The organism is Campylobacterota bacterium (assembly GCA_020633995.1).
Classification (GTDB): domain Bacteria; phylum Babelota; class Babeliae; order Babelales; family RVW-14; genus JACKCO01.
Genome location: JACKCO010000005.1, coordinates 1 through 111,509, shown reverse-complemented (window position 1 = coordinate 111,509; position 111,509 = coordinate 1). Strand labels below are relative to the sequence as shown.

The 111,509-nt window shown below is 41.4% G+C and carries 86 protein-coding genes, 1 tRNA gene, 1 rRNA gene and 1 pseudogene; 39 read left to right on the top strand and 50 right to left on the bottom strand.

The window, feature by feature from the left end; translation table 11 throughout:
• Positions 1 to 17: 17 nt before the first annotated feature.
• From H6679_05780 to ychF, 5 genes are all read left to right on the top strand, one after another.
• Positions 18 to 1,040, top strand: coding sequence for an ankyrin repeat domain-containing protein (locus H6679_05780; GenBank protein MCB9493755.1), 1,023 nt, complete (start codon positions 18 to 20; stop codon positions 1,038 to 1,040).
• A 57-nt stretch (positions 1,041 to 1,097) separates the two neighbouring features.
• Entirely contained in the window at positions 1,098 to 3,866 is a 2,769-nt protein-coding gene (locus H6679_05775) for an ankyrin repeat domain-containing protein (GenBank protein ID MCB9493754.1), read from the top strand.
• 125 nt (positions 3,867 to 3,991) lie between these two features.
• The gene (locus H6679_05770) at positions 3,992 to 5,572 is read left to right on the top strand and encodes an ankyrin repeat domain-containing protein (GenBank protein ID MCB9493753.1); all 1,581 of its coding nucleotides are present in this window, start codon (positions 3,992 to 3,994) and stop codon (positions 5,570 to 5,572) included.
• A 23-nt stretch (positions 5,573 to 5,595) separates the two neighbouring features.
• Entirely contained in the window at positions 5,596 to 7,743 is a 2,148-nt protein-coding gene (locus H6679_05765) for an ankyrin repeat domain-containing protein (GenBank protein MCB9493752.1), read from the top strand.
• A gap of 58 nt (positions 7,744 to 7,801) precedes the next feature.
• Positions 7,802 to 8,917: a redox-regulated ATPase YchF gene (ychF, locus tag H6679_05760; GenBank protein MCB9493751.1), complete on the top strand. Its 1,116-nt coding sequence runs from the start codon at positions 7,802 to 7,804 to the stop codon at positions 8,915 to 8,917.
• 62 nt (positions 8,918 to 8,979) lie between these two features.
• Here ychF and H6679_05755 read toward each other — a convergent pair whose 3' ends face one another.
• Genes H6679_05755 through secA form a run of 3 tightly spaced genes read right to left on the bottom strand, consistent with a single transcriptional unit; the run spans position 8,980 to position 13,378 of the window.
• Entirely contained in the window at positions 8,980 to 10,143 is a 1,164-nt protein-coding gene (locus tag H6679_05755) for a DNA double-strand break repair nuclease NurA (protein MCB9493750.1), read from the bottom strand.
• Positions 10,137 to 10,820: a PQ-loop repeat-containing protein gene (locus H6679_05750; protein MCB9493749.1), complete on the bottom strand. Its 684-nt coding sequence runs from the start codon at positions 10,818 to 10,820 to the stop codon at positions 10,137 to 10,139. Before H6679_05750 ends, H6679_05755 begins: the two co-directional genes overlap by 7 nt.
• Positions 10,821 to 10,846: 26 nt before the next feature.
• Positions 10,847 to 13,378 (bottom strand): preprotein translocase subunit SecA, encoded by a 2,532-nt coding sequence (secA, locus tag H6679_05745; protein MCB9493748.1) that lies wholly within the window; start codon positions 13,376 to 13,378, stop codon positions 10,847 to 10,849.
• Between the two features lie 323 nt (positions 13,379 to 13,701).
• Here secA and atpD point away from each other — a divergent pair, with 323 nt between their 5' ends.
• The 8 genes from atpD (at position 13,702) to H6679_05705 (ending at position 22,687) form a co-directional block, all read left to right on the top strand.
• Positions 13,702 to 15,177, top strand: coding sequence for a F0F1 ATP synthase subunit beta (gene atpD, locus H6679_05740; protein MCB9493747.1), 1,476 nt, complete (start codon positions 13,702 to 13,704; stop codon positions 15,175 to 15,177).
• A gap of 9 nt (positions 15,178 to 15,186) precedes the next feature.
• Complete coding sequence (locus H6679_05735; GenBank protein ID MCB9493746.1) at positions 15,187 to 15,435, top strand: hypothetical protein; 249 nt, start codon at positions 15,187 to 15,189, stop codon at positions 15,433 to 15,435.
• A 166-nt stretch (positions 15,436 to 15,601) separates the two neighbouring features.
• Positions 15,602 to 16,933 (top strand): hypothetical protein, encoded by a 1,332-nt coding sequence (locus H6679_05730; GenBank protein ID MCB9493745.1) that lies wholly within the window; start codon positions 15,602 to 15,604, stop codon positions 16,931 to 16,933.
• A gap of 119 nt (positions 16,934 to 17,052) precedes the next feature.
• Entirely contained in the window at positions 17,053 to 18,450 is a 1,398-nt protein-coding gene (locus tag H6679_05725) for a hypothetical protein (protein ID MCB9493744.1), read from the top strand.
• A 121-nt stretch (positions 18,451 to 18,571) separates the two neighbouring features.
• Positions 18,572 to 18,937 (top strand): RNA-binding protein, encoded by a 366-nt coding sequence (locus tag H6679_05720; protein MCB9493743.1) that lies wholly within the window; start codon positions 18,572 to 18,574, stop codon positions 18,935 to 18,937.
• Between the two features lie 119 nt (positions 18,938 to 19,056).
• On the top strand, positions 19,057 to 20,448 hold the full coding sequence (locus H6679_05715) for a hypothetical protein (GenBank protein MCB9493742.1): 1,392 nt from the start codon (positions 19,057 to 19,059) through the stop codon (positions 20,446 to 20,448).
• Positions 20,449 to 20,478: 30 nt separating this feature from the next.
• Positions 20,479 to 22,065 carry an excinuclease ABC subunit C gene (uvrC, locus tag H6679_05710; GenBank protein MCB9493741.1) on the top strand — a complete coding sequence of 529 codons (1,587 nt, stop codon included), beginning with the start codon at positions 20,479 to 20,481 and terminating at the stop codon, positions 22,063 to 22,065.
• Positions 22,066 to 22,081: 16 nt separating this feature from the next.
• Positions 22,082 to 22,687 carry a non-canonical purine NTP pyrophosphatase gene (locus H6679_05705; protein MCB9493740.1) on the top strand — a complete coding sequence of 202 codons (606 nt, stop codon included), beginning with the start codon at positions 22,082 to 22,084 and terminating at the stop codon, positions 22,685 to 22,687.
• 16 nt (positions 22,688 to 22,703) lie between these two features.
• Here H6679_05705 and H6679_05700 read toward each other — a convergent pair whose 3' ends face one another.
• The 5 genes from H6679_05700 to H6679_05680 form a co-directional block, all read right to left on the bottom strand.
• Positions 22,704 to 24,131, bottom strand: coding sequence for an ABC-F family ATP-binding cassette domain-containing protein (locus tag H6679_05700; GenBank protein MCB9493739.1), 1,428 nt, complete (start codon positions 24,129 to 24,131; stop codon positions 22,704 to 22,706).
• Between the two features lie 150 nt (positions 24,132 to 24,281).
• On the bottom strand, positions 24,282 to 24,506 hold the full coding sequence (locus H6679_05695) for a hypothetical protein (protein MCB9493738.1): 225 nt from the start codon (positions 24,504 to 24,506) through the stop codon (positions 24,282 to 24,284).
• Positions 24,503 to 24,874 (bottom strand): hypothetical protein, encoded by a 372-nt coding sequence (locus H6679_05690; GenBank protein ID MCB9493737.1) that lies wholly within the window; start codon positions 24,872 to 24,874, stop codon positions 24,503 to 24,505. The genes H6679_05695 and H6679_05690 overlap by 4 nt, the downstream gene beginning before the upstream one ends.
• A gap of 1 nt (position 24,875) precedes the next feature.
• Positions 24,876 to 25,817: an SPFH/Band 7/PHB domain protein gene (locus H6679_05685; protein MCB9493736.1), complete on the bottom strand. Its 942-nt coding sequence runs from the start codon at positions 25,815 to 25,817 to the stop codon at positions 24,876 to 24,878.
• A 36-nt stretch (positions 25,818 to 25,853) separates the two neighbouring features.
• Positions 25,854 to 26,357 (bottom strand): NfeD family protein, encoded by a 504-nt coding sequence (locus H6679_05680; GenBank protein MCB9493735.1) that lies wholly within the window; start codon positions 26,355 to 26,357, stop codon positions 25,854 to 25,856.
• A gap of 495 nt (positions 26,358 to 26,852) precedes the next feature.
• Here H6679_05680 and H6679_05675 point away from each other — a divergent pair, with 495 nt between their 5' ends.
• From H6679_05675 to H6679_05660, 4 genes are read left to right on the top strand one after another with little or no spacing between them, the layout of a single operon-like run.
• A complete protein-coding gene (locus H6679_05675) occupies positions 26,853 to 27,659 on the top strand; it encodes an amino acid ABC transporter substrate-binding protein (protein MCB9493734.1) in 807 nt (268 codons plus the stop codon).
• Positions 27,656 to 28,318: an amino acid ABC transporter permease gene (locus H6679_05670; protein ID MCB9493733.1), complete on the top strand. Its 663-nt coding sequence runs from the start codon at positions 27,656 to 27,658 to the stop codon at positions 28,316 to 28,318. Before H6679_05675 ends, H6679_05670 begins: the two co-directional genes overlap by 4 nt.
• Positions 28,315 to 29,049: an amino acid ABC transporter ATP-binding protein gene (locus H6679_05665; GenBank protein ID MCB9493732.1), complete on the top strand. Its 735-nt coding sequence runs from the start codon at positions 28,315 to 28,317 to the stop codon at positions 29,047 to 29,049. Before H6679_05670 ends, H6679_05665 begins: the two co-directional genes overlap by 4 nt.
• On the top strand, positions 29,046 to 29,678 hold the full coding sequence (locus H6679_05660) for a hypothetical protein (GenBank protein MCB9493731.1): 633 nt from the start codon (positions 29,046 to 29,048) through the stop codon (positions 29,676 to 29,678). Before H6679_05665 ends, H6679_05660 begins: the two co-directional genes overlap by 4 nt.
• Here the strand turns inward: H6679_05660 and H6679_05655 are convergent.
• Positions 29,656 to 30,330: an N-acetylmuramoyl-L-alanine amidase gene (locus tag H6679_05655; GenBank protein ID MCB9493730.1), complete on the bottom strand. Its 675-nt coding sequence runs from the start codon at positions 30,328 to 30,330 to the stop codon at positions 29,656 to 29,658. The genes H6679_05660 and H6679_05655 overlap by 23 nt on opposite strands.
• Before the next feature lie 120 nt (positions 30,331 to 30,450).
• Between H6679_05655 and acs the strand changes: the two genes are divergently transcribed.
• Positions 30,451 to 32,322 (top strand): acetate--CoA ligase, encoded by a 1,872-nt coding sequence (acs, locus tag H6679_05650; protein ID MCB9493729.1) that lies wholly within the window; start codon positions 30,451 to 30,453, stop codon positions 32,320 to 32,322.
• Here acs and H6679_05645 read toward each other — a convergent pair.
• The 8 genes from H6679_05645 to lgt form a co-directional block, all read right to left on the bottom strand.
• Positions 32,289 to 34,160: an ankyrin repeat domain-containing protein gene (locus tag H6679_05645; protein ID MCB9493728.1), complete on the bottom strand. Its 1,872-nt coding sequence runs from the start codon at positions 34,158 to 34,160 to the stop codon at positions 32,289 to 32,291. The two genes, acs and H6679_05645, sit on opposite strands and share 34 nt — an antisense overlap.
• 3 nt (positions 34,161 to 34,163) lie before the next feature.
• The gene (locus H6679_05640) at positions 34,164 to 35,024 is read right to left on the bottom strand and encodes a hypothetical protein (GenBank protein ID MCB9493727.1); all 861 of its coding nucleotides are present in this window, start codon (positions 35,022 to 35,024) and stop codon (positions 34,164 to 34,166) included.
• Between the two features lie 12 nt (positions 35,025 to 35,036).
• Positions 35,037 to 35,717 carry a phosphatidate cytidylyltransferase gene (locus tag H6679_05635; protein ID MCB9493726.1) on the bottom strand — a complete coding sequence of 227 codons (681 nt, stop codon included), beginning with the start codon at positions 35,715 to 35,717 and terminating at the stop codon, positions 35,037 to 35,039.
• Entirely contained in the window at positions 35,710 to 36,462 is a 753-nt protein-coding gene (truA, locus tag H6679_05630) for a tRNA pseudouridine(38-40) synthase TruA (GenBank protein MCB9493725.1), read from the bottom strand. Before truA ends, H6679_05635 begins: the two co-directional genes overlap by 8 nt.
• Positions 36,463 to 36,638: 176 nt before the next feature.
• Complete coding sequence (locus H6679_05625; GenBank protein ID MCB9493724.1) at positions 36,639 to 37,766, bottom strand: glycosyltransferase; 1,128 nt, start codon at positions 37,764 to 37,766, stop codon at positions 36,639 to 36,641.
• A 20-nt stretch (positions 37,767 to 37,786) separates the two neighbouring features.
• The gene (rpoD, locus tag H6679_05620; GenBank protein ID MCB9493723.1) at positions 37,787 to 40,051 is read right to left on the bottom strand and encodes an RNA polymerase sigma factor RpoD; all 2,265 of its coding nucleotides are present in this window, start codon (positions 40,049 to 40,051) and stop codon (positions 37,787 to 37,789) included.
• Positions 40,048 to 41,835: a DNA primase gene (locus H6679_05615; protein ID MCB9493722.1), complete on the bottom strand. Its 1,788-nt coding sequence runs from the start codon at positions 41,833 to 41,835 to the stop codon at positions 40,048 to 40,050. Before H6679_05615 ends, rpoD begins: the two co-directional genes overlap by 4 nt.
• A 12-nt stretch (positions 41,836 to 41,847) precedes the next feature.
• The gene (gene lgt / locus H6679_05610; protein MCB9493721.1) at positions 41,848 to 42,666 is read right to left on the bottom strand and encodes a prolipoprotein diacylglyceryl transferase; all 819 of its coding nucleotides are present in this window, start codon (positions 42,664 to 42,666) and stop codon (positions 41,848 to 41,850) included.
• A 213-nt stretch (positions 42,667 to 42,879) separates the two neighbouring features.
• Between lgt and H6679_05605 the strand changes: the two genes are divergently transcribed.
• On the top strand, positions 42,880 to 44,010 hold the full coding sequence (locus H6679_05605; GenBank protein ID MCB9493720.1) for a M48 family metalloprotease: 1,131 nt from the start codon (positions 42,880 to 42,882) through the stop codon (positions 44,008 to 44,010).
• On the opposite strand, the gene H6679_05600 is transcribed toward H6679_05605, so the two are convergent.
• Genes H6679_05600 through H6679_05590 form a run of 3 tightly spaced genes read right to left on the bottom strand, consistent with a single transcriptional unit; the run spans position 43,970 to position 47,303 of the window.
• Entirely contained in the window at positions 43,970 to 45,082 is a 1,113-nt protein-coding gene (locus H6679_05600) for a UDP-N-acetylglucosamine--N-acetylmuramyl-(pentapeptide) pyrophosphoryl-undecaprenol N-acetylglucosamine transferase (protein ID MCB9493719.1), read from the bottom strand. The two genes, H6679_05605 and H6679_05600, sit on opposite strands and share 41 nt — an antisense overlap.
• A 3-nt stretch (positions 45,083 to 45,085) precedes the next feature.
• Complete coding sequence (locus tag H6679_05595) at positions 45,086 to 46,735, bottom strand: tetratricopeptide repeat protein (protein ID MCB9493718.1); 1,650 nt, start codon at positions 46,733 to 46,735, stop codon at positions 45,086 to 45,088.
• Between the two features lie 55 nt (positions 46,736 to 46,790).
• Positions 46,791 to 47,303: a DUF721 domain-containing protein gene (locus H6679_05590; GenBank protein ID MCB9493717.1), complete on the bottom strand. Its 513-nt coding sequence runs from the start codon at positions 47,301 to 47,303 to the stop codon at positions 46,791 to 46,793.
• Positions 47,304 to 47,448: 145 nt separating this feature from the next.
• Between H6679_05590 and H6679_05585 the strand changes: the two genes are divergently transcribed.
• Together H6679_05585 and H6679_05580 are read left to right on the top strand one after the other, a co-directional pair.
• Positions 47,449 to 49,092 carry a hypothetical protein gene (locus tag H6679_05585; protein ID MCB9493716.1) on the top strand — a complete coding sequence of 548 codons (1,644 nt, stop codon included), beginning with the start codon at positions 47,449 to 47,451 and terminating at the stop codon, positions 49,090 to 49,092.
• 142 nt (positions 49,093 to 49,234) lie between these two features.
• Positions 49,235 to 49,519 carry a GIY-YIG nuclease family protein gene (locus tag H6679_05580; GenBank protein ID MCB9493715.1) on the top strand — a complete coding sequence of 95 codons (285 nt, stop codon included), beginning with the start codon at positions 49,235 to 49,237 and terminating at the stop codon, positions 49,517 to 49,519.
• Positions 49,520 to 49,882: 363 nt separating this feature from the next.
• Here H6679_05580 and typA read toward each other — a convergent pair whose 3' ends face one another.
• Positions 49,883 to 51,694, bottom strand: coding sequence for a translational GTPase TypA (typA, locus tag H6679_05575; protein ID MCB9493714.1), 1,812 nt, complete (start codon positions 51,692 to 51,694; stop codon positions 49,883 to 49,885).
• Positions 51,695 to 52,109: 415 nt separating this feature from the next.
• Between typA and H6679_05570 the strand changes: the two genes are divergently transcribed.
• The 3 genes from H6679_05570 (at position 52,110) to H6679_05560 (ending at position 57,540) form a co-directional block, all read left to right on the top strand.
• Positions 52,110 to 53,348: a hypothetical protein gene (locus H6679_05570; protein ID MCB9493713.1), complete on the top strand. Its 1,239-nt coding sequence runs from the start codon at positions 52,110 to 52,112 to the stop codon at positions 53,346 to 53,348.
• 15 nt (positions 53,349 to 53,363) lie between these two features.
• On the top strand, positions 53,364 to 54,761 hold the full coding sequence (locus H6679_05565; protein MCB9493712.1) for a hypothetical protein: 1,398 nt from the start codon (positions 53,364 to 53,366) through the stop codon (positions 54,759 to 54,761).
• A 157-nt stretch (positions 54,762 to 54,918) separates the two neighbouring features.
• Positions 54,919 to 57,540, top strand: a complete 2,622-nt coding sequence (locus tag H6679_05560; GenBank protein ID MCB9493711.1) for a hypothetical protein — start codon at positions 54,919 to 54,921, stop codon at positions 57,538 to 57,540.
• Here H6679_05560 and H6679_05555 read toward each other — a convergent pair.
• On the bottom strand, positions 57,530 to 57,754 hold the full coding sequence (locus tag H6679_05555) for a hypothetical protein (protein ID MCB9493710.1): 225 nt from the start codon (positions 57,752 to 57,754) through the stop codon (positions 57,530 to 57,532). The genes H6679_05560 and H6679_05555 overlap by 11 nt on opposite strands.
• Before the next feature lie 40 nt (positions 57,755 to 57,794).
• Between H6679_05555 and H6679_05550 the strand changes: the two genes are divergently transcribed.
• On the top strand, positions 57,795 to 58,520 hold the full coding sequence (locus tag H6679_05550) for a hypothetical protein (GenBank protein MCB9493709.1): 726 nt from the start codon (positions 57,795 to 57,797) through the stop codon (positions 58,518 to 58,520).
• 38 nt (positions 58,521 to 58,558) lie between these two features.
• On the opposite strand, the pseudogene rpsR reads toward H6679_05550, so the two are convergent.
• Positions 58,559 to 58,752: pseudogene (rpsR, locus tag H6679_05545) on the bottom strand (30S ribosomal protein S18).
• Between the two features lie 24 nt (positions 58,753 to 58,776).
• On the opposite strand from rpsR, the gene H6679_05540 reads away from it, so the two are divergent.
• Positions 58,777 to 59,958: an ATP-binding protein gene (locus tag H6679_05540; GenBank protein MCB9493708.1), complete on the top strand. Its 1,182-nt coding sequence runs from the start codon at positions 58,777 to 58,779 to the stop codon at positions 59,956 to 59,958.
• Between the two features lie 99 nt (positions 59,959 to 60,057).
• On the opposite strand, the gene H6679_05535 is transcribed toward H6679_05540, so the two are convergent.
• The 4 genes from H6679_05535 to H6679_05520 all read right to left on the bottom strand — a co-directional run bounded on the left by H6679_05535 (position 60,058) and on the right by H6679_05520 (position 64,268).
• Positions 60,058 to 60,342, bottom strand: coding sequence for a 30S ribosomal protein S18 (locus H6679_05535; protein ID MCB9493707.1), 285 nt, complete (start codon positions 60,340 to 60,342; stop codon positions 60,058 to 60,060).
• 25 nt (positions 60,343 to 60,367) lie between these two features.
• A complete protein-coding gene (locus H6679_05530; protein MCB9493706.1) occupies positions 60,368 to 60,940 on the bottom strand; it encodes a 30S ribosomal protein S6 in 573 nt (190 codons plus the stop codon).
• A gap of 767 nt (positions 60,941 to 61,707) precedes the next feature.
• Positions 61,708 to 62,394: a helix-turn-helix transcriptional regulator gene (locus H6679_05525; protein ID MCB9493705.1), complete on the bottom strand. Its 687-nt coding sequence runs from the start codon at positions 62,392 to 62,394 to the stop codon at positions 61,708 to 61,710.
• A gap of 242 nt (positions 62,395 to 62,636) precedes the next feature.
• Positions 62,637 to 64,268 (bottom strand): hypothetical protein, encoded by a 1,632-nt coding sequence (locus tag H6679_05520; GenBank protein MCB9493704.1) that lies wholly within the window; start codon positions 64,266 to 64,268, stop codon positions 62,637 to 62,639.
• Positions 64,269 to 64,520: 252 nt separating this feature from the next.
• Here H6679_05520 and H6679_05515 point away from each other — a divergent pair, with 252 nt between their 5' ends.
• Positions 64,521 to 65,021 carry a hypothetical protein gene (locus H6679_05515; protein ID MCB9493703.1) on the top strand — a complete coding sequence of 167 codons (501 nt, stop codon included), beginning with the start codon at positions 64,521 to 64,523 and terminating at the stop codon, positions 65,019 to 65,021.
• Between the two features lie 195 nt (positions 65,022 to 65,216).
• On the opposite strand, the gene lon is transcribed toward H6679_05515, so the two are convergent.
• The gene (lon, locus tag H6679_05510) at positions 65,217 to 67,580 is read right to left on the bottom strand and encodes an endopeptidase La (protein ID MCB9493702.1); all 2,364 of its coding nucleotides are present in this window, start codon (positions 67,578 to 67,580) and stop codon (positions 65,217 to 65,219) included.
• A gap of 207 nt (positions 67,581 to 67,787) precedes the next feature.
• On the opposite strand from lon, the gene H6679_05505 reads away from it, so the two are divergent.
• From H6679_05505 to H6679_05480, 6 genes are all read left to right on the top strand, one after another.
• The gene (locus H6679_05505) at positions 67,788 to 68,477 is read left to right on the top strand and encodes an ABC transporter ATP-binding protein (GenBank protein MCB9493701.1); all 690 of its coding nucleotides are present in this window, start codon (positions 67,788 to 67,790) and stop codon (positions 68,475 to 68,477) included.
• Between the two features lie 77 nt (positions 68,478 to 68,554).
• Complete coding sequence (gene murJ / locus H6679_05500; protein MCB9493700.1) at positions 68,555 to 70,105, top strand: murein biosynthesis integral membrane protein MurJ; 1,551 nt, start codon at positions 68,555 to 68,557, stop codon at positions 70,103 to 70,105.
• Positions 70,106 to 70,148: 43 nt separating this feature from the next.
• A complete protein-coding gene (locus H6679_05495; GenBank protein ID MCB9493699.1) occupies positions 70,149 to 73,157 on the top strand; it encodes a hypothetical protein in 3,009 nt (1,002 codons plus the stop codon).
• A 77-nt stretch (positions 73,158 to 73,234) separates the two neighbouring features.
• The gene (locus tag H6679_05490) at positions 73,235 to 76,345 is read left to right on the top strand and encodes a hypothetical protein (protein MCB9493698.1); all 3,111 of its coding nucleotides are present in this window, start codon (positions 73,235 to 73,237) and stop codon (positions 76,343 to 76,345) included.
• A gap of 27 nt (positions 76,346 to 76,372) precedes the next feature.
• Positions 76,373 to 77,650, top strand: coding sequence for a hypothetical protein (locus H6679_05485; GenBank protein MCB9493697.1), 1,278 nt, complete (start codon positions 76,373 to 76,375; stop codon positions 77,648 to 77,650).
• Positions 77,651 to 77,661: 11 nt separating this feature from the next.
• On the top strand, positions 77,662 to 79,566 hold the full coding sequence (locus H6679_05480; GenBank protein ID MCB9493696.1) for a PBP1A family penicillin-binding protein: 1,905 nt from the start codon (positions 77,662 to 77,664) through the stop codon (positions 79,564 to 79,566).
• A 384-nt stretch (positions 79,567 to 79,950) separates the two neighbouring features.
• Here H6679_05480 and alaS read toward each other — a convergent pair whose 3' ends face one another.
• The gene (alaS, locus tag H6679_05475; protein MCB9493695.1) at positions 79,951 to 82,575 is read right to left on the bottom strand and encodes an alanine--tRNA ligase; all 2,625 of its coding nucleotides are present in this window, start codon (positions 82,573 to 82,575) and stop codon (positions 79,951 to 79,953) included.
• 305 nt (positions 82,576 to 82,880) lie between these two features.
• On the opposite strand from alaS, the gene H6679_05470 reads away from it, so the two are divergent.
• From H6679_05470 to H6679_05455, 4 genes are all read left to right on the top strand, one after another.
• Positions 82,881 to 84,086, top strand: coding sequence for a hypothetical protein (locus tag H6679_05470; GenBank protein ID MCB9493694.1), 1,206 nt, complete (start codon positions 82,881 to 82,883; stop codon positions 84,084 to 84,086).
• Between the two features lie 378 nt (positions 84,087 to 84,464).
• Positions 84,465 to 84,671, top strand: coding sequence for a hypothetical protein (locus H6679_05465; protein ID MCB9493693.1), 207 nt, complete (start codon positions 84,465 to 84,467; stop codon positions 84,669 to 84,671).
• A 275-nt stretch (positions 84,672 to 84,946) separates the two neighbouring features.
• A complete protein-coding gene (locus tag H6679_05460) occupies positions 84,947 to 86,305 on the top strand; it encodes a glycine--tRNA ligase (GenBank protein ID MCB9493692.1) in 1,359 nt (452 codons plus the stop codon).
• A 352-nt stretch (positions 86,306 to 86,657) separates the two neighbouring features.
• The gene (locus H6679_05455) at positions 86,658 to 87,239 is read left to right on the top strand and encodes a DedA family protein (GenBank protein MCB9493691.1); all 582 of its coding nucleotides are present in this window, start codon (positions 86,658 to 86,660) and stop codon (positions 87,237 to 87,239) included.
• 132 nt (positions 87,240 to 87,371) lie between these two features.
• Here H6679_05455 and H6679_05450 read toward each other — a convergent pair whose 3' ends face one another.
• Positions 87,372 to 88,295, bottom strand: a complete 924-nt coding sequence (locus H6679_05450; protein MCB9493690.1) for a rhodanese-related sulfurtransferase — start codon at positions 88,293 to 88,295, stop codon at positions 87,372 to 87,374.
• Positions 88,296 to 88,618: 323 nt separating this feature from the next.
• Between H6679_05450 and rplU the strand changes: the two genes are divergently transcribed.
• Positions 88,619 to 88,957: a 50S ribosomal protein L21 gene (rplU, locus tag H6679_05445; GenBank protein ID MCB9493689.1), complete on the top strand. Its 339-nt coding sequence runs from the start codon at positions 88,619 to 88,621 to the stop codon at positions 88,955 to 88,957.
• 274 nt (positions 88,958 to 89,231) lie between these two features.
• Here the strand turns inward: rplU and H6679_05440 are convergent, their stop codons facing one another.
• From H6679_05440 to H6679_05345, 20 genes are all read right to left on the bottom strand, one after another.
• Positions 89,232 to 90,017, bottom strand: a complete 786-nt coding sequence (locus H6679_05440) for a hypothetical protein (protein ID MCB9493688.1) — start codon at positions 90,015 to 90,017, stop codon at positions 89,232 to 89,234.
• A 115-nt stretch (positions 90,018 to 90,132) separates the two neighbouring features.
• Positions 90,133 to 90,981 (bottom strand): deoxyribonuclease IV, encoded by an 849-nt coding sequence (locus H6679_05435; GenBank protein MCB9493687.1) that lies wholly within the window; start codon positions 90,979 to 90,981, stop codon positions 90,133 to 90,135.
• Entirely contained in the window at positions 90,971 to 92,371 is a 1,401-nt protein-coding gene (locus H6679_05430) for a phosphomannomutase/phosphoglucomutase (GenBank protein MCB9493686.1), read from the bottom strand. Before H6679_05430 ends, H6679_05435 begins: the two co-directional genes overlap by 11 nt.
• A gap of 81 nt (positions 92,372 to 92,452) precedes the next feature.
• Complete coding sequence (locus H6679_05425) at positions 92,453 to 94,114, bottom strand: hypothetical protein (protein MCB9493685.1); 1,662 nt, start codon at positions 94,112 to 94,114, stop codon at positions 92,453 to 92,455.
• Positions 94,111 to 94,635, bottom strand: a complete 525-nt coding sequence (locus H6679_05420) for a hypothetical protein (GenBank protein ID MCB9493684.1) — start codon at positions 94,633 to 94,635, stop codon at positions 94,111 to 94,113. The genes H6679_05425 and H6679_05420 overlap by 4 nt, the downstream gene beginning before the upstream one ends.
• Positions 94,636 to 94,754: 119 nt before the next feature.
• Positions 94,755 to 96,080 carry a hypothetical protein gene (locus H6679_05415; protein ID MCB9493683.1) on the bottom strand — a complete coding sequence of 442 codons (1,326 nt, stop codon included), beginning with the start codon at positions 96,078 to 96,080 and terminating at the stop codon, positions 94,755 to 94,757.
• A gap of 10 nt (positions 96,081 to 96,090) precedes the next feature.
• Positions 96,091 to 96,552: a pyridoxamine 5'-phosphate oxidase family protein gene (locus tag H6679_05410; protein ID MCB9493682.1), complete on the bottom strand. Its 462-nt coding sequence runs from the start codon at positions 96,550 to 96,552 to the stop codon at positions 96,091 to 96,093.
• Positions 96,553 to 96,605: 53 nt separating this feature from the next.
• Positions 96,606 to 97,757 carry a radical SAM family heme chaperone HemW gene (gene hemW, locus H6679_05405; GenBank protein ID MCB9493681.1) on the bottom strand — a complete coding sequence of 384 codons (1,152 nt, stop codon included), beginning with the start codon at positions 97,755 to 97,757 and terminating at the stop codon, positions 96,606 to 96,608.
• A 6-nt stretch (positions 97,758 to 97,763) separates the two neighbouring features.
• Positions 97,764 to 98,264 (bottom strand): hypothetical protein, encoded by a 501-nt coding sequence (locus H6679_05400; GenBank protein MCB9493680.1) that lies wholly within the window; start codon positions 98,262 to 98,264, stop codon positions 97,764 to 97,766.
• A gap of 3 nt (positions 98,265 to 98,267) precedes the next feature.
• Entirely contained in the window at positions 98,268 to 99,140 is an 873-nt protein-coding gene (locus tag H6679_05395; protein ID MCB9493679.1) for a DUF58 domain-containing protein, read from the bottom strand.
• A gap of 34 nt (positions 99,141 to 99,174) precedes the next feature.
• A complete protein-coding gene (gene serS / locus H6679_05390; GenBank protein ID MCB9493678.1) occupies positions 99,175 to 100,416 on the bottom strand; it encodes a serine--tRNA ligase in 1,242 nt (413 codons plus the stop codon).
• Between the two features lie 21 nt (positions 100,417 to 100,437).
• A complete protein-coding gene (locus tag H6679_05385) occupies positions 100,438 to 101,553 on the bottom strand; it encodes a hypothetical protein (GenBank protein ID MCB9493677.1) in 1,116 nt (371 codons plus the stop codon).
• Between the two features lie 105 nt (positions 101,554 to 101,658).
• Positions 101,659 to 102,786, bottom strand: coding sequence for a molecular chaperone DnaJ (dnaJ, locus tag H6679_05380; protein MCB9493676.1), 1,128 nt, complete (start codon positions 102,784 to 102,786; stop codon positions 101,659 to 101,661).
• Between the two features lie 150 nt (positions 102,787 to 102,936).
• Positions 102,937 to 103,023: transfer RNA gene (locus tag H6679_05375), tRNA-Leu, on the bottom strand.
• A 141-nt stretch (positions 103,024 to 103,164) separates the two neighbouring features.
• Positions 103,165 to 104,061: an NAD-dependent epimerase/dehydratase family protein gene (locus H6679_05370; GenBank protein ID MCB9493675.1), complete on the bottom strand. Its 897-nt coding sequence runs from the start codon at positions 104,059 to 104,061 to the stop codon at positions 103,165 to 103,167.
• 64 nt (positions 104,062 to 104,125) lie between these two features.
• Complete coding sequence (locus tag H6679_05365) at positions 104,126 to 105,532, bottom strand: FAD-dependent oxidoreductase (GenBank protein MCB9493674.1); 1,407 nt, start codon at positions 105,530 to 105,532, stop codon at positions 104,126 to 104,128.
• A gap of 136 nt (positions 105,533 to 105,668) precedes the next feature.
• A complete protein-coding gene (locus tag H6679_05360; protein ID MCB9493673.1) occupies positions 105,669 to 106,973 on the bottom strand; it encodes a TonB family protein in 1,305 nt (434 codons plus the stop codon).
• A 107-nt stretch (positions 106,974 to 107,080) separates the two neighbouring features.
• Entirely contained in the window at positions 107,081 to 108,070 is a 990-nt protein-coding gene (gene tilS / locus H6679_05355; protein ID MCB9493672.1) for a tRNA lysidine(34) synthetase TilS, read from the bottom strand.
• Positions 108,071 to 108,077: 7 nt separating this feature from the next.
• A complete protein-coding gene (gene prfB, locus H6679_05350; protein MCB9493671.1) occupies positions 108,078 to 109,163 on the bottom strand; it encodes a peptide chain release factor 2 in 1,086 nt (361 codons plus the stop codon).
• 145 nt (positions 109,164 to 109,308) lie between these two features.
• Positions 109,309 to 109,521 carry a hypothetical protein gene (locus H6679_05345; GenBank protein MCB9493670.1) on the bottom strand — a complete coding sequence of 71 codons (213 nt, stop codon included), beginning with the start codon at positions 109,519 to 109,521 and terminating at the stop codon, positions 109,309 to 109,311.
• A 367-nt stretch (positions 109,522 to 109,888) separates the two neighbouring features.
• Between H6679_05345 and H6679_05340 the strand changes: the two genes are divergently transcribed.
• Positions 109,889 to 111,429, top strand: a 16S ribosomal RNA gene (locus H6679_05340).
• Positions 111,430 to 111,509: the final 80 nt, after the last annotated feature.

The window sequence follows — 111,509 nt, the reverse complement described above, 5'->3', positions numbered from 1 at the left end:
GACCTAAGGGTTTTAGTATGCCATCACGTTCTCGTTTACCTAAAATGCCTCAGGGAGTGAAACTGCAAGCGCCAAAAGTTGAGGTTCCAAAGTTTAAAGTGCCGTTGCCATTGGTGCGTGAAGCAGCATGTACAAGACAGCAGCCGGTCCTGACAAAGCCTTTATTTCCAGTTGTTCAATCAAAACAACAGGTAGCGACGAAATTAGATACTCCGTCAGTAACAAAGAGATTTTTTGCAGCATGTGGCATTCGTCAGCCATTATTTGATACGCGTCCTCACATTCAGACTCGTAGTTTTTCAAGTTGGAAAAGTATATTTGCAGATATATTTGGCCTGTCTGGTAAGGTTAATCAAGCGCAGCAAAATGAACCAAAAGGGAAGAGTGCTAAAAGAAAAATCAAGATCGAAGATGCTACCCAGTCAGCAGAATGGCGTGCTAGCATACAAGAACAACTTAATGCTCAGGATATGTATGGACGAACGCCCTTAATGATTGCCGTTGAAAACAAAGATTACGGGCAGGTTCAATCGCTTCTTGCACAAGGTGCAAATGTTAATATTGCAGCAAACGATGGGGTTTCTCCATTAATGCTTGCAATTACAAGTGCAGAGTATGATCTAGTAAAACTTTTAATTGCGCATGGAGCCGACGTTAATGCGACAGATAAAAGAGGGCAAACTCCCGCAGATCATTTGATGGTTGCTTATACCATTTTTAAAATTGCTCGTGGTGGTTTTAGTCAGACTTATGAGAAAATTTATGCATTATTGCGTGATGCCGGAGCACGGGATAGTGATAAATTCTTTAACTGTAAAAAAAGGGAAAAAAGAACAGCAAGGGCCACAGGGTATGATCATAGCCTTGAAGTTTTGGGTTTTGAACACGGTGTAAAACCAACATCAGGAGACATCAAAAAAGCGTATTACAGGCTTGCTAAGCGGCACCATCCAGATGCCCCCGGCGGAAGTGAAGATATGTTTAAAAAGGTGCGTGCCGCCTATGAGCACCTCAAGGGTGGTTATCAGGAGCCTGTTTAAAAATGATGAGTGCTCAGTGAGGCATAGGTAGTTTACACAAAAGTAAATGGAGGTATCATGAAAAAATTATCTAAATATTCATATATTTTGATGTTTTTGGCATGTGTATTATATTTGCCAAAGGCTCAAACAATGAGTTTGAACAGAAGTTTTCATGCTCCAAAAAACTTGGTTTCACGTGGGCAGAGACCTCAGCATACGTTTTCTCAGCAGACTGTGGTGCGACCTAAGTTGCCGAAAACGACACCTGCGACACAGTTCGTAAAAAATTATTCAGTACCAACAAAAAAATTAAATGTTGTTGAAAATCAACCTGCGTTGCGTTTTGGTTTTCCAGCAAAGCATACTTTCTATGATTGGGGTATGAAAGTTCCAATGTTTGTCCAATCAAAGATGCATGCTTTACGGACAAATATCGGCAAAAGATTTTTTAGCACACACGGGCAGAATCCAATTAAATCTGTTGAAAGTGCTCAAAGGGCCCATCAGCCGTTTTCTGCAGCTCGATTTAAGGGGATTGATAGTTTGTTTAATCCTGAATACCGACAATTGTCATTGTCGCATGCAAGCTTGCTTGCCGAGACTGACCTTGCAAGAACATTGTACCGTTTTACCTCCAGAGAGCATAACGTTGAGTTATATCGTATTCTGCATTTTCTTTTTTACCTGAACAATGATGGGGTAAATTTTGCACAGGTACAGGCTAAAACAGAGGTTGCTAGTCATCTAACTCCACGCATGATTGGTCAATTAGTAGGTCTTGTGATAGAAAAAAATATTGATGCAAATGCTGTACTTGAGCGCATGGCGGTTGATATTGAGCAAGCAATGCAGGTAGAAGGTGGAGGAATGTTGTTGCGTTCCGAGATTGAAAAAAGGTTGCATGGTTTACATGGAATGAATCAGATTATTGCCTATGATGAGGGGCAATTTTATAAATTTTGCAAGCAAGCGAGTGAGCTTGTAGATGTCATAAAAAAAGACAATGTAGTGGTTAATGGTTATCAAAGTGCGATAGTGAAGCTGTTGGGCGGGGCAAAGCCAAAAGAAAATGACATTCATAGAGTACATTTAGTGAAAATGTTGCTTGGCAGAGAGTTGGTAAAAGAGGATAAAGATCGACCATGGACGTTATCCATTGTTACTGCAAACCGTGATCAATTGAGAAGTTGTGAAGATGCAATTAAGAAATACAATACCCTTAACGCAAGCAAGAAAAACATTTTGAAAAACCTCAAAGAATTCGTAGTACATTTAAGACAAGTTGACCAAGATAAGCGTTTTTCATGTTCACTCAGCCAAGCGCTTTTAGGTGTTTTTTTCTGGAGTAAAAAAACAACCGAAGATGACGTGCAAGAATGGATGAATGGAATACGGGATATGGCTCCGGCGGCTTTGAATAGTAGTTTTTGTAGCTGGAAATCAACTGAGCAGACAGAGGAGCAGATGCTTGCAGATCAGGAAAGGGTTCTTGATGCTATTAAGCAGGGGCAACTACATCAACTTAAGGCTGAAGATGTAGCTTCAACGTTGGCACACAGGCAGCTGTTGCCAAAGATATTGCCATACTGTAATCAAGTGAGTTTTAAAGGTAAAACGTTTTCGGATTGTGGTGAAACTGCACTGCGTAATTTTTTCAACATGCTATTTTTTGATAAAAAGACTCAGAGCTATTCAAAAATATGTGAGTTTGAAAAACAAGGGTTTGCTTTTTCGACAGAACTAAAAGAGTTTTATGTACGTTTCCCAACTGTTGCTTTAGGACAAACAAAAGAGGCTTATGAACAGTGGGCAGAGCTTGTTTCGGGTATTGATGGCGTTTTTTACGAGCATACAATGTACATCAATGGTAAGCCTCATGGCTATGAACTGACGGCAAATTTAAAACAGGAAGCTGTAGATAAGTCGCTGCATAGTCGTGTTTTGGATATATGCAAAGTTATTAGGCATCATGTTAAAGCTGAACAGAGAACAGTTGATACGGTTCAAGACAATATCATTGGCAAGCTTTGGAAGTGTGCTGGCCATGGGGACATTGAATATCAAGAGCGTGAAAAAATTATTGGAGAAAAAACTGTAAAGTATATTGAGTTAAGCCTGGCTCCATGTGTGTGGACCTTTGAACCCGAGCATTATCATTTTGATTTATTGTCGAGTAAGGATGGAAATCAAGAGCATATACATGGCTCGTTGTCTACCCAAAATAGCCTTCTTGGGGTGCTTGCCGCAGGGCACTTTGCACGGGGTAGACATTCTGTTGGGCACTACTCTCAAGCAATTAGCAAACTACCTGATTCGCAGAAGAATTTAGCGTGGTGTTTGGCAAATCCTGATATTGTTTTTTCCCTCTGCCATGACAACGTTTCGACGCAAAATTCATATTCATCGCAGACGAAAGAACCAATACGTGATTACACCAGGACCATGTCAAAATTATTTATGCATGATTCTCATGGTTCATGTAAAAAATTGTTTGATCGTTTTGTTGATCGTGAACATCACAATGGCCTTACATTGCTTCATCGAGCTGTGATGGATGGCGATAAAGAGTTAGTTACAATGCTAGCAGCATTGGGGGCAGATCTTAATATAAAGTGTGCCTATGGCTCAGCTCCGTTGCACCATGCAGCGTGGGATGGCAATCTTGAGATTGCAAAATGTCTCCTTGAGCAGGGGGCTGACGTCAACGTTAAGGACAAAAACGGGCTGACGTCGTTAGAATATGCTGCTGAAAGTGGGAAGACAGCAATGGTAGACTTGCTTTTAAGCAAGGGGGGATACAAGTCCTGGCGGTATTATAAGGCAAAATTACTTGCAAGGATCTAATAAAAGGGCGCTGCAACCCATTTGAGATTCTTGTTTTTTTAATTTATAATAGAAAAAATGGATGTGCAAGATTGAGAAAACCCAGGCTATGGTGCTTGTATGGTTTTCAATAAATGGAGGTTATCATGAACAAGTTGTTTAAAGCATCGTCTCTTTTAGTTGTTTTTGCGTTGGGCTTTACTGTCCCAGCAGCACAGGCAATGTTTACGCCGTTGGTAACGGCGGGTAGAGGGATTTTAGCAGGTACCAAGAGGACTGTCGGTCCTACTGTTCCTAAAAAAACTAGCGGGAACTGGGCCTGGTTAAATTTTTGGCCGAAAAAAGCTACCGGACAACCTTCATCAACACCCAAGGCTTTGGGTGTTTCGAAGTCAAACAAAGAGCTTATAGTATCCAAGCAGCAGCTTCGTAAAGAAAACGCTGTAAAGCTATGGCAGCGTTTGCAAAAATATGGAGAACAGGAAAGAGAGCTTTACGCTCAGTCACGAGAGGGACGTCGAGCATTGTCTGATCTCCACAAAAATAAAGCGTTAAGCGTCATCACAAAGCCGCATAGGTTTCAGAAGATTTCTACATATCGCAATTTTCAAGCAAAGGGTTCCTGGAATAATCAATTTTTTACACAGAAAGCAAAGAAATTTTGCTGGAGCCTCCTTGCTTCTGTTATGGGGCTTGGGTTTTTCAGCTGGATATTTTCTGAGCAGGATGAGAAGAAGGATGCTGAACCTAAAGAGCAAGAAAGAGCGTTAACACCAGAAGAAAGATCAAATTTTCAGGATGAGCGGGATAATGCACTATTTGATGCGGTTAACGTTGGGGATTGCCAAGAGGCTCAAAAATTGCTTGAAAGTGGGGCTAATCCTAATAGCCTCTACTGTGTAGGTTCATTTTGTAGACCACTTTTATGTGATGCAATCCTTCGAGATAACATTGATATGGTTATGCTACTGTTGCAACATGGTGCTGATCCTGATGCAAAAGACACAAGAGGTAAACCAATTATTTTTTATGTCCTTGAAAAAGGTAATCAAGCTACTCTAACTACTCTTATAAACCATGAAACAATTGATTTAGACCAGAATAATGGCGATGGTCTTACCCCACTGCTTTATGCAACGCAAAATAAGAAGAACGATCTAGTTAAGTTATTGCTAAAAACTGACAAGCTTGTAAATGTTGATGCTGCAGATCGATGGGGTTTTAATGTACTCTATTTTGCTACAGCAAAAGCTGAACAACCAGATTTTGAAGTAATTACTCTCTTGCTTGAGCGTGGAGCTCAAACATCAGGGTTTAGTGTGCGCGCTGATGACAATACTCAGCCTTACCAGACATCAATTCTTATAGAATGTGTGCGTAAATTTTTGATGGCAAAATTTGATGGAGCATTAACAGAAGAATCTAAGAAGAATAAGTTAAAAGTATTGAAGTTTTTTTTAGATAGAGCATCAAAACAAGAGCTTGAACGTGTTATTAATTTTGATGATATTTTTAAGCGGTGGATGCCGCAGGATAAACAAAAAGAATATTCGAAGAGTTTACGTGCACTGCATTGGGCTTTGTGGTCAGTTTTTGGAAACGAGGCAAGGGTGATAGGTTTGTGTACGAGCACTGTTGCAAGCACATTCATAGCACCTGAAGTTTCTGAGTATGCGCAGCGACGTTGGTCTGAGCTAGAGAAGGCCCTGTATACTGAGCCTGTATAGAAGCTTGAAAAATGGAGGGGATTATGGACATTCTACGCAGAGCATTTTTTCTAGCAATATTGAGTTGTCTTGCGCTAACGCTAGAGGCACACACTGTCACAGGTAAGAATAGTTACAACAATATTTCTGCCAAAAATAAGACATTATTTACACCTAAGGTTCAAGAACCGCTCAAGGGAATAAGAAAAATGTTGCCATTAGCGCAGTCATTTGGTGCTCCTGTGCAATCTTTAACTGCTGGCATATGTCGTAATAAACGAGTAAATTATGCCTCTGTAATTTTATCCCCAAAAAAAATTGCTTATCATGCGAGTTCTGTCACAAATACGCCAAAAAACGCTGCAGGAAACCATTTGTTATCGCAATCTTCATTGAGTTTAAAGTCCACGGTGCCAACTCGACAATCTCATGTAGCTGTAGAAAATAAAAAACAGAACGTTGATAAAAATAATGATGAGTTGTATGCAAAAAAATCTTATTTAACACATCTCTTTAGCCGAGCGGCTAGTTTTTTTGCTGCTCTGTTTTCAAAAAAGAATGCCGAGCAAAGGAAACCTGAGAGTAAAGATGTTGTTGCTGTTACAACGTTAAGTCAGGCCGGATCGTCAGAGGAGACAGAATCAGTACAAAGTGAGATTGTTAAAAATGTTGATAGTAACAAAAATCAAGCTACAAAAAAAATACGTGGGTGGACCCAGCTACATGATGCTGTTCAAAAGAAAAATATCGAGATGGTTAGGTTATTGCTGCAAGAAGGTCATGATATCGATGTTAATGCTCAAACTCATGCTGGGTGGACGCCACTGCATTATGTAGTAAGTCAGCATTATCTTGAAATGGCAGAGCTACTTGTTAGTAGTGGAGCAAATGTTAATGCTAAAACAGATGCTGGTTGGACTGTGCTGCACTATGCCGCATATGCGGGTGATTGCAGGATAGTGAAGTTTTTGCTTGAAAAAGGGGCTGATATTGACGATGTAGATGCATCTGGTAAGTCAGCCTTGTCCATAGCATTTGGAGCAGGAAAATCTGATGTCGTTGCATGCCTGCTTGATTGGGGTGCCAAAGATAAATCGGGAATTGCAAAAAAGAAGTTTGCGGTTAATCAGCATGTTAACGTTCAAAGGCCATCAGATTATTTTGGTGATAAATTTGGGCAAAAAACGCAGACTGGTTCGTTGTTACATTTGCTTAATAACGAGTGGAAAGACGTTATAGATAAAAAATTTACATTTATGGTGCCGCATGTTGAAAAAAGTCTCATAGGGCAAATTAGGGCCATGGCAGCTCTAGAGCGAGAGCATGCTTGTGCAGGGGCATCAGCTACAGACTCTCACATAGTTTTGTATCATCGCCAGCCAGGCTTGGTAAGCTTTATGCATGATATTTTCTTTGTCTTGGGTGGCAAGTCTGTTGTTCGTAAAGTTCCTTTACGCATAGCACAAGAAGGCCATTTTTTAAGGGCCAAAAATATTGATGAACTTGATAAGCAGTTGAAGCTGTCTGGTATTCACGATCATCACCACAGTAATATTTTGGTATCGACAAACCCAACCCTTTTTTCAAACGTTAACTGTGATGGAGAGTCATCATTTTTGCAGTTTATAGATGCAGATAAGCCGTTTATAGGATTTGCATATCAAGGTGACTTTGACAGATTATTAGATGGTGTCTGTAGGTATTTGCATGTACAACTTACAGAAGAAGAAAAACAGACAGCATGCGAGGTTTACAAGCAGTACTATCAAGATAAAAATTCTCTTTTGCAACTCTTCATACCCAAAGAGAAAGTTAAGGATTATTGTTATTTGTCTCGTCCATATGGGAGAACAGAGTTTTGTAACGATATATTAGGTAGACCTCCTACGTATAGTCATAGCGTTGATGACTTTTTTACGCTGTTGAAAAATGATCAGAAAAAACTTTATCCCTGGATTGGTAAAAATGAAGATGAAGAGCAGCGCATTGGCAAAGTTGCGATTGTACAGCTCAGATTATATCCGCATCCAGATTACTTTTTAAGTAATACCAATGACCTTAAGTGGCGTCGTTATGATTATCTGCTTGATGAACAGAAGCTTGAGCAACGAAAGGGAGCTCTGATATCATGGGCGCAAAACTTGTCTGCTAAGTGTCGGCTCACGTTAGCCACAGCGTCTGAAACATGGTAAACTAGCCCTTATTGTTTACGTAAATAGTTCAGTTATTTCTTATTTGTAAGGTACGTTCATGGCGCTGAGTGTTGGCCTTGTCGGATTGCCTAATGTTGGCAAATCCACGTTGTTTAATGCATTGACTAAGTCAAGCATCCCCGCAGAAAATTATCCATTTTGTACAATTGATCCGCATGTTGCCATTACCAGCGTGCCAGACAAGCGTCTTGATAGGCTTGCGAAAATTTTTAATTCTCAAAAACTGGTGCCAACGACAGTTCAGTTTGTCGACATTGCGGGCTTGGTAAAAGGAGCTGCGCAAGGAGAAGGGCTTGGGAACAAATTTTTAAGTAATATCATGGAAGTTGACCTGATCATGCACGTACTCAGATGTTTTGAAGATGGAGATGTGACGCATGTTGATGGTAAAGTCGATCCACTTTCAGATTTTGAAGTTATCTGCACTGAATTAATGCTTAAGGACCTTGAATCACTTGAAAAACGTGAGCAAAAGCTTGTCTCATTGCTTAAAAAGTTTAAGGGTGACCAGGCAAAAGCACTGTTGGCTGAGCAGGAATTATTGCCAAAACTTAAGCAGGCGCTTAATACTGGTGACATTGCACAGGTGCAAGAGCTTGTAAAGCAAGCGCAGGGCGAAAAAATTGAGCTAATTCCATTGCTGAGTGCTAAGCGTTTTTTGGTAATTGCTAATATGGCTGAAGACGATTATGCAGAGAATGCTTTTGAGAGTAATGAGCACTATAAGGCATTGGTAGCAAAATTTGGTAAAGACCGTGTTGTGCCTGTTTCAGCAAAGATTGAAGGTGAGTTGGCACAGATGGATGAGTCAGAAGCTGCAGAGATGATGGAGTCACTGGGCCTTACACACAAAGGGCTGGACGATATTATTGCGCGTGCGCATGACTATTTGGGTCTGATTGTGTTTTTTACCGTTGGGCCAAAAGAAGCTCACGCGTGGAGTATTAAACGTGGAACCAAAGTGCCGCAAGCTGCGGGTACAATTCATACAGACCTTGAACGTGGTTTTATCTGTGCGGACGTATATCACTGTGACGCCATGTTTGAGCTAGGCAGTGAAGGTGCGCTTAAGTCAGCAGGCAAGCTACGTATGGAAGGCAAAGAGTACATTGTTACTGACGGTGATGTCTTGCACGTTAAGTTTAATGTGTAAGAGCCAAAAGCGTTATATTAACTAAAACGTCGTTATCCTCGGACTTGATCCGAGGATCTTTTTTAGACACCAATTGAATGTTTCTTAATCTGTTTTTGTGAAAGCGTTACTTTTTGGGAGCGGTGTATACCGAGTTTATAAATAACGTGGTAGTAAAAATCGCGGTCTGAACCGCGTACCACAGCTTGTTCATGTGCTTCGGCAAGGCAGACAGGATAACCGTGGCCCTTGTCAGACTGATCCATAATGAGTTGTGCTATTAGTGTTACATGATCGCTATTTTGAGCAATCCAAAGAGGCAGTTCAATGCGAGCAATTTCTTTACCAACATTGAGGTAAAAAAAACACGGTAGCACGTGGCGTGGATATCGTTGAGCAATCCTGCTGCAACTGACAAAAACCGCGCTGCGCATGCCTGGCTTTAAAAAGCTACTAAGCATTTGGGCATCTGTTTTTTGATCGATATGCTTGCATAGAGCATTGATATTTTTAATTTCAAGATCATGTGACTGCTTGTTGCAATAGATCTCGTTAAGTTGTAGCACAAGTTCTTTATTGCGTGGCAGGCTAATGTAGCTTGCCATGAGTAAATCGTTTTGGTAGAACGACTGCAGATGTTTGATGTATGCGTTGAAGAAAATATTTTTTAGTATTTCGTGTTTGTTGTCCAGATGATTAAAGACAAAGCTTCCATCAACCAATGTGAGCAGAGAAGTGGTTTGGGCATGAGATTGCTTGATGGTATAAGCCTGTTCAAAGCCCACTTGTAGTTCAAGTTCTTCTCGTTTTAGATCAATAATATCTGCACTAAAAAGGCCGAGATTTTCTTGGGGGAGTATGTGTTCGGGCAACATGACCGTTGGGTGAGAAAAAAAATGAGCACTGCTTTTTGTATCGTAACGTAGATAACAGCCACCGATGTTGATTAAAAAACAGTCTGCCGAGCTAAAGTGTCGATCGGGATAAATTTGTGACCCATCAACGGCAAGTATTGTATAGTGAGGTTTTGTGGTGTCTTCTACACTGACTAGGTCTCCGATGTTTTCTTGCCAGGGGAGAAAAAGCTTAGTTTGTTGGGCACACGAGCTTTGTTGTGAGAAGGAGCTACTTTCTAGCAATGTCTTCCAGTGCTCATGAGTAATGTGTTCTCTGTCGCCATGGACATTGGTGAAAAGTTTGTGCGAAAGTTGATCGATTTCTTGTACAAGTTTGTTGCGGTTTAACACGAAGTGTTCTTTCTAAACAGAGCAAACTGCAAACAAAAAATGAGACAAACAGCAATGCCGCGAAGACCGCAGAGCATCGATTGGACCGGTAGCTCTAAAAAGAGTGCGGTGCTGAGCTCAATGCATGCAGCAATACCCGTGATCAAAACAAAGCCGAGACTAAACCCAGATACACTTCTCGTTCGAAATATTTTGACTACCTGCGGTATTTGATTGACTGAGGCGACGATTACATTTACCCAGCCAATGATCATGCCCCATTGATAAGGGCTTTGGTACATTGCGGGTAAAAATAATATGGGACATAGAAAGCTAAGGCCATAAAGGCGGCGCTTGCTGCTTTCAATAGCTGCCCAGTCAAAATAAAGGCGTTGTGCAATCATGGTAGTAATTGCCAGTAAACCCAACGGGACAAATACTTTGTAGGCGGTGGGTAGCCCGCAACCAAACACAAAGTAAAGTGTTGTCCAGTAGCCGTTAAACAAGCCAAGTAGAAAAAAATCACATAGCCCAGCGGCACTGCGTAATTTTAAGTTGGTTGTTATTTGTGGGAAAAAACATGCCACATAAAATGCCCAACAAATCCAAATGCAGTAGTTAGTTATAAATTGCTTTAAAAAAGGTATCCATACATGTGAAAATGTATAACCAATGTTGTACAAAGCAGTAAGTATCACAGAGTAATTTCCCGCTCAATCAAGTATTACTTTGCACAGCAGTGCTTAAATTTCTTACCGGAGTTGCATGGACAGGCCTCATTTCGTCCAACTTTAGGTTGAGAACGTTTAACAGGTTGAGCTTTGCTTGACTGGTCGCCACCGAGCTTAAGATCTGCGAGTTCTTTTTCTTTTTCACGTTCAATTTCATCAAGAGCTGATGCACTGTATTCGTCGGGTTTGAGTCTGAAAATACGTTGTACGATGTCCCATTTAATTTGGCTCATCATTTTTTCAAATTCATAGAACGCTTCTTTTTTGTACTCAACCAGAGGGTTTTTAGAACCGTAACCGCGCAGGCCTATGCCTTCTTTGAGGTGGTCAATGTTAAGCAGATGCAGGCGCCATGCATGATCAACTGTTTCAAGCAGGGTCCATTTTTGTGCTTCAAGGCCTATTTCTTCGGGCATCAAGTTTGTGTATTGTTCGTACTGATAAATTAAAAATTCAGCAACGTTCTTTTCCAATTCACTCGTGTGTTTGGCAAAAAAGTCTGCTTCTTCAAATATTTTGCGATCGAGGCCTGTAAGTTTTTCAAGCGATTCGAGAGCTTGGTCTAGATTTTTTTGATTGTAATCTTGGTTTGGACAATAGATGGCAAAGATCTCATGGATAACGTCGAAAATGATTTCTTTGACCAATGCCTTAATCTGATCGGCGCCTTCAAGAATTTCGTGACGATATTTGTAGACAACCATACGTTGTTGATTAAGTACGTCGTCATATTCAAGCAAATGTTTACGTGCATCAAAATTGTTTTTTTCAACACGCTCCTGAGCTTTTTCGATGCTGCGTGAAACCATGCTGTGCTCAATACGTTCACCTTTTTCCATGCCGATGCGCTGCATCGTACGCTTGAGTTTTTCACCACCAAAAATACGCATTAAGTCGTCATCAAGAGACAGGTAAAATTTTGACGACCCTGGATCGCCCTGACGGCCGGCTCGACCACGAAGCTGATTATCAATTCGTCTGCTTTCGTGACGTTCGGTACCAATTATGCGTAGACCGCCGGCTTCTTTTACGCCTGCACCGAGTTTGATGTCAGTACCACGACCTGCCATGTTTGTTGCGATAGTGACGTGGCCAGGTTCACCGGCTTCTTTTACAATTTCAGCTTCGCGCTCATGTTGTTTTGCGTTTAGAACATTGTGCGCTATGCCTTTTTGTTTAAGAAGATTGCTCAAATACTCAGATGTTTCGATAGCAATGGTACCAACAAGAACGGGCTGACCTTTTTCGTTGCTTTCTTTAATGTCTTGAATGATAGCCTCATTTTTGTCGTCTTTGGTTAAAAAGACTGCGTCTGCTTGATCGTCACGAAGCATTGGCCTATTTGTTGGAATAACCAATACACCAAGCTTATAAATTTTCCAAAATTCACCGGCCTCAGTTTCAGCGGTACCTGTCATACCTGCAAGTTTTTTATAGAGCCTAAAGTAGTTTTGTAAGGTAATTGTTGCCAGTGTTTGATTTTCGCGTTCTACCTTAACACCTTCTTTTGCTTCGATTGCTTGGTGCAAGCCATCACTATAACGACGTCCTGGTAGAATACGACCAGTAAACTCATCAACGATCAGTACTTCGCCATCTTGAACAACATAGTCGATATCACGTTTAAAGATTTTATGTGCTCTTAGAGCTTGTTGAACGTGATGCAAGATCATGATGTTTTCGGGGGCGTAAAGATTGTCTAGCTTGAGTACGTTTTCAACTTTGTCATTACCCGACTCAGTTAAGTGAATCGATCGTGTTTTCTCATCAACTTCGTAGTCTTCCTTGGTCAGAGGCAAGATTGCTTTGTTTGCTGAGGCGTAGAGGTTGCTACCCTTTTCTGAAGGCCCCGAAATGATGAGCGGTGTTCGTGCTTCATCGATCAAGATTGAGTCAACTTCGTCAACGATGGCATAGTGAAGTGGCCGTTGAGCGAGATCATCTAAGTTAAACTTCATGTTGTCGCGCAAATAGTCAAAACCAAACTCATTGTTTGTTCCGTACGTGATATCTGCGTTGTAAACTTTTTTGCGTTGCTCGTCACCCATGTGGTTTTGAATAATACCAACGGTCATACCAAGATAGTTGTATATTGGGCTCATCCATTCAGCGTCACGCTTAGCAAGGTAATCGTTAACGGTTACCAAGTGGGCACCCTTGCCTTCAAGGGCGTTGAGGTACAATGGTAGGGTTGCAACAAGTGTTTTACCTTCACCTGTTTTCATTTCAGCAATTTTACCTTGATGTAGCGCCATGCCACCAATGAGCTGGACGTCGAAATGTCGCATTTCCATGGTACGCTTACCCGCCTCACGTACAAGTGCAAAAGCTTCTGGGAGAATGCTATCTAGTGATTCTCCTTGCGATATGCGTTCCCTAAACTCATTTGTTTTATTAACACAATCTTCTGCCGAGAGTGCTTGATAAGAGTTTTCTAATGTACCAATTTTTTCAACTATGGGCTGAAGACGTTTAAGCTCTCGTTCGTTTTGTGTCCCAAAAAGTTTCGCAAGTACTTTTGCAATCATGTTTCATTCCTACATTGCTTTGATACATGTCCTGATAGGGAGCATGTGTTACCGTCATTCTCTGTCAGTTACAGGTGATCGACATTGCAATTTTATACGATCTTAATTACCATTAAGTTTACAATCTATCATAAATCCTCAATAGGGTAAAAGTTTTTGGTCGAAAGTGCGATCTCTTTTTTTGTTCGTTTACGAATGTAAAAATATATTTTAAAATAATTATCCCATAGTAATAACTACGTTATTGCATTGAGCGGTGAAATTGCTTTAAGCTCATGGCTCGATGTGAGAACATAATATCAATTGGTGGTGAGGACGTAATGCAATCAACTGATGCGTTGGATTTGAATCTGGCAAAATTTCAAAAAAATGATTCGTTTAATATGGGCAAGGTTTGCCGGATCAAAGGAACGGTTATAGATGTGCAATTTGCAGAGGATAAAGTACCTGACATTCTAACGCGATTGTTGGTTGTGCATCCAGTTAAAGATGATTCTGACAGTCCGGAGAGTAAGCGCTACATAAGTGTAGAAGCTGCTCAGCATCTGGGTGATGGTATTGTCCGCTGTATCGCGCTAGAAGCTATCGATGGTATGGCTCGTGGATTGGACGTTATTGATACGGGCAGTCCTATTACGGTGCCAGTAGGTAAAGAAGTGTTAGGGCATGTGTTTGATGCGCTTGGCCGGGTTATTGATAACTCAACTGATTTGGCTGACTGCCAAATGTGGGAAATTTTTAGGCCACCGCCTGCCTTGATTGAGCAGAAGACTGCTGACGAGTTACTAGAAACAGGTATTAAGGTGCTTGATCTTCTTTGTCCTTATGTAAAAGGATCAAAAATTGGATTGTTTGGTGGCGCCGGTGTTGGTAAGACAATCATTGTGCAAGAGCTTATTCGTAACGTAGCCATGGAGCATGGTGGCTATTCTGTCTTCGTGGGGATTGGCGAAAGAACGCGTGAAGGCAATGAGCTGTGGTTAGAAATGAAGTCTTCAGGCGTTCTTGAAAAAACTGCGCTCATATTTGGACAGATGGGGGAGATGCCTGGAGCGCGGCTTCGCGCGGGAATGACAGGCTTGAGTATGGCAGAATATTTTAGGGATAAAGAGGGTAAAGACACACTCTTATTTATTGATAATATATTTCGTTACGTTCAGGCTGGTTCTGAGGTTTCGGCATTGCTTGGTCGCATGCCGTCGGCCGTTGGCTACCAGCCAACGCTTGCTTCTGAAATTGGTATGTTGCAAGAGCGTATTACCAGTACGTATACCGGATCCATTACTTCTATACAGGCAGTGTATGTGCCTGCTGATGATTATACCGATCCTGCACCAGCAACGACCTTTCAACATCTAGATGCAAGTACCGTTCTTTCTCGTAAGATAGCCCAAGCTGGTTTGTATCCGGCTGTAGATCCACTGGAATCTGCGTCAAATGGTCTTAAGAAGCATATAGTGGGCCATAAACATTACGACGTTGCACTGACTGTGCAAAAGATTTTACAGAAATACAAAGAGCTGCAAGATATCATTGCTATTTTGGGTATGGACGAGCTTTCCGATGCTGACAAGGCTATTGTCAATAGAGCGAAGCGTATCCAAAATTTCCTGACACAGCCCTTCTTTGTTGCAGAGCAGCATACCGGAATGTCTGGTCGGTTTGTGCCTCGTGAGCAGTTGGTTAACGATTTTGAAAAGATTATTTCTGGTCAGTGTGACAATGTTCCTCTTCAGGCCTTTTACATGATTGGCACGCTTGATGAAGCACTGAAGAAAACAAAGCTTAATCTTTAGGTGTGGAGTATGAACGAAGTTATCGAGTTGGAGCTGATTTCGCTAACAAAGCATCAGAAGGTTTTAATTAAATGGATATCGGTTGAAGGGGCAACTGGGAGTTTCATTATAGGTCCGGGGCACTCGAGGTTAATTTCAGTTATGAAAAAATGGGGAGAATTGATCTACAAGACCGCCACAGATGAAGAGGTCAAGATAAGAGCTGATGGCGGTATTGTAAAAGTTGACGAGAATAAAGTGAAAATACTTTTAGATTAATGTAATTGACTCGTATTGGGGTTGTGGTACACTTGTTCTTTCTTTAAATTTACTTTTAATAAAAATTACATTTTGTCTGGTGTTTTTGGTCATGTTTCTCTTGATTAGTGTTGAGCAAAGTGTGTTGTATCAAAAAGGCCAGTTTTTTCTTTTCGAGGTTAAATGAATGAGTAATAGGGTGGTACGGTTTTTATGGGGAGATCTTGAGCCCGAAGAATTAAAAAAGTATTGTCTTCTTTCTCTTGGGTTCTTCTTTATTATTGGGTCGTGGTGGCCACTTAAAACGCTCAAGGATAGCATTTTCATTAATACGGTTGGTGCTAAGTCTTTGCCGTATGCGAAGTTTGCTTCGTTGACTTTGTTTTTTCCTCTCGTATTACTATATTCCAAGCTTGTAGATAATCTATCAAAAGAGCGAATAATCTATGGGTTCATTGGGTTCTATGGTGTCTTGGGACTTGTTTTTGTTTATCTGCTCAACCATCCGGTTATTGGGATACAGAACCATTTTGTAAGTCCAACCCGGTTCATTGGATGGGGTTTTTATCTTTTTGCAGAGAGTTATATAACATTTATTTTGTCTTTGTATTGGTCTTTCATTAACGACGTTACGGTGCCTGAGTCGGCAAAAAAAGGGTATGGGCTTATTGTTTTTGGGACGCAGCTGGGAGGTTTCTTATTTACTTTGCTTGGTCACTACCTATCTCGAGATGTCGCTTTATATACGCAAAGAGCTCCAGTGATTGCGCTTATATCAGTACTGATGTTTTTTATGGTTGCCTTTGTGGTTATGTTTCTAAAAACAACAACGCATGGTCAGCTAAAGGGATACGAGGATGTTTATAGGCAGGAAAAGAAAGAAGAAAAGGCGAGTGTTGGCTTTTTTGATGGGCTGCTTATTTTGATTAGAAATCCTTACGTAGCGGGTATTTTTAGCATAATATTTTTTCAAGAACTTATTACGACTATGATGGGATTTCAGCTATCATTGTTGGTTGAAGCTACCTACCTTGATCCGGGACAACGTAATAAATTTCTATTTGATTTTGCTTTGGCGGTTCAGAGTATTGCTTGTTCCTTTGGGCTCTTGGGGACGTCGTTTTTCCAACGGAAGCTTGGCATACGTTTTTGTTTAATTGCATATCCTGCTGGCCTTGGGCTTCTTATTATCCCTTACTTGTACTATCAATCGCTAGAATCAATTTTTTATGTTATGCTACTTACTAAGGCATTCAACTATGCATTCAACCAACCAACAAAAGAAGTGCTTTACATTCCGACCTCAAAAAGTGTTAAATATAAATCTAAGGCATGGATTGATATGTTTGGGTTGCGTTTTTCTAAGGCGGCTGGCTCTGTTGTTAATAGCAGCATAGGTCCAGCGTTATTGTTGACGGGTGGGGTTGCTTTAGCTCTTGTTGGTATTTGGGTTTTTTTAGCAGGGTTGCTTGGCAATATGTTTAAAAAGACCGTTGAGAGTAACGAACTTATTCAATAGCAGGTCTGTCTACAAGAGTGATAGTGAGAATATCGATTATATTTTGATTGCGTAAATTATATTATATGCCAGTGTTGGCATAGTTAAGTTTTTCTTTTTTTAACATACGAGGAGTTTTTATGTTACACAGTATTGTAGGATTTTTTTGGCCGGATCTTAAACGCGAAGAAGTGACGAAATTTAGTCTTCTTTCTTTGACATTTTTTATGATTATTGGTGTTTACTGGATGATGCGTTTGCTCAAGGATGCTGTGTTTTTCAAAATAGCGTTTCCTGAAACACTTGGCTGGGCTCCTGGGCAAGGTGGCCTCTTTCAGCCACTTGCAAAAACATGGTCCGTTTTTGTTGTCATAGCAATGGTGTTGATTTACTCAAAGTTGGTTGATATTTTTAAGAAACATCAACTCTTCTATGTTATTTGCTCTTTTTATGCGGCAATTTTTGGGGCGCTGACAACGCTGCTTGCAGTTCGTCACTATGCTGGTGAGGCTGCTTTGGGAAAATGGTTGCTTGCATTAGTTGGTTGGGTATCTTATTTCAGCATAGAGAGCTTTGGTTCATTGATTATTCCACTGTTTTGGTCCTTTACCATTAGCGTAACTGATACTGATTCTGCTAAAACTGGGTTTCCTCTTATTATTGCGGGAGCGCAAATTGGTTCCATAGGGCTGTCTGCACTAACGATGTTTACAGAACAGATTGGTGGTATTTGGCGTCTTTTTGCTCTAGCGACAATTTTAGTCTTCGTTGTTATGTACTTGATTTGGACCTTCATGCGTGTTATTCCTGCTGAGTTGCGCATGGGTAACAAAGTTGCTGCAGCAACAGAAAAGAAAAAAGAAGGATTTATTGAAGGCTTTGTTGGTGGTATTCGCTTGTTGCTTACACGTCCATACTTGTTTGGTATCTTGATCGTTTCAACATTTTACGAAGTTGTAGCGACTGTTGTTGATTATCAGATGAAACGACAAGCAGCTGCTTACCCTGCGTATGCATCTGAAGCTGGCTTTGCAAAGTTTTTGGGTATTTTTGGTGTATGCACTAATGGGCTTGCATTCTTCATGGCGTTGCTTGGCACAAGTTATTTGATGAAGCGTTATGGCCTTCGTTTCTGCTTGCTTGTTTACCCAGTATGTTTTGGTATTGCGCTTGCGTTTTTATACGGTTTTTATTCACAACAACCTGCGGCGGCGCAAATGTTGTGGGCAACCTTTGGCGTGATGATTGTTGTTAAAGGTCTTAGCTATGCGGTGAATAACCCAACCAAAGAAATGATGTATATCCCAACAAGTAAAAACGCTAAGTTTAAAGCAAAAGGCTGGGTTGACATGTTTGGTGGACGCAGCGCAAAAATGGGTGGTGCTCAAATTACCAATGCGCTCAAGCATGATATGGCTACATTGATGACTTATGGAACAGTACTTGGTATGGGCCTGATTGGTTTGTGGATCGCAGCGGCCATCTACGTTGGCCAGCGCAATTACAAACTCGTTAAAGAAGGCAAGATTGTTGAATAACGGTTCTAGATTTATATTTTTTATGAAGGGGTAAGACTACGATTTAGTATAGAAAATTACGTTACTCAAAGAAAAAAATTAAGAAATTATTATTATATTTATTTTTAGTTAGGTTCATTAAATGAAGAAATTATACGTAGGAAACTTACCCCGCACAGTTACTGAAGATGCTCTTAAACCTCTTTTTGAGCAACACGGTGATGTTGAGTCCGTAAAAGTTATTATGGACAAATTTACTGGCCAAGCAAAAGGCTTTGCATTCATCGAAATGGGTGATGCTGACCAAGCTCAAGCTGCTATTGATGGTTTGAATGACTATGAACTTGAAGGTCGTCGTATGCGCGTTAGCCAAGCTCGTCCTCAAGAACCTCGTCGTGACCGTTTTGGTAGCAGAGGTGGCCAAGGTGGTCCAAGCCGTGGTGGCTTTGGCGGTAATGGCGGCGGAGGCCGTGGTGGTTTCGGCGGCGGAGACCGTTGGGGACGTTAGTCCACTAACCATTCATTTGGATAGTTATCGAAAACGTAACTGGCGCTTATCCTCTGTGGTAAGCGCCAGCTTTTTTATGTGTAAATGGGTTTTATTTTTAAAGAAGGAGTAGTTAGGCAATGTTATACAAAATAGTGCATATTTTTTGGCCTGATTTGAAGCCAACAGAAGTAAAAAAATTTAGTCTGCTCTCTCTTACTTTTCTTACAATTATTGGCGTTTATTGGATGATGCGTTTGCTCAAAAATGCTGTTTTTTTCAAGATAGCATTTCCAGAAAGTCTTGGTTGGGCATCTGGGCAGGGTGGCCTTTTCCAGCCGATTGCAAAAACATGGTCTGTTTTTGTTGTTATAGCAATGGTTTTGATTTATTCAAAGCTTGTTGACGTTTTTAAAAAACATCAGTTATTTTACGTTATATGTTCATTTTATGGGGCTATATTCGCGGCGATTACCGTACTGCTTGCTCTCCGTCACTACGCTGGCGAGGCTGTCTTAGGCAGATGGCCGCTTGCATTGGTTGGTTGGCTTTCATACTTCAGTATTGAAAGTTTTGGTTCCTTGATTATCCCACTGTTTTGGTCTTTTACCATTAGTGTTACCGATACTGACTCTGCAAAAGCTGGATTTCCACTCATCATTGCGGGCGCTCAAATTGGGAGTATTGGGTTGTCGGCGCTGACAATGTTTACAGAAGAGTTAGGCGGTATATGGCGCTTATTTTTGTTAGCAACGATACTTGTCTTTATGGTTATATACCTTATTTGGACTTTTATGCGTGTTATTCCTGCAAATCTTCGTGTAGGAAATAAAGCTGCTGCAGAAACTGAAAAAGAAAAAGAAGGATTCATTGAAGGATTTGTTGGGGGACTTCGCTTACTTGTAACGCGGCCATATTTGTTTGGTGTACTAATAGTTTCAACATTTTATGAGGTTATCTCAACAATTCTAGAGTATCAAATGGATCGACAAGCCGCCGATTATTATGCAACGGAAACTGGGTTTGCAAAATTCTTAGGAATTTTTGGGGTATGTACTAATGGACTTGCTTTTTTGATGGCGTTGCTTGGCACAAGTTACCTGATGAAGCGTTATGGCCTGCGTTTTTGCCTACTTGTTTACCCAGTGTGTTTTGCTGGAGTACTTGCATTTTTATATACATTCTACTTGCAGGCACCATCAGCCGGACAAATGCTATGGGCCACATTTGGTGTCATGATTGTTGTTAAAGGGCTGAGTTATGCAGTCAATAACCCAACCAAAGAAATGATGTACATTCCAACGAGCAAAAATGCAAAATTTAAAGCAAAAGGTTGGGTTGATATGTTTGGTGGACGCAGCGCAAAGGCAACGGGGGCTCAAATTACCAATACACTGAAACATGACATGGGTATGCTTTTTACCTATGGCACCGTTTTGGGAATGGGGTTGATTGGTTTATGGATTATTGCGGCTATTTATGTTGGGCAACGTAACTACAAGCTTGTCAAAGAAGGCAAAATTGTTGAGTAAAGATTTGATCTTTTACTGCTTGAGAGCTTGATGGAAAAAAATACTCAGTTGATCAGTGCCATAAAAAAGCTACCACCAAAGCCGGGGGTCTATCTTTTTAAAGACGATCAAGGTGAGGTTGTCTATGTTGGAAAAGCAAAGCATCTGAAAAGACGGTTGTCCCAGTATATTCAACGACAGGGCATTGATATAAAAGTAGATGCTATTTTTCAGGAAAGCGTTGATTTAGACCACATAATTACAGACAGTGAGCTTGAAGCTATGCTGCTTGAGGCCAAGCTTATTAAAAGCTATCAGCCTCGATTTAATGTGTTACTCAAGTCGGGGCAACCGTTTTTGTATCTCTTTATTCCCATACGTACTAAATTACCAGAGCTTATGCTTGTGCGTAACAAAAAACGTAAGGGGACGTACTTCGGACCGTTTCTGGATAAGGCTTCTGCAAGAAAAGTGTATGACTTTTTAATTAAGACCTTCCAGTTGCGGTTGTGTAAGATTAAAATCCCCAATGGGTGCTTGTATTATCATATGGGCCTGTGTGCGGGCATCTGTAAAGATGATTTTAATGAACAGGGATATCTTGAACGCCTTGAGCTTGCAAAGCTATCACTGCAAAAGGGCCACACGGCATTTTTAAAGCATCTTGAAAAGGAAATCGAGCAAAATAATAAACAACTAAATTTTGAGCGATCAAAAGAATTGACTTCTTATTATCAAGCTTTTGAGCAGGTGTTTCATGCCCTGCAGGCAAAAAATTCACTTATTGAAGGGCGTGCACGTAAAGATATTTGGGTTTTTCTTGAAGAATTCAACGTGTTATTTGTTCTGGGCGAGCGGGAAACTGCGCTCACGCAGAAGCGAGTATTTTATTTTCCGTTTCGTGATCTGCAAGAAGCAACCGAGCAGTGTCATGAATATTTTATGAGTTACTATCGCACATTTTCGCCTCCATCAATAATACTTGTAGACTTTGACATAACAGATGAACAAAAAATTGTTTACGAACAATTTTTGCAGATGTATCACCGTCTTGGGCACTCCGTTGAAATAAACAAGCCAAGTCAAGGCCATTTCGCAGCACTGTTGCGTCTAGCACGAATTCATGCCGAACAGAAAATGAAACGTCAGGCATCGGTCGGGAGGGCTCTTAAACAACTCTTAATGCTTGATTTTGAGCCAAAAACTATTGATTGTTTTGATATTTCGCACAAACAGGGAAACTTTATGGTGGGTTCATGTGTTCGATTTACCAATGGTCAGCCTGATAAACCGTTATTCCGACATTTTCATATAAAAACGGTTGAAGGACAAGATGACTATGCTAGTTTGCGAGAAATTGTGCAGCGTCGTTATAAAGCTGGCAAGGACCTACCAGATCTTGTCCTTATTGATGGTGGCAAAGGACAGCTTAATGCGGTTAAAGATTTGTTTCCAGATTTGACCTTTGTAAGTCTTGCTAAAGCTGAAGAGACAGTTTTTTCTCAAAATTTACCTCGTGGTAAAAAACTAGATCAGAAAAGTATTGCCGGCCAGCTGCTTATTTCGCTGAGAGATTATGCACATCATTTTGCCATTAGTTTTCACCGGTCGACTGAGCTAAAAAAAATAATAACGTAATTTATTGTAAGTAGTTATGAGTAAAAAAATTTTTGTAGCCTCAACCAATGAAGGAAAAGTAGCTGAAATTAGGGCGATGCTTGAAGAAGCCGCGTGGAATGATAATGCAATAACAGTGCTATCGCTTAATGATTATTCTATTGATGAACCTGATGAGCCATATGAAACTTTTCTTGAAAATGCGATTCATAAGGCAAAATATTACGGTAACATTGTTAATGAAGTGACCATGTCGGATGACTCTGGATTATGTATACATGCACTGGATGGTTTTCCAGGCGTACGGACGAAAGAGTTTTTAGTCAAGTCTGGTGGCTCTGGCCAAGCATTTAAAGAGATTGAAAAAATGTTTCAAGCCTCAGATGATTACAGTGCTTATTTTCAGTCTGCGGTAGTTATTTACAATCCGAAGTCTAATGTTATTGCAAAAGCTGAAGCAAAGGTTCATGGGAAGATTTTATTTCCTCCTCGAGGTGTACAAGGTTTTGGATTTGATCCTATTTTTCTTCCACAAGGCTTTGATCAAACGATGGCAGAACTACCACAAAGTATTAAAAATTCGATAAGCCATCGAGGGAGAGCGTTGAAAAAGTTGTTTTTGCAAGAAGCCATGAAGTGGTGACTTAGCAGTTATTTTTTTAGCTGCTAATTGTATGATTAATCACCGTGTAAGTCTGATCAATACCTATTGCTTGCAAAAAGTCTTCTTCATGAGAGACAATTATTATAGCGTCAGGATACTCTTTTAAAACTTGGATACAGTGCTCCTTCGTTTCCAGATCAAGATTATTGGTGATTTCATCTAAAATTAATAGCCTTGGTGTTTTAGCGGCAATCATGCTTAAAGAAGCTCGTGCTTTTTCCCCGCCTGAAAGGGTTGCTGTAGGTTGCATGGCTTCTTCATTCTTTCTAAATAAAAAATCATTTAAGTGACGTCGAATCTCTATCTCAGTCCAATTGGGCCTCAATTTTTTTATGTGATCGATAACTGAAAGCTCTGGGTTGAGGTTAGTGTAGTGTTGATCTAGATAGCCGATGGAATCAGAAACTGGTAAATACCATTTACCAGTGGTGAAAATTTCATCTAGCCCCAAAATTGCTTTTAGCAATGTTGATTTACCCGATGCATTTTTACCGCAGAGTGCAATGCGTTCTTTCCCTCCTAAAGACAGGTTAATATTTTTTAGAATAGGTTTGTCTTTGTTATATCCAATATTTGCGCTACTTATTGATAATAAATTATTAGAACTGATATTGTTTGACGTTAGTGAAAATTTAGGGAGAATTATTTCTGGAAGTCTTAAATCTGATAGCTGCTCAGTTAGTTGCTGCTTTTTTCTATCAATAGCTAATTTTTTTTTGCCAGATGTTTGTTCAGCTCTAAATGCTTTTGATTTGCTTACTACAGTTGGCCACTTTTTTTGTTCAATACTTTTTTGTCCCTTCGCTTTACTTTTAGCAGCACGTTTTTGTTCTTTCATCAAAGCATTGTGAGTATTTTTTTTCTGAGTTTTAAGTGATGTCAATTCTTTTTCTATGGATGTTCGTTTTTGCTTAATTTCTCGTATATAATCTTCATAAGAGCCAGTGAAATTGTGAATTTTATTGTTATCAATATACCAGAGCGTATTGATACAGTTACGTAGCAATTCTGTATCATGGCTAACGATAACTAGTGTACCTTGATAATGTTTAAGCATTCGTATTAAACTTTTGCGGTTATCTTGATCCAAGTGATTTGTGGGCTCATCAAGGAGTAGTACGTCTGGAAATTGAGCTAATGCCTCTGATAGCTTTTTGTTTAATCTTTGGCCACCACTCAAGTTACTAAAGTCATTGATTGTTTGTTCAACATAACTAATACAAAGATTATCTGGAATAACTATTTCGCCATCTGAAGGCTGTAGTTTTTGACGTAAGATATTTAACAGACTTGATTTACCACTACCGTTTTTGCCAATAATAGCAATACGGCTTCCTGGATAGATCTGGGCTGAAAATTTTTCAAAGCAGATTTTATTTGTGAAAGAGAGGCTGACCCCTTTAAGAAAGATTGGTCTGTGCATAATGTATATCTAAAATCTTTAAAGGCTTGAGTTTCTAGAAAAAAGTGGTGTTCACATTCAGATTGCTCAGGCTGCCTGAGCTGATTTAAGAAATATTATTCATTATTATGCGAGACCTCAAATTAGGCTGGTTGAAGTTGCTATAATCAATTATTGCAAGGATTCTTCGTTGCTGCCTGAATTATGTTCTTTTGATGTTGGATTTTTCTTTCCATTCTTTGTTAATAAATTAATACCAACAAGTACCAAGATAAGAGGCCATAAGTTCACAACATACTTCCAAAGACCAAATGATATGAGATCAAAGTTTTGAAGCAACAGTAAGGTGCCAAAAACGATAAGAAAAATACCAGAGATAAGATTTTGAAATTTCATCTACTGACTCCTAGCTTTTGGGTTATTTGTTCGGTTTTAAGAGCATCCTCAAGATCTTTGATTTTAGTTTTAACCGCATCTGCCTTCTTTGTTTTGCCAAGTACTCTGTAGCAAGCAAGTAATTGCCTATAGGCTTTTATGTTTTGAGAAAAATAATTGATGGATGTTTTAAAGTTTTTAACCGCTTTTTTATAATCCTTACGTTTCATGCAAAGTGTGCCAAGATCGTAGTAAACAATACTCATGTCCTCGAAGTACTCATCTTTTGAGTACAACTCTTCTATGGGATATTTTGTTGGAACCAAGAGCCACAGACTGACAACTAAAACAAAAACGACGAACAAGTGGACACGAATATTTGCAACCATGTTATTTTTGTATATTGTTAAAGAGTTCTTTTACGCTTGATACTGAACCCATAAGGGCCGATGCCTCGTAAGGGAGAAGTATCAATTTTCCATCTTTATCTTTTGTAATTTCAGGTAATGCTTTAATGTAATTCAATGCAATTAAATAAGGCAAGGGATTTGTGTTAGGGATGGCTTTTTGCACAACGGTGATTGCTTCTGATTCAGCTTGCGCAAGTACAAGCCGTGCTTGAGCGTCACCTTGTGCGCGGGTGACTTTAGCCATTTTGTATCCTTCGGATTTCAAAATTTCAGCACGCTTTGCACCTTCAGCTTCAAGAATGAGTGCTCGTCGATCACGTTCCGCTCGCATTTGTTTTTCCATAGCAATTTTAATGTCGCCGGGAGGATTGACTTCTTGTAGTTCAACACGGTTAATTTTGACCCCCCATTTATCAGTTGCTTCATCAAGGACAATACGTAGTTTTTCATTAATACTGTCACGTGATGTAAGGGTTTCATCAAGGTCCATCGAGCCGATAATGTTACGCAGTGTTGTTTGTGTAAGTTTTTCAATGGCAAGTGGTACGTTACTAACCTCATAAACTGCAGCTTTTGCATCGGTAATCTGGTAGTAGAGAAGGGCGTTAATCTCAATGGTGACATTGTCCCTAGTGATAACATTTTGCTTTGGAAAGTCGTAGACAGACTCGCGTAAATCAATACGTGTAATGAAGTCATTATAGCGGTATGCTGCCTTGCCCCGTGCATCTTCCTTGATAAACGTCCACAGGACCTTGCGGGGTTGATCAATAAATGGAATGATAATGTGAAGCCCTGGTTCGAGAATAGTATGAAAATTACCGAGGCGCTCGATGATGACAACTTCAGCTTGTTTAATCAGATACGTTGCTTTGCTTAAAGCGACGAGAAGAAAAAGGATAAGAAGAGAGAAGAATATTATAAATCCTGCTTCAATCACAGCTGTCTCCGATGATTTTTACTGTACAATGAGTTTATTACCTTCGATGCCAATAACAAGGACTACTGTGCCTTCGTGGAGCACGACATTGTCCTTCGCCCTAGCTGCCCACTGCTCTCCCTTTACTTTAACTTGCCCCGATTTATGAGGTTCAATTTTTTTTACAACAACGCACTCTTCACCGATGAGTGCATGAAAATTTGTTTTGATAGGAGCTTTTTCTTCTGTGGTGGGGCTTGTCATCTTGCTGACGGTAAAGTACGAGCGCATGGCAAGGAAAGAAGTGATTGTTGCCCCAGCTAGTCCAATACATTGCCACATAAATGGATAGGCAAGAAAGGCCATGAGTGCAGCTGTAATGCAGCCACATGCAAATGATAGAAAAAAGAATAACCCTGGGGTGCTAATTTCCAAAAGTAGCAGGATAAGAGCCCCGATAAGCCAAATATATCCCATGAGACCTTCGATTTGTGAAAATGCTGATTCCATAGTTGTTTGCAAAAAAGTTATTATTTCTTGCATGATGGCACCGTGTTTTTAGGTGTAGGCATCTACAGTATTATAAAGTACTAAGCACTTCCATGATACTGTAGATTTGCTCATTTTCCAAGAAAACTAAAATTTACGTCCATTTGCCTTTGATATTTTTTTCATTTACAATAAAAATTGATTACGATGTTTATCGGGGTGGTCTTGATAAAGCGTATTTAAGAAACGATCTATACACGGAGGGTTAGATCATGATGATTCAGCGCGATAGCGCGAGTGAACTTTTTCTGCTTGCCAGCCAAGCTACAACGCTTTCTCTTCTTGCTAGTGCACAGCTCCATGTGCATATGCATCTATTTCATCATGCCCACGGGCATTAATATATCTTTTTATATTTTCAATCATTTTCGTATGTAGTGTTTAATTGCCTTGCTTTAAAAGCAGGATAGCTGAATTGTTTGTATTTTGCGCATGTAAAATCTGCATGTGTAGATTTGTATTGTTTGTATAAGACAAAGGAATTTTCTTATGTTTATAAAAAAAATAGGAATACCGTTAGTTGTTTTTGGTTTGGGCGCTGTGGTGAGTTGGTCCACGCTAAGCAATAACAAGGACCCAAAGTCATTAGTCGTGGGGGTTATGAGCGGCTACGAGCCGTTTGCATGTCTTGATAATCAAGGTGCATTATATGGTTTTGATATTGATATAGCAGATGAATTATCAAAGCGGTTGGGCAGGAAACTTGTTTTCAAAGACCTAAATGTTGCTGGGCTTCTGCTTGCATTGGAGCAGGGGAAAATAGATATTTTGCTTTCTGGACTTAGCATAACCCCAGAACGTGAGCGTAAAATCGAAATGATTTATTATCAAGGTAGCGACTGTACGACCTATCCGTTAGTTTTTTGGGGAAAGATCCCGGACGGAATTACCTCACTTGATGATCTTGTTCGTGGCCAAAATGCGGTTGTTTGCGTGGAGCCGGGTTCATGCCAGGAAAAATATTTGCTTGATAATAATCAGAGGGTTACAACAAAGACCGTGCCAGTGATGAGTGATATTGTTTTAGAACTAAGATATGGTAAAGCAAGTGCAGCGCTACTTGATCCTGATATTTTGCCGGGCTTAAGACAAAAAAATTCTGAGTTAGTCAGTCTAGACGTTACGCTTCCGATTGAGTACCAAAGCAGAGGTTGTGGTATTGGTATTAACAAACAGAACACGATGCTCATCAAGTCCATTGGCGAGAATATTGCCAATATGCTTCGTGATGGAACTATTGCACAGATAGAACAGAAATGGTTTGGCTTTGTAACGGTTGCAGGAAGGGGGTTATGAGCATGCAAAGTGCTACGATTATTTTACTTTATACGGGCATGCTTTTGCGCGGATTGTTAATGACCACGGGAATTTGGGCTGCGAGTGTCTTGATGAGTCTATCACTGGGATTTATTCTGGGCGTTGCTGGGTGTAGACGTTTGAGCAGGAAGTTTACTCAACCCTTTATTCTTACTTATGTTTATGTTTTGCGTGCAATTCCGGTATATGTACAGTTACTTATTGTCTATTTTGTTATCCCAGATATTTTGCGTATTGATTTACCAGCATGGCTTGCCGCTGTCCTAGCCCTTGGTCTGTGTTCTGCCGCATATATGACTGAAATCGTACGAGCAGGAATGAACGCTGTTAGTTTCGGACAGTGGGATGCGTGTCTTGTGCTAGGCTACTCTAACATACAAGCTTTGCATTATGTGATCGTGCCACAAATGTTACGGCGTGCATATCCGGCTGTTATCAATGAATTTGAGTCACTTCTTAAAAGTACCGCATTGGTTTCTGCGATTGGAGTGCTTGATCTTACCAAGGTTGCCTCAAATATAGTTGCACGAACGATGGATCCTTTGCCTGTGTACCTAGCTACTGCTTGTTTGTATCTTGCCTTGTCTGCAATGTTAAACATAGTTAGCAAGATACTTGAACGGAGGTTTCTTATATGATTAAAGTAAAGAATGTGACGCTAACGTACAAAGGAAACACCGTCCTAGAAAATATATCGTGTGAGTTTACTCCTGGAAGAATTACTACGTTGCTTGGATCGAGTGGTTCGGGGAAAACATCACTTTTATCAGTCGTTGCCCAGCTTGTTAAAAGCTATGCCGGAGTTGTGTTGTGTGGTGATGGTGATGATATTAAGACATTGTCACCCGTTCAGCGAACTGCCGAAATAGGCCTTGTGTTTCAGTCATTTAACTTGTTTGAAAATATGAGTGTGCTGCAAAATTGTATGGGGCCATTAATGACGGTTGTAAAACAAACAAAAAAAAGAGCGCAGTCTATAGCTCAAAAGCAACTTGAACGCTTGGATGTTTTGGGCTTGCAAGATCGTTTGCCATCACAGTTATCACAGGGGCAAAGGCAGCGTGTAGCAATTGCTCGTGCATTGTGCTTTAGTCCTCAGGCATTATTGTTAGATGAGCCTACATCGGGGCTCGATCCCGTTAATAGCAGAAGAGTAGCTGCAATTGTTAGACAACTTGCTGGTGATGGTATTGCAATTGTCGTGGCAACGCACGATATGGATTTTGTTCGGCAAACTCTTGATCGAGTGTACTTCATTAAGCAAGGTAAAATAATCGAATATTATGACAAGCGTGATCCACAGGGTAAGTGTACTGCAGGATCTATGATCAGATCTTTCATAGGAGAGGATAAAAGGGAAGAAGAATGAAAACGTTATTTTGTGCGATATTGGTTTTTTGTTTTACGCAATCCCTTTGTTCTGGAAGTGAGGGAAGGCCAGATCACGAAGGAACAGAAGTTAGTGTTTTTTATGATGTTGTTACTTCCGAAGAAATTATTTTATGTGGTTATGGGAAAAATGGCTCGAATATACTGCACAAATTTTTCGAGATTTTAGGATTTTTATCAGAGAGCCAGACTTTCATGTTGCAGTTTTTGCAAAAATTAGAAGAAGCTGATCAGACAAAGGTGCTTATAAAAAAAATTTTAAGTCAACGTAATCAAGATGGTGATTTGCCCGTTGAGCTTGCTTATAAAAAACACCATAAAGAGGTGGGGCTGTATCTATGGAAAAAAATGATAGAGCTTGATTTGGACAAGGATGCTTGGAGCAAGCAATATCAACAAATTTGTAGTGGTACTCGTATGTGGGAGTTGTCATTACTTGGTAAGGCGCTTGATGACAGAGACTATCATGAGGTCGATCGGCTGCTAGCCCAAATTAAAGATGAATTGTCAAAATCATATGGTGGAACTCCCTATTTTATCAAGAGTGCTTTAAGAAAATTACTTGAACAGACAGGACAAGAAAAACTTATAGCCTATGTTCCACACTAGATAGAAATTGTTCCAAAGCCATCACCAGGGGTTCGATAAAAATGCTCCATTCTTCGTCATAAGAAAGGCATAGCTCAATACCAAAAGTGAGTGGCGCTTGAATACCAACAAGCGGTTTAAAGGGGATAGCATAAGGACCATGACAATCAAATTGTTTTGTGTGCGGTCCTTGACGCAGGAACTTGCAAAAACTATTGAGCGTTGAGCGTGTTGCTTGTGTGTTGCCAAGATGGGTCTGATGGACGGGCATAAAAGAATGGCTATCAAATGAGCGCTTAATGAAATCACCGTGTGGGTCAAAGGTGATCTGGTAAAATGTTATGCATGGTTTAAGCTTTCTGTGTGTTGTAATGTGTATGCTTATAAAAATATCTGTGAGCATGCGATTGGCAAACGATGCATTTTGCCATGGCACAACTTCTTCACCGATATTGCGTGTCAATAAAACTTTGCAGTTTTGTTGTAAAAGAAGCTGATTTTTCAGCTTTTGTGCGCATTTGAATGTTTGTGCTCGTTCGTAACCGTGACGCAGTTCTCTGCCGGTTTTTTTGCCGTCTCCGGCAGGGTTGATAATGATTATTTTTTCTGCCAGAGCAAAACTTTGCATGACGGAAAAAACAATAAGTAAGATAGGAAAACAAGGCTTTTGCATGGTTATTTTGAATATGTTAGAGTTATCAGTGTTTTTACATTGTTGAGTGTACTCAAAGCATATTTTTATGCAAAAAAAGTTACTGCTATTTGAATATTTAAGAAAGGGAAACTAGTGCAGATGTGCCAGGCTCAAATGAAAAGCAACATAAAGTTATGGGAGAGGCAAGCTCAAAAACTTTCATGGTTTAAGCCTTGGGACAAAGTGCTTGAATGGAATGAGCCGTATGCACAGTGGTTTAAGGGGGGATTGATCAATGCATCATATCAATGCTTAGATATACATATGAGCAGCGATAGAAAAGACAAAATTGCTTTGTACTGGGAATGTGAAAATGGTCAAACACAGCTACTTACATATGCTCAACTGTATGCATTAGTTAACCGTTATGCTGGTGCCTTTCGTGAGCTTGGGGTCAAAAAGGGAGATGTTGTTGTTTTGTACTTGCCGATGACACCACAGGCAGTAGCAACGATGCTTGCGTGTGCCAGACTTGGTGCGACGCATTCTGTTGTTTTTTCTGGATTTAGTGCCCATGCGCTTGCAGAAAGAATTCAAGATACACAAGCACGGTTTGTTGTGACGAGTGAATATACGCTTCGCCGAGGAAAAAAGATTGATCTACGTACAACTGTACGCAGCGCGGTTAAGCAATGTCCGAGTATTGAAAAAACTATTCTCGTCAATCGCCCTGATCAGCGAGTTCAGGATGACGGAGGAAGTGAGGTATGCCTAGACGAGGTTGCGCAAGGTCATGCAGCTGATTTGCCCGCGGAGCATGTTGAATCGACTCATCCCCTTTTTATCCTGTATACATCGGGCACTACGGGAAAGCCAAAGGGCATTATACAATCAACAGCTGGCTACTTGACCTACATTTATTCAACGATTAAATGGGGTTTTGATATAACTGATAAGTCTATATATTGGTGTACGGCTGATATTGGTTGGATTACTGGACATTCATACGTTGTATATGGACCGTTAATGCATGGTGCTGCAGTGCTCATTCACGAGGGAGCCCCTGATTATCCAAATGCAAGTGTATGGTGGTCATTGATTGAAAAATATAAGGTTGATATTTTTTATACATCGCCGACAGCATTGCGTATGTGCAAACGGTTTGGAGATTCATGGATAGAAAAACATGATCTTTCAAGTTTAAAAGTGTTGGGGAGTGTTGGCGAGCCAATTAACCCAGAAGTATGGAGTTGGTACAACAACGTTATAGGCAAGAAAAAATGTCCTATTATTGACACATGGTGGCAGACTGAGACTGGCGGATTTATGATTTCACCGGCGTTAGGTAAAGATTTGGTGGCGCTCAAGCCTGGGTCGGCTACAATGCCGTTACCTGGTATTCAGGCAGAGGTCGTCGATGAGCATGGGCAGTGTGTTCCGGCAGGAGTTAAGGGCTATCTTGTTATTAAAAATCCATGGCCAGGCATGTCTATTGGCGTATACAATGATCCAGGGAGATTTAAGCAGGTGTATTGGTCAAAGTTTCCTGGTTGTTATTATCCCGGTGATTACGCTATTAAAGATAGGGACGGCTACTTTTGGCTACTTGGTCGAGCTGATGAGGTACTTAATGTTGCAGGGCATCGCATCGGAACTGCCGAGATTGAATCAGCAGTTGTTAGTTGTCCAGATATAGTTGAAGCTGCAGTTATTGGAACTAAAGATGACATCAAGGGCGAGCAAATTGTGATCTTTGCCATAGCAGCTAAAGGTGTTGAAGAGAGTCAAGATCTCAAAAATGAAATTATCCAAACTGTACGAGAGCAGATTGGTTCTTTTGCTAAGCCCTCTGGTATTTATTTTGTTCAAGAGCTACCAAAAACACGCTCCGGCAAAATCATGCGTCGTCTGATTAAAGCAGTTGTGCTTGGTGGGGCGCTGGGTGATGTAACAACGCTTGAAGATGGTGCATCAATGGAGGAAGTCAAAAGTGCTTATCAGTCACTTGCTGGAGTAATCTCTGCTGGTTGAGGAAGATTAAACTCCACATGAAACCAAAACTTATCAGGTAGAAGGCCAAGTTTATTTCTTTTCGGAATAGTAACAACTTCTTCTGTTATGGGATTAATGCCTGTAGTTTCAGTTGTTTGCCAACAATAAAATGTTCCTATGGCTGGTAAATATGTAGGCTTTTGCCTTGCGTTTTTTATCAGGTTGCTTAACACTGCTGAAGTAAAGAGTGTTGCCAAATCCGCATATTTTATATGCGCTTGGAGCATCAATTTTTGTACTAGCTTGTGATTACCATCTATTGTAACAGTGAAGTCTTCCAGCTTGCCATCAACAAATGAATTTGCCTGAGCAGCAGTTTTAAACTGAAGGAAGCATTTCCCTCCTGGAAAAGCGTGGTAATAGAATGTTCCAAGTCCTCCTAAACGTACTGATTCTAGCTTGGGGTTGTTTTGTAGCAATTTGCTTAAAGCTTGTCCAACATCATGGATCACTTTTTGTGCCATTTCTTCTCCGCAACTTAGCCTGTCAGCTACCGCACCGATAAACGATTCATTATCTACTACTTGGCTTTGTTTTTTGCGATAGTTGTACTGTGCCAAAGCCCACATGTGCCCAAAATTGAGATTAGTAAATACGTGTTGTTGGACTTTAGTAATAATTTCTTTTTCAAAAAAATCTTTGACGGTGTCCTCTGCATAAGTATTGTATTCAGCTAAGGCTTCGTATTCTCTATAAACAGCGTCTATAATAGTTTGGAGTGCATTTTCGTCAATGACCGTGATTTCCTTGATGTTGCTAATCGTTGCACATACAAAGTTATAGCATTGTTTGTCAATTTTGTTTCTTAGTTCGTCGGTAACAAAGCCTTCATCAACACACAGTATCCACTCTTTGGGAATTGTAATCTTTTTAAGAATATCTTGCATATACACTTTCTTTAGATGGTTAAAAACACTGATACCTTTAGGTGAGTGAGCTTCCCATTTTGCAGCCATCAATGGTGTTCTGTTATCATACCTTTTTGCGTAAAGGTCGGCGCCAGATTCGATGAGGAAGTTGGTCATTTCCAGATCACCAAGCCTTACTGCAAGATGTAAAGGGGTTTCTCCCATGAGATTTTTTGCGTTGACGTTGGCCTTACGTTCGATGAGTAATTGTACGACCTCAAAATTATCATAAAGTATAGCAGAAAATAAAGCTGTCTCAGGTAAAATGTCAAGTTGGTCAACATCAGCTGCATGTTCCAAAAGAAGTGTTATTATTTGCATATTACCTATTTCTGCAGCGGTGTGTAGCGGTGTTTGAGACAGTGTGTCAAACATGTCAAGGCGTGCCCCATGGTCTATAAGCATTTTAACCATGGTAATATTCTCACAATGAATAGCTGCATGCAGCGGAGCGGAGCGTACCTCATTCTCATCAACACATGTTAGTGAGTGGTTGACGTCTGCACCATGCTCAAGCATGAATTGAAACATTTCTAGGTCATTGTCATAAATAGTGCATAAAAATGGCGATAGGCTAAATCCACCTTCAGCATTGACATCGGCTCCAGCACGAATTAGAAGTTTTGCTGTTTCATGATTAGGTGCATTGTGCAGAGGGCTTCTCCCATCACATGTTTCTTGTACATTGACGTTGGCGCCGTGCTGAATGAGCCAAGCAATAAGTTCGATACTACACTTCCCTGTTAATTCAACTAAGGGGTACGTCTGTGTTTTATCACAGGGGTAAAGTTTGTTTGCAGGATAAGCTGCATTAATGTCTGCGCCTTTTTTTACGAGCTCTTTGATTTTTGCTTCGTCAACGGCATTGATTTCCTTCAAAAGTTGTTTTTGTAGATTTTCTTCATTCATTTTCTACCCTATGTAGTTTGGAATGTTGTCAAAAAGCTTTTGGGCGAGCTCATTAATTTCACCCCACAAGGGATCGGTAAATATTTTTTTGATCGTTTCAAGCCTAGTATCTTCAGGCAATGATGAAAGGTCACATACAACATCATATTTGTCGTAGATCATATCATCAAATGCTTCAACCAAATGAACCAGCTTGCCCAATAGTTCTAGGTTTTCGTTGCTGAGTCTATATTTTTCAGAAGGGTATTCGAAAAATGTTTCATAGGTGTTGGGAAATTCATCCATAAGGCAGCTTATAAAACAATAAAAACTTTCCGGATTTAGTATGTAGGATGCAACCATGTATCGTGCAGGTTGACAAAGCGTTGTGAGGTCATTTTTTAGCATTGTTGTAACAGTGTCTACGGTGTAATGCCACCACCAATGATGCACGGGGATATTTGCAGGAATGTTGTCTCGGACAAACGTTCCCCCTGAATATCGGCCCAAGGTATAAATACGTCCATCGATTTTTTCTGTAGCGATTGTGTGCTGGGTGAGTTCGTTAATTACCTGAATACCGCTTCGTAGCCAACAAATCTCTGTACCAAGTTCTTTTGCACGTTGCGTGTTACGGCCTTCAACTGCATTTTCATAGTCTTGCATAAGTTTTTGGGCGTAATCATAAATCTTTGATTGTTCGATGTTGATCGTATCTATGAGTTTTTTGTTGACTGCTTTGTTGGCGAAGGTCCTCAGTGTTTGCTGGCTTGTGTACAAGCTGAGCTTTCCAAACATGCGTAATGTATTTGAAGATGCCAGGTTCCAAGCGTGTTCACCATCAAGTAGATGTTTGATTGCCTGATGAACTCTTTTGTTCTTCATTAATTTTTTAGCTTATGAAATATAATTTTTAAGAATAACCATTACCCAAACAATGATAACGGTAAAAAAAACTGAGTCAAAACGATCAAGTAATCCACCATGTCCAGGTAGGATCGTACCTGCGTCTTTAAGATCTTTTTGACGCTTAAGAAACGAAGCAAAAAGGCCACCAAAGAGAGCAAAGAATGTTTGTAAAATTGAGATGGTGTAAATAAAGAGCGGGCCATCGTGCCATGGCAAAGAGGCTAAGGTTGGTATTGATGGTGTAAAAAAGTAGTTTACTAAAAATACTCCTAACAAACTTCCACCTAGTCCCTGCCAGGTTTTGCCTGGGCTGAGTTTTGGGCACAGCTTGTGTTGGCCTAGTAATTTGCCGACAAAAAAGCCACATGTATCAGCGATGGCTGCTATCAAAAATGGATAGAGTGGCATAAGTTTGTCATATTTGTAAAATTGTTGAGTGAGAGCGATCAGCAGTACTACGGGTAAAATTGGGTAGACCGGTGTTAGAAAATAAAACTCTGCCGATCGAGGTCCTATAAGCTTTGGCCATTCAAAAACAAGGATGTAGGCGAGTGCTGTGAGGAGTAATGCACAAAAAGCGTTGGAAGAATGAAGATATGCACCCCCACCAAGAAGAATAAGTACGATTGAGGTTAGAGTTCTCTTGATGAGTTCATTTTTATTAATCATGGTATGTTACTTTTCTCAGGCATAGGCCAGAGCCATCGGCTTTAATTAATGTTTGCTGGTCATGAGGATTGTCTAAAAGTTGTTGAATATAGTTTACTGATAAATCTGGTCGTTGTGCAACATCAAGTGCATAACCAACCATTCGTCTGATCTGAAAACGTAAAAACGATTGGCCCTTAATTGACACGAGCAGCGTATTCATATGGCCCCATTTTTTGACTTCAATGCTATCGATTGTACGCACTGGATTTTTTTGTGCATCTTCAATACGACAAAAAGAAGTAAAGTTGTGTGTTCCTTCATACAGTTTGAGTGCCTGGTAAAATTTATCTAGGCATACACGTTTCATAAAGGGGTAGTACCACCCATAACGCGCGACAAGTGGTAGTGGTGGTTTAAGAAAAAGGATGTACCAATATGTTTTTTGACGGACATTTTTACAAGGATGAAAGTTTTCAGGGGCTTTTTCGAGGCTGCGAATTCGAATGCTTTGTGGTAGTGCATTATTCCAAGCATCACGCATTTTTTCTTCACCAACAATGATGTGTGTTCTAAAAAGTGCAATTTGTCCAAGTGCATGCACACCAGTGTCAGTGCGAGAGGCTCCAATCATGTGGATCTTGTGGCCAAATGTTTTGTGATACACATCACAAAGCTTGGACATGACGGTTGGTTGATCTGGTTGAACTTGCCAGCCAAAAAAGTCGGAACCATCGTATGCGATGGTTATTTTGTATGCTTGCATGAGAGGAGTTGGTAAAAATATTTATCCCCCATCCAGACAGAAGTCATGGACAGGGGAAATGGAGGTTATCGCTAATTAAAAAACGTTTTATCAACGTTTTATTTAAGTAAGAGAATACACAACCCGACTGAAAAAATCAAACCTTTTTTATAATTTCTCCAATGCTATGCCTGGTTTTATAGTTCTCTTACCTTTTCAAAGGCTTTGTGATACTGTTTGACAATGTTTTCAATATTAAATGTTTTTTGTGCATATCTATAGTTTCTTTTTGACATTGTTTTTCTGATGTCGTCGTTTGTGTAGAGCGTTGATAAATGCTTGGTAATGAGCCTGAGATTGTTTATTGGGCAAAGCATGCCGTTTATTCCATGTGTAATAATTTCATGAGTTTTGTAGGCATGTGTTGTAACGATGGGAAGCCCAAACGCAAGTGCCTCGAGAAGTGCAATAGAAATACCCTCGCTTTGCGAAGACAGTGCGAAGCAGTCGAACAGTGGATAAAATCGGTATGCATCATTGCGCATGCCAACAAATAAAACACGATGTTTTAAATTGAGGTTCTGTGCCAGTGTTTCAAGATTGTTCCGCTCAGAGCCATCCCCAACAAGGCATAGCTTAAGTGGTTTAGTAGCAATTTGTTTGATGGCAGCAAATGCCTTAAGCAGCACGTCGTATGACTTAATTGATTCAAGCCTACCGATTGAACCAATGACGTAATCATGTTCATCGAGACCGATGTCACTTCGTTTGAGCGCTTTGTTGTGAGCCTGTTGACGTATTTGGTCGACGTTAATACTGTTTCTAATGACGATGACTGTGTCCGCCGTGTGTGATGACGCGTATTGTGCTGGAATAATATGCCGCTGATATAGCTTTTTTATTTCTTGAGATACTGCCACATGTGAGCAGGCAAAAGAGCAGGTTGCTCGGTCAAGTATGTTTCGCATACGTCCTTCATGAGTACACTTGCCATGTAAGTCACAGATGAGTGGTATAGCTAGAATTTTTGCTGCTATTCGGCTGATAATGTTGGCAGACCAGAGTGATGAATGAATAACGTTGGGCTGAAATATCTTGATCAGACGTATGAGCCGTATGAGCAAAAAAGGGTCGTATCGATGTAATACTCCCCGTATATGTGTTGTTTGAATGCCGAGGCTTTGTATTTTTTTATTAAGAGGGCCATCATGAAAAAAAGCGACATGATGAACCATGTCGCTTTTTTGTGCTGCACTTAAATAGTTATAAAGAGCCTGCTCAGCCCCACCAATGCGTAGACTTGTAATAATGTGTAAAATGCGCATCGGCCTTTCTCCCCATTGCTTTATTCAAGACCTTCGTTACCAGAGCCGTTGTCACTATCTTTGTTGAAAAAGCTTTGGAGCTTTTTGCTGCGTGATGGATGACGTAGCTTGCGTAAAGCTTTAACTTCAATCTGTCTGATACGCTCACGGGTAACGGAAAAGTCTTTCCCGACCTCTTCGAGTGTATGTTCAGAAGCAACATCAATGCCAAAACGCATCTTGAGGACTTTTTCTTCACGTGGTGTCAGTGACTTGAGTATTTCTCGAACTTTTTCTTTCAAGTCTTCATTAATGACAGCGTCTACTGGTGAGTATTCATTTTCATCTTCAATGAAGTCTTTGAGATAGGTATCTTCACTATCACCAACAGGCGTTTCCAGAGAAACTGGCTCTTTAGAAATCTTGATAATGTTCTTAATTTTTTTCTCATCAAGATTGAGCTCTTTAGAAAGCTCAGCATACGTTGGCTCGCGGCCTTTTTCTTGTACGTAGGTACGAGTGATTTTATTGATTTTGCTCAGTGTTTCAACCATATGTACAGGAACACGAATTGTTCGTGATTGATCAGCAATAGCTCGCGTGATGGCTTGTCTAATCCACCAGGTAGCGTATGTTGAGAATTTAAAGCCACGTTCAAATTCAAATTTTTCAACAGCTTTGAGCAGCCCAATATTTCCCTCTTGTATCAGGTCAAGAAAATGAAGTCCGCGGTTGATATATTTTTTTGCAATGTTGACCACAAGACGCAGGTTTGCCTTAGCAAGATCTCCTTTTGCAATCTTATCTTTTTGTTGTGCGGCAAGAAACTGGCCGTAAAGCTTTGTCATTTGTTCTTTGCTGACACCAGCTTCGCCCTCTGTTTTTTTGATAAGCTTGTTGTTGCTTCTGATGGTACTTTCAAGTGTGTTGATCTGCTCAATGTCTTGAGGCTTTTTGTCTGCTATGCTTTGATAGAACTTAAGTTTTTCCTGACAGACCTTGACCTCGTCTTCTTTACCGGTAATCTTGCTTGCAAATTTTTCAATTTTTTTGCCAAACTTGCGAAGTTGTTTATTGGAAAGCTTGATTGATTGGATTGTTTTAATAATATTGTTTTTGTTTTCTTCAACCGCCGCAAGCATTTCACGTTTCTTGCTCTCAGAATCAAGCTGACCACGATATGAGCGGTAAATTTTGTCTTCGTTTGCCGTAAGGTCTTTGATAGTACGAACAGATGCGAGGAGTTTGTTTTTTTCTTCCTCAAACTTTGGAGAGTTATCTTCATCAAAATCTGAGAATTGGACGATATCTTTTAGGAAAGAGGAATCTTTTTCGATGCGCTCTTCAAAACTCATTAAATCTTTTGCGACAAAAGGAAAACGAGAAACTGCGTCAATAGACTCTTTTTTACCTTCATAAATTTTGTTGGCGATAACTTTTTCGGTAACCTTATTAAGCAAAGGAATTTTACCAATTTCTTTAAGGTAAAGCTTTACAGGGTCATTGAGTTGGCTTGGTTCCAGGATTGACTTGATTTTTTCAAGTTCCTTATCGCCTAGATCATCGTCATCGCCTAAGTCACCTGAGAATTCGTTACTTTCAAGTGACGACTCAATGTTTTGTTTGAGTGGCTTGTACGATGTGCCCGATTCATCATCAGTGATTGTTTCAAAATCAGAAGATGCGCTATCAAGCTCTTCTTGTGAGATAAGATCAATGTTCTCACGCTCTAACAGACGTAAGAGTTCGTTCGCGTCCTCTTCGCTGATTTTATTGCGCTGACTAAAAATAATCAATTCTTCGTAGGTTAAAACACCTTCAGAGTGACCTTTTTCAAGAAGCGCCTCTATTTGTTTCTCTATACTTTTAAGTGTAACTTGTGTCTGTACAACCTGTTTAGCTTTCCCCTTTGGCTTTGGCTTGCTCACCTTCTGCTTTAAAAGGCTTTTTATTTTGCTCGTTTGTGCCGCGGTACGTGATTTTTTATGTGACAGAATGCGATCAGAGGCCGCATCAGAGTTTTTTTTGACCGTCTTGGTGGTTTCAGGTTTTGTCTTTTTTATTGCTGGAACAGGTTTAGCGACAACTTTAGAATTTGGTTTTTTGGAAACCACTTTCTTTGTAGTTGATTTTTTTGTTGTTTGGCTTGCAGATTTCTTTACCACTTTTTTATTGGTGGGTGACTTCTTGATTATTTTTTTGCTTGCTTTTGGTGCTACTTTTTTTGTGGGAGCTTTTTTGCTGACAGGTTTCTTTTTTACAGCAGATGCTTTTTTAGATGTACTTTTTTTGACTGTTTTTTTCATATTAACCCCCTATGCTGCATGCCAAGTTTAAGCTCGTTAAACTTTTTCATGAGCGTATGCATTTGGTCGACATTATTTAACTTTTTTGCCTTTACAAGTTCTTCTTTCACGTGTTGGACAATTTGTTTCCAGTGAAATTTGCAGAAGTGTAAAAGAAGTTGCTCAAAAACTTCTTTGGTTATAGGCGAGTCATGCTTCATGCTTGCACGGATAATCCACCGTCTATCTTCTTCAACGAGCTCCTCAAGGAATGAAGAAAAAAAGCCTTTATTACGTACAACTCTTTCTTGTACAGTGTTTACTGCTTCAAGAAGGCGTTGGGTCCGTGCTGAAAAATAGGGTACAAGCTGCTGCTCTATAGTCAAACGCTGGTCTGTGAGCATACTATTCAATATAGCACAAAAAATTTTTTCTTCTAGCAACGGGATATCTTGCTCTGTATTGTCCAAATGACCCGAAGCGGGGTTTTTTACCAGAGCGATTTGGGGCTTTTTGTTTGTTATTTTCCTTTTGAAAGTGTTTTTTAGGGATTCAAAGGGAATTCGCATGATGTCTGCGGCTTGTTGAATAAGAATATCTTGCTTGAGAGGATCCTCAATATGCATGACAATGTCGATGATTTGTTCATTGAGGGCAAGTTTTTCATCGAGTGTTTTGTTGTGAAAGTTGCTGCCAACAGAAGTAATGAAAAAATTGAAAATATCTTGAGCGACATCAATGAGCTTTGTGAGATCTCCTCCTCCCATTAAAAAGTCGGCGGGATCTTTTGCTTGAGGAATGGTTATTATTTTAAGCTCTAAATTAACATTCCAGCAAAGCTGGGTAAGGCGTAACATGGCTTGTTTGCCCGCCTTGTCGTTGTCATAGATGACATATACCGTAGATGCCTGCCGAGCAAGGAGTTTGAGCTGTTCCTGGCTGCACGCAGTACCAAGGGTTGCTACGGTATTTTGCCAGCCGTATTGGGCCATGGCGACGCAGTCCATATAACCTTCTACAAGGAAGGCTGCTTTTTTTGATAGCATTGTTTTTTTTGCGCTATCAAGACCAAAAAGAATTTTGCCTTTGGCAAAGCCTTCGCATTCCTTGCTATTGTAATATTTTGCACGTTTATCATCAGCCAAGAACACACGCCCGCCAAAACCACAGACGCGCCCCATGATGTCTTTAATGGGAAAGATAATGCGCTCTTGGAATGGTGAATAGTAATCGGCCTTTTTTTGTACGACAAAGCCGTACTCTATGAGATCTTTTAAAATAAACCCATGTTGATTGATTTCTGGCAGGAGTTTTTTTAAAACAACTTGTGTTGATGGGATATAACCGATGGTAAATGTATCAAGGGTGTGATCTGAGATGCGTCGTATTTGAGTAGCGTATGAATAGGGCGCCTTGTTCTCGCGTAGTTGCTTGTGAGCCCATTGGGCAATGAGTGAACAAAGGCTGAAGTATCTATTTTTTTCTTCTTGTTGGGCAGCTTGTTTTTTGTACTCTTTATCGATTGATTCGGGCAGTGTTATGCCATGTTCTTCTATTAAAAATTGTGCTGCTTCCAGTTGGGAAAGGTTTTCGGTTTTTGCAACAAAAGCGATGGCATCACCACTTGCGTGGCAGCCAAAACAGTAAAAAATTTGTCGGTCAGGGCTTACCGTAAAGGAGGCGTCTTTTTCACTGTGGAAGGGACAGCAGCCTTTCCAGTAGTTGCCAATTTGTTTGAGCCTGACACTTTTTCCAATAACATCGAGTATAGAAAGTTGCGATTTGACGTAGTTGAATAATGACATAATACCTTTTGACTATTTGCACAAATTATACGTTTTGTTGTTTGAGCGGGTAACGATGATAAAACCAATAATCGCAACAAGCATAAGTACGAGTGAGAGAATTTGTGTGCGCGAAAGTGCCAGCGAAAACGTTTGTGATAGGCTTATGGTTGTCAGTTCACCACGGTCACCTCGCCAGTAGTCGAGCGTAAGTCGTGCAAACGTTTCAAGCATGAGATATAGAAAAAGTCCTTGGCCTGGCTTGCAGGAACGCGTGGATAAGATGACATGCATGCCAACGAAAATGAGCAATGAGCTTAAACTAAAGTAGAGCTGAGTTGGATGCAGTAAAACGCCGGTGGGTGCTGGTGAATAAGGACTTGTAAAGGTGACAGCCCACACTAGCCATTCAGGAGCCTGTATGCCATAGCAACATCCGGCAAGAAAACAACCAACACGTGATATTGATTGCATGAGTGGGGCATTAAGTGCAGCAAGGTCAAAAATGATGAGGGGCGGTATTTTGTGGTACCGCAGATACGTAGTTGTTGCGAGCAAGATGCCAATAATGCCACCGTGCAAAACAAAACCGCCTTCCCACGGAAATAGCAAGTCTGTCCATGGGTCAACTGTGGGGTCAAAATACAACAAAGCATAGGTGATGCGTCCACCGAGCAGCCCGCTGATAAGTCCTACAAAAAGGGTGTTAATGTAGAGTTGGCCATCGATAATGTGCTTGCGGAGTTGATGACGATATGTCAACCACGTGAAGAGTAAAAAGCCGATTGCGATCATGACGCCGTAGCTTTGCACCCACACGGGGCCGTAAATGTGAAAAAGTCTTGGACACATTGTAACGATCTCCAATTTTTTAGTAGTTTTTTATTGCCAAACCAACACGTGGCATCCAGTATGTTCACTTGCGTTTCTCTTGTCAAAGTAAAATAAAATAAGCGTCTAAAGGGTGAAATTGCCGTAATGGTACGATTAAAGTTGACAACTGTAGGTGAGATTATTATCGTTACATGCTGTTAGAGTAAGGGGCTTAATTTTTTTGGGTTGCATATGAAAATGAAGAATTACACATTGTTTGTTTTGGTTAGTTTGTTTTTTGCTGCGGCGGAAGCCAGAAATGAAAAGGCGGTTAGCAACTTTGCGCCAGGCACAGTTGCACACGAAGTTGCATCATTGATTGAAAATGACCAGGATGTCGCAAAGCGGTTTGAGCTGGAAGACCCCCACATTATAAACCTTTTAACGCAGGTTGATGTGGCCCAGTTTTTCTATCAAAGGCATACGGGCATTGCGTGTTTGGTGAGCAATCTTTTTTTTGGTAATTTTTTATCGCTGACTCAGCCCAAAGGGCTTATTTTACTCTCAGAGCAAAAAGCACCGTGCTTGCATGCAATGATTGACGAGCTTGTGCAAGAAGCAGGCATTCCCAAGCCAGCGGTCTTTTTGTCTGGGGATACAGAATTGTTTAATGCTTTTGCAAGTTCACTTTCGCATTCTCAGGCCATTGTGGTTGTAGGTAAAGCGCTTGTTGATGGATGCTCTGACCAAGAGCTCAAGGCGATTTTGGGGCATGAGCTTTCTCACGTAAACTACAATCATGTTCCCAAGTCACTGGCGTACAAAACACTGCTTGTCGGGGCATGTATAGGGGCATTTTTTGGGGTTGAAAAAGTTTATACTCATTATGTTGTGCCTCGTTTTGGACACTCTCCAACTTTTAAATCTATTGATGAAAAAATTCAAGCCAATAAAGATTTTATTCAAAAAATTAGTTTTATATCATTAGGGGCGTTTGTTACCTATTGTATGCTTGCTTTGACACGTCATTACGAGCGCGAAGCTGATCATGGGGCAATTATGCTTACTAAAGATCCGCAGGGCTTTATCAATGCAATGGAGCGCGTTAAGCTCTATTATGAAGGTAAGCGAGATAGCTTTCTAACAGAGTATGAGTATTTGCAGCAAAAAATTGATGAGCTAGGCCAGGCTTGTCCGGAGGCGCAAGGCCACCTGGCAAATGTTTCTCAGCAGGTAAAAGACATGGTTCTGAGTAACTATCATGACGCTCTTGAAGTAGGCAGCCATACCCACCCGGCTATGAAAGATCGTATTGCCTTTGGACACCAAATGCTTGAAAATATTAAGCGGGAAGCGGAAAACCCCGAGTCTTTTCAGGGGTAGACATAAAGCCAACTTTCTCGATTATTGCTTTACTTAATATAGTAGGTTTTTTTTCTATGGCCTTCTGCTCAAGGACTACAAACTGTTTTGGCTTGTTGTTAGCCATTGCATAAGCATTAGCTCGTTGGTGGTTTGTATTTCGTGTGATTAAGGGAACAATCAAAGCAGGTGTTTGAAAATACTCCAATTCAAAGAGTGTTCCTGCGCCAGCCCGGCAAATGACAAGATCAGCAAGCTGATAAAGTTGTGGCATACTGCTGGTATATGAAAAAACATAGGCGGGAATTTTGTGTTGGTGATACAGACGTTTAAGCTCTGTGGTACTTGTTTGATTTGTTTGGTGTATGACTTGTAGGCTATCGCCAAGTGTATGAGCATACTTTTTGATAAAATGTGTGAAGCAGCTACTCAGTCCTAAAGAGCCCTGAGATCCTCCAAGGATAAAGATTGTTTTTCGTTGATGGTTAAATCGTTCGGGGTAGGATTGTTGTGAAAGTAGATCATTAATGTGTCCTAAAAATTCATATTTATTGGTGATACGGTCTTGTTGTGAATAACGCAGCGGATAAGGGACAAGCGTGCATTTTGCTATGAAAGACTTTCCTAGCAATGAACAGTTCTTAAGTGTTTGTTTAAAGCAATAAAAAACTGTTGTGGCAAAAGGCATGAGTATCTTGTTTGCTTTGCCTGGCATAACGTTAAGCTCGTATAAATCAATACTACTGCGCATAGCCCAGCATGCAAGGGTTACTGGTAGGGCAATGATGCCACCGGTAATAATCAATTTTTCTGGCTTGTAGCGCCACGCATAAAAAAGACAGCTGAAAAAAACCTGTAGCAGTTGTACGCAGGTAAACGAGCGAGAGATATGTAAACGCTCACACGCAAGGGTGACATGTTGATCAACCCATGGATGTTGCTTGGCAATTAAACGGTCAAGGCGTTCTGTGCTTGTCAGGAGCACGACCTGGCCATCATGGTTGCTATCTTTCCATCTACGAGCAGCTACCAGTGCGGGGACAAGGTGTCCACCTGAGTGAGCGGCTGCTACAAACAATATTTTTTTTTTCATTATCTACTTCTGTGCCTCCAGTAAATGTTGCTTAATAATCATATCATTAGGAGCAAACATTAACGCTTCCTTGAATAGCTTTTCTGCTTCGTCTTTATTTCCTTGTTTGAGCAAGATGTAACCCTTAGTATCAAGATAATATGCACTATGGGGATTAGTTTCAAGTGCTTTACCAACAAGTGAAAGCGATTCGCTTAATTTTTTGTCATGAAGTGCATACACATATGCCAAGAGGTTATATGTCTCAGGGTAGACTGGTTGGTGTGAGAGCGCTTTTTCAAGTGTTTTTTCAGACTCGGCAAAATTACTCTCGAGGTAGTAACAGTAACCAACTTGAAAGAGCATTTGTGCTTTGATTGAATTGTTACGAATGTTGGGGAGCAGCTTTTGATAAAGCTCGCGTGCTTGCAGGTAGCGGCCGTGTTGAAAATAAAGCTGTGCAAGTGTTGCATGCATGGTCAGGCATGTGGCTGTTTTGCAAATGTCTTCAAGCGTTGCAATGATTTGCTCGCCGTCTACTTGTGCTTTTTGCAAAAGTACCAGTGTATGGAGCGCTGTGTGGTCATGCGGACTTTGTGCGATCCAGTCTTTTAAAAACTGTAATGCATCGGTAAATTTTTTCTGCTCGATCAAAATTTCAACTTTGAGTAGTTTGGCCCGGGTGAAACTTGGTATTTTTTCAAGTGCTGTGTTGAGGTGTTCAAGTGCCTGACTATAGTTTTTTGCTTTGAATTCAAGCAGGGCCAAGTCAAAAAAGTAGGTTGGGTGGGAACTACTAATTTTTTTCATATGTTTAGCAGCTTCTTTAAAGCGCTTTTGCGAAAAGAGCAAAAGAACAAGCTGTTGCTCGACGGCTGAATCATTGCCAACCACGTCAACAAAGGTTTTGTAGCATTTGATTGCCTCGTTAACGCGGCCCAGCTGCTCAAGTAAAACGGCCTTAAGGAGCATGCGTCGATCGTGTTTAGGTAAGACTTTTAAGCTTTTTTCAACCTCTTCGAGTGCTTGTGGTAATTTTTTTTGCTGTAAATAAACCTTGGATTTCAGGAAATAAAAAAGAAAGTGTTGGTTTTTGAGTGATTTTTTAGCCAGGCATTGATCAAGAAAAGTGATTGCTTGGTCAAACTCGTTACGTTTGATTTTTGAAAGTGCGACAAAATAAGCGACTCGCTCGTCGTCAGGGTGTTTGTCGGTTAGATTTGCGAGGAGATTTTCTGCCTGATCATCTCGACCAAGATTAAGCAGCGATTGTGACACAATCAGCGCAAGCTCAAGATTGTCATCAAAAAGCTTGGTGAGTTCTGTTTGTTTTTGTGTGTAAAACTGTACAATTTTTTGCCATTGCCCGCTGTCAAACAAAATGGGAAATAGACCAATGTAAATATAGGGCGACGGTGACTTGAGTAAAAGTTCCTGAAATGTTTTGAGTGATCCGCCAAGTTTACCCTTAACGTGTTGATACATACCCTTAAAATATAGGTAATAATCGTGAGATTTATCTTGTTTTGAATCCTCAATGAGCGTGATGCCCGACTCCTGTTCTTTTTGTATTTCGGGTACTTGTTGGTCAATGGTGTCTTGGTCTGCACTTGATGTTGGCATAAATCCCATGCCCTGAGTTGTGGGCGCTGGCGCCTGGTGCTGGTGTTGCATTGCCGCACAAGTGCTGTGTAAAGATATTATGATGATGCATGCATAAAAAAGTAGGTTATGAAGAGTTTTCCTGTTCACTGTCCCGCTCCCCCTGTCTATGAGCTTGGATACGAAGATAAAACTGCTCTAATGATGATTTTAACTCATCATCATGCACGAAGCAAAGAGCTTGCTGTTCTTGCCAGTTTAATTGTTTAAACAAGGGCGCAGTTGTTTTTGGCGATTTGCCTTTGGTGCTCGTTTTGTTGCTCTCTTGAGCGGGCTTGGGGGGGGTGACGTACGAAAACATTATCTTTTGTATGCGTTCAGCTTGAAGATGCTTATTGATTTTGTCTTTAAGCATGGGGGCAATCATTGACAGTTCTTGTGCCCAGGTTGGGTGATAAACACCCAAAACCAACACGCGTCCATCAATTTTTTCTATATGAACGCGTTTGCTCATGCTGCCTATAATTGTTGGCCAATCGGCAAGCAGGGTTGTTTTCCATGCATGCCGTTCGTCTATGACTGATGTTAGGAGTTCTTGGGCATTTCTAATTGAGTTGCTCCGGGTAAAGTAAAAACTCATTTCTTACGGATCAAAAGCTTACTATCCCACTTTTTTTTGTAAACAGTAAAATAATTGGGTAAAGTGGAATGACGTGAAATTAGCGTCTCATAGCGTTACATGTAAAGTATTAATAAAAAAATAATCAATTAGAGAGGATTTTGTTGTGGTTAATAGTTGGCACGTGTTACTTCCACCGTGTATTGTTATTGCTCTTGCTTCATTGACGGGACGTATACGCTTTGCGTTGATGTTTGGCATTTTTTCAGCAGGGTTAGTTTTGCATGACTTTGACCTTGTTTTGGCAGTTACAACTTCTTGTAAGCGTATTTTCGAGGTGAGCGAACTGGGTTTGCTCGTCAGTTGGCAAAGTTTCTGGGCAGGGTCTAACCTGTTCATCATGCTTTTTCTCTTTTTGCTGGGCATATTGATGGCAATCATCCAACATTCAGGCGGTGCCTATGCCTATGCAACGCTGATGAGTAAACGGCTTAAGACAAAGGCCCAGGTAGAAGGTGCAACCATTGGCATGGCGCTTGTTTTTTTCATTGATGACTATTTCAATATTTTAACGGTAGGCTCAGTTATGCGTTCGTTGACTGACCGTTTTAAGGTGCCTCGTGTAAAACTCGGCTTTTTGATCAATGCAATTGCCGCACCGCTTGCTGTTATTGTACCGGTTTCAAGTTGGGTTGTTGAAATTGTTGGTCAGTTGCGCAACTCAGGTATTAGCATGCAGCAAACACACCATACACTGCTGGTTGCAGATCCGTTTAGCATGTTTTTGAGCATGATCCCCTATCAGCTTTATTCACTTATAACGATTGCAACGCTTGCAATAATGGTTTGGGCTGGTTGGTCGTTTGGCGTGATAGCTCACCATGAAAAAATTGCTCAAAAAGGTGAAAATCTTTTTGGTGGCAAGACGCCAGTTAGTGAGCGAGTACAGGTATTGTCTGAGGCAAAAAAAGCGCAGTGCAGTCTAGCCGATTTTATTGTTGGTCTTGCGGTTTTGATTACAAGTGTTTTTGGACTGATTTTGTTATTTGGTAATCATTGGGCTGCTGGTGGTGATAATGATATTTTTGGTGCACTTAAACAGGCCAATATTTATGCAGCCTTTTTCTTTGGCGGGTTGTGTGCCGTGCTAACTAGTTTTGCTTTTTCAACAGCACGGTCAAAACTTGCGCTTTCAGATACCTTTTTACTTATTAAAGAAGGTATTGATGTAATGGGTTCATCAATTGCAACATTGCTATTGATGTGGACCCTGAGTGGTATGCTTTCACGCGAGCTCCAGACCGGTTCATACATTGCGTCAATGATGAGCGGTTCGATGACGGTTGCTTATATGCCTGTGCTGTTCTTTTTGGTAGCAGTGGGAATGTCGAGCCTGATGGCTTCTGCTTGGGGCACAATTGGTATGTTAGTCCCGCTGGTACTGCCGATGTTTGGTTCATTGCTGAATTTAGTGCCGCCATTTGCGCTTACAGATCTTTCATTTTTACCGTTGGTTTTAGCCTCAATTGTTTCAGGGGCGCTTGTGGGTAACCATATGAGCCCAGTGGCCGATGTTATGTTGATGTCTGCGCTGAGTGCCGGCTCATATCACTGGGACTTGGTTAAGACGCAGATGATGTTTGCATTTCCTGCCATGCTTTCAACCGCTGTAGCTTTTTTAGTTGCAGGTCTACTGTTTGAACAGTATGGTGCGCCGTTGACGTTGCTCGCTTCATTGAGCGTTGGTTTTCTACTCAATGTTGCGTGTCTGTACGGCATGCATAGAAATGCGCAGGGCAAACGAGCATAAAAAAGGTCCTGCTTGTTATTACGTTACTTGTCAGATTATTAGGGTATTAAAAGTTTCGAATTTATCGACTTGCTTGTGCATACACTCGTCGTTCCCGCGAAGGCGGGAATCCAGATAAATGTTTTTTCATTATGGGGGGGATATGCCTTACTATACCTATATTTTAGCAAGTCAAAAAAATGGTACGCTTTACATTGGGGTTACTAATGATTTATCCAAAAGGGTTGCGCAGCACAAAGTAAAGAGCGTGAGCGGGTTTACTCAAAAATATAATGTTTCTCGCCTTGTGTATGTAAAACTTTTTCAGACGAGTAGGGAAGCAATTCTCTATGAGAAGCGTTTAAAAAAGTGGAATCGTGTTTGGAAGCTTAGGCTTATAGAATCCATCAACCCATCATGGGATGATCTTTTTGTTACAGGAATTTAAGCGGATGGAAGAAGGACGAGTTCTGGATTCCCGCCTTCGCGGGAACGACGAGATTTGTTATAGACGCTTTACCAGATAGAATTTCTTTTTTTACCACACAGTAGGTATTTATTAATGTAAACAGAAAATTCTTGAAGGATACACTCGATTGTCATAGAATTTTTCTACAAGACTTACTGATTTTTTGATTGGCGGGCATCTATTGTACTGGTCGTTCCCGCGAAGGCGGGAATCCAGACAAATGTATGTACCTTATAGTACGAGCATAAAAAAGGTCCCCACGAAAGTGGGGACCTGAGTAGTTTAAAACTAAAAGTTGGTCATCCCCGACTCTGATCGGGGATCCAGAACTTGATATTTTCCTTACTTAGAACGTTTACGCTCATGAGGAAGCAAGAAGCGCTTACGCAGTCTGAGCGAGTTTGGCGTAACTTCAATCAACTCATCGTCGTTGATCCAATCAAGTGCTGACTCCAGTGTCATTTTACGTGGAGGTGCAAGCTTGACCGCGTCGTCAGAGCCTGACGCACGCATGTTCGTTAGTTTCTTTTGTTTGATTGGGTTAACATCAAGGTCGTTGTCTCGGCTATGTTCGCCAATAATCATGCCTTGATACACTTCGGTGCCAGGCTCAATCAGCATAACACCGCGGTCTTGCAAGCTGTCCAAAGCATAGGGGGTTGTGGTTCCACGCTCAAGTGAAATGAGTGAACCTTTCGTACGGCGTGGGATTGGCCCCGCATATGGTTGGTAGCCCAAAAATTGGTGACTGAGCATTCCTGTGCCACGAGTGTCGGTCAAAAATTGGCTACGAAAACCAATCAAGCCACGTGCAGGTATTTTGAACTCGAGACGAACTTTGCCTTGTCCGTGGTGGATCATATTTTCCAGCAGCCCTTTACGCTTGCCTAGGTTTTCCATGATCACACCTTGGTGGGCTTCGTCAACATCGATGATCAAAAGTTCGTATGGCTCACACTTTTGGCCGTCGATATCTTTGTAAATAACTTCTGGGGCAGAAAGTTGCAATTCAAAGTCTTCACGACGCATATTTTCAATCAAAATGCCCAAGTGCAGCTGACCGCGGCCAGAGACTTTAAAGGTGTCTGGTGAGTCAGTTTGTTCAACACGCAACGCCAAGTTTGTGCGCAGTTCTTTTTCAAGGCGATCTTTAATTTGGCGTGATGTAAGCTGCTTACCTTCTTGCCCGGCAAATGGTGAGTTGTTAACCGAAAAGTAAATGGACAAGGTTGGTTCATCAATACTGACATACGGAATTGGCATTGGATGGTCAACATCACACAGTGTTGAGCCAATTGGCAGATCATCAGGGGCACCAGCGATGGTGACGATGTCACCGAAGGTAGCCTCATCCGCATCCAGGCGTTTGATGCCTTCAAACTTTTGCAGTTTAAGAATTTTAAATGGTGCACTAACGTCTTCATCACGGCATGAAATGATTTGTTTGCCGGTGTTAAGTGTACCGCTAAAAATACGGCCAACTGCTATACGACCCAAAAAGTCTGAGTAGTCAAGGTTGGTAACCAGCATGCGTAGGTGGTCGTGCTCAGCGGTTGGTACGGGAACCTGTTTTAAAATAGTTTCAAAAAGCGGTGTAAAGTCGCCTTCACGCGCGTTCGGGTCAGTGCTTACGTAGCCGCTGCGCCCTGAGCCGTAAAGAATTGGGAAATCAAGTTGTTCTTCTTGTGTTGCAAGGTCAAGAAAAAGGTCGTGCACGAGTTCTTCAGTGCGGGCAACATCAGCATCTTTTCGATCAATTTTGTTAATCAAAACGATTGGCTTGAGGTTGAGTTGGAGTGCTTTTTGCAGTACAAAGCGTGTACCGGGCAGTGTTCCTTCAGCAGCATCAACCAGCAACAAAAAGCCTTCAACCATCTGCAGGGTACGCTCAACTTCACCACCAAAGTCCATGTGACCTGGGGTGTCGACAATGTTGATGGTAGCCTCTGGCAGTTTGATGGCAGTGTTTTTTGCCAAAATGGTAATGCCGCGCTCTTTTTCAATATCCCCGGTGTCCATGACGCGGTCTTGCTCGCTGCTGACTTCGAGCGTGCCAGACTGCTTGAGCATTTGGTCAACCAACGTTGTTTTACCATGGTCAACGTGGGCAATAATAGCGATATTTCGTACATCAAGTCTTTGTTTAAAACTCATATGAAAAACCCCAATAATGTATAGGAGAGTGGATCAACTTTCAAAAAAAACAAAAAGAACAGTTTTAGTTTATCATGCTTGTGCAAATGTTTCAATGTGACAATCAAACCCTTGTTGCCACGCTGGGTGCCCTCTAGTTTGGTAATGAGCTTGATCCCTGGGGGCATCCCGGCCCAAACGCTCGTCATCCCGGCCTCCGAGCCGGGATCTATCACTTCTTCTATTCATCTTTTTCAACTCTATTGATTTCTATGTGAATAGTTTCCTAAACTGGCTCAGACTAGAGTTTTTGGTACGTAAATCTTTGAGCGCAAAAATGTAAGGGAGTCTTATTATGAATAGGTCACACTGCAAGGTTTTGGTTTGGGGAGTATTGCTTTTTTGTCACAGTCAGGTTGCCCAGGCTAGTTCGGTTATGGATATGCTTAATGCCGTTAAAATGCGCATTGTATATTTGTCATATTTAGTATCAGGTGTTCAGCCACCAACTGCTGCTGAGCCTGAGCTTGAAAGTGATCTTAAGGCGCTAGCGTTTTTACGAGAAAAAGCAGAAAAAAATCGTATGAAAAAAACTGGAAGTGAAACATTGTACCATGATCTTACCCCTGACGAGGCTATAGATGTTTTGTATCATGCGCTCACTCTTTCTGATAAGTATGATGTGAGCTTTGGTGACGAATTTAGAGATCTGCTTATGAGTGCTCTTGTTGTTTACTGGAATCCAAAAAGTAAAAATTCTATTGAAAAGGGTGATGTTCTGAACGATTTACAAAAACCAACAGCTTCTGAGAAATGTAGAGAAATCGCCGATATTTGGAGTGAATTGAGGCATCCGGGAAAAGAGAAGGCCGATCCCGACCCTGACCATGAGAATAATTATCGCCACAAAATTTTATTTAAAATTATTAGTCAGATTAGATTTGATTTTTTTGATAAAGGTAAAGAATCTAATTATAAGAGTAGATCTGAAGATACAGAGGGGCAAAAAATCTCAGAAGATATGAAAATAGATGAAATTCGCGAATTAATCAATCGTTATTTAGACAGAATGGAGGGAATAGCTGATGCAGCGCAGAAACTCGTTGTTCAAAAAGAATATGAAGGTTCGTTCGCAGATTTATTAGAGCAGGACTTTCCGATGATGGAAAAGGGCAAAAAAGCTCGTAACCAAAAAGCAAAGCTCTCCCAGACAGAATCTATTGATGAAGCATTTACATGGTTGGAAGATTTTTTAGGTAGGAAATGTAATGCCTACCAAAAGAAGGCGCTTCTACGTATGCTGCAAGCAAACCAAAAATTTGCTGATCAAAAAGGAGATGACATAAAAGAGGGTGGCACACAAGGACATATTACCCAAATCAGCACGGTTGATGATGCGAAAAAGTTTTTTAGTAGTGAGGATAACTTTAAAGACTCATATATTAAACAGGAAAAGAAGACTGGTAAATTCGGATTGTTTTACAATGCTGTTAAAAAGCTTTATCTGGAGCCGAGCGCTGGAAATAAAAATGAAGGTCGACTAAAAACAGTTGTGACCGAGCTTATTGAGAGAAACGGTGGCGTTGACGCTAACCAAAAAACTGTAGTAACAAATTATATTGCCATCACATATCTTAAAAAACACAAAGAAAACTGGGACGCAGGTAAAGCGTAAGTTTTGGAGATTTGTATGAAAATTATAAAAAATACTAAAAAATACGTCTTGCCAGTCTTTGGGATTTTGCTTGTAGGTAGTGCGCTGCTGCATGCTGCTACAGCGCCGCCCCCACCACCAACGCCGCCACCGCCACCTGCAGCGGGTATGTCTGCAGCAGAAAAAAAACGAGCTCAAGAGTGGGAAAAAGTAATTCTGCCATATAGATCCGCATGTGTTAAGGTAGTTACTGATACAGAAAAGCGGAATAAAATCTTAGCTGCACTTAAAGATCTTAAAGAAAGTGACAAGTCTAGTCCTAAAACTGATGCAACGGTTGAAGCAACAATTACAGGATCAGGAGTAGATCAAAAAACCGCAGAAGCAGTTATTGAAGAGAAAAAGAATCCATCAACGGGTAGTCCGTCTGGGCCGCCTTCAGGTGGGAGCAAACCTAAGACTACAGGCACACGTAGTGGGCCAAATGTTGCTGCTGAGGCCCAGAAAAAGACAGGCGGGCCTAGTGATGCAGGTGCGGTAGATCCCAAAATAGCAGCTGAAGCTTTAAGAATAGGAAAGTTGCGAGATAGTGCGAAAAAAGGGGCAGATCAAATTCAGCAAAGTGACGTGACGGCAATGTTTAATGATTTCTTGTATAAAGATGATTTTGGAAGTATGCCAAAGAACTTCCAACTTTATCATAAAAATATTTTTATACGCTTGTACATTGAAACTATTGGAAACAATGAGCAAAAAATTGATATTGATGTGAAGCGTAGTTTAGAGAAAATATGGGATGCATATGCTGATGCCAATGTGAAAAATATTGTCAACGAGAAAGAAAGTTTTGTTAATAAATTTAAGGCCTCAAGCACAAATGATTTTTTCACTGTTTTAGCTAACCTTTTGAAACTACCTGGTGAAAAAGGGAGCACGTTTGCTGATCTAGCAACTCCAGGGTTGATAGTCGGTAATGATCGATTTGCCGTTAATGTTCTGCAAACCTACAAACAGAAGGAAGTACAGGAGTATCACCAAGATGCGCTTAAAAAGCTACTCGAGAGTAAAGATATTTTTGCAGATAAGCCAGACGACTGGGATGCATTTGTTGCAGGAGTAAAAAAGAAATATTCAGATGCAGATATTGTAACAACAGAAGAAATAAAAGCTGTTTTTGAAGATGCTAAAAAAGGTAAAGCTGCGCAACCAAAGAAACCTGCTACTGGATCAGGAAAAAAAGATGATAAGCCCTCTGCTGGTTTTATGGAAGAACTAAAGAAAAGAATAGCCGCAGGAGCCGGCGCCAAGACAACGTCCCCTCCACCAGGCAAAGGCGCAGGCACAACCGCACCAGCTCTTGATAGTGTGCAAGCACTGCTTAACGTGGTCAAACTCAAATTGGTTAACCTGCTTAAGGTCGTGAGTGGCAAGTAGGTATACATAAATTCTAAGTACAGTATTTTTTTCGGGCGTGGTTACAGCAACCACGCCTGTTTTATGTTTAATATCTTGTTTTTAATCGTGCTATTTTTGTAGTCTAATCCTGATTTTATTTAAAGAGGACAATAATTTTTTTGATTGTGGAGTAGTGATGAAACGTAGCTTGAATAGGATACTGTTTTTAGCGGTGGTGTTGTTGAGTTCTGTCAGCCCTGTTTTGGGGCTAACTCTTGAGCAAAAAGAAAAACTTATTAATGCCTATGTTGCTGCAGCAGACAAACATTTTACGGTGAGCGATGAGGTGGGGAGGCTGAGATCTGATTTAGCAGGTATCGCTAGTGAGCAGGATATAAAAGATATAATAAGCAAAAAATATTTAAGCGAATTGTTTGATGAAGATCCTACGGACTTATTTGAAGCGGCTCAAGAAAACTTAAAAGAAACAAAAAAAGGTGCCAGAGCGTCTGGGTTTGGCACCTTTTTTGGCGATGGTACAGGTGCAGCTGGGACGGGGGCATCAGCAGGACCGAAACCTAAACCAGGGACGGGAAAAAAGTGGACAAGACCGACGGGCACGGGCAGCGGGGGTACTTTGTTTGATGAGCTGAAGGAAAAGAAAAAAGAAGTAGAGCCAACGACAACGGCTCCAGAGTCAGCAAAGAAGGCACCTGGACCAAAAGTAAAAGAAGTAGAGGGAGTTTTTGCGCTGCTTGCAAGTATGAAGCTAAAAATGATGCAGTTATTGTACAAGGCTTCTGGTGGTGTTGATATGCCTGGAGTGACCCCCCCTAAGCCTAAAACAGATGCAGAGGTAACTGCGTGGCTGCAAAAATTAGGAAAACAGTTGGGCATAACGGACAAAAAGATTCTTGAGTGGTTAGGGGTTCGGTATAAAAATAATCCCCCAGAAGAGCGTCCTTACAAAACAGAAGATGTTTTAAGTGCACTACGTTTGAAGCAGGCAAGGTTGCAAGCTGCATCATTGAATGGTGGACATGGTTGGAAGAGTATTGATTCTGCGTTTGAAATACTACAAACCTACAAGCCGGATAAAAAAGATTTTAGTGTTTTGGACCCTGATATTTTAAAAGATTTTAAAGCATACCATTTTTATGCATACCAATATTTATTGGAGCATAGTCCAGAAGATGCTTTGAAAGTTAAAGTTCCTGACCTTATTAAAAAGGAAATTGATGATAGGAATAAGGATTATGGATATCTTAAGTCAGATCAAACACATCAGACAGAACGAGATGAGTTTTTGATTTATGTTGTTCCCAATAAAACGATAAATTATACGGTAACGTATGTAGACAAAATAGCGGAAACCAAAGCGAAACAGGATAAAACAATTCAGACCGATAATTTTATTCAGTTGATGGAAGCATTAGATAAACATTACAAACATCAGCATAAAAAACTTAAGGAGGTAATTGAGAATATTATAAAGGGGTGCATGCGGCCTTTAATCAAAGATTATGATGTGCATGAAAATGCCTATAAAAAGGGGCTAATGGATCTTAGAAAGAGTGGATATAAAGAAATTACTGATAAAATAGTTGCAAATGATACCTCTACCGAAGAATTTATCAACTTCTTTTCAAAAGTTTTTGCCTTTGAACAAGCATCACATGTCTTAGATTACTGTGGACCCTTAACGCTGATAGTCTTAGCTGAGCTTATAATTAATAAAAAATATTTCAAAATATTTCATTCTCAAGCAGATCATGATGATTTAAAAAAATCTGTTGTCAGAAAGGTTCTTGATATTCAGGGGAATTTTGCCCAGCGGAATTATTTTTTACCTACATTATTATCATCTGCGCAAAATTATAAAAATAAGCTTTCTCAAAGTTTTCAGTTGCAATATTTTGCAGATCCAAGCGATAGAATTCAAAATGCTCTATTGCTCTTATTGTGTGGTGATGAGTTTATAAACAATGATCAATTTGTTAAGGCAGATGTAGCAAGAATTTTATTTGAATATGTACTAGATGAGAAATGTTTATATTCAGAAGAAATATCATTGAAACCTCATATGGTTTTTGCTTTTGGAGATAGAGAAAGGGCGTACTACATTTCAATAGCAAAAGGTTTTTTTGATACCATAGCTCGTGTTTGTTTAAAGGATGTTCCTGGGTATGATGACGCTGAGGGAGTTGGAGTTGCAGCTGCTTTGGCTGGCAGAAGGGCCGGAGTGACTGGTTCTGCATCTGTTGGAAGCACTTCTGCAAAAGCTTCACATAAAGTTTTGAGATCTACAGATATTTCAAAACCCTTCTTGACGAATAAGCCAGCTATTAGTTTATATAGCTATGAAAGTATAAAGTCTGCTGTGCAAAGTGTGGCGGCAGAAGAATTTAAGACAATAGCAGAAGCTGAGTTGAAAAAGTGTAAAGATGCCAGGGATGCTGCTTGGAATGGATGGCTACGCGATGAAATCACGCAAAAAATCAAAAAATATACTGAACAAAAAGATCGTTTAGGCAAGAAAATTGCTGAAAATAACGCAACTATTGCTAAGTTCACTCAAGCTTGTAAAATGGATCCTCAATTTTCTATGGCTATGCAATTTACAAGTTTGCATACAGATAACCAAGAAAAACTTCTTAAAATTAACCGGTTAGCACAGGAAGTTATTGATATGAAGGAGACGATCGGGCTCATTATGGGAAATCTTAAAAAACTGGCAGCTGAGCAAAAGAAACTTAAAAGTGAGCTCTTTTTTCCTGATCGCATATTTGCCTTACGCTACCTCCGTTTTAAAAAATAACTTGTTTGGGGCAGTAGGTTTTAAAAAAACCTGCTGCCCCTGTTTTTTCTTGTCTTGTAACCTTTCTTTTTTCTACACTGACCAAGACAATGAGTGAATCAAGTAATATAGGGGAGTTGAGTGTGAGTGGTAGATTTATCAGAAAGATTGTTTTTTCATCCTGTTTAATGACTGTTTTACTTGGAACTTGTCTTAACGCAGCTGAAAATAACATATTGAGTTTGTTGAGGAGCATCAAGTTAAAAATGTTACACTTGATGAGTTTTGTAGATGCAAAAGCTCCGCATACATCGCCAAAAAGTACAGCAGGGGGTACATTTGCTGATGCAATTAAGAAAGGCCATAAAGGATTAAAAAAGACTGCAGCGATTGACGAGCTTCAGGAGCTTCGTGATTCTCTGAAAGAACAACAACAAGAGGAAAAGACGCTTTCTGCTGATTTGAAAAAGGCAGAAAAAGAGAAGTCAAGCAATGAGAAGATATTTTACAATAAGAAGTCTGAGCATGATTCTCTGAGTAAAGAATTACAAAAGCTTGAGGGGCAACTAAAGGGTGCGGCAATTACAGGAACAAAAGAAAGCAAACAAAAAGACATTAATGCAAAGAGCAGTGAAGTTGAAGGCGCAAAGGTTCAGCTTGATAAAGCAAAAGATGAATTTGATAAAATTAAAAAGGACGTGGAAAAGCTCGACCTACAGTTGAAAAATAATATTGTTCTTCAAGCTGAAACTGAAGTCAAAATTGCGGATCTTGAGCTAAAAAATGCTAGTTCTACAGACAAAAAGAAGCAGCAAGAGAAATTAGATAAAGCAAATGAGCAACTTGAAGCAGCTAAACGACAGAGAGGGGACTATGGGGTTTTAGGCGGAGTGTTCGATCTTTTTAAAAAGAAACATTCCACCAGCCCTTCTAGTACTGCCGGTCCCTCTAGCACTGGAAGTAGCAGTAGTGATGATGATGATTGGGAAACAGAACCTTAAAAAGAAGGGAAGCTTTATGCTTCCCTTCTTTTAATTTCTTAGATATGAATTGCACAAAATGGCAGGAGTGTCATGCTGCGTGCAAGCTTGATGTGTGTGTTGCCAACTGACGTTGGTGATAGGTACAGTTACCTGACACACGTGATGGCAAAATCTTGAAACGCTCGGTCATAAAATTTGCTTCAGGACGATACTGAGTCAAACCCTTGTAAAATGTGCAATCTGATTGCATACTATACACAAGGAAGGGTTTATTATGATTAAACGTGCATTACAGAGCTCGCTAGAAAGGTTAGCTGGCCAATATCCGGTGGTTGCTGTGGTTGGGCCTCGTCAGTCTGGAAAAACCACACTGACGCGGGCAACATTTGCCAAACACAAATATGTTTTGCTTGAGTCTCCTGACGAAAAAATGCTGGCAATGGATGATCCACGGTTATTTTTTCAAAAGCATGCAAATCCGGATGGCATAATTTTAGATGAGATACAAGAGGTTCCTCACCTGCTTTCTTACATGCAGGGCATGGTTGATGAGCAATATAGGCCGGGATATTTTATTATCACAGGCTCTCAAAACATTTTGATGCAAGAAAAAATATCACAAACACTTGCTGGGCGTATTGCTTTGCTAACGTTACTGCCATTGAGCGTTAACGAGATGCGTTGTGCTGACATGCTGCCTGGGCGTATTGAAGAAATATTGTTTCAGGGGCTTTATCCACGAATTTACGTGCACAATTTAGATCCGTCTGAGTGGTTGGCAAACTATGTGGCAACATATGTTGAGCGTGATGCTCGTTTGGTTATTAATATTGCAAACTTGGTAACGTTTCAGCGTTTTTTGAAGTTATGCGCTGGACGGGTTGGGCAGCTTTTAAATTATACATCCTTAGCAAATGATTGTGGTATTAGCGTTAATACGGCGCGTGCATGGATATCACTGCTTGAGGCAAGCTACATCATTTGGCTTGTTCCGCCGTTTTATAAAAGTTTTAATCGTCGCGTTGTTAGAACGCCTAAGCTTCATTTTTATGACCCAGGGCTGGTATGTGCGTTGCTTGGCGTTGAATCAGTAGATGCTTTGTATGGGCATAGCATGCGTGGGGCTATTTTTGAAACGTTTGTGCTCAGTGAACTTGTAAAATATCGTTTTAATCAGGGCAAGAAGGCAAATTGTTATTTTTGGCGTGACGCACGTGGACATGAAGTCGATTGCCTGCTTGAATATGGCGATCGTATTGTACCAATAGAAATTAAATCAGCGTTGACAATTAATCAAGGATTTTTTGAACCTCTCATTGCCTGGCATCAATTGGTTGCTAGCGAACAAGATTGCAAGGGATATCTAGTTTATGCTGGCGATGAAATGTATGAGCGCAAGCATGCAACAGTTGTTGGTTGGAGTGATATTGACAAGATCATACAAAATCAGCAATAACATATAACGCTATTTTCGAAAACCTGCCTGGCTTGGGCAGTCATTTGCCAGATAGAGTCAAAAAAGAAGGGAAGCTTTATGCTTCCCTCTTTTAATTTCTTAGATATGAATAGCACAAAATGGCAGGAGTGCCATGCTGCGTGCAAGCTTGATGTGAGTTGCCAACTGACGTTGGTGATAGGTACAGTTACCTGACACACGTGATGGCAAAATCTTGAAACGCTCGGTCATAAAACCGCGTAACAAGTTTGAGTTTTTATAATCAAGTGCCTGTTCCTGCTCAACGCTGCCACAAAAACGGCAGTGCTTAGGGTTTAAGAATGCCTGTTTTCTGACTTTTTTCTTTAATAGCCGTGAGCTGAGGCGGAGTTTAATGCGTGACATAGTGATATTCCTCTTTTAGTTCAAATTAACGTTCGTCAGATTCTGAGTCGCTTTCACTTTCAGATGAGCTGTCAGCTGTTTGACCGTGCTCGTCTGGGGTAGGTGCTGAAATGCTTGAGGTGTGAGCGACAGGACCAGCTTGAGCTTGCGTTTCTTGTTCTTCTTGTGAAGTACTGGTTGTTGCGTCAACGCTTTGAAGCAAGTTTTCGATTTTATTTTCTTTAATGAAGCTGTCAATTGATCCGTTTGCAGCACTGTCTACAGACTCAGGCTTGTGGTAGGTGCTTGGTGCATCTTTTGCAAGCTTGATTGTGACATGGCGCAAAATAATCTCGTTAAATTTGATCTTGATATCCTTGTCAAGCTCATGCAAAACTTGAGCACCTTCTTTTGGCAGCTCATAGCGCAAAAAGACATAAATGCCGTAGCCATTTTTGTTGACAGGATAGGCGAGGCGATATTTGCCCCACTTGTCGAAAAGAGAAAGTTTGCCCTGGACAGCGCCTAACTTTTTATCAAAGAGCGCTTCGAGCGATGAAAGTTCATCGTCGGTGATTTCTGTGCCCGCAAGCATCAGTGTTTCATAACGTTGCATCATGATGGTATGGTTCTCCTAAACTATGCACGTATACATGGAAATAAATACAAAAAGGAGATAACTAAACCCAGTGTGGGTTTGTTAACGGTACCTTGTCTACAATGACATCTTGTAGATGCTTTTTATCGTATCAGAAGTATGTTTTTTTGCAATGGCTGTAGGTTTACAAATTTACCTGCAAGGGGAAATCATCATGCCGGCGCTTATCTTTACCCACAAGTGGTAGTGCTGCAATTTGTACGAAAATAACGCCATAATTTCGTCGTTCCCGCCCCCTGGTCAAGCCAGAGGACAAGCTCGGCGGGGATTGAGGCGACAGAAATTTTTAGTTTTATTTAAGTAAGTGGTTTGTTAGTAAAAAATGCAGAGTAACGTGTCGAATCAATTGATTAAATCGATTGATATGGAAAAATAAGTTCTGGATCCCCGCCTCCGCGGGGACGACAAAGTAAGAGACGAAGATTTATTAAAAGATACAAACACAATTAAAAGTTAAAGCAAAATTATAGTGAAATTACTTGTTTGTTTTGTAATGTGGGTAAAGATAAGATGCCGGCGACCGAGGAGCCGGTATCCATGATAACTCCTAAAAGGGCAGGCCTGGTGCCGAGCATGTATGAGTAAGTGTCATGAAGTTAACAAGAAAGTTTGTTTGCGGGAAAAAGTTGTCAGAATGACGCTAAGCACTTAAGGCAGTGCCAAAAGAAAGCCGGATAGGCCGATTTAGAAAAGTGTTAGGTGGCATGGGGGGCACCTAAGGAGTATTGTTATGCCATTTTTTGGTAGCGGAAGATCACTTTACCAATGATGCGGAAGTTGTCTTTGCCTCGAACCAGGGCAATCGGAGATGTTTTGTGATTGACTGACTCAAGCATAAGAAAATCGTCCATAAAGTTTACTTGGCGGATCTCACGTACTGGATTTTCATTTCCGTATTCAACAGCAACGATGTCACCCGAGTTTGTCCATTCATTTGGTGCAATGACCAACATATCGCCTTTATTGAATGTTGGCATCATGTCAGCATTGTCAACTTCTAAACAGAACATACCCTGTTCTTGGTGTTCAGCAGACATGACTGGAACAAATTTGGTGCTGCTTGATGAGCTGGCTTGTGCCACTTGGTTGTTATAGTCTGATGGTTGTTCTGGGATGCTACTTAAAACAGGAACAACACGTAATTTTCCGGTGCTAACAGCGGCGGTTATTTCTTCAGGAAGTTGCAATGTGCTGCCTGGCTGGTCGGTGCGATTTTTTGCATAGTCAAACATGTCGATCGGCTCAAGCTCAAATGCAACAGCGAGCTTTTTGAGTGCGTCTTCGTTCCAACGACGTGTTCCATTTTTAATGTGTGTCAGGTAACTTTCTGACATACCCGTCTTTTCAGCCAATATTTTGGTGGTCCAACGGCGTTGACGAAGCAGCTCTTTAATACGTAATTTAGTTGAAATCATGATGACCTCCTAATAGTCGTCTACAGTACTTGTAATACTTAATATCAACACAAACTGACATTATATTTACTATAAATTATAGACTATTCTTACAGTCTGTCAACTGGCCTCTGGGGGGAAGGATTGCTTAAAAGTGTCCTCATGGAGGATGTTAATTGGGTTTTTTGCTTGGTTTTTGTGAACAAATGGTGTTTTTTGTAATAATTCTGCTAGAAAAAGTCGAATTGATGGTGTTATTGCAATTATACACACAAGATGCGTAGTAATATCCACAAAGACTCTGCGGTGAAAATGCCTGCGCAAAAGGGTAGGCCGGCTTGCTGGTTTGGAAAGATCTTGCTTGCCAAGCTTCCAGCAATGATGCCCAGGCTCATGTGCACTGGCATGACGATTCCACTGAATACCATCATAGCACTTACGCGTCCAAATTTGAGCGCTATGGCAAAGAGTGCACCCAGGGTCATTACCAGTGGGTCAAACTGAAATGTTTGAATGAGGAGCGCCTTAGCCTGTCCTCGCTGGGCAAACAAATGAGCTGAGCCTAGGGGTAGGTGGGTAAAAATAAACCACAAAATGGCTCCGATCGAGAGTGATGTGAGCAAAAGCCCTATCAGTTGGGCGTATTCCATTTTTTTTTGTTTTATACTACTCATGGCGCCAATCTTAAAGTCAAAGAGCAGGTCAGCCGCTGCGGCGGCACAGACATTGAAAAAGACGCAGATGATGGTTGCTTGGAGGAAGTTGAGCTTGAAAATAAGGAACATGGGAATCAGTACAAAGGTTGAAAAGCGGCCAAATTGGAGCAAGCCGATCTGACACCCTAAAAAGCAGATGTGGTAACAGCTGAGTGCGGTTAGTGCGAACAGGGTAAGCTGGGCCAGGACACTGAACTGAAAGTGGGTTAGTAGGAGCGAGGCTGGTAAAAAGCTGAGCAGTGCTTTGAGCATGCGTAAGTCAACAAATGCTGAGGTAAGCTTACGGTAAGTCTTGCCCAGAGCCTGTTTGGGACCGGTCAAAATGCTTGGTTTGGTGAGCAACTTTTTAAGGCCCTTGAGATTGCTTAAAATCATATCTGCACACAGCATTCCCCCACAAAATGCAATCATGAAGCTTTCTGGTTTGAGGTTAATGAGTGAGTAGGTTGTTAGGGTATATGAAATTGCTTGTTTTGTTGCAATACCAACAATGAGTGGGACGATGCATGAGGCCCCAATAATGAATCCGGTCGCCCACATACCTGGCCAGAGTGGGATGGTAAAGCTTGCGGCCCACCGGGCTGTGACAAACGGTATGAGCGGGATTGAGCTTGGCAATACGCCCTGTATGCTGCCAAGGCCGTCTTTAAGTAAGCTGGCAACGAGTGTTAGACCTCCCCCCAGGCCGAGCATTGCTCCCTGTTTTGGTTGGTCCTGTGCCACAGCCGTTTGGTAGATTACCTGGCTGACGGGAAAGCGTAGTGCTTGATTTGTTAAGAGTTTATGAGAGAACGTTTTGCCCAAAAAGAGGCCAATCAGGCCGGCGCTAAAAGTTAAAAGGCTTAAAAAACCGCAGAAGGAGAGTGGTTCTTGAAGCCAGGTGGAAAAGAGCTCTGGTTCAAGAAAGTACAGCATGGGCAAAGTAAAGCCTACGCCGGTTGCAATAATGCCTCCTCCAGCACTGATTGCTTGAATTAAAAAAGCATTTGCATGGTTTTTGGTGTGCTCGCGCAGGAGCATAGCGCAAACCAGGACTATGGTTGGGGCAAACCAGGGACCCACCATGGTGGCGATAGAGATATAACTTAAAATAAAGGTTGTTGCTATGGTAAAGAAGGTTGCGAAAAAGCCGATTATTAGAACGTTTTTTGATTTTTCAATGACTGATAGTTCCTTCATATCGTCCATTTCGTGTGTGGTGTGGGAATAAAACTTTTACTACAGCATCTTTAAGGTGACATAGCTTTGCGCAATGCTTTGTCCTTGTCAACTGGGGGACGGTAACTTCTTGTACGGTAAAAAAGCCTTTATTATTGAGTTTTAATGCGTATATGAGTACAATTAGAAATGTAGTAGTGGCAAATTTTGAGCTTATTTTTCACCAATAGAAAATAATGGATATGTAATGAAGAAGAAAGAACAGGTGTTAGTATGAAGCAGTGGATGCGCTATATGCTGACTATTTTAGGCATAACAATGCTTGTTCTTGTTGCACGTAAAACATTTTTGGTTATTAAGAATCGCTTTTTTACTGAGCAGAGTGACTTGATCAGCTCGATGCGAAAAGATTTTTCAAAGAATGAGGGGATGGTGTTTCGGCGTGAGATGCGTCGGCAGGTCAATTATAATTTCAAACGTCTTCTTGATTTGGTTGAACATGTCCAACGGTTACGTAAATTTTATGCTCAGCGGTATAAAGATGGTGAAATTGACACCATGCATGAGGGACGTGAGTTTTTTGACGACAGGGAGCTAGAAGATCTCTTGGCAGAGCTTTATCGAGAGAAGTTACGTTTTAGAAACTATATCTGGGAAGTTAAGCGACGTTCTCGCTACCCGATTTCAGCTAAAAGATACCGTTCCCTGTTGTACTACCAAAAAGTGATAGAAGATGGTATTTCCTTTGTGGAGATGTTGATAAGGCAGATGTAAGTTTTTTACATCTGCCTTGTTTTTTATTCCCCTGGTTCTACTGGGACGAGGAGATGAAGTATGCTTCGACCAATGTCGCCCTGAATTTATTTCAGGGTCCAGATATTAGGGAATTCCATTTTCTGGATCCTGAACCGAGTTCAGGAAGACACGGTGTAGGAGATTTAACTCACCTATAAAGTGTTGCTTAAAATCTTATTCTCCTGGTTCTATTGGGATGAGTACTTGGTCGAGTACCTCTTGAACGTGTTTTACAAAAATGATTTTCAAGCCTTCCTGAAGTTTTTCAAGCCCTGTCATGTCTTTCTCGTTTAGCTTGGGCACAATGATGTTGTGTACGCCATTTTGTTTTGCGGCTAGTATCTTTTCTTTCAACCCACCGATAGGTAATACTTCACCTTGCAAGTTAAGCTCACCGGTCATGGCAAAATCGCCCTTGATAGCGCGTTTGGTGTATGCTGAAAGTATTGACGAAAGGAGGCTGATACCTGCTGATGGGCCGTCTTTGGGTGTTCCCCCTGCAGGGAGGTGGATGTGAAGATCACATGTGTCAAAAACCGCCTTATCAATACCAAATTCGTCAGCGTGTGCTCGGGCATAGGTAATAGCAGCTTGAGCAGACTCTTTAAGTACGTCACCCAGTTGTCCCGTTAGTAAGAGCTTGCCTGACCCCTTCATTAAAATTGCTTCTACACGCAAGATTTGGCCGCCGTACGGTGTCCATGCCAGGCCGTTGGTAACACCAATGCGATTATTTTTCATAAATTCTTCGGTGCGATTTTTGCATGGGCCAAGATATATTTCTAAATTGTCTTTGGTGAAAGCCAATTGTTCTTTTTTCTCAACAAGCGAGCGTGCAAATTTTGAGCATAGCTTTTGGATGTTGCGAGCTAGGTCACGTACCCCCGCTTCCTGGGTATAGTTGGTTATAATGCTGTTAATGATATCTGCATCGATGGTAAAGCCCCTATCTGTCAGACCAGTGTTGGTAAGCGCCTTATTGACTAAGTGGCGCTGAGCTATTTCAAGCTTTTCATCGTGTGTGTACCCGGCTAGCGTGATAACCTCCATACGGTCACGAAGTGGTCCTGGGATGGTAGACGCATCGTTTGCGGTAGCGATAAACATAACTTTTGAAAGATCAAAGTGAATGCCTAAGTAGTTATCATAAAATGAACCGTTTTGTTCTGGGTCAAGTACTTCAAGCAGAGCTGATGATGGGTCACCACGGTTTGACATGCCAATTTTATCTATCTCATCAATGATGATGACTGGATTACAACTTTCTGACTTGCGTATTGCCTGAATAAATCTGCCAGGCAATGCACCAACATAGGTTCGGCGATGGCCTCTAATTTCAGATTCGTCATAAACCCCACCAAGTGAAATGCGAAAATACTTACGCCCCAAACATTCGGCAATAGAACTACCGAGTGATGTTTTGCCAACGCCAGGTGGGCCAACCAGGCAAAGAATTGGTGCATTGCAATCTTGTTTTAAAAAACGTACGGAGAGAAAGTCTAAAATACGTTCCTTGACATCACTTAGGCCATGGTGGTGGTGGTCAAGTATTTCTTTAGCACGGGCAATATCATTGTTATCTTGTGTTAGTTTGCCCCATGGCATACTCAAAATCCAGTCCAAGTGGTTACGAATGACGGTTGCCTCCATTGAGTCGGGCGCTGTTTTTTCAAGGCGTTTTACTTGTCGTTGTGCCTCAACTTTTGCTTCTTGTGGAAGCGGTAGGCTAAATAGCTTGCGCTTAAGGTCTTCAGTGTCTGCGTCACCTTCTTCACCAAGTTCTTTTTGAATTGCTTTAAGTTGCTCACGTAAGTAGTACTCACGTTGCGACTTATTGATAGACTCCCTTGTGTTGTTGCGTATGCGTTCTTGCATGTGGTTTAAATCAAATTCACGTTGCAGATGTTCGTTAATGCCGTTGAGTAAGTCTTTAAAGCTTTCTTTTTCAAGTAAGACTTGCGCTTCTCCAACATTTAGGTTTAAGTGCGAGAGTATGAAGTCAGCGATCTTGGTAGAGTCTTGAATTTGAGATAAGATTGCTTGAAAGTCGGGGCTAAACATTTTTCCTGTTGCAGTAATTTTTTCTATGGAGCTAAAAATATTTTTTATAGAAGCTTCAATTTCGGGCATGGTCTCTGGTGTTATTTCCTCTTGTTGGTTTACGGTTATTTGTGCTTGTAAAAAATCTTGGTCAGAAATTATTTCTTCTGTTTTTGCTTTGCAAATACCTTGTACAAGGACCTTAATGCCTCCTTCGGGTAAATTCATAACGCGCATTATGTTGCCGACGGTACCCACTTTATATAAATCTTGTATACCAATCGGACCGTGGTATCCTGATGTTTGTTGTTGCGCTGCAAGTAAAAGAACTTTTTTTGACGATGCCAGGGTGTGTTCGACTCCCTTGATGATTTTTTCATCAAGAATCAAGAGCGGAACTACCATGTGTGGAAAGACAACCACATCAATTGTTGGTATGACTGGAATAATTGTTGGAATATCTTCCACCCCAAAATAGGCATTTTTAGAACTATCCATTAGCTCCCCCCTTGTTTAATGCCTTTATGAATGAATTTTTTATATGTGTTTTTTACATGAAGCTGTGCTCTTTTTTTACTTTGTAATGTCAAAAACTTTTAATGTGTGACTAGCAAGTGTTACATTTATCATAAAAAAAATTTTTGAGTCCGTGCAAGGTTCTTGCTAAGATGGTGAAATTGAATTGGTTGTAAAAGGAAAAATGAGATGTCGGAAAAAAGAAATCTCTCTCTGGCGGATGTATCCAAGGAGTTTGGTCAGGGAATGCAAGCACAGCAGGTGCTAAAAAATATTTCTATGTCTTATGAGCAAGGCGTGAGCTATGCCGTTGTTGGGGTTTCAGGAAGTGGTAAGTCAACGTTGCTGCATTTGTTGGGAGGTCTTGATCAGCCGACGACAGGAGTGGTCTCGTTTGGTGATTGCAACCTTGAGACTATGTCGGCAAAGCAAAAAAGCCAATTTCTGAATACATCTATTGGTTTTGTGTTTCAATTTCATTATTTGCTCAAAGAACTTTCAGTAATTGAAAATATTATGTTGCCTGGAATGTGTAAAGGGCAGCAACAGCGCGATGTGTATAGCCATGCTTGTGAGTTGCTTGATTTTGTAGGTCTTTTGGAGAGAAAGGATGAAAATCCAACAAATCTTTCTGGAGGCCAGCAGCAACGGGTTGCTGTTGTACGTGCGTTGATCAATAAGCCAGCTTTTGTCTTGGCAGATGAGCCTACAGGAAATTTGGATGCTGACAATGCAGCAAAGATAGTGGATCTTTTTCTGCACGCTCAAAAACGTTGGAATATTGGAATTATTGTTTGTTCCCATGACAATGCGGTCTACGGTAAAATGCAAACTCTGCACAGACTTGAAAATGGTCATTTGTTTCTTGCAAAGGATTAGTAACTACTTTATGCTTTTGTGCATGTCTACATGTAAATAAAACCAAATTTCTTCATAGTGTTTAAGAAAAGGGAGACATGTCGCAGCAAAGAAAAGCCCTGCTTGGAAAAATGGCTCAAGTAAGTGGGCTTACACTCTTTAGTAGATTTTTAGGTGTGATACGCGAAACATTACTGGTACGCTACTTTGGTGTGGGGGTACTTTCTGATGCCTTTGTCATGGCATTCAAAATTCCAAATTTTTTCAGACATGTTTTTGCAGAAGGTGCTTTGAGCGCAGCTTTTATCCCTGAGTTTGTCAAACTTGTCAAGCAAGACAAAAAGCAAACGGCAAATAGCTTGATGACGCAGGCTTTTTTGTTTTTTGAAGGTATTGTGCTATGTATGTATCTGTTTGTGCTGCTCAAAGCCGAATGGGTCATTAAAATTATAGCACCTGGGTTTGGGGTAGAACAGGTCAGCGCAGCAGTACCATTTTTGCGCATTATGTTTCCATTTTTGCTTTTCATTTCAAGTAGTGCGTTGCTTACTGGCGCGTTGCAGTCGGTTAACCATTTTTTTATCCCTGCAGCAGGTTCTGCACTCATTAACATTGTTGTCATCAGTACTCTTGCGGCATGTTTGACATTTAATCTTGTACCCAAATGGTTGTGCGTTGGTTTTGTTGTTGCAGCGTTTATACAGTTTTTGAGCCATCTGTTTGCCTACTTTTATTTTGATTTTAGTTTTGCACCGCTTACGCAAAAAGCAAAAGAGTCGTTCAAGGCAGTGCTTGCAAGATTCTTGCCCTGCTTTCTTGGGGTAAGCGTGTTTGAAATTAATTTATTTGTTAGTAGCGTTGTTGCATCTTTCTTGCCTAAAGGCTCAGTGTCATTGCTGTACTACAGCGCTCGATTTATGAACATTCCGTTAGGAATATTTGCTATAGGGCTTTCAACCATCTTGCTTCCGCATTTTTCTCGCCTGGTGCTCTATGCACCGCGCCGTCTGAGTTTTTATTTGATTGAGGTAACCAAATTTGTGACGTGGGCGATTGTGCCATCAATGATGTTGCTCATGTACATAGCGCATCCATTGTTTACGTTTTTGCTTGGTAAAAAGGGGACCCCTGAGCAGATGCAGCAGGGCGCATGGCTTTTGGCTTTGTACTGTGCAGGACTTGTATTTTTGTGTTTGAACAAAATTTTATTGAACATGTTTTATGCGCTTAAGGATACTAAATCAGCATCGTTTGTTTCTGGTGTGTGTGCGGTTATCAACATTGTTGGAGACATTGTTGGTATGTATTTTTTTGGTGCTGCGGGCATTGCAGCGGCAAATGGTATTGCTGCAGCAAGTATGACTGCTGCATGTTTATACTTTTTACATACACGCCATGATTTTCGCTTTCATATTGTTGATTATGCCCGTTTTTTGAGTCGCTTTGGTATACAGTTGGCGATTGGCAGCATTTTGTTTTGGTCACTCTTACAGTTGGCGTTGATGGTCATTGTTCGTTTTGAAATACTTGCGTTTTTTGCTCAGGGAATTGGATTTTGTTTTATCTCAATTGGGCTTGGTCTTGCGCTTATGCTGTTGATGTTTTTTACACGTCGCTGGTATGGCATCAAGTCCTACTTTTTGGGGTAAAAAAATAAAAAGTGTGCTATAAAAGGTGTAAAGGAGACTAGAGATGCACAAAATTGTTTCATTGCTATTTTTCTTATCAATATTCATTGTCGATGCTCAGGCTGCATTAAGCGGTCAAGCCTACCCGTCATTGTCACCACGAGATGGTGCTGCCCAACTTGATCAGTTAAGTTTGAGCCCTGAAGAGCGTGCAGTACTTGAACAACTTGATGGTGTACGTGCTGTCAGTGCACAAAGTGTTGTGTTTGATAAAACCGCATTTGCTGGGCGTAATAGATTTTACTTGGGTGCCGCAAATGCTTCGACTGAAAATTCTTTATCGCGTGCACAGCTCAAGCGAGAAAATGGCGTGTGGGTTGTAGACATTGCAGCTATTGCTCCAGAGTTTACCACACTTAATAGGACTGATGCTCAAAATAATCCACTCTACGATGCTAAAATTAATGCTCTTGGTTTAACGCAAGACAAAAAACCGCTGGTAGTGACCGATGCTTTAAGTACTCAGCTGCATGTCGTTATTGATGGTGTTGAGGAGGGTAAGCCTGCAAGTGGCACACAAGTACTACAAAGTGCAGTGCTCAAGGATGCAACGCCTAATGCTGATACTGCTGGCATCGTTGCCGCTACTGGAGCAACGGGAAATTTGTTTGCAGCGGTCAGACCAAATGGTGGAACTTTTTTTGGCGAGACAAATTCAGGAATTGCGTTGCTTAAGGTTGATGCTGCAGCCGTGACGCAAATTGATGCGGGTACTGGCAGTAACACGCTTGGTGGCGCATACAAGGTTAAATTAACACCAGATGATGCAGTTGGTGAGGCGTCCGTTGCACGAGGGTCTGCTGCTACGATTAATACGGGCATGGTTAATTCTTTTGAGCGTGTTTCACTTCATTGGTCCGAGACGCTACAACGCTTGTTTGTGGGGCTGACCGATGTGCGTGGTGCCAGTGCTGTGACCAGTTTGCTTGTTGGTCGATTGTTTGATGGTAATGATAGTAATAAAAAAATGATCTTACGTGCGGCAGTTAACACAGACGGATTTATGGATCCAAACACTGGCGGGAATACTTTTGATTGGTCAGGTATGTTTGATGGGACAGCAAATAGAATCATTGGCTTTAATGGTCTTGCAAATGGTCGAGCATCGGTGTTTCATGTCAGAACGATGCGCACGAGTACACGCAAAGACTATGTCATTGTCAACGGCGGTGTTGGAACAACTGATGACGGAATGAATGCGTTGAAAAAACAGGTGTATGCGATTGCGGTCAGGTCTTTAAATAATGGTGTTGACGATCAAACAGCGGGAATCATTAATGCTGTGCCTGATTTGAGCGTGGCAGCAGATTCAAAAAAAGCAAAAGTTGGTGTTAATGACAGTTATATTTCGCATGACCTGGCAAAAACAGATGAAAATGTTGTTACCACCATAACCGACATGAAGGTAATGGGCGATACTGTCTATATTTCAGTCAAAGGTACGCGTGATAGTACTGAGCTGCAAGAGCGTGGTATTTTTTCAAGTCGTGCAATTTTTGATGTTGATGGAAATATCAGAGCATGGACACCGTGGGAGCGTGCTATGGGCAGTACCGACGCGGTGTTTGGTTTTGGTGTTGACCCAATGTCTGGCAATTTTCACTATTTGACCTCTCAAAGTGGTGCGTCAACCGGTAGTGACATTAACACTGTCAAAATGACACGTTGGAGTGTTGGTTCAGATGCGTTGCATGGCGGAACCGAAAACAGTTTTACATCAATGTATTTATCTAATGCGTTGAGTTTTTTTGAGATGGACGAAGGTGTGTACTCCATGTTCAATTTTGACCATGAAACACCAGCTTTTGACGATTTTGATAATGCTGTAAAAAATCCTGCAGAGTCAAAAATGTATGTTGGCGGAAAAGGGCGTATTGCTGAAGTAATTGCAGGGGTTCGTGACACGACTGATCCAACGGCAGTGTTTATTCCGACTGCAGCTTTTGAAGGGGGTACAAAAGTTTTTATCGACGAAGGCCAGACTGTTTTAGATAAAATGGGTCCAGTGACAGCTCTAGACTATGTTCGAGTTGCTGGAAATAGAACATTTTATGTAGGTGGCTTGGGTGCATTGCTGAAAAGTGTTCTCATGGGTGGAGCGCGTGTTTATACCGAAGTTCAATTTAATGGCAGCCCAATTACCGATGTTCGTCGCATTATCGGTGGAGGAGATGTTGACGGAAATACTGTTGTGTATGTGCTGACGCGCGACAAGTTGTTTAAAGTAACTGATAGCGCAACGCCAACCGTGGTGCAGTTGCTTGACTTGACCAGTGCATCGGTAACGGTTAAAACAGCTGATGAGTCTACGGATGCGTTTTTATTGATAGAAGATGTTGATGTGTTTGTTGATATATTCCCATTGGGCAGACCTAATGCAGGACCCACCAAGTTTGCCTTAGCAACATCAAAAGGTCTGTTGAAAGTTGATGTGAATGATGGCGCAACTGATTCATCAGGGGTTTCACTTAAAAAGATAAAGCTTACCAATGAGGCGGGTATGACCGTTGCTGGATTTAGTCTTGGACCGGTACTCAAACTTGATTTCGTTTCATTCAAGCGAGGTGGTTTTGTAACCGGTGATGGTATTTTTGCTGATGGCAATTTATATGCCTATGCGCTGGGCCTTGACGGAAAAACGCTGAGCGTGTATCGCTTTAATGCGCCAGGTGATGGAACGCTTGCGCATTTTACAGAAAATTATCAATCTTTAGGAACGGCCACCGATCAGTTTTATACCATCGGCACTTTCGAGCCAGCAACAAAAGAAGTATCAGGAATTTTAGATTGTTTCAGTCGCGGTAGACATTTTGGTAAGCTGCCTTCGCACACAACCGAATATGCAGCACTCAGCCCGTGTGAAAGTGATTTTGCAAAGTTAGATGATGCCAACAGTGCGATTAACTTAAATTTGTTGATGAGCCATGGACTGCACTTAGGGCAATTTGTTTTGGATACTGCCTCGGGCGCGGTGTACATTCCTGGCGAGTTTGGCGTACGTGTGCGTGAATAAATAATTGGCAACAAACTTGGGTCACCCCCGACACCGATCGGGGGTCCAGAACTTGTGTATATTCATTAGGAGTTTTTGTGAAGATGAGAAAAAAATATGTGGCCATTGTCAGTGTTCTTATGCTGAGCGCAAGCACGTGCAGTGTGTGGCCGTCGAGCGGGACCGTTGTGCGGCTGACCCAGCAGCAGCGCCAACAAATTGCACTTGAGCGTGAAGCTGCTGAAAAGAAAGCGCTTGAACAGCAAAAGAGTGTGGGCCAAACTGTGAGTAGGCCTAAAACTGTTGCAAGCGCAACTAAGCAAACAAAACAGCGAGCTGGGGCCAAGCGTTCAATTCCTGGTAAAAAGGTGCAAAATACAGCACAGGACGAGACGGTGACATTTGGCAAAGTTGTCTACGCAGCTCAGCCTCAGCCAACATTATTTTTTGGTACTGAGAGCATGATTGTGGATGCCGATCTTAAACGATTTGCACTGACACGTGTTCGTCAGGGCGATTGTCCAGATTCTGCTGGCAGGCGTACAGTATTGGTTGAGCCGTTTGATCGAGGTGAGGCATTTGCAGGCAATGTTGTCACAGACATGAGTTTGTTTGGCGGACAGTTTCCTGCAGTGTTGCTGCAAAATGATACAAAAGCATACTTGTGTAGCAATGAAATGATTTTAATTTCACCAGAGTTTAGTGATGCTGCTGGAAATCAAACGAATGAAGCAGTTGCTATCGCTGCTACCAATGAAGTAGTTTTTGACAACAACTCGGTGTTTGTAGCTGTTTCTGAAAATGGTAAGACGTTTGCAACCCAAACAAATGCTGCTGATGGTGTAGAGCGCGGCATTGGGCTTGCTCGACGTGGCGGCGCTGGACTAAGTGTGCGTGATGTTGATAGTGTTTCTAGCAGTGACATGCCAAGAGCACGAAGAATTGAAACGCTTCAGTTTCCCGATAATGTGGCCAATGATCGACATGTTGCCTTTGTAAGTTCAGCGCCAGTCAATGACATTATTGCGCGCGCTGAGCTGAGCGGTGCAAGTTTACATTGGGATAACAGGCTGAGACGATTGTACATCGGCCTGAATGGGGTCCGTCGTGATGACCAAAGTAAAGAAGGTGGAGTACTTGGGTTGCTTGTTGGGCGTTTTGTGGCTGCAACAGCTACTGACCCAGAAATGTTTGTTATTGAGCCGTTTGTCAAAGACGTGACACGTGCACATTTTTACGACAATACTGCTGCAGACAAGACAAATATTTTTAATCGCATTGTAGGTGCGTATCTTGACGGACTCTCAAACACAACTACTCACCCAACAGATGGCGATATTGATGTGGGTGTTTCATTTCCTCGCGTGCGAACAATGCACGCCAGCACAGGTAAAAGTTATCTGATTGCCCAGGGTATAACACAAGCACAGCTTGGCTCTGGCAGTGCAAGCACGTTTGTCGACCAGACGCGCGATAAAATTTATGCATTGCCGCTTATTGACACGAGTGAGACTGACGAGACCAAAAAAGGTAAATTGCGAGGCGTGGGCCCAACAAAAGTGCCTGTAGCGACTACCATGGACACGCCAGTTAATCTTGACAACATGCTTGCAGATACTGACGCACCAGCGGTTGTGGGTAAAGATGCCCAGTTCTTTGACGGAACCTACGTGCAGGATCTGTATGTTGAAGGGGATGCGGTGTATGTGACCCTGATTGGTCCTGATAATCAGACGTCAGGTATTTTCCAAAGCAATGCACTCTTTGACTGTAACGGATTTATCAGGGCATGGACTCCATGGACACGTGTGATGGGTGATGTGCGTCGCGTGCAAGGCATGGGCATTGACCGTATTCGTGGCAACTTTTATTATCTGACTACAGACTCGCATACTACCCCGACGCAGCTGCTTGATTTTTGTACTGCACGCGTGACGGGTTGGGGCAGCAGTGAGTTGCTCAGTCCTGAAAACGAAGATGGACAGGAGCATAACCTGAGCAGTCAGCTTGCCAGTATATTTTCTTCAGGCGCGTGTGGCGTGCAACAGTTGTTTGCATTTGATGACCAGACACCTGGTTTTGACAAGGGGCGGTTTACCATGGTTGCAGCCATCAGCACTAATAAGCTTGCGCTGATTCAAACCGGTAAATTTGAAAGTGGACGTTTCAGTCCGGTTAAAACCTACCATACCTCAGGCGATGACCAAAACATTTTTGTTTTTGATGATCAAGTGCTTAAAGATATTGCACCGCTCACCTGTGTTGAGGTTGCTCGTCTTGAGGGGACAGGCGAAGGCTGGTTGTTTGTTTCAGGACTTAATGGTGTTGCTGTGCTCGCTGATGCTACCACTGGTGCAGGTTGGGACGCAGTAACAGGACTACTTAATTTGAGCGCAGGTGGCTTTCCAAAAGGCAACTTTGTATTTAAAAAATTGACCCCATCAACTGCGGGTAACAGCTTTACCTACGCCACACGCCTGCGTGCGCGTGATGGGTACTTGTATGTTATGACCATGGACAGTTTGTTTGCAGTTGAGTTGAACGTAGCTAAATTTGCCAGTCCTGCAAATGTACTTGCCGAAGAGAAACTACAACTGACTAACTTACCGGCTGATGCCTTGCTCAGTGACTTTTTACCAATTCGTGAGGCAAGAAGCTCTGACAACAGCCGAGGAATTTTGACAACAACCAAAGGGCTGTTTGCAACAAAGTTTGGCACCAATCCGACAGCACAACCGGTGACGGTCAATGGCAAAAATCTTGGAGTGCTTGCTCCGATGAGTTATGTTTCGCAAACACGTGGACAGGCAAGTGAAAAAGGCAATGTCTATGTTATTGAAGTTGACTCGTCATGCAATACCGGTAAACTGTACCGCTTTGATGTCGATGGAGCGCTTACTCTAGGAACAAACTCAATTAAAGCAATAAAAAATAGTGATATGCTAGAGGGACCATTTTTAAGTTTGGGTGAATATCGTTTTAATATTACCAATGATGGTTCTTTTATTTTTCACACGCTTCCACGTGATTTTAAACATGATGAATTTTTAAATATGAATGCGTTTTCGCTACCAACAATAACACGCCAGCTAACACCACTGCTTGATGTTAATCAGGAATGTTCTGCAGTTGTTGGGCGTGTGGTACGAGAGCCAGCTTCAGGCGCGCTGCTTGTTCCCGGTGATTGGGGCGTGCGTTTAAACCAGTAATGATGCCAGCTCGATGAAAGGACAGCAATGAAACAGTACAAAAATGTACGGTTAGCTTTTTTGATCGGTACACTGATTGCCGGTCAGGTGCAAGCGTTTGCACCAACAAACTTTTTCCCGCCGTATGATCCGCACTGGCGGCTACCCCGTTATGATGACACACGTTTTAGAGTTGGTGCGCACATTGAATACGGTGATACAAGCTCAGGCCGAGATCATAATGGCGATAAAACGAATGTACTACAAATATTTGATTGCACGCAGTCTAGCGTGGACATGATCAGAAAACCATTACCATGTGACGCGTCAAAAACAAAGCCAATTCTTGATCGGTTTGATTCAAACGGTGTGACTGACTACTGGGGACAGTTGTGTATGACTGGTAAGTTTAGACAGCTTGATGTAACACTGCACGGTTCCTATTTAATGCCAAAAAGTGGTGGCATTCCAGGCCGTTTTGGTTTGGGTGTGTATCTACCTGTTCGCTACGCCAAGGTTGAAGATGTTTGCATGACTAAGATTAATCGTTGTCAAAATGATGCACGCAATAAAATTGTGTGTGACTTTTTAACAGATGACATTAAAAAGAAAGCGCAAGAGCTTGGATGTCTGGACATTTGCGAGTGGGACAAAACTGGTGTTGGAGATTTAGTTATTTTGGCACACTGGTTTGAAAAATATCGTCAAAGCAAAGAGCATCTGAAAAATGTTACGTTCATGTTTAAGCTTGGTCTTTCAATTCCGACTGGTGCTGAGCGTGACGAGGACAAAGCGCTCAGTTTTTCACTTGGTAACGACGGTGCTTGGGGTATGCCGATAGCCTTAGCCCTCGATCTAGACTTTACCCATGATATTCGTCTTGGTGGTGAAGTTGAGTTTTTGCTTCTCTTTGATGACACACGCATACGTCGACTCAAAACACATGAAGGTCAAACAGAATTTTTGTTGCTAAACAAAGGGCGTGCAACAAAAAACCATGGTCTAACCTGGAAATTTTATTTATTCCTACAGGCAATTCGTTTTGCAGGTGGCTTGTCAGCCAAAGTTGCATACGAATATGTCAAACATGACGATGATCGCCTAACTCCAAAGTCTGATGATTTTAGCTACATCATTGTTAACACAGCAAACTCGCTCAAAGAGTGGAACCACCATAATTTTATTTTTCAGGTAAGTTATGACTTTATGACAGAATCAAAGTATTGGTTAAAACCACAAATGAGTCTTTTCTATAAACTGCCAATTACGGGGCGTGGTGTGGTTAACCCCCATACCTTTGGTGGTCAGTTTGCTGTTCATTTCTAACAGGTTAATAGGTGTTAGTTCGCTCATACCTTCGTTTTACGATAGGCTGCTTTTACATAAGTATTTGCTGTGTTTTGGGCGGACTTGTTTATTTTTTGAGTCCCGACTGGATTGACGTTAATACGTTTGACCTGTTCAAAGAGGCTCAGCCATCGCTTGTGCTTGATCGGTATGGAAAGGTCATAGCTCGTTTTCAAGCAGAAAAATGTGATCCGGTAACGTTTGATCAACTTCCAGATGTCTTGGTTAAAGCCTTTGTTGCTGCAGAGGATCATGATTTTTTTTCACATTGTGGTATCTCGTTGCGAGGTATTCTTCGCTCGGTCATAGTAAATTGTATGCGAGGGCGCATTGTGCAAGGTGCAAGTACGATTACTCAGCAGCTTGCACGACGTATGTTTCTGTCGGATGAGCGTTTTTTTCATCGTAAGTTGCGGGAGGTTGGGCTTGCATTTCAACTTGAGCGTCAACTTTCAAAAGAGCAGATCTTGCAGTTGTATCTTAATATTTTATATTTTGGCCGAGGCATTTATGGTGTGCAGGCGGCGTGTAAGCGTTTTTGGAATAAGTCAGTAAGTCAGGTAACACTTGAACAAGCAGCAACGCTTGCTGCTGTAGCAAAGTCGGCGCGTTTTTATTCTCCTCTGAATAATATTGAACGTGCGCAGCAACGTAGAAATATAATTCTTGCCAGTATGTGCAAGCTTGGCTTTATTGATGAGCAACGCTGGCAACAAGCAAGAGAACTTCCGCTTGAACTTGATGATTTGGCGGTGAGTAGCAATGTTAAGCTCTATATTCAGGAGTGGGTTCGCAGCTGGGCAGAACAACAGTGGGGCAGGGATGTGTTGTATCAAAAGGGACTCGTTATTAAAACTACCTTGGATAGTGCGGTGCAAGCGCAGGCTCAGCAAGCATTTCTTGACCAACTCGATGAGCTGCGCCAAAAACATGGTAACCAAATTAATGGTGGTCTTATGACCATTGATACAACTACTGGTGGCATTAGGGCTATGATTGGTGGTGTTGATTTTAAACAGTCGCAATTTAATCGTGCAATACAGGCATCCCGTCAGTTGGGTTCAGCATTTAAACCATTCTTGTATGCATGTGGTTTGCATGATGGTGTTAATATGGAGCGCGTGTTTGTTGACGAGCCGCTTGAGATGGAAATTAGTCCCGGCAAAATGTGGAAGCCAAATAATTGGCACAAAAAATTTGAAGGTTCAATGACCTTGGTGCGAGCTCTGGCAAAATCAAACAATATTATCACCATCAAGCTTTTGCTTGAACTTGGTCCAGAGCGTGTTTGTGAGTGGTCAAAAAAATTTGGCTTAGCGCGTTGTCTAACGCCATATCCATCATTAGCGTTAGGTACGTCTGAAGCGACGATTGAAGAAACGGTTGCCGCCTTTAATGTGTTTGCAAATAATGGCGTGTATGTGCAGCCATATTTGATTGAACACGTCAGAGATAAAGCTGGTAAGCGGTTGTATGAACACGAAGGTGTCCAGCATCGAGTCCTTGACCATACGCTGAATTCAAAGATGGTTAACATGCTTACCCATTGCATGAAGCATGCTCGTACGCGCTACGGCAATGACTGGCTTGATACGCAGACGATTGGCAAGACTGGCTCGACTAATGGTGCTGCGAGTATGTGGTTTATTGGCGCAACGCCAGAGCTTTCAACAGCGCTGTACATTGGACGTGACGATGGACGTAGCCTAGGAAATTATTTTTATGCAAGTAAAACGGCATTGCCGATTTGGGTGAACATGCATAAAGGGATCCCAACGTATACAAAACAGTTTTACATAGACCCTCGTTTGCAGGAGGTGAGCATTGACTGGTTTACCGGTCAGGAGTGCAGTGAAGTTGATAGCAAACGGGTGGTAACGGTTTTACGTGACTGAGGACTGGACCTAAAGCAATACCCTGATCAAGTCAGAGTACATGGTTTACAAGTGTCCAAAGTGTTTTGAAATAAGTTTTTTTTAGTGGGATACACATTCCCCCTTGGGTCATTCCCGACGCCGATCGGGAATCTAGAAAATTGAAGGTGAAAGAAATTGTGTATAAATAATTAGTTTTTGAGTAAAGATATCATAAAACAGAGATCCCCGATGGGCCTCGGGGATGACCCTTTTATTGTTATTACTTGGATGAATAATAAGTTTTTCAAAACACTTTGGCCAGCAATGAAACAAGTTCAGGAAGACACAAGAAGATGGTTTTATAAAAATTCTCAAAGAACAGTGGCGAACCAGTCTCACCACTGTCCATGTACTTAAGTTTGGTTACAAACCAGCAGTCCAATTTTTTATGTGAGCTTTAACCGCACCGGCCTCAACATCAACGCCGCCGCCCTGAATGGTTGTAGGGCTGCCACCACCGCGCATGTTGAACTTTTCCTTAAGCTCAGTAGCAAGCGATTTAAGTGATACCGTTTGTGCCACGTCTTTGCTGGTGTAAGCCAAAAAGTTCAGTCGGCTACTGTCCTGGCTGTCTTTGTTCAAAATAAAGTAAAAACCAGGCGCCTCTTTTTCTATTTCTTGGCAAATCATACGCAGCTCATCTGGGGTTGCATCTTCTAGCTCAAGTGTGAGCAGTGGTACCTTGCCAACGGTGGTTAGCTGTTTGCTAAAGGTTGGTATTTGTGCTTTCAGGAGTTGTTTTTTACATTGACGAAGCATGCTCAGTGTTTCTTGCTGCTGTTTTTGCAGGCGGTCAACATTTTCAAGCACCTCTTCAGGCTTAGCCTTAAATAGCTCACCTAGTTTTTTGACGGTGTTAAAGTCGCGTTGAAATGTCTGTACGGCCTCAGGCCCTGTGATAGCAACTAACCGGCGGGTGCCAGTTGCAAGTGCTGTGTCACTAACAATTTTAAAGCTACCGATAATGCCCGTGCTGGGAGCGTGCGTTCCGCCACACAGCTCGGCTGAAAAACCAGGGATTTTGACGACACGAACGCTTTCGGGATTATATTTTTCACCAAAGAAAGCAATGATGCCTTGCGCCTTTGCATCATCAAGCGTGGTGTGTATGACCTCTGTTTTAATATCTTCTTGAATCCTGTCGTTGACGATGTTTTCAACGGCAGCAATTTGTTCAGGTTTCATTGGTTCGTGGTGAGTAAAGTCAAAGCGTAGATATTTGTCGTTAACCACGGAACCAGCCTGTTTTACTTGTGGACCAAGCACCTGCAGTAGAGCTGCTTGCAACATGTGTGTTGCGGTGTGGTTTCTAACGGTATTTATACGAATTTGTGCATCGACAAGGCAATGTGCGACATCGTCTTTTTTAATGTCGCTGCGCTGACCTGTTCCGTCAATGGCATTGCCGATTTTTGCTGCAATAGCTGGTTTATGTAGGTCGCCAAGTTTAACCAGGTCAAGAACAGGATATGTTGTATCTCTGACGGTCAGGGTTGCAGTGTCATTGACCTGTCCTCCAGACTCAACGTAAAATGGTGTTTTTTCTGTAATGATCCATGAGTAGTCGTCTTTATGGTCAACAAACACAACAGGGCTCTTGCATTCTGTTGTTTGATAGCCGATAAATTCGGTAATAATATTTTCAACTTGGGGCAGATCTTCTTTTGCCGTTTTCTTTTGAACGCGTGACTGCTCTTTTTGTTTTTTCATTTCTTGCTCAAATGCTGTGATGTTTACTTTCATGCCATTTTCTTGTGCGAGCAAGATGGTAACCTCTAGCGGAAAACCGTAGGTGTCATAGAGCTTAAAGGCCTGCTGGCCAGTAATTTGTTCAATGTCCTTTGCCTTGTTTTCGGCCATGTAGGTGGCAAAAATGTTTTCGCCTTGTACAAGGTTGTTGGTAAAGCGCTCAATTTCGCCTGAAAGTAGTGTGATAATGAGTTTTTCGTTGGTCTTGAGCTCTGGGTATACCGGTGTAAAGTAGGCTATAAACTCTTTTGCCACCTCAACAAACAGTGAAAGATCGGCGGATAATTTTTGTGAAAAAAGCGCAGCACGACGAATAATTTTGCGTAGGACATAGCCACGCCCCTCATTTGACGGTGAGCAGCCATCTGCAATGAGTAGTGCACTTGAGCGTGCGTGGTCGGCTAGTACGTGAAATGCCGCTTTGAGTTGAGCATTTGCAGCCTCATATGACTTGCCAGTGTGTTTTTCAATTCGTTTGATCAGTGGTTGAAATAGGTCGGTTTGATAAACGCTGTTTTTGCCTTGCATGATAACGCATAGGCGCTCAAGCCCCATGCCGGTATCAACACCGCACATACCCAGCGGGGCAAGGGTCCCATCTTCCTGTTTGTTATACTGCATAAACACCATGTTCCAGACTTCCATGAAGCGGTCGCAGTCACAGCCTGGTTTGCAGTCAGTGTTGCCACAGCCCCGTTCTGGGCCTAGGTCTACATAGATTTCACTGCATGGACCGCATGGACCTGTGTCGCCCATTTGCCAGAAGTTGTCTTTTTCGTCCAGCTTTGAGATACGGCTTTCGCTTAGGCCGATAACATCTTTCCAAATGTTATATGCCTCATCATCCTCTTTAAACACGGTTGCATACATTTTTTCGGTGTCAAAGTTAAACTCTTTGGTGAGCAGGTTCCACGCAAATTGGATGGCCTCTTTTTTGAAATAATCGTCGAACGAGAAGTTGCCCAACATTTCAAAAAAGGTCAGATGACGCTGGGTAAAGCCAACGTTGTCCAAATCATTATGTTTTCCGCCAGCTCTGACACATTTTTGTGCTGTTGCTGCGGTGGTATATGAGCGTTTTTCGTTGCCCAAAAAGACGTCTTTGAATTGATTCATGCCAGCATTTGCAAATAATAAGGTTGGATCTTGCGCTGGAATGAGTGATGAGCTTGGTACGATGGTATGGCCGTTTTTTTCGAAAAACTCTAGAAATTTATTGCGTATTTGAAAAGAATTCATAGGTATCCGTGTTTTTTAGTAAAAAATTTGAACATTTTTTAGCGGCGATATTGTACGATCAGATCAATGTATTTGTTAGTTTTTGACCTCAAAAAAACCCATTTTTTGTACTTTTTGCTCATCATACCACACTCACCGCGTTTGCGCAAAATATTGAATGTGTTACAATTGTGAATATAGATTAATGTTTTTTATTAAAATTGTTTTGATTTGTAAATATTGTGCGACGTGTGCACGGTGTACTTTCAGAGCAATGCAAGCCTGTATAACCCCAATTAATGTGAAGGTTTAGTGGAGGATATATCATGAAAAAAATGATCATTATGGCTTTGGCGCTTGGCCTTGCGGCTGGGCCGGTTGGTCGTGTGTGTGCTATGGATGATACAGAGCTCGGGTATGGTGCTCATGAAGTGAAGCAAAGAAAAGCCTCTGAGTATGTACGAAATATTTTTTCCTGGCCATGGGACAATAATGGATTTTTGAAAAGTTCACATCCGACCTTTTGGTCTGCGTTCGTTGGTGGAGCAGTTTGGAAATGGTACTTAGATAAACCTTATCAGAATATTGCCCAATCTTTCGGAAAATGGCTTGCTCCTGAGAAAGTAATGAAAGTTGGAATTTCGTGGCTTAAAGATGATGTGGCCAAGCAAGATTTTGGTTTGTCTACTTGGCTTGGGTCTTGTATAAAAGATCATCCTAAAATGTTTTCCTTTGCGTGTTTTGCTTTGCCAGCCTTTATTTTTTACAAGATTTTGTATCAGCAAACAGTTGCTTGTAGAGCAGAAAGTTTAAATCAAATAGCTTGTGAAGCCTATGTAAAGTTTAACGCCTTACTAGCAAGTAACGATATTTTGTTTACACACGACGCCCTTGATAAATGTGACATTTCTTTAGAGGGGCAGGATGATTTTAAGGAACAACCTTTTAAAACGGTGATTGGTTCAATAGTAACTACTTTAGGTCAAAAAAGTCAGAAGCAGATGAGCTGTATAGTAGAACAAGATTTTTCTACACTCGCTCACAGTATTTCCACAGCAAAGAGTGCTAACGCAAGGCTACTTAATAGTCAGCGTTCTTTAGAGAAGAAAGTTTCACTAGACACCAGAAATAAACTTAAAAATCTCGTGACGCTGAATCAATTTTGTCAAGAGCCTACAAGTTTTTATGACGCGGTAAAGTTGAAGGAAGATGAGTCCTTTGGAGATGTTTCTATACTTTATAATCTTTATTTTGCTCAGCAAAAAATTAGAAAAGTGGAACTTCTTGTTCAGGCTACTCTGACTGCGGTTGAATTTGCGAAAATACTTAAGGGTTTTAACGCTAGTCAAACAAGTAATCAAACAGAGCCATGTTTTAAGTGGATTGAAGGAAAGCCTTATAATCTTAATCACACTGGGCAAGAATATAAAGATAAGGCAGGTACTGGAAAGGAGTATATGGTTGGCAGTTTGCAGGGAGCTATACTTCACCAAGTGAAAAATGTAGCTTCTTTTAATAATAAAACAGAGTAAATAAAAAATCATTTTGCGGGGGGCAGAAGCGCGGTAAGTAATTACTGCGCTTTATGCAGCGGCCATGGCAGCAATGTCGTGGCCGTTCTTTTTTTATAAGGAGTGTGTTATAGTCCTTGCTGGTAGATGTTTTTTGTTTATCATCGTATAGAAAAAGGCCTATGAAAGAACTTATTACTCAGCATCAGACATTGACGCAGGCAGCAGCAACGTTGGGCACTGCGATTGGGCTCTACAGGCAAAGTGTTGGGACAGCTTGATGGGCATGTTTGGGAAAGAACGTTGCGTGATAGTGTGATTTGTCGATACAAATATACATTCAGTCTACTTATGCAGTACTTTCAGTGTTACCGTGTGAATTTGCATGGGGGCAGGACTTTGCAACACCAGGAAAGTGAAATTTTAAGCAGCATGTACGGGGTTGGTCTTGTCACGGTTGATGAAGTTGCACAGTTGCGGGGCATGTTTCGTGCTCATAAAAAAATTGCACAAGCTTATGACGATGCTGTTGCCGACTATGTTGCGTTGTCTGCTGAAAAAGGTTTGGCTTTAATATTGGCGTTGCTTGATCGATTTCGGCCCTAGATTTTGGTTCTTGAACGTGTTGTTCTTTTTTTTATTATTTTTCTAGTTTGGATAGTATCTGACTGGCTCATTCTGTCACCTGAGTATTACCATGGATACTGGCTCGCATCCCCTTGTCAAGCAAGAGGACAGGGCCCGGCATGACGAGTAAGATGTTTAATTGGGGTAGCCTTGCACCCCTTGCAAATAGGCTGATTTAAAGCTACATTTGAAAGCGAGTTCGCACGAGCCGTATTATCGATCGTATAGTCTTTTAAAATCATACAAGGATAGCTATGTCCTCTCCATCTCTTGAAAAAGAAAAAACTACTCATACCGTTGAAGCAACACAGAGTAGCGTAACGCTTGAAAAAATTGTAGCTCTATGTAAACGCAGAGGGTTTGTGTATCCGACTGCCGACATTTACTCTGGCCTTAACGGGGTGTATGACTTTGGTCCGTTGGGCGCTCAAATGCGCTTAAACATCAAAGAAGCATGGCGTACGTCATTAACCCGTTATCCTGAAGACGTCTTGTTTTTTGATGGAGCTCAGCTTGGTTCTGAGGCGATGTGGAAAGCCTCAGGTCATTTAGACAATTTTTCTGATCCGATGGTTGATTGCTTGAACTGCAAAAAGCGATTTCGTGCTGATGAGCTTGACCTTGAAAAGGGTTGTCAGTCATGTGGTGTTAAAAATTGGACTGATGTACGTCAGTTTCAGCTGATGTTTCAGACACAGCTGGGAGCACTGGCTGATGCAACCAGCGTTGCGTATTTGCGTCCAGAAACAGCACAGTCTATTTTTGTAAACTTTAAAAATATTATGTCGAGCAACAGGGTAAAAATTCCGTTTGGAGTTGCCCAAATTGGTAAGGCATTTCGTAACGAAATTACCCCGAAACAATTTCTCTTTCGCATGCGTGAATTTGAGCAGATGGAGCTTGAGTTTTTCTGTCATCCAGATGAGTCAGACAAATATTTTGAGCTGTGGCGTGAGCGAAGACGTGATTTTTATGACTCACTTGGCCTGAACAAAGAGCGTGTGCGCTTGCGTCCTCACGAGTCTGATGAGCTTGCTCACTATTCAAAATGCTGTGACGATGTTGAGTACAACTTTCCATTTGGCTGGAAAGAGCTTGAAGGCATTGCACATCGATCTGATTATGATTTATCACAACATACCAAACATTCTGGCAAAGATTTGGTTGTTTTTGACGAGCAAACAAAGCAGTCGTACACACCACACGTGGTAGAATGTTCTGTTGGTGTTGATCGTTTGTTTTTGACACTACTTTTTGACGGATACAAAGAGGATGTTATTGATGGCGAGGCGCGAACGGTTCTATCGTTGCATCCATCAGTCGCGCCAGTTAAGGTTGCGGTATTGTCGTTGACCAACAAACTCAATGAACAGACACAAAAATTATATACAGATCTTAAAAAAACTGGCTTATCTATGCAGTTTGATGCTGGTGGATCTATTGGTAAGCGCTATCGTCGTCAAGATGAAATTGGTACTCCACTGTGTGTTACGTATGATTTTGACAGCGAAAATGATCAGGCCGTGACGGTGCGTGATCGCGACACATGCAAGCAAGAACGGGTTGCCATTGACCAACTTGAGGGGTACATTAAAGAACGAGTTGGATGTTAGGTTTTTATAGAGGAGCGGACTCCTTAAAAGAACGATCCGTTGGAGTTTGTGACTATTATAAGAAAAAGAGATATGCATACTTAAGCTCGTCATTGCGGGCTCCGACCCGCAATCCATATTGACATATAAATGAATTCTTGGCTGTTAGAAATGGACCCTGGATCGGGGTCCAGGGTGACGAGATTGGGGCAGTAGTGATTAGACTCAAGTGTTTCCTTGTCAAGCCAAAAAGTGGGTTTGGGGACGATGAAATTTGTTATTATTGGGTTGGCAATGAATACCCCAAAAGACTACCTGGGTCATTATCATAAAAATGAGAATCTAAAAAACGCAAAGAAAAAGGAGTAGGGTCATGATGGGTTGGATTCGACGTACGTACAATTGGATGTGTCAGAAAACTTGTTCACGTTACGGTGTGGTTTGGTTAGCATTTTTCTTTTTTATTGAGGCGTCGTTTTTTATTGTTCCTGTCGACCCGATTCTCATTTTATTTTGCATCAAGGACAGTCGGCGATCATTTTTTTATGCTACCATTGCGACGTTGTCGTCGGTTATTGGTGGTGTGTTCGGATATTTTATTGGTTCAGTGCTGTGGAGCAGCATTGGACCATTTTTTTTGAAATGGATTATTTCTCAAGAGGTATTTGACAGCGCGGTTGCAAAATACAGATTTTATCAAAATTGGGCAGTGCTCATTGCAGGCTTTACCCCAATTCCTTACAAAGCGGTTACCATTACCGCTGGTTTTTGTCGGCTTCCAATAGCTCCGTTTATTATGTATTCGCTGATTGCCCGTGCTGCTCGTTTTTATTTGGTTGCCGGTGCAACCTGGATGTGGGGACCTCAGATAGAAGGTTTTATTGATCGTTATTTTAATTATCTGGTTGTAGCATTTGCGGGACTTGTTATTGTCTGTGCTGGGGCATTGCGTTAAAAATAGCAGGTTATGCCAGAGCCTCTTCAGACAAAGGCTATAAAACGGAGATCCCCGATCGGAGTCGGGGATGACGACAAAAAATAGCAGCAATGGGTTTCAAAATTGTAATGCCTGTAGGGGGATATCTTGTTAAACTACGGCTTTAACAGTTTTACGTTCAGGTCGTGGAGCGACTTTCTTTTGCTCCAGTAACTCTTTGCAAACATTACTACATGTTTTGTTGTATGTGTTTTGGCACTGCTGGCACGCTATGACATGGTTATTGCATGAAGCGTTGCGGCAGTTGATGTACTCGTCGCACGGTTGACTGCACAGGGAGCATGAACCCAAGATATCGTCGGTTATTGGAACGCTAACACGTGCATCAAAAACGTAGTTTTTACCTCTAAAAAATCCGTCTGGATAGTGTTGAGCATAACGAACAATGCCACCTTCAATCTGATATACTTCTTTGGCGAGTTTTTGTTTTGAAAGGTAGGCTGTTGCGCGTTCGCAGCGAATGCCGCCAGTGCAGAACATAAGAACTTTTTTATCTTTGAACTCGCTTTGGTTTTGATCGATGTACTCCGGGAACTCACGAAATGTCTTGATGTCTGGTGTGATGGCACCGCTAAATGTGCCAATGGCTGATTCATAATTGTTACGTGCGTCTAGAATGACAAGGTCCTTGTCATTCTCTTCTATGAGTTGATGTGCTTGCTGCGGGGTGAGATGCTGGCTGGTTTCTTTTGCTGAGACTTTTGTAGGATCGATCCCTAGGTTAACTATCTCTTGTTTTATTTTTACCGAGAGCTTCGGGAAGTAGTCGTATTTACCGCTGACCACATCGCACTTAAAATCTATGCCGCCAAACAGTTCATGTTCATTCATTGCATTAATGTAGGCGTCCGTTGCGTCAGGAGCTCCACAGACCGTGGCATTAATGCCTTCGTGGGCCAAAATAATACGACCAGTTAGCTTAAGTTGTGTGCAAAGGTCAAGCTGCCAGTCTTTAATGGCTTTGAGATTGTCAATATCGACGTACTTGTAAAATAAGAGAATATGTTTTTTCATGGCTTCTACAGTTTTTGTGATAGTATGTGATTTTAAGTTTGTAATACCTTCAGTTGCGCCAGACTTGCCTGGCACCGAGCTGACTATACTTCTTGCAATTGTATCATAAAAGCGACTTGATACAAAAAGAGGCTTTTATTTATTCATATTAGGATTTTTGCTAGCTCAGTAAGTGGCTTTTAAGCGGTGTTTTCTTGACTTTATGTCTAGGCCTGGTAGCCTAAGAAAGGCCTATGATGTGGGCCGATTTTTAGTTTTTCAGACAAATAATTCAGTCTCATTACGATCAGTACATACGTGTTTGAGCATAAAGGACATAAACCATGGAACAAAATCAAAAACCGGTGTTTAACCAATACGCTATCTTTCAGACTGGCGGCAAGCAGTACCAGGCTATTCCAGGAAAAACTATTGCGGTAGAAAAGCTTGAGGGCGATGCTGGAAGCGAGATCTCTTTTTCTGAGGTATTGTTTAAAAAGACTGGCGAAGACAAATTTGAATTTGGTAAGCCGTACATTGAAGGTGCTGCAGTTAAAGCGAGTGTTGTGAAACACACCAAGGGCGACAAAGTTATTGTTTTCAAATTTAAGCGCCGTAAAAAGCACCGTACAAAGACGGGCCATAGACAGCCGATTACGGTTCTTCGTATCGAGAGCATCTAAAAGCTTTTGATATATAAAAAAATTTAAAGCCGCTCTAAAAAGAGCGGCTTTTTTTGTTGCATTCTAAGGTGGAGTGTTTCTTTTTGTGTTGAAACTTTGTTATGTATTCCTGAACCGTGAGCTCTGACTTGATCAGAGGATTGTTTTAGGATCAGCATTCAGACAAAATGAAAAATCACTCTCTGGATGCTGAAATAGATTCAGAATGATATAGGAGATATAAGCTTTCAACAAAACATTCTTTAATTTTAGAACTCTTGTCAAAACTAATGCCTTATATGATATTGTGTTCTACAAAGCATTTAATGAAGTTGAAGAAGACTTCAATTTCTTGTTTGCTACAGTGAGCTGCAAAGCTATCAAACAGGTCTGGAATGACCTTTGTTTCGACTATGTTTTTGTTTTTTGTTGAGAAAAGATCTTGATTTTCTTTAATGACTTGGAAGTCTGAGATGTATGTGTAAAGGCTTGTTAGGTCGGTAGTTAACTTTTGGCGTATTTTTTTGCCATCGTCAGAGTTAAAGAGCTTATCAATAAGCTGTCGGTTGCTTTTAATCTCTGCAGCAGAAAACTGCGATGCTGTTGTTTTAGATCCCAAACTTTTTGTTACCGCTTTACCGATGTCACCGGCAAGCTTCTCAACCTGTTCCTTGTTTTTCGAGAATGTAGTTTGAAGAATGAGTGGGAGCTTTGCGCAGACGCCTTTGAATATTTCTTTGTTTGAGCCGTAATAAGCCTGTTTTATCCAGGGTACGTTGCTCTTTATTTGGTCTTCAATGTGTTGAGCGCATTCATCCTTGATTCCGTCAAGATGATGTTGCGCGTCTGTGCAAAATGATTTGAAAAATTCACTGCCAGAGTGGGCTAATTCATCTTTTGCCTTTTCTATTTGAGCAGTAAATACTTTGAGTGCCTTACTCGTGCTTGAGCCTATTTGCTCAGCCTTTTTGTGAAGTAGGTCAAGATACGTGTCAGTTTTACTTTTCGGTGTAAATCCTTCAGCCTGACTGGAAAGTACTAGCGTTGCAACAATCAGAACATATTTGATGTGCTTTTTCATAAGATAAGCCTCCCCGATATGTGTTATTGTTATTTACTTATTGTAATAAAGAAAACCCATCCCTGCTTTGAACATGTCCTTATAGCATAGTAAGAAGTACAGGAAATTGCAAACGCTACCATTTATAAAGGGTTTTGAGCAGTTTCTGGGTATCAGTTTCACTCATGACGGGAGCTTCAACGATACGTGGAATGGTTTTGAGCTTTTCATGCTTGAGATACTGCTTTAGTATTGTAGATCCTATCTTGCCCTCCCCTGGAGCTGCGTGAGAGTCTTTTTGGGAGCCGTGAGTTTCATTTGTGTCATTAAGGTGTATGAGTTTTATATGTTCCAGGGGCATGTTTTGCTCTACGAAGGCAACAAATTCATCAACCTTTGAAATATCATAACCGTAGGCATATGCATGGGCGAAGTCGAGGCAAAATCCCACTTGTTCGGGCTTATCAAGATACTGATAAAGCTTTGCAAAGTCAGTGAGATCGCTGCCAATTGAGTAGTTACCATGGGCTGTGTTTTCTAATAGGATTTTTATATTTGGTTCATGCTTTAAAACACTGTTGAGTGTATCCGCAAGCGTTGTAATGCCAGCTTGTTTGTAATCTTTTTGCGCACCGGTAAAGCCTTTTGCTGAGCCTGGGTGAAGCACAAGGTAAGGAATATCCAGCCTATTTGCAGTTTTAATTTCTTTGGTAAGAAGTTTTTTTGATGAATTAAGGCATGCTTTGTTTCCACTTGATGGGTTAATCCAGTAGGAGCTGTGAATAAAGAGCGCAGGATCAAAACTTTGGCGAAGATGGTTAAATTCTTTGTAATCATCTCTTGAAATGGGAATGTATTTACCGTCTTTTTGCGTTGTTAGAAAAAATTGAAAAATTGGAATAGCGTACGAGCTCGCTTCCCGAGCAAGAGATGATATAGAGTCTTTTAAACGAAGGTGCAGGCCAAGCATATTTTTAAAGTTCAAATTTTTCCCTTAACTCATTGGAGTCATAGTATGGTGTGAGTGCATCAACAAAATCTTGTTTGATTTGCTTTAAATTTTGTTCGTTTTCAGCTTCAAAGCGTAGGCTGATAACTGGTTGAGTGTTGGATGCTCGAACAAGGCCCCAGCCATAGGGTGTGTGAGCTTTAACGCCATCAATAGTTATTAAATCAGCATCATTACGGGCTGCAAAAACACTTTTTACGTGATCAACTATTTTTGCTTTATTCTCCTCACCTTCACATTCAATGCGAAACTCTGGAGAGTTGAGCGTATCGGGTAGTAGTTCTAGGAGTTTTTCTAGTGGTTTATTTTCTTGTTGTATAATTTCAAACAGCCTGAGGATGGAGTAAATACCATCATCGTAGCCAAAATAACGATCGTGAAAAAAGAAGTGACAGCTCAGTTCGCCGCCCAAAAGAGCTTTTTGTTCTGCCATGGCCTGTTTAATCATTGTGTGCCCTGATGGAGCCATATGAGCTTTTCCTCCCCACTCCTGTAAAAGCTTCATAATACTAGCCGATCCCTTAATGTCAAGCACTATACCGGCGCCCGGTATGTCCTGAATTACTTTTTTTGCAAATAGAGCTAAAACCTTGTCCCCTGGGATCAAGGTGCCATTTTTGGTCATCGGATTCATTCGATCGCAATCACCATCAAGGCCTGCGCCTAGTTCAAGTGAGCTATCTGTGGTAAGAGCCTGAGCAACATCTTGCATGTTTTCGGGAAGCGTTGGATCTGGATGATGGTGGGGAAAATCGCCATCAAGCTGGTCATAAAGTAGTTTTACATTTTTCCATTTCATAGCGGTTACAAGTTTAGGTAGTACTGTGCTCCCTGTGGCATTGCCACAGTCAATTACACAGCCTATGTTGTTGCCGACTAAATGAGGAAATTGCTCGACGAGGTATGCTATGTAGTCATCAATCATAGGTTTATCGATTATGCTACCTTTGTTGTCGGCAAGAGGGGTGAATGTTTTTTCTTCAAAGATTGTACGAATTTCCTGAATTTGAGGACCAGCAATGCCCCACATTTTAATGCCGTTGTATTCTTTGGGATTGTGTGACGCTGTGATAACAAGCCCTGTGGGAATGTCAAGGACATGCACTGCAAAGTAGACAATGGGGGTCGGACAAATGCCAATGTCAATGACATCAAGCCCACTATCAATGATAGCGTTGCAAACATGGCGATGAATAAGTGACGAGTGAGATCTTCCGTCACGTCCTACGATGACTTGTTTAATGCCTTGGTGTTTATGCTTAATCTTGGTAACGATGGCGCGGGCAAGATCATATACCTGATCAATGATGAGTTCTTGATCAACAATGCCACGGATATCATAGAGCCTAAAAATCACGCTTTTCATACTCGTCCCTTTTCTTTTAAGAGTAAAATCATTTTTAAGTCTAGAGTAAAAGCGTGTATTTTGTAAGCTGGATGTTTTACTTCATTCCAACCCTGAATCTTCAAGAGGTGCTGGCATATCATCATCACTGGCCATCGGTTCTGTAGCTACAGGCTCTGCTGGTATTGTTGGTGCAATGCCAAGTTGTCCTGGTTGGGGAATAGGACTTGTTGATGGTACAGTTTCAGCTGGAGTTGTAGTTGCAGGTTGAGTAGTAATGATTTGAGTGTCAGGTTGTTCAGGTTCTGTAGCAGGCATGGTTTCAAGCGTTTCGGGGACCACCTCGATGGCAGCATCTTCTTTGTTTTTTTCGATACGTGTTTTGACGTCTCGTGCAACACGACCGATTGCTGTAAGGATACCGTGTGTTACGGTGGTTAAGATAGTAACGCTGTAACGGGTTAAAACAATGCCAACATCAAGGACGTTATTAAAAATTTTTAAGATTGGTTGCTTCCACTCCTGATATTCTGATGTATCGAGTGGGTCATGCTTTCTATAAAGCGTGATCTGGCTATTTAAAAACGTATTTTGTTCAATACTTCTTAAAAGGATATTGCTTTTCTGTTCTACTTCATCTTTTTGCTGAAGTAGTTCTTCTTTATGAGCCTCAAGCTCATCCACCAGGGTGGTCCACTCTTGCATTTTTTTTTCGAGTTTATCGTCTCTTTCGGGATCTGTTGCCATGGGGACATCAACTAGAACTGTTTTTTTTTTACCCTCTGGTTTTGTTCCAGGGAGTGCGTCGATTATATAAGAGAGTGCGCTTCCTGCCATTTTGCCGACCTCATAAAAGACATCGGCGCATCGTGCAAGTACGTAATGTATAATGGTTGGATGTTGTTTAAGGGGAGGGGCAATCGTAGGTTTTTCTGTATTTTGTTCGGCTGTTTTTTCCTCTGCCTGGGGTAGTTGCGTTGGAATCTGTTCTGGTTCAGTTTTTTGTGAAGCTTGTTTGATTAGAAGTTCTTTAACCTGTTGTTCCAGACTATTAACCTGTTTTTCAATTTCACTTTTAGTATTTTGAAAGTTGGGCGTAATCTCATTTTGGATTGAATTTTCTAATGTTTTGAGTTGCGTTGCAATGCTTGCTATCTCGTCAAGCTTTGTTTGGGCTTCTTGTTCATCCTGAATTTTGAGCAGTTCAGAGCGTAATTTTTTAGCTTGAGTTAAACTGTTTTGTGCACCATAAACTTGTTCATCAAGTTGTGTGAGCTGTTGCCTTAACGTTTGTTCTGCAGTTTTTATGTTATCCATACCAACTTTGACGGATTCAATTTCTTGCTCTGAAAGTTGCATCGACAGTTCGCTTTCTTGTTCTGTGGGTTGGACCACGGATGTTGGTTGTACTGTTTGAGCAGCCGTTGCGGAAGGGGGAGTTACTGTTGGTGTTGGCAAAGACAGGCCGGTAGCATCGGTTTGAGGTAGAGCAATAGGAGTCGGAAGAGATGTTGGAGGTGTGGCAGCTGTTGGCATAGGAGGGGTTGGAGCAGCAGGGACAAGAGGTGTGCCTGCAAGCGGAGTGACCGCGGATGGCGTGGCAGCAGGCTCAGCTTCCCCTGGAGCCCCTTCATTTGTTAATTCTTCGGGCATTTCGTTAACATCTGGTAGTGGTGCGTTAATGTCGATTGCGTACAGTGTTGCTACGGGTGTGGAGATCGCTGCTAAAAAAACTGATAGAATTAAGACGATATATTTTTTCATTGTGGCTCCTTGTTCAAAGCTTTTTCTTCAGTCTGAGCTGAGGGGGTTATTGACTTTTTTAGTTGCCCTACGTCCGTGGCAGTTTGTGCAAAGAAACTATCTAATCTTTCATCTAAAGCGCGTACTAACTCATGTAAATTCTGATGTAGTTTGCGTATTGAGTTTGTCGTAACAATGATTTTATTAATTTCCTCGTCAGATCTTTTAAAGTGAGCGGATACTTTAGGATTAGCAATGAGTGGAGCTGGTTGTTCAGATAGCTGCAAAATCGCTGGACTTTGCAAGGGACTTTCTTCTACTGCATTTGCATCAGGCGCTGTAGTGGTCGATGGTGTTACTGGAGCAGGTGGTGCAGGAGCCATAGGTACTGAATCAGGCGGCACTCCAGCCTCATCTTCAATGTTGGGCATTCCTTCGTCGAGCTCGAGTACATCCTCAAGCAGATCATCAGCATGGCTTGTATGCCAGGTAGTGACGGCCAAACTTGAACAAAGTAAAAATGATAGTAGAATGCTTCTCATTTGTTTAATCCTCAATTCCAAGAGTATTAAATCATTTTATTACCGAATGTAACAAGAATGTTGAGAGGAAAGCAAATGATAATGATTGAGAGGCAGTTACTAGCTATTTTAAACCAACTTTAAATTTCTTCGTCAGCAAGTTCTGGCATTGTTTCGGCGACAACTTCTGTTGTGGTAACTGTCTTCTCAGATTGTTCTTGTCCAGCTTCAGGTAATGGTTGAGCCTTTTTACGTCTTTTAACCTGCGACTGAGGGCTTGAGAACAATGATTCAACTGTTGTGTAGGCCGAACTGATCGTGTCCAGAAATGAATCGTAAAGATAGCTGATAAATTGACTAACAAGGGAACCTTGCCCTTGTTGTTCATGTTTTAGGGCCTGCTCTTCAAGTTCAAGCCTGTGACGGTGTTGTGCCTCGCGCTCTTTTTCAAGGCGTTCGAGTTCTTTAGTTTTTTTAATCTCTTTAACTCGTTGAGCTCGGTCTTGAATTACCAAGCCTTTATTTTCAAGGTTTTGGATACCACCTTGGCTAGCCGCAATTTGAGTATTTATGGTGTTAAGAACATTATTAAAATCTTGCTGCAACTCGTTGCTAACGTAATTGTGAATGAGCTTGATTTTTTCAAGGGTTCCACCTTTTAGTTCGTAATAAATGGAACGTGCTTTTTTATCGTCAAGCACATCCCAAAGTTGTTGCATGGTGTCTTTTGATTTTTCAGCTTCTTCATATGCAATTCTTATTTGTTCATCAAGTTTTTTGAGGCGTTCAGTCAGCGACTTGTCCAACTCCTCAATTGATTGCATGTTTAGTTTTAGTTGTTCAAGCTCTGGTTGTAATGAACCCATCTCTCCTTCAAGTTCATCAACACTTTCTTTAATGAGCATATTTTTACGCGTTTTTACAGCTCGGGTCGTGTCGTTATCTATTTTTTCTTTTCGTTTCTTTTCAAGATAGCGTTGGATGCTTACAAAAAGTTCCTTAATTCCACCTTGTTCAATACCGTTGCTTTGATAGAAGTCATCGAGTTGCTTGTCGATGGTGTCATAACTTTGATTGAAAGTTTTTCGCAAGCTTTCAAGCTGCATGAGAAGATTCTGTGTCTCATTACTGACCTCCTGTGCTGCAATGAGCCATTTTTTCTTTTTAACCCAGTTGCCTTGCACTCCTAGTTGTTCGGGTAACTGGGTTGTTGTATCAATTGGCTGCCCAGGGGGTGTAGGTATAGGCATAGTACCTGGTGCCATTGGTATGGGTGCTGGTGCCGGCTGGGACTGAGGAAAAGCTCCAGGAGACGGAACAGGTGAAGGTGAAGGCATTGGGGTCGGCACGGGCAATGGTGGAGGCGTTGAACCAGGGACTGGTTCTGTTCCTGAGATGTATGTTGTATACAGCGCAAAAACAAGTAAACAGCGTAAGTTGTCACGCAACAAGTACCTTCCCTTCATCTTTTCCTTTTTACAATGTTTGAGCGAGCTCTTTGAGTTCTGCGTAGAGACTTCTAACTAATTCTTCTGCCTCAGAAGCAGTGTAACTCCATTTAACCCCTTCTTCAACTTTTGCCAAAATTGATCGATCGCACTTGATGTCAATAATATCAATACGAACGATGTTCATGAGCGGATGAACGTGGGAAGGAGCGCGAACGACGCCCGCTCGTCCAAGAACACTATAGGCAACGTTATTTTTTCCCAGGAAACAAAGCATTACTTTTTTTTGCCAAACCATGTTGTGGTAACCTGAATGGTCCTTGTGAATGCTGAGTAACAGGCTTTCTTGACCTTTAGGATAAATGCATTGGATAGGTGTAGTGTTGGGTACGCCTTTTTCTGAAAACGTTGCAAGGATACCTAAACACTCTTGAGTTTTAAGATATTCGAGTAAATCATCTGGCAGCTTTACGCCTATATGTTTTGCCATGGCCCCTCAATTATATAAAATGTTGTTTAACTTATAGAACACAAATAATGTTTTTATAGGAGTTGTAGTAGCACTTCGTTCTCAAGCGTCATCCCTCGTGTAGTAAGCGCGATAATTCCATTTCTTTCTTCTAATAATTCTTGATCTTGTAATAATTTGACACGAGACAAAAAATGCTTATGTTGACTCACATCTAAATAGTATAACATATCATGCAAGCCCATCCCTTTTTTTTGACGTAGGCCAAGCATGAACCGCTCGAGTCTTTTTTGTTCTGGGTTAAGTATCTCTACCGATTGTGAAGTGGTTGAGGCACCTGATTTGTCTATTGTGAGGTATTTTTGAAGGTTGTTTGTGTTAATTGATCGAGTAGATCCATCGTACGATGATGCGCCAATGCCAAATCCTTTGTAGGGCTTTAGATTCCAATATGCTTGGTTATGAATAGACTCGCGTCCGGGGCGTGCAAAGTTTGAAATTTCATACTGTTTGAAATTATATTTTTCTAAAAATTGTATGGAGTCTTGGTAAAGCTCTACCAGTGATGTATCGTCGGCTAAACGTACATTCCCTTTTTGTACCTTAAAATAAAGGGGTGTTTTTTCATGAATGGTTAAAAAGTAAATAGAAAGATGATTAATTGGCCAGTCAACTACTTGGTGCAATGTTTCCCACCATGTTTTTTCGCTAACGCCGGGAAGGCCCAGTATCAGATCAATAGAAATATCATCAAAATACTTAGGGGCTTGATGCAGAGCATTTTTAACATCTTTATTGCGTTGTCGACGGTTTAGCTTTAACAAAACTGTGTCATCAAGACTTTGTACCCCAATGCTTAGGCGGTTAATGCCAATTTCACGCCATACGTCAAGTTTTTCTTCATCGATGTCTGCAGGATTTGACTCAAGTGTTACTTCTTGCAGAGAGGTCGTGTTGTAATTTGTTTTTATGGTTGCAAAAAGCTCAGTGATCCAATCAAGCGGATAAAGGCTTGGTGTTCCACCGCCTAAAAAGATTGTTTTAAGTGGCTTGTGTTCTGCTGGCTCAAATGTATTGGCAAACGAAGTAACCTCTTGTTGTAAACGAGTGTGGTAGGCGTCCTGAAATTGCTCGTGTTGCTCAAATGCTACAAAATCACAGTAGTGACATTTTTTGCTGCAGAACGGCCAGTGAAGATAGAGGTACTTTGGAAAAGACGTTTTCATATGAAGCTATTTTTTTGTTGGGGTTGTTTGTTTAACGAGTTGCAGCGTTGTTTCAAGATCTGCTTCAAGTTGTGCTTTAAGTGCTTGTTCGTTGGCAAACTTAACCCACAGGGCACCATCTTTAATTGCATCGAGCATCTCAAGCAACGTAGGATCAAATTGATGTTTTCTCAAAAGTTCTATCAGTTCTTGATCTGTTTTATCTTCCGTAGACCAACTATAACGTTTGTGTAAGTACTTTTTTATTACACTCGTAAGGGCAAAATAAAATTTTTTGTAGTCGTCTTTCTTCGTATAGGCTTCGGGACTAAGCTTTGAAAGTTCCAAGTTAGCCCACTGCCAGGGAGTTAGTTCTGCCTCTTTTTTCCGTTTATATAAGAACCATGCAATGACGCTGCAAGCGGCAATAATGAGAACAGTACTTACAACCTTGAAGCTCGTTGTTTGCGTTAATGGAGTGTAGTAGTAGTCATAGATTTCATAAAAATTTTTTTCAACAGTATTCATACGTTAGATCTGCCTTCGTATACGTTGGTGAAAAAAATTGACTAACACGTGGATAAACGATCTGCCAATATGCAAATCAAGCATATCAATTTTACATCGTTCAAAGACTTTTTTCTGCTCAATTAAGCGTTTTTGCAAAAAGGTATTAAGCTGCTTTAACGATGTGTCAATATGATATGTGCCGCCAGTTTCGGGGTCTTGTACTTGCAGTTTCCCAACGTTGGGAAGTGCTTTTTCGCATTCATCTAAAATACGCATGGCAATAAAGTCGTATTCATAACGAACAATATTCAAAAGCTTCTTATAAGAATCAAGCTCATCAATGAAGTCAGATAGCATGAAAACCACAGCATTTCGTTTTTTTAGCCTGATGAGAAAGCGAAGCGCTTCTTGTAAGTTTGTTTGTTTACTTTTTGGTTGAAGTGAAAATATATTTTCAATAATTTTGCCAACGTGACTATTCCCTCGAGCGGGAGCGATCCAGTGTTCTATGTGATCTGAGAAAAATACAGCGCCAACTTTGTCTTTGTTGTTGCTTGCAACAAAGGCAATAGTTGCAGCCACCTGGGCGATAAGATCTTTTTTTAGATCTTGCTGTGATGAAAAATGAGATGAGGTTGATAGGTCAATTGCCAAGATAATTGTTCTATCACGTTCTTCTGTAAATTGTTTGATCATTATTTTGTTCATTTTAGCCGAACTATTCCAGTCAATAAAACGAACATCGTCTCCGAATTGGTATTCTCGAAGCTGATCAAACTCAAGTCCAGAGCCTTTGAAGGCAGAAAGATAATCGCCTGTCAAAGAGCTTTGCATCAAGCGCTTTGTATGGATTTTAATTTTTTTAACTTTATGCCTGATATCATCATTAAGCATAGCAGGCCCCTTATGATTAAATGATAATAATCTGTTACCAAAGTGTTTTCATCTCATCAAGCAGTACTTGAGGTAATGCAATAGAACCGTCTGCTTGTTGATAATTTTCCATTAATGCGACCACAAGACGTGGCAAAGCAAGAGATGATGCATTGAGTGTGTGAACGAGCTCAGGTTTTTGGTCGTGAGCTGAACGGTGTCTGATCTTTGCTCTGCGTGCCTGAAAGTCTGTGCAGTTACTACATGATGAAACTTCGTAGTAACGATCTTGTCCTGGTAGCCAAACCTCAATATCAAATGTTTTTGCTGATTGAAACGAACAATCTTGCGTTGCAAGCATGCTGACCTGATAATGAAGCCCGAGTTGTTGCAAGAGTTTTTCGGCGCAACTAACCATATGATCAAGCTCTTGAGGTGATTTATCTGGGTGACACAATGAGTAAAGTTCAACTTTTTCGAATTGATGGATGCGAATTAGTCCACGGTCTTGAGAGCCGTAACCACCGGCTTCCTTACGAAAACAGCTTGTCCACGATGTATAACGTACCGGGAGTTCGTCGGTAGACAGGATGCTATCGGTATGTAGATTTGTCAGAGCAACTTCTGATGTTGGAATAAGGCAAAGTTTTTCATCAGCTATGCGATAATAGTCGCCTTCAAATTTTGGCAAGTTTCCAGCATTGTACAACGTCTCTTCATTGACGAGGTAGGGTGGCAGAATCGGCTGAAAGCCATGTTCAGTGTTATTTTTAATCATCATACGAACGAGCGCGTACATGATTTTAAGACTTAGCCCCTTGTAGATAACAAACTGAGCACCACTAATTTTTGCTCCAGTATCAAAATCAAGCCATTTCAAGGCTTCGTTAAGTTCTAAATGATTTTTAATCTCGAAACTGAAGTTTGGTTTCTCACCAATGGTTTTAACAACCTTGTTTGCCTCTTTGTTACCAATTGGCAGATCTGGGTAAGGAATGTTAGGGCAAGAAAGCCATAAAGTTTTTAGTTCTTGCTCAACAGATTCGAGTTCTTTTTGTTTGACCTTCAGTTGTTTACCAAACTCGATGGATTGTTGCTTAATCTCTTGCGTGAGTCCTTGTTTGCCAAGTTTGGCAAGATCATTTTTTTGCTTCTGAATTGACTCAACATCAATTTTGAGCTGTCGATTCTTGCCATCAAGCTCTATGAGCCGATCAACGTCAAAGGATGGCTCTTTGGTAAGGATACTCTTCTTAATGAGTTCAGGATCTTTTCGGAGCAACTGAAGGTCTATCATTTTTATCGCTACTTAAAAAAGTTAAGGGACTGTTTCTTGTTTTGCAACTATAACATTTGTTTTGCGGCAAAGTGGGCATGACGTATCACGTTCAAGCCAAGGGTAAATGCAGTCTTTATGATAAGCGTGAGCACTTGAGCAGTTCAGAATACCAACACGTTCGCCTGGAGTATACCCCTCAAGACAAATAGAGCATGTTTCATTTTTGAACGTAGCCTTGTCTATAACTGACTGCAGTTCTTGTCGTGCTGTACGTTCCAGATCCTCTAAGTAAACATAATCACGGTTGTTAATGCTCATGTCATTACGCATACGTGTTCTAATGACGTCAAGTTTACGTTGATAGTCTGGACTCACTCTATTGGATAGAGAGGTTGGATCAAGACAGTTAAGGCGCATTACTCTTTCCGCGGCTTCTTTTGTCCTTGCTTCTAATTCAAATCGTTTCACGCGGTCAGATTGTGACGAGACATAGCTTGGTGCAGTTGGCTGAGCAATAGCTGGGCCAAAAATCCAATTCCAGAAGCTGAAGTGACTGGAAAAATTACCATGCCCAGTATGCAGGCTTTTCACGTAGCTGATAAAAGAAGCAAATTCATCACGCACAGTTTTTTCTATCTCATTGATACGAACGTAGGTACGTTGGTCCTCGCGCATAGTATTGCGTAGTTTTACCATGACTTTGTGGCCAATTTGAAGGTACTCAGAAACAAGTTCTGATGGAATATCATCGGGAGTAAGCCCCTGGCTGAAAAGCTCATTGTGAACTTGCTCGGTAACCTTGATATCGAGGGCTTCCGCTTTAATGATAGAGTGCATTGTTCGTGCAAAAGAGGCGAGCTCTTCCTTAACTACTTGGCGTACTTTAGCATCATCAACCGATCCAAAGTAGGACGTGCTGATGCACTCTCTGAGCCGGTTGCTTGCCTTTTCAAGGTTGCTTTCGTACTCCCAGCGTAGTTTGCTTGGGATTGTTTGGCTGTCAACGCCTTCCTGACGAAGGTAATCATTTGCATACTTGTTTATTTGCGTTTCAAGGTAACTGCTATAAATGGGATACGCTTGGAGTGACTTGTGTGGACACAATGTCAAAAGCGTAGCACAAGACAGTGCACAACTAAGTACTTTTTTGTACATATGTGGCCTTTCAAAAAACGAATTTTGCGGGATTATGACAAAGTTCGGTATACCCTATCATAAAAAATTCCTATTGTACAACAAGGTGTATAAAACAGGTCCCAGCTATCCTAAGAAACGTTTAAAGAAATTGGAAAAACCTGAACCCATGCTATTTTTTTCTTGAGATAATTTTTCAGCGTATGCCTTGAGTGCAAGTTTTGTGTCTTCACTAAGCTTTGTCGGAATAGCACATTGAACAATGACAATTAAATTACCTCGGCCACTTGCGCGTAGTTGTGCAAACCCCTTGCCAGTAATTTGTATTTCTTTGCCAACGGGAGTTCCTGCAGGTATTTTGACGGATACTTTTTCCCCATCAATATTTTCTAGTTTTGTTGTGCAGCCGAGTACGAGTTCAGGGTAGCTGAGTGGCAGTACGGTGTACAAATCATTTTGCTTACGCCAAAAATTATCGTCGGGCAACACATCAATGACGACGTATAGGTCACCTGATGGTCCACCAAAAACGCCAGCATCGCCTTTGCCTGAAACGCGAAGTTCTGCATTATTGTAAATGCCAGCAGGGATAGAAATGGTGAGTTTTTCATGTTTTTGCGTGCGCGCTTGCCCGCGACAGCTTGGACATGGGTCTGAAATGGTAAATCCTTGGCCATAACATGAGTTACATGGTTGTGAGTAGGCAAAGAAACCTTGCCTGAAAGAAACGGTGCCTTGTCCCTTGCAGTTAGCGCATGTTGTGGTTTTTGTACCCGGTTTGCAACCAGAGCCTTTGCAGGGCTCACATTGATTGAAGCGGTATGTTCTGATTTCTTTCTTGCAGCCTTCATAGGCTTCTTTCAGGGTAACGTGTACTTTTTGAGAAAGATCTTGCCCAGCCTGAGGAACGGGTTCTCCTCGCTTGCGTGAACGAGCTCCTCTTCCTCCTCCAGCGCCAAATAGGTTTTCAAAGATATCTGAAAAGCCCTCAAAGATATCATTCATGTCATGGTACTGGCCAGCTTGACCCTGTACTCCATCGTGCCCAAACTGATCGTATGTTTTACGTTTTTGCTCATTGGAGAGTATTTCATACGCTTCAGTTGCTTCTTTGAATTTAGCTTCGGCATCTTTGTTGTCAGGATTTCTATCTGGGTGATACTTGAGTGCCAGTTTTCGGTATGCTTTTTTGATTTCATCAGCACTAGCGCCTTTTGATACGCCTAGCACTTCATAGTAATCGCGTTTAGCCATAATATCTTTGTCTTTTTGTAAAAAAGTAACGGTAGTTATAAAAAGAAGCGAATAAAATCTTAGTCCATCTCTATAAGATGATTAGTTGAGTATATCTGCTATAGAGGTAAAATTCAAGGTAGGAATGGGAGTTTTTAGGTTTTATAAGACTGGTGCCGAAGAGGGGACTCGAACCCCTACCCCCGTGAAGGGACTAGACCCTGAACCTAGCGCGTCTACCAATTCCGCCACTTCGGCATAGATGAGATCAGGAAATTTTCTAAAAGTACGCTTATCATATCAGGTTTTTATGGCAACGCCAAGGCCGCAGACGCAAAAAGATGGAAAGTTTGGTCCATCTTTACCAAGATATTATTTGGGGGTAGAAAGAACGTTTTTTTAAATCTGAATTTTCGTATATTTTTCGCAGTTTGCTTGTGAATGAATAACGTCACCTCGTCGTGCGGGCTGAAAGAGTACATCGCTTCGCTTGATGTTGAGCTCTTGTTCGAGTTGCTCAAGTAGTTGTAGTAGCGTAATACTTCTGCCTGAACCGATATTGAATACCTCTCCACGAGTTCCTTGCAGCATACCTATTTTGAGATTTGCGTTAACAACATCTGCTACGTTAATGAAATCGCGTGTTTGTGTGCCATCGCCAAAAATGGTGATCGGTTGCTTTGACAGCAGCTGTTGTCTGAACTTTGCAACAACAGCCGCATACGTTCCAGTTGGATCTTGGCGTTCACCGTAGACATTAAAATATCGTAAGCACGCAGTATTAATGTTATATGCCTGCCCGTACTCCCTGCAAAGAGTTTCGCCGTCGAGCTTGCTTTGTGCGTAGGGCGACTGTGGGCTTGGGGTGTCATTTTCGTGACATTGTTTTTTTGCGTTGCCATAAACGGCAGAGGATGAGGCGAAGACCACGGTGCCAACATTGTTTTTTTTACATCCCTCCAGTAAGTTTTGGGTTCCCTGTACATTGATTTGATGGCATAGGCTTGGATTATTAATTGATTCAGGTACCGAGACAAATGAGGCCAGGTGGAAAACAATTTGTTTATTGACGGTTGCTTTTATGCAACTGTAAGCAGAGCGTACATCTGAGCAGAGTAATGAAATGTAAGAAGCAACCGAGGTGAGATTTCCTAGCTTGCCGGTTGAGAAATTATCAAGGACTGATACTTTTGCTCCCAGTTGTACAAGCTTTTCAACAAGGTGTGAGCCAATAAATCCGGCACCACCCGTCACAAGTACCTCTTTACCTTGATAAAACTGTTCAAATTGTTTCATTACTCTCTACCTTTTTTACGTTATCAGTACTTAAAGTATGTTGAACTTTTGTTATTTACCAGATTTATATCGTGCTCTTATTTAGCGAAACCGAAGGTTGCTTACGTGTAGTTTCTGGCTGTTTTCTTTTTGGTGCTTCCGGGATTTGAGTGGGTTTTGTTTTAAGGAGCATTAAAATATCTTCAGCCATAGTTTTGCCGTCTAAAACAGCTTCTTGCATGCTTGAGTACTTCCATTGTCCATAACGACCTATGGAATAAAGGTTTTCGGTTTGCAGGCTTGCGAGTAGTCGGCCTAAGTTTTTTTCTCGCCAAAGATCGTAAATAACGTAGGCATGGTTAAGGTGTAATATTTTTTCTGTCATGATATCGTTGGACTTGACATTAAGCGTTTTGAGCATGAGTTGTTTTGTCAGATGTGTAAGTTCTTTTAGTTGTCGTGGAGATGTTTTTTGCTTGAGATACGATACTTCGCCGTATACTCCACTACAGTTTGCCTTGACCAAAGAGCTACAAATATTATGCCAGTAGCCAAGGCGATAAAATGGATATTCTCTTTCAGGAAAATATGTCCAGTGGCCTGTTCCTACGTTGCTCTGAGAGAGTCCAAGATTAATGTTTATCACCGAGTTGCATAGGAGTTTTTGTTCTGCTTGTGCGTAATTTTTGCCCGATGTGAATTTTGTTGTTTTCAGCAAATTGTTGAGGGGCATGGTGCTAATCAGAAGATTGTATTTTTCTTGTTCTCCATTTTCAAAAAATACTGTTTTTGTTTGGGTGTCAATATGACTAACTTTGTGATTGAGTGTAACGGGTGTTTTAACGTGTGCATTAATTTTTTTAATTAAAAACTCAATGCCTCCCTGCTTGGGATAGTAGAATGAGCTATTGTATCCGACCTTTTTGGTTTCCTGTGGAGTTATAGCGCCTTCGATGATGGCTTTGAGGTTTGTTTGAGGTACAAAGCGTCCGGTCCATGAAGGGTGCACTTTTTTCAGGTCGTATGACAGAATCTTTTGATTGTATGGGAAGAAAAAGTGTTTGCCCATGCCGTGCCCAAAATGTTTCAAAACCCACTCGTGGAAAGTTGTGGGTTTTTTGCGTGACTTTGTACGTGAAACATATCCTTCGATGCATTCGGCAATGACAGTACTTGGTAATCCATGCAGGTTCATCTGGAAAGGATACGGTAGCATTGTACTGTGGGTGAAAATATTAGACTGACGTGTAATTAAGTTAAACTCAGTTAGTTGGGTAACGGTTTGAAGGAAGCGTAGAAAATAATCATTGTTAACATGAAGAAGATGGCCTGTGTGATCGAACGTAAAGCCATCAGAAGAAACTGAACGGAGGAGACCGCCAGGGCGGTCGTGTTGTTCAAATATTTTAAAATCAAAACAGTTGTATTGCTCGAGGTGATAAGCAGTACTCAAACCAGTCAGCCCAGCACCGAGGATGACAACCTCTGCCACGCTCTCTCCTTTTTTATGATGATCAAGCATTAAGCTTTTGCAACAATACTCCAATAATAACAACTTGGCCGATGAAATCAATCTTTCTCAAAATTAAGCATATTTTAGAGAGTCTTGCCCGTATTCTAAATATGCTCTAAAAACCAAGTTTGTTTGGATAGACGTGAATAACCCTGCCTGTCGTGTAGCTGTTTGTTTGGAAATGCTTTGGTAGCGGTGGAAATGGTTGCGCAAGAAGAAGGTTTTTCATAATTACACTGTCAAGTTTCTGATTACCTGATGATGAGAGTAAATTACTGCTTGCGACGTTGCCTTGGGCGTCGATCGTGAATTCAATAACGGCTTTGCCCTCGGATGCTTCAGTCATAAGTTTTGAGGCAAAATTTTGTTTCCATGCTGCTTGTAGACACCAGTTAATTTTTGATTCATACGAAAAATATTTGAGTTCTTCAAGCGATGGACGCTTATTAGGATCTCCGTCGCGATCCAACAAATCCGCGCCATCAGATTTTATATTTTCAACAAAACCTTTGGTTAGGGCGATAATATTTTTTTTGGGTTTTGGTTCTTCGCTTTGTGCTCCACGCAGAACTGTCTTCCTGACCTCATTTGTTTGTTGTTTTGATGCTGCGAGGTTGTCAAGCTTAGCCTGTAGTTGCTCAATGGCTTTGATGCGCTGCGCATTGTTTTGCTTGGTTTGTCTTTTTTCAAGCGCTTGCTCCTGCGTTGCTGGTTGCTTAGCCACTTGCAGGTGTTGCTGGTTGAGTGATTTGTCTGGCGGGGCATTGTGCTCGCATGCTTCTTCTGGGGCATGTCCAACAAACTTATTAGGGGGCGCTGGGGGAAGTTGCGCTGGCGGTGTTTCTGTTTTAGTATCTGGTTGATTATGTTGCTCTGATTGATTTAATGCTACTGCTTCTTGTGTTGTGAATTGTTGTATTTGCTCGCTTAGCTGTTTGGCCTGTGCCATTACTTCTTGATTTGCTTGTTGGGCTTGGTTTGAGGCTGGAGGTGTGGGGCTGTTGTCTGCGGTAGGTTCAGTTTCTGTTGCAAATGGTGTTGGGGTGGCTCCAACCTCCCCATCCATTGTGGTTGGAATTTCTAGTGTTTGAGGTTGGGGTGCGTCAGAAAACATAACCCATCCAAATTTTGATCGCGCTGCAGTTAGTTTTGCAGGCATGTCTTGTTTGGGGCGAAGTGTTTGGAGTGTTGCAAGCAGTTCTTGCCGCTGTTGTTTTTTGGTGGTGCTTTCTTCTTTGGACCAGTACTTGCTCAACTCTTCTACAAGGGAACGTGTTTTGGGAGCAAATTTTACAGCCAGGACAAGAAAGAGTAATAGCGTGTGAATAAGGAGCGAAAAGAGTAAAAAAGATACAAGGCGCTCTTTAATTCGTTTGAGTTGTCTTTTGAAGAAAGTTTCTTCATTCAAACCGATTGGCATCTATTCTTTCTCCTATCTTCTTTATTCACAACGGCTGGAGCTCTCATTTTTTAACCGCTTTAAGCTTAACATGTACCAAGCGATAAAAGAAAGCCATACAAAGAGAGCTATTGTGTCTCAATCCAGAATGAGTCTTGTTTCTTACATATTTTCCAATTCTGTCCAACATGATGATATGATTTTATTCCGTTGAAAAGAAAATTTGATATCTCGTGGAGATGACCAGTGCTTGGGTGAAAGCTGACTTTCTGTTTTATAAGTAGTTCTATAATGAGTTTGTTGCGCAAAATAGGCGCAAGCCTTTTGAGCTTAGAGATAGAACCACACAGTTTGTTGCTCTCATAAAAGAATGTATCGCTGAATGTTTGCGTCGCTATGTTTGTAATGAGCTGTTTTTCTTGTTTGAGTGCTGCAAGGCTAGATGCAAATTTTTTATCAAATCGTGTATCACATGCTTGTAATGCGGGAATTACAGTGTGTCTAATGCGATTGCGCAAAAAATTGCTGGACTCATTGGTAGGATCGTGTTGAAAAGAAATGTTGTTCTGTGCTAGCCAGTCGAGAATATCTCTTTTATTTGTGTGGAGAAGCGGACGAAGGTAGTGTCCATCGATTTCTTTCATGGCACATAGGCCTTCTAGAGTGCAGCCTCGAATAAGTCTGAGAAAAAAGGTTTCTTGTTGGTCTTGTGCGTGATGGGCAAGGATAATGCCATCTGCGTTTTTCTTTTCTAAGCATTGAGAGAAAAAGAACCGGCGTGCCATACGAGCTTGTGCTTCTTTTGAACGGTTTTTTATGCTGGGTGGATTGAGTTCTCTCATTGACGTACTGACAAAAGGAACAGAAAGCTGTGCGCAGAGTTGTTCACAAAATGTAGCGTCATGTACAGAGTCTTTGCGCCACTGGTGGTCAAGATGTGCAGCAACAAGCCGGATGTGATTGCTGAGCACAAGGTTATGCAAAATATAGAGCAGAAAAACGGAGTCTGGCCCTCCAGATAGACCAAGTATGAATGTTGGGGTTTGCTTAATGTTTTTCGCTTGAGCGTATTGAGCAATGAGCTTTTTAGTGTGAGTGAGTAAATTTTGTAAGAACATTATTTTTTTATGTTTGAGATTGTGAGATTAAAAAAGCCTCAATCAGTGGCATTATGTCACCATCAAGAATAATTTCTGGGCGTGGAGATTCATAATTTGTGCGATGGTCTTTAACCATTTTATACGGATGGAGTACGTATGATCTAATCTGTGATCCCCATTCGATTTTCTGCTTTTTGATGGATTTTTCCTGCTCGTGTCTTTCTTCCTCTTGCTTTTGAACCAACTTTGCTTTAAGTAATTTGAGTGCCGTTTGCTTGTTCTGTAGCTGAGAACGTTCATTTTGACACTGGGCCACAATGCCTGTTGGGATGTGAGTTAAGCGTACGGCCGATTCAGTTTTATTGACGTGCTGTCCCCCGGCTCCTCCAGCTCGAAAGGTATCAACGCGAAGATCAGCTTCGTTGATGGTTATTTTGGCATCCTCAATCTCTGGTATAACCGTTATAGCTGCAAAGGATGTGTGCCTGCGTTTGCTTGCATCAAAGGGAGAAATGCGAACGAGTCTGTGAATGCCAGCCTCAGTACGCAAAAAACCGTAGGCATTTTTGCCTTTAACCAAAACTGTTGCAGATTTTATTCCCGCTTCTTCTCCTGTCTGGTAGTCGATTATGCTTGCTTTAAAATTTTCCCGCTCGCAGAAGCGAAGGTACATGCGCATCAGCATTTCTGCCCAGTCTTGAGATTCTGTGCCTCCAGCGCCAGAGTTAATGCTCAAGTAGCAATCTTTACTGTCATCTTCTTGGTCGAGTAAAATTTGGAGCTTAAATTTGCTAACTTCTCTGCAGAGCTTATAAATGTCATGTTTGATTGATTCAATTTCTTGTTCGTTATCTTTAAAGAGTTCCAGTAACTCTAAAGACTCGTCATACGCTCTAAGAATACGATTTGCTGTTTCGGTGATATCTTTCACGTTCTGATATTCACTTAATATAGCTGTTCGCTCTGGATGTTGCCAAAAATCTTCTTGGTTGATTTGCTTTGAGAGCTCATCATATTTTTCTTGGGACTTTGATTGCTTTAAAAAGTCCTGAATGATGGCAACGTCTTCTTCATGTTCTTTAATTTTAGCGCGTAATTCGTCTATCAGCATGGTTTTTAAATTATAATAATGGGGGTGATGGAATGAGTTAACAAAGGAAAGAAGTGTGCGGCTTGTAGTTGAGCACGCATTCCCTTACAATAATGTTAAGTAAACACGATAATCGGCCGATAATCAAGCCTTGCCAGGGTTGGCGTCAAAATTTACGGCCCTTTTTATTTTCATTTGGTATGGAATAGATGTGAGTGCCTTCGAAATTACCTTTGATATGACGTTTATCTCTTTTATTAAGGGAGTCCACCTTCTTGCGCTTTTTACTTTCAAAGCGTTGACGAGCTACGTCTTTTTCATGTTGTTCAATTTGATTGCTATGATTGTTTGATCTACTAAGAGCGCCCTTTTTGCTCATTGTTAAGTCTCCTAAGGTTAACTTTTTTTATAGTCGCCGGTACATTTTTATCGTACTAAAGTGAATGATGAATAGTCAATTATTTATATTAAGTAGCTTGTTTCGCAGTATTTTGTATGGTGTGAATTGTTGCAAATGGTGCTGTGTTGGGCTTATTGAGCTAGTAAGGGAAATTTTTTTATAAAAACTTAAATTTTCTTCTTGCAAGAAAAAAAATAAGGCTGTATAATTCTTACCTATCAAATGGATCAAAACAAATGCGACGAATAAAGCCCTTTTGAGGCCTTATTTAAGAGCTTGGTCATTTGGTTAATTCTTTGAAATATATATGGAAAATTCCTGAATAGAGGATCCTAGTCAATTTTAGATATGGAGAGTTTGATCCTGGCTCAGAATGAACGCTGGCGGCGTGCTTAACACATGCAAGTCGAACGAGAAAGTCCTTCGGGGCGAGTACAGTGGCGGACGGGTGAGTAACACGTAGGAATCTGCCCTTTGGTGAAGAATACCCTTGAGAAATTAAGGCTAATACTGCATAGTCCCGTTTACGGGTAAAGGTGGCCTCTTGCTACCGCCAAAGGATGAGCCTGCGGCCTATTAGCTAGTTGGTGAGGTAAAGGCTTACCAAGGCGATGATGGGTAACCGGCCTGAGAGGGTGTACGGTCACAATGGAACTGAGACACGGTCCATACTCCTACGGGAGGCAGCAGTGGGGAATATTGCACAATGGGCGCAAGCCTGATGCAGCGACGCCGCGTGGAGGATTGAAGGTCTTCGGATTGTAAACTTCTGTTGAGTGGGAAGAAATACCCAAGGTTAATAATCTTGGGGGCTGACGGTACCACTTTAGAAAGCACCGGCAAACTTCGTGCCAGCAGCCGCGGTAATACGAAGGGTGCGAGCGTTATTCGGAATTACTGGGCGTAAAGAGCGCGTAGGCGGTTTTTTAAGTCAGTTGTTAAAGATCCCGGCTTAACCGGGGGAGTGCAATTGAAACTGGAAAGCTGGAGTATAAGAGAGAGAAGTGGAATTCTTGGAGTAGCGGTAAAATGCGTAGATCTCAAGAGGAACACCAGTAGCGAAGGCGGCTTCTTGGCTTATTACTGACGCTAAAGCGCGAAAGCGTGGGGAGCAAACAGGATTAGATACCCTGGTAGTCCACGCCGTAAACGATGGTCACTAGATGTCAGCATTGCATAGCAAAGTTGGTGTCGAAGCTAACGCGTTAAGTGGCCCGCCTGGGGAGTACGGTCGCAAGATTAAAACTCAAAGGAATTGACGGGGGTCCGCACAAGCGGTGGAACATGTGGTTTAATTCGACACTACGCGAGAAACCTTACCTGGGTTTGACATGTACCTGCTACCGGTGGAGACACTGGGTTCTGTGTTTACACAGACGAGTACACAGGTGCTGCATGGCTGTCGTCAGCTCGTGTCGTGAGATGTTGGGTTAAGTCCTTTAACGAGCGCAACCCTTGTCGTTAGTTGCTAGTTTATTCAGCACTCTAACGAGACTGCCTGGGAAACCAGGAGGAAGGTGGGGATGACGTCAAGTCCTCATGGCCTTTATGCCCAGGGCAACACACGTGTTACAATGGCGAGTACAAAGGGGAGCGAAGCGGTGACGTGGAGCAAATCCCAGAAAGCTCGTCTAAGTTCGGATTGAAGTCTGCAACTCGACTTCATGAAGTTGAAATCGCTAGTAATCGCGTATCAGAACGACGCGGTGAATACGTTCTCGGACCTTGTACACACCGCCCGTCACACCACGAAAGTCGTCTGCACCCGAAATGGTCTTACCCAACCGGTTAAACGGAGGGGGGCTATGAAGGTGAAGAGGGTAATTGGGGTGAAGTCGTAACAAGGTAGCTGTAGGAGAACCTGCGGCTGGATCACCTCCTTTCGAGGGAGATTATCCAATCCTTTAATGGATTGCATTCACTTTAAGGTGTTAACAAACTTGGATCCTTTATTCAGGTCCTAAATT

Excerpts from the sequence above, each read along its gene's own strand:
- ychF (MCB9493751.1), top strand. The coding sequence starts at position 7,802 with ATGGCGCTGAGTGTTGGCCTTGTCGGATTGCCTAATGTTGGCAAATCC.
- H6679_05715 (MCB9493742.1), top strand. The coding sequence starts at position 19,057 with ATGTTATACAAAATAGTGCATATTTTTTGGCCTGATTTGAAGCCAACA.
- H6679_05565 (MCB9493712.1), top strand. The coding sequence starts at position 53,364 with ATGAAAATTATAAAAAATACTAAAAAATACGTCTTGCCAGTCTTTGGG.
- H6679_05705 (MCB9493740.1), top strand. The coding sequence starts at position 22,082 with ATGAGTAAAAAAATTTTTGTAGCCTCAACCAATGAAGGAAAAGTAGCT.
- H6679_05385 (MCB9493677.1), bottom strand. The coding sequence starts at position 101,553 with ATGTACAAAAAAGTACTTAGTTGTGCACTGTCTTGTGCTACGCTTTTG.
- H6679_05495 (MCB9493699.1), top strand. The coding sequence starts at position 70,149 with ATGCACAAAATTGTTTCATTGCTATTTTTCTTATCAATATTCATTGTC.
- H6679_05400 (MCB9493680.1), bottom strand. The coding sequence starts at position 98,264 with ATGAATACTGTTGAAAAAAATTTTTATGAAATCTATGACTACTACTAC.
- H6679_05595 (MCB9493718.1), bottom strand. The coding sequence starts at position 46,735 with ATGCAACACCAGCACCAGGCGCCAGCGCCCACAACTCAGGGCATGGGA.
- atpD (MCB9493747.1), top strand. The coding sequence starts at position 13,702 with ATGCAATCAACTGATGCGTTGGATTTGAATCTGGCAAAATTTCAAAAA.
- H6679_05345 (MCB9493670.1), bottom strand. The coding sequence starts at position 109,521 with ATGAGCAAAAAGGGCGCTCTTAGTAGATCAAACAATCATAGCAATCAA.
- H6679_05625 (MCB9493724.1), bottom strand. The coding sequence starts at position 37,766 with ATGCGCATTTTACACATTATTACAAGTCTACGCATTGGTGGGGCTGAG.
- H6679_05690 (MCB9493737.1), bottom strand. The coding sequence starts at position 24,874 with ATGGTTGCAAATATTCGTGTCCACTTGTTCGTCGTTTTTGTTTTAGTT.
- H6679_05725 (MCB9493744.1), top strand. The coding sequence starts at position 17,053 with ATGTTACACAGTATTGTAGGATTTTTTTGGCCGGATCTTAAACGCGAA.
- H6679_05520 (MCB9493704.1), bottom strand. The coding sequence starts at position 64,268 with ATGAAGGAACTATCAGTCATTGAAAAATCAAAAAACGTTCTAATAATC.
- H6679_05635 (MCB9493726.1), bottom strand. The coding sequence starts at position 35,717 with ATGATTAATAAAAATGAACTCATCAAGAGAACTCTAACCTCAATCGTA.
- H6679_05680 (MCB9493735.1), bottom strand. The coding sequence starts at position 26,357 with ATGCAAGAAATAATAACTTTTTTGCAAACAACTATGGAATCAGCATTT.
- H6679_05525 (MCB9493705.1), bottom strand. The coding sequence starts at position 62,394 with ATGATTTCAACTAAATTACGTATTAAAGAGCTGCTTCGTCAACGCCGT.
- H6679_05460 (MCB9493692.1), top strand. The coding sequence starts at position 84,947 with ATGTCCTCTCCATCTCTTGAAAAAGAAAAAACTACTCATACCGTTGAA.
- H6679_05560 (MCB9493711.1), top strand. The coding sequence starts at position 54,919 with ATGAAACGTAGCTTGAATAGGATACTGTTTTTAGCGGTGGTGTTGTTG.
- H6679_05730 (MCB9493745.1), top strand. The coding sequence starts at position 15,602 with ATGAGTAATAGGGTGGTACGGTTTTTATGGGGAGATCTTGAGCCCGAA.
- H6679_05410 (MCB9493682.1), bottom strand. The coding sequence starts at position 96,552 with ATGGCAAAACATATAGGCGTAAAGCTGCCAGATGATTTACTCGAATAT.
- dnaJ (MCB9493676.1), bottom strand. The coding sequence starts at position 102,786 with ATGGCTAAACGCGATTACTATGAAGTGCTAGGCGTATCAAAAGGCGCT.
- H6679_05395 (MCB9493679.1), bottom strand. The coding sequence starts at position 99,140 with ATGCTTAATGATGATATCAGGCATAAAGTTAAAAAAATTAAAATCCAT.
- H6679_05765 (MCB9493752.1), top strand. The coding sequence starts at position 5,596 with ATGGACATTCTACGCAGAGCATTTTTTCTAGCAATATTGAGTTGTCTT.
- H6679_05770 (MCB9493753.1), top strand. The coding sequence starts at position 3,992 with ATGAACAAGTTGTTTAAAGCATCGTCTCTTTTAGTTGTTTTTGCGTTG.
- H6679_05580 (MCB9493715.1), top strand. The coding sequence starts at position 49,235 with ATGCCTTACTATACCTATATTTTAGCAAGTCAAAAAAATGGTACGCTT.
- H6679_05720 (MCB9493743.1), top strand. The coding sequence starts at position 18,572 with ATGAAGAAATTATACGTAGGAAACTTACCCCGCACAGTTACTGAAGAT.
- H6679_05470 (MCB9493694.1), top strand. The coding sequence starts at position 82,881 with ATGAAAAAAATGATCATTATGGCTTTGGCGCTTGGCCTTGCGGCTGGG.
- typA (MCB9493714.1), bottom strand. The coding sequence starts at position 51,694 with ATGAGTTTTAAACAAAGACTTGATGTACGAAATATCGCTATTATTGCC.
- H6679_05420 (MCB9493684.1), bottom strand. The coding sequence starts at position 94,635 with ATGAGAAGCATTCTACTATCATTTTTACTTTGTTCAAGTTTGGCCGTC.
- rpoD (MCB9493723.1), bottom strand. The coding sequence starts at position 40,051 with ATGAAAAAAACAGTCAAAAAAAGTACATCTAAAAAAGCATCTGCTGTA.
- H6679_05485 (MCB9493697.1), top strand. The coding sequence starts at position 76,373 with ATGAAACAGTACAAAAATGTACGGTTAGCTTTTTTGATCGGTACACTG.
- H6679_05370 (MCB9493675.1), bottom strand. The coding sequence starts at position 104,061 with ATGAAACAATTTGAACAGTTTTATCAAGGTAAAGAGGTACTTGTGACG.
- H6679_05415 (MCB9493683.1), bottom strand. The coding sequence starts at position 96,080 with ATGAAGGGAAGGTACTTGTTGCGTGACAACTTACGCTGTTTACTTGTT.
- uvrC (MCB9493741.1), top strand. The coding sequence starts at position 20,479 with ATGGAAAAAAATACTCAGTTGATCAGTGCCATAAAAAAGCTACCACCA.
- H6679_05695 (MCB9493738.1), bottom strand. The coding sequence starts at position 24,506 with ATGAAATTTCAAAATCTTATCTCTGGTATTTTTCTTATCGTTTTTGGC.
- H6679_05515 (MCB9493703.1), top strand. The coding sequence starts at position 64,521 with ATGAAGCAGTGGATGCGCTATATGCTGACTATTTTAGGCATAACAATG.
- alaS (MCB9493695.1), bottom strand. The coding sequence starts at position 82,575 with ATGAATTCTTTTCAAATACGCAATAAATTTCTAGAGTTTTTCGAAAAA.
- H6679_05570 (MCB9493713.1), top strand. The coding sequence starts at position 52,110 with ATGGATATGCTTAATGCCGTTAAAATGCGCATTGTATATTTGTCATAT.
- H6679_05660 (MCB9493731.1), top strand. The coding sequence starts at position 29,046 with ATGAAAACGTTATTTTGTGCGATATTGGTTTTTTGTTTTACGCAATCC.
- H6679_05425 (MCB9493685.1), bottom strand. The coding sequence starts at position 94,114 with ATGAAAAAATATATCGTCTTAATTCTATCAGTTTTTTTAGCAGCGATC.
- truA (MCB9493725.1), bottom strand. The coding sequence starts at position 36,462 with ATGCAAGCATACAAAATAACCATCGCATACGATGGTTCCGACTTTTTT.
- H6679_05605 (MCB9493720.1), top strand. The coding sequence starts at position 42,880 with ATGAAAATGAAGAATTACACATTGTTTGTTTTGGTTAGTTTGTTTTTT.
- H6679_05450 (MCB9493690.1), bottom strand. The coding sequence starts at position 88,295 with ATGAAAAAACATATTCTCTTATTTTACAAGTACGTCGATATTGACAAT.
- H6679_05440 (MCB9493688.1), bottom strand. The coding sequence starts at position 90,017 with ATGAAAAAGCACATCAAATATGTTCTGATTGTTGCAACGCTAGTACTT.
- rplU (MCB9493689.1), top strand. The coding sequence starts at position 88,619 with ATGGAACAAAATCAAAAACCGGTGTTTAACCAATACGCTATCTTTCAG.
- H6679_05670 (MCB9493733.1), top strand. The coding sequence starts at position 27,656 with ATGAGCATGCAAAGTGCTACGATTATTTTACTTTATACGGGCATGCTT.
- H6679_05735 (MCB9493746.1), top strand. The coding sequence starts at position 15,187 with ATGAACGAAGTTATCGAGTTGGAGCTGATTTCGCTAACAAAGCATCAG.
- prfB (MCB9493671.1), bottom strand. The coding sequence starts at position 109,163 with ATGCTGATAGACGAATTACGCGCTAAAATTAAAGAACATGAAGAAGAC.
- H6679_05555 (MCB9493710.1), bottom strand. The coding sequence starts at position 57,754 with ATGTTATTTTCAGCTGCGTTAAGACAAGTTCCAAGTAAAACAGTCATT.
- H6679_05455 (MCB9493691.1), top strand. The coding sequence starts at position 86,658 with ATGATGGGTTGGATTCGACGTACGTACAATTGGATGTGTCAGAAAACT.
- H6679_05615 (MCB9493722.1), bottom strand. The coding sequence starts at position 41,835 with ATGTCATTATTCAACTACGTCAAATCGCAACTTTCTATACTCGATGTT.
- H6679_05700 (MCB9493739.1), bottom strand. The coding sequence starts at position 24,131 with ATGCACAGACCAATCTTTCTTAAAGGGGTCAGCCTCTCTTTCACAAAT.
- H6679_05600 (MCB9493719.1), bottom strand. The coding sequence starts at position 45,082 with ATGAAAAAAAAAATATTGTTTGTAGCAGCCGCTCACTCAGGTGGACAC.
- serS (MCB9493678.1), bottom strand. The coding sequence starts at position 100,416 with ATGATAGACCTTCAGTTGCTCCGAAAAGATCCTGAACTCATTAAGAAG.
- H6679_05775 (MCB9493754.1), top strand. The coding sequence starts at position 1,098 with ATGAAAAAATTATCTAAATATTCATATATTTTGATGTTTTTGGCATGT.
- tilS (MCB9493672.1), bottom strand. The coding sequence starts at position 108,070 with ATGTTCTTACAAAATTTACTCACTCACACTAAAAAGCTCATTGCTCAA.
- H6679_05590 (MCB9493717.1), bottom strand. The coding sequence starts at position 47,303 with ATGAGTTTTTACTTTACCCGGAGCAACTCAATTAGAAATGCCCAAGAA.
- H6679_05655 (MCB9493730.1), bottom strand. The coding sequence starts at position 30,330 with ATGCAAAAGCCTTGTTTTCCTATCTTACTTATTGTTTTTTCCGTCATG.
- H6679_05640 (MCB9493727.1), bottom strand. The coding sequence starts at position 35,024 with ATGAAGAACAAAAGAGTTCATCAGGCAATCAAACATCTACTTGATGGT.
- H6679_05645 (MCB9493728.1), bottom strand. The coding sequence starts at position 34,160 with ATGAATGAAGAAAATCTACAAAAACAACTTTTGAAGGAAATCAATGCC.
- H6679_05360 (MCB9493673.1), bottom strand. The coding sequence starts at position 106,973 with ATGCCAATCGGTTTGAATGAAGAAACTTTCTTCAAAAGACAACTCAAA.
- lgt (MCB9493721.1), bottom strand. The coding sequence starts at position 42,666 with ATGTGTCCAAGACTTTTTCACATTTACGGCCCCGTGTGGGTGCAAAGC.
- H6679_05535 (MCB9493707.1), bottom strand. The coding sequence starts at position 60,342 with ATGTCACGCATTAAACTCCGCCTCAGCTCACGGCTATTAAAGAAAAAA.
- H6679_05675 (MCB9493734.1), top strand. The coding sequence starts at position 26,853 with ATGTTTATAAAAAAAATAGGAATACCGTTAGTTGTTTTTGGTTTGGGC.
- hemW (MCB9493681.1), bottom strand. The coding sequence starts at position 97,757 with ATGAAAACGTCTTTTCCAAAGTACCTCTATCTTCACTGGCCGTTCTGC.
- acs (MCB9493729.1), top strand. The coding sequence starts at position 30,451 with ATGTGCCAGGCTCAAATGAAAAGCAACATAAAGTTATGGGAGAGGCAA.
- H6679_05540 (MCB9493708.1), top strand. The coding sequence starts at position 58,777 with ATGATTAAACGTGCATTACAGAGCTCGCTAGAAAGGTTAGCTGGCCAA.
- H6679_05665 (MCB9493732.1), top strand. The coding sequence starts at position 28,315 with ATGATTAAAGTAAAGAATGTGACGCTAACGTACAAAGGAAACACCGTC.
- lon (MCB9493702.1), bottom strand. The coding sequence starts at position 67,580 with ATGGATAGTTCTAAAAATGCCTATTTTGGGGTGGAAGATATTCCAACA.
- H6679_05780 (MCB9493755.1), top strand. The coding sequence starts at position 18 with ATGCCATCACGTTCTCGTTTACCTAAAATGCCTCAGGGAGTGAAACTG.
- H6679_05530 (MCB9493706.1), bottom strand. The coding sequence starts at position 60,940 with ATGATGCAACGTTATGAAACACTGATGCTTGCGGGCACAGAAATCACC.
- murJ (MCB9493700.1), top strand. The coding sequence starts at position 68,555 with ATGTCGCAGCAAAGAAAAGCCCTGCTTGGAAAAATGGCTCAAGTAAGT.
- H6679_05505 (MCB9493701.1), top strand. The coding sequence starts at position 67,788 with ATGTCGGAAAAAAGAAATCTCTCTCTGGCGGATGTATCCAAGGAGTTT.
- H6679_05430 (MCB9493686.1), bottom strand. The coding sequence starts at position 92,371 with ATGAAAAGCGTGATTTTTAGGCTCTATGATATCCGTGGCATTGTTGAT.